Source organism: Blautia sp. MSK17_66 (genome assembly GCF_020538025.1).
In the GTDB taxonomy this organism is placed as follows: Bacteria; Bacillota; Clostridia; order Lachnospirales; family Lachnospiraceae; genus Blautia_A.
This window is the reverse complement of sequence record NZ_JAJBNQ010000017.1, coordinates 1-96,020: the sequence shown is the minus strand read 5'-3', so window position 1 is coordinate 96,020 and position 96,020 is coordinate 1. Positions and strand designations below refer to the sequence as shown.

85 protein-coding genes and 2 pseudogenes are annotated in these 96,020 nt (G+C 44.6%); 8 read left to right on the top strand and 79 right to left on the bottom strand.

The window, feature by feature from the left end; translation table 11 throughout:
- Nucleotides 1-599 precede the first annotated feature (599 nt).
- The 3 genes from LIR34_RS10590 to LIR34_RS10580 all read right to left on the bottom strand — a co-directional run bounded on the left by LIR34_RS10590 (nucleotide 600) and on the right by LIR34_RS10580 (nucleotide 4,577).
- Complete coding sequence (locus tag LIR34_RS10590; protein ID WP_334297012.1) at nucleotides 600-1,490, bottom strand: quinate/shikimate dehydrogenase; 891 nt, start codon at nucleotides 1,488-1,490, stop codon at nucleotides 600-602.
- Between the two features lie 40 nt (nucleotides 1,491-1,530).
- On the bottom strand, nucleotides 1,531-3,552 hold the full coding sequence (locus LIR34_RS10585) for an oxidoreductase (RefSeq protein WP_173902733.1): 2,022 nt from the start codon (nucleotides 3,550-3,552) through the stop codon (nucleotides 1,531-1,533).
- An 86-nt stretch (nucleotides 3,553-3,638) separates the two neighbouring features.
- On the bottom strand, nucleotides 3,639-4,577 hold the full coding sequence (locus tag LIR34_RS10580) for a LysR family transcriptional regulator (protein WP_161284920.1): 939 nt from the start codon (nucleotides 4,575-4,577) through the stop codon (nucleotides 3,639-3,641).
- A 306-nt stretch (nucleotides 4,578-4,883) separates the two neighbouring features.
- Here LIR34_RS10580 and LIR34_RS10575 point away from each other — a divergent pair, with 306 nt between their 5' ends.
- The 5 genes from LIR34_RS10575 to LIR34_RS10555 all read left to right on the top strand — a co-directional run bounded on the left by LIR34_RS10575 (nucleotide 4,884) and on the right by LIR34_RS10555 (nucleotide 10,034).
- On the top strand, nucleotides 4,884-6,098 hold the full coding sequence (locus LIR34_RS10575; RefSeq protein ID WP_161284912.1) for an MFS transporter: 1,215 nt from the start codon (nucleotides 4,884-4,886) through the stop codon (nucleotides 6,096-6,098).
- A gap of 51 nt (nucleotides 6,099-6,149) precedes the next feature.
- A complete protein-coding gene (gene aroD, locus LIR34_RS10570) occupies nucleotides 6,150-6,911 on the top strand; it encodes a type I 3-dehydroquinate dehydratase (protein ID WP_161284911.1) in 762 nt (253 codons plus the stop codon).
- 147 nt (nucleotides 6,912-7,058) lie between these two features.
- Nucleotides 7,059-7,685: a TRAP transporter small permease gene (locus LIR34_RS10565; RefSeq protein ID WP_161284910.1), complete on the top strand. Its 627-nt coding sequence runs from the start codon at nucleotides 7,059-7,061 to the stop codon at nucleotides 7,683-7,685.
- On the top strand, nucleotides 7,685-8,974 hold the full coding sequence (locus tag LIR34_RS10560) for a TRAP transporter large permease (protein WP_173902732.1): 1,290 nt from the start codon (nucleotides 7,685-7,687) through the stop codon (nucleotides 8,972-8,974). Before LIR34_RS10565 ends, LIR34_RS10560 begins: the two co-directional genes overlap by 1 nt.
- Before the next feature lie 10 nt (nucleotides 8,975-8,984).
- Complete coding sequence (locus LIR34_RS10555; protein WP_161284908.1) at nucleotides 8,985-10,034, top strand: TRAP transporter substrate-binding protein; 1,050 nt, start codon at nucleotides 8,985-8,987, stop codon at nucleotides 10,032-10,034.
- A gap of 97 nt (nucleotides 10,035-10,131) precedes the next feature.
- Here LIR34_RS10555 and LIR34_RS10550 read toward each other — a convergent pair whose 3' ends face one another.
- The 59 genes and pseudogenes from LIR34_RS10550 to LIR34_RS10260 form a co-directional block, all read right to left on the bottom strand.
- Nucleotides 10,132-11,196, bottom strand: a complete 1,065-nt coding sequence (locus LIR34_RS10550) for a substrate-binding domain-containing protein (protein WP_173902731.1) — start codon at nucleotides 11,194-11,196, stop codon at nucleotides 10,132-10,134.
- Entirely contained in the window at nucleotides 11,193-12,788 is a 1,596-nt protein-coding gene (locus LIR34_RS10545; protein ID WP_022215386.1) for a response regulator, read from the bottom strand. The genes LIR34_RS10550 and LIR34_RS10545 overlap by 4 nt, the downstream gene beginning before the upstream one ends.
- Before the next feature lie 28 nt (nucleotides 12,789-12,816).
- Nucleotides 12,817-14,316, bottom strand: a complete 1,500-nt coding sequence (locus LIR34_RS10540) for a sensor histidine kinase (RefSeq protein ID WP_173902730.1) — start codon at nucleotides 14,314-14,316, stop codon at nucleotides 12,817-12,819.
- Nucleotides 14,313-15,326: a substrate-binding domain-containing protein gene (locus LIR34_RS10535; RefSeq protein ID WP_161284906.1), complete on the bottom strand. Its 1,014-nt coding sequence runs from the start codon at nucleotides 15,324-15,326 to the stop codon at nucleotides 14,313-14,315. The genes LIR34_RS10540 and LIR34_RS10535 overlap by 4 nt, the downstream gene beginning before the upstream one ends.
- A gap of 113 nt (nucleotides 15,327-15,439) precedes the next feature.
- On the bottom strand, nucleotides 15,440-16,597 hold the full coding sequence (locus LIR34_RS10530) for an ABC transporter permease subunit (RefSeq protein WP_022215389.1): 1,158 nt from the start codon (nucleotides 16,595-16,597) through the stop codon (nucleotides 15,440-15,442).
- 43 nt (nucleotides 16,598-16,640) lie between these two features.
- The gene (locus tag LIR34_RS10525) at nucleotides 16,641-18,182 is read right to left on the bottom strand and encodes a sugar ABC transporter ATP-binding protein (RefSeq protein ID WP_161284905.1); all 1,542 of its coding nucleotides are present in this window, start codon (nucleotides 18,180-18,182) and stop codon (nucleotides 16,641-16,643) included.
- A gap of 232 nt (nucleotides 18,183-18,414) precedes the next feature.
- On the bottom strand, nucleotides 18,415-19,545 hold the full coding sequence (locus LIR34_RS10520; RefSeq protein WP_022215391.1) for a substrate-binding domain-containing protein: 1,131 nt from the start codon (nucleotides 19,543-19,545) through the stop codon (nucleotides 18,415-18,417).
- A gap of 229 nt (nucleotides 19,546-19,774) precedes the next feature.
- A complete protein-coding gene (locus tag LIR34_RS10515; RefSeq protein ID WP_161284904.1) occupies nucleotides 19,775-20,566 on the bottom strand; it encodes a shikimate kinase in 792 nt (263 codons plus the stop codon).
- A gap of 163 nt (nucleotides 20,567-20,729) precedes the next feature.
- Nucleotides 20,730-23,045: pseudogene (locus LIR34_RS17980) on the bottom strand (FtsX-like permease family protein).
- A gap of 14 nt (nucleotides 23,046-23,059) precedes the next feature.
- Complete coding sequence (locus LIR34_RS10505; protein ID WP_173902729.1) at nucleotides 23,060-23,758, bottom strand: ABC transporter ATP-binding protein; 699 nt, start codon at nucleotides 23,756-23,758, stop codon at nucleotides 23,060-23,062.
- Between the two features lie 218 nt (nucleotides 23,759-23,976).
- Nucleotides 23,977-24,606, bottom strand: a complete 630-nt coding sequence (locus tag LIR34_RS10500) for a hypothetical protein (protein ID WP_173902728.1) — start codon at nucleotides 24,604-24,606, stop codon at nucleotides 23,977-23,979.
- 59 nt (nucleotides 24,607-24,665) lie between these two features.
- Nucleotides 24,666-25,688 (bottom strand): LCP family protein, encoded by a 1,023-nt coding sequence (locus LIR34_RS10495; RefSeq protein ID WP_173902727.1) that lies wholly within the window; start codon nucleotides 25,686-25,688, stop codon nucleotides 24,666-24,668.
- Nucleotides 25,685-26,095, bottom strand: a complete 411-nt coding sequence (locus LIR34_RS10490) for a hypothetical protein (protein WP_173902726.1) — start codon at nucleotides 26,093-26,095, stop codon at nucleotides 25,685-25,687. Before LIR34_RS10490 ends, LIR34_RS10495 begins: the two co-directional genes overlap by 4 nt.
- Before the next feature lie 17 nt (nucleotides 26,096-26,112).
- Nucleotides 26,113-26,832, bottom strand: a complete 720-nt coding sequence (locus tag LIR34_RS10485; RefSeq protein WP_173902725.1) for a CpsD/CapB family tyrosine-protein kinase — start codon at nucleotides 26,830-26,832, stop codon at nucleotides 26,113-26,115.
- A 20-nt stretch (nucleotides 26,833-26,852) separates the two neighbouring features.
- A complete protein-coding gene (locus tag LIR34_RS10480) occupies nucleotides 26,853-27,617 on the bottom strand; it encodes a YveK family protein (protein WP_173902724.1) in 765 nt (254 codons plus the stop codon).
- A gap of 163 nt (nucleotides 27,618-27,780) precedes the next feature.
- The gene (locus LIR34_RS10475) at nucleotides 27,781-28,101 is read right to left on the bottom strand and encodes an AzlD domain-containing protein (RefSeq protein ID WP_173902723.1); all 321 of its coding nucleotides are present in this window, start codon (nucleotides 28,099-28,101) and stop codon (nucleotides 27,781-27,783) included.
- Nucleotides 28,102-28,105: 4 nt separating this feature from the next.
- Nucleotides 28,106-28,810: an AzlC family ABC transporter permease gene (locus LIR34_RS10470; protein ID WP_173902722.1), complete on the bottom strand. Its 705-nt coding sequence runs from the start codon at nucleotides 28,808-28,810 to the stop codon at nucleotides 28,106-28,108.
- An 8-nt stretch (nucleotides 28,811-28,818) separates the two neighbouring features.
- On the bottom strand, nucleotides 28,819-29,238 hold the full coding sequence (locus tag LIR34_RS10465) for an amino acid-binding protein (RefSeq protein ID WP_161284895.1): 420 nt from the start codon (nucleotides 29,236-29,238) through the stop codon (nucleotides 28,819-28,821).
- 135 nt (nucleotides 29,239-29,373) lie between these two features.
- Entirely contained in the window at nucleotides 29,374-31,749 is a 2,376-nt protein-coding gene (locus LIR34_RS10460) for a ribonucleoside triphosphate reductase (protein ID WP_173902721.1), read from the bottom strand.
- 170 nt (nucleotides 31,750-31,919) lie between these two features.
- A complete protein-coding gene (gene hflX / locus LIR34_RS10455; protein ID WP_173902720.1) occupies nucleotides 31,920-33,170 on the bottom strand; it encodes a GTPase HflX in 1,251 nt (416 codons plus the stop codon).
- 4 nt (nucleotides 33,171-33,174) lie between these two features.
- Complete coding sequence (locus tag LIR34_RS10450; RefSeq protein ID WP_173902719.1) at nucleotides 33,175-34,323, bottom strand: tetratricopeptide repeat protein; 1,149 nt, start codon at nucleotides 34,321-34,323, stop codon at nucleotides 33,175-33,177.
- Nucleotides 34,320-35,669, bottom strand: a complete 1,350-nt coding sequence (glmM, locus tag LIR34_RS10445; RefSeq protein WP_173902718.1) for a phosphoglucosamine mutase — start codon at nucleotides 35,667-35,669, stop codon at nucleotides 34,320-34,322. The genes LIR34_RS10450 and glmM overlap by 4 nt, the downstream gene beginning before the upstream one ends.
- A gap of 31 nt (nucleotides 35,670-35,700) precedes the next feature.
- Nucleotides 35,701-36,618 carry a nucleotidyltransferase family protein gene (locus LIR34_RS10440; RefSeq protein ID WP_161284891.1) on the bottom strand — a complete coding sequence of 306 codons (918 nt, stop codon included), beginning with the start codon at nucleotides 36,616-36,618 and terminating at the stop codon, nucleotides 35,701-35,703.
- 15 nt (nucleotides 36,619-36,633) lie between these two features.
- Entirely contained in the window at nucleotides 36,634-37,710 is a 1,077-nt protein-coding gene (gene prfA / locus LIR34_RS10435) for a peptide chain release factor 1 (RefSeq protein ID WP_161284890.1), read from the bottom strand.
- The gene (prmC, locus tag LIR34_RS10430) at nucleotides 37,703-38,596 is read right to left on the bottom strand and encodes a peptide chain release factor N(5)-glutamine methyltransferase (RefSeq protein ID WP_178636915.1); all 894 of its coding nucleotides are present in this window, start codon (nucleotides 38,594-38,596) and stop codon (nucleotides 37,703-37,705) included. Before prmC ends, prfA begins: the two co-directional genes overlap by 8 nt.
- 38 nt (nucleotides 38,597-38,634) lie before the next feature.
- Nucleotides 38,635-39,612 (bottom strand): DUF1385 domain-containing protein, encoded by a 978-nt coding sequence (locus tag LIR34_RS10425; protein ID WP_173902716.1) that lies wholly within the window; start codon nucleotides 39,610-39,612, stop codon nucleotides 38,635-38,637.
- Nucleotides 39,613-39,685: 73 nt separating this feature from the next.
- Entirely contained in the window at nucleotides 39,686-39,889 is a 204-nt protein-coding gene (rpmE, locus tag LIR34_RS10420) for a 50S ribosomal protein L31 (protein ID WP_022215410.1), read from the bottom strand.
- Between the two features lie 119 nt (nucleotides 39,890-40,008).
- Nucleotides 40,009-41,427, bottom strand: coding sequence for a transcription termination factor Rho (rho, locus tag LIR34_RS10415; protein ID WP_173902715.1), 1,419 nt, complete (start codon nucleotides 41,425-41,427; stop codon nucleotides 40,009-40,011).
- 44 nt (nucleotides 41,428-41,471) lie between these two features.
- On the bottom strand, nucleotides 41,472-41,972 hold the full coding sequence (locus LIR34_RS10410; protein ID WP_173902714.1) for a COG2426 family protein: 501 nt from the start codon (nucleotides 41,970-41,972) through the stop codon (nucleotides 41,472-41,474).
- A gap of 12 nt (nucleotides 41,973-41,984) precedes the next feature.
- Nucleotides 41,985-43,043 (bottom strand): histidinol-phosphate transaminase, encoded by a 1,059-nt coding sequence (gene hisC, locus LIR34_RS10405; protein ID WP_173902713.1) that lies wholly within the window; start codon nucleotides 43,041-43,043, stop codon nucleotides 41,985-41,987.
- 336 nt (nucleotides 43,044-43,379) lie between these two features.
- A complete protein-coding gene (locus tag LIR34_RS10400) occupies nucleotides 43,380-44,555 on the bottom strand; it encodes an NAD(P)-dependent malic enzyme (protein WP_173902712.1) in 1,176 nt (391 codons plus the stop codon).
- Between the two features lie 105 nt (nucleotides 44,556-44,660).
- Nucleotides 44,661-45,791 (bottom strand): Ldh family oxidoreductase, encoded by a 1,131-nt coding sequence (locus LIR34_RS10395; protein ID WP_173902711.1) that lies wholly within the window; start codon nucleotides 45,789-45,791, stop codon nucleotides 44,661-44,663.
- Between the two features lie 134 nt (nucleotides 45,792-45,925).
- The gene (locus LIR34_RS10390) at nucleotides 45,926-46,633 is read right to left on the bottom strand and encodes a FadR/GntR family transcriptional regulator (protein WP_161284882.1); all 708 of its coding nucleotides are present in this window, start codon (nucleotides 46,631-46,633) and stop codon (nucleotides 45,926-45,928) included.
- 233 nt (nucleotides 46,634-46,866) lie between these two features.
- Nucleotides 46,867-48,258, bottom strand: a complete 1,392-nt coding sequence (locus LIR34_RS10385) for an alanine/glycine:cation symporter family protein (RefSeq protein WP_173902710.1) — start codon at nucleotides 48,256-48,258, stop codon at nucleotides 46,867-46,869.
- Nucleotides 48,259-48,398: 140 nt separating this feature from the next.
- Entirely contained in the window at nucleotides 48,399-49,055 is a 657-nt protein-coding gene (locus LIR34_RS10380) for a ribonuclease H1 domain-containing protein (RefSeq protein ID WP_161284880.1), read from the bottom strand.
- 75 nt (nucleotides 49,056-49,130) lie between these two features.
- The gene (locus tag LIR34_RS10375; protein WP_022213698.1) at nucleotides 49,131-49,505 is read right to left on the bottom strand and encodes a RidA family protein; all 375 of its coding nucleotides are present in this window, start codon (nucleotides 49,503-49,505) and stop codon (nucleotides 49,131-49,133) included.
- 51 nt (nucleotides 49,506-49,556) lie between these two features.
- Nucleotides 49,557-50,777 carry a nitrogenase component 1 gene (locus LIR34_RS10370; RefSeq protein ID WP_173902709.1) on the bottom strand — a complete coding sequence of 407 codons (1,221 nt, stop codon included), beginning with the start codon at nucleotides 50,775-50,777 and terminating at the stop codon, nucleotides 49,557-49,559.
- Nucleotides 50,774-52,126 carry a nitrogenase component 1 gene (locus LIR34_RS10365; protein ID WP_173902708.1) on the bottom strand — a complete coding sequence of 451 codons (1,353 nt, stop codon included), beginning with the start codon at nucleotides 52,124-52,126 and terminating at the stop codon, nucleotides 50,774-50,776. Before LIR34_RS10365 ends, LIR34_RS10370 begins: the two co-directional genes overlap by 4 nt.
- A complete protein-coding gene (locus LIR34_RS10360) occupies nucleotides 52,120-52,887 on the bottom strand; it encodes a nitrogenase iron protein NifH (protein ID WP_173902707.1) in 768 nt (255 codons plus the stop codon). The genes LIR34_RS10365 and LIR34_RS10360 overlap by 7 nt, the downstream gene beginning before the upstream one ends.
- Entirely contained in the window at nucleotides 52,880-53,152 is a 273-nt protein-coding gene (locus LIR34_RS10355; protein WP_173902706.1) for a TM1266 family iron-only hydrogenase system putative regulator, read from the bottom strand. Before LIR34_RS10355 ends, LIR34_RS10360 begins: the two co-directional genes overlap by 8 nt.
- A 530-nt stretch (nucleotides 53,153-53,682) precedes the next feature.
- A complete protein-coding gene (gene hypE, locus LIR34_RS10350) occupies nucleotides 53,683-54,699 on the bottom strand; it encodes a hydrogenase expression/formation protein HypE (RefSeq protein ID WP_173902705.1) in 1,017 nt (338 codons plus the stop codon).
- A gap of 68 nt (nucleotides 54,700-54,767) precedes the next feature.
- On the bottom strand, nucleotides 54,768-55,820 hold the full coding sequence (hypD, locus tag LIR34_RS10345; RefSeq protein ID WP_173902704.1) for a hydrogenase formation protein HypD: 1,053 nt from the start codon (nucleotides 55,818-55,820) through the stop codon (nucleotides 54,768-54,770).
- Entirely contained in the window at nucleotides 55,820-56,029 is a 210-nt protein-coding gene (locus LIR34_RS10340; protein ID WP_161284873.1) for a HypC/HybG/HupF family hydrogenase formation chaperone, read from the bottom strand. The genes hypD and LIR34_RS10340 overlap by 1 nt, the downstream gene beginning before the upstream one ends.
- Before the next feature lie 90 nt (nucleotides 56,030-56,119).
- Nucleotides 56,120-58,507, bottom strand: a complete 2,388-nt coding sequence (gene hypF, locus LIR34_RS10335; RefSeq protein WP_173902703.1) for a carbamoyltransferase HypF — start codon at nucleotides 58,505-58,507, stop codon at nucleotides 56,120-56,122.
- A gap of 25 nt (nucleotides 58,508-58,532) precedes the next feature.
- Nucleotides 58,533-59,576 (bottom strand): nitrogenase component 1, encoded by a 1,044-nt coding sequence (locus LIR34_RS10330; RefSeq protein WP_173902702.1) that lies wholly within the window; start codon nucleotides 59,574-59,576, stop codon nucleotides 58,533-58,535.
- A gap of 347 nt (nucleotides 59,577-59,923) precedes the next feature.
- Complete coding sequence (locus LIR34_RS10325) at nucleotides 59,924-61,441, bottom strand: 4Fe-4S dicluster domain-containing protein (protein WP_173902735.1); 1,518 nt, start codon at nucleotides 61,439-61,441, stop codon at nucleotides 59,924-59,926.
- A gap of 232 nt (nucleotides 61,442-61,673) precedes the next feature.
- Nucleotides 61,674-62,957, bottom strand: coding sequence for a nitrogenase component 1 (locus LIR34_RS10320; RefSeq protein ID WP_173902701.1), 1,284 nt, complete (start codon nucleotides 62,955-62,957; stop codon nucleotides 61,674-61,676).
- Nucleotides 62,954-63,715, bottom strand: a complete 762-nt coding sequence (locus LIR34_RS10315; protein WP_173902700.1) for a nucleotide-binding protein — start codon at nucleotides 63,713-63,715, stop codon at nucleotides 62,954-62,956. The genes LIR34_RS10320 and LIR34_RS10315 overlap by 4 nt, the downstream gene beginning before the upstream one ends.
- Before the next feature lie 69 nt (nucleotides 63,716-63,784).
- Entirely contained in the window at nucleotides 63,785-65,344 is a 1,560-nt protein-coding gene (gene cls, locus LIR34_RS10310) for a cardiolipin synthase (protein ID WP_173902699.1), read from the bottom strand.
- Nucleotides 65,345-65,495: 151 nt separating this feature from the next.
- Nucleotides 65,496-65,897, bottom strand: coding sequence for an ATP synthase F1 subunit epsilon (gene atpC, locus LIR34_RS10305; RefSeq protein WP_173902698.1), 402 nt, complete (start codon nucleotides 65,895-65,897; stop codon nucleotides 65,496-65,498).
- Between the two features lie 12 nt (nucleotides 65,898-65,909).
- A complete protein-coding gene (atpD, locus tag LIR34_RS10300) occupies nucleotides 65,910-67,304 on the bottom strand; it encodes a F0F1 ATP synthase subunit beta (protein ID WP_161284866.1) in 1,395 nt (464 codons plus the stop codon).
- Between the two features lie 32 nt (nucleotides 67,305-67,336).
- Nucleotides 67,337-68,194, bottom strand: a complete 858-nt coding sequence (atpG, locus tag LIR34_RS10295) for an ATP synthase F1 subunit gamma (protein ID WP_173902697.1) — start codon at nucleotides 68,192-68,194, stop codon at nucleotides 67,337-67,339.
- 23 nt (nucleotides 68,195-68,217) lie between these two features.
- Nucleotides 68,218-69,747, bottom strand: coding sequence for a F0F1 ATP synthase subunit alpha (atpA, locus tag LIR34_RS10290; RefSeq protein ID WP_173902696.1), 1,530 nt, complete (start codon nucleotides 69,745-69,747; stop codon nucleotides 68,218-68,220).
- Between the two features lie 73 nt (nucleotides 69,748-69,820).
- Nucleotides 69,821-70,360 carry an ATP synthase F1 subunit delta gene (gene atpH, locus LIR34_RS10285; protein WP_161284863.1) on the bottom strand — a complete coding sequence of 180 codons (540 nt, stop codon included), beginning with the start codon at nucleotides 70,358-70,360 and terminating at the stop codon, nucleotides 69,821-69,823.
- The gene (gene atpF / locus LIR34_RS10280) at nucleotides 70,357-70,860 is read right to left on the bottom strand and encodes a F0F1 ATP synthase subunit B (protein ID WP_161284862.1); all 504 of its coding nucleotides are present in this window, start codon (nucleotides 70,858-70,860) and stop codon (nucleotides 70,357-70,359) included. The genes atpH and atpF overlap by 4 nt, the downstream gene beginning before the upstream one ends.
- A 100-nt stretch (nucleotides 70,861-70,960) precedes the next feature.
- Nucleotides 70,961-71,242, bottom strand: a complete 282-nt coding sequence (atpE, locus tag LIR34_RS10275; protein WP_161284917.1) for an ATP synthase F0 subunit C — start codon at nucleotides 71,240-71,242, stop codon at nucleotides 70,961-70,963.
- 88 nt (nucleotides 71,243-71,330) lie between these two features.
- Complete coding sequence (locus LIR34_RS10270; protein ID WP_173902695.1) at nucleotides 71,331-72,089, bottom strand: F0F1 ATP synthase subunit A; 759 nt, start codon at nucleotides 72,087-72,089, stop codon at nucleotides 71,331-71,333.
- Between the two features lie 39 nt (nucleotides 72,090-72,128).
- Nucleotides 72,129-72,548, bottom strand: coding sequence for a hypothetical protein (locus LIR34_RS10265; protein WP_173902694.1), 420 nt, complete (start codon nucleotides 72,546-72,548; stop codon nucleotides 72,129-72,131).
- Nucleotides 72,549-72,592: 44 nt separating this feature from the next.
- Nucleotides 72,593-72,856, bottom strand: coding sequence for an AtpZ/AtpI family protein (locus LIR34_RS10260; protein ID WP_173902693.1), 264 nt, complete (start codon nucleotides 72,854-72,856; stop codon nucleotides 72,593-72,595).
- A 391-nt stretch (nucleotides 72,857-73,247) separates the two neighbouring features.
- On the opposite strand from LIR34_RS10260, the gene LIR34_RS10255 reads away from it, so the two are divergent.
- The gene (locus LIR34_RS10255; RefSeq protein WP_173902692.1) at nucleotides 73,248-74,615 is read left to right on the top strand and encodes an MATE family efflux transporter; all 1,368 of its coding nucleotides are present in this window, start codon (nucleotides 73,248-73,250) and stop codon (nucleotides 74,613-74,615) included.
- Nucleotides 74,616-74,681: 66 nt separating this feature from the next.
- On the opposite strand, the gene LIR34_RS10250 is transcribed toward LIR34_RS10255, so the two are convergent.
- The 7 genes and pseudogenes from LIR34_RS10250 to LIR34_RS10220 all read right to left on the bottom strand — a co-directional run bounded on the left by LIR34_RS10250 (nucleotide 74,682) and on the right by LIR34_RS10220 (nucleotide 82,695).
- On the bottom strand, nucleotides 74,682-76,685 hold the full coding sequence (locus tag LIR34_RS10250) for a beta-galactosidase (protein ID WP_173902691.1): 2,004 nt from the start codon (nucleotides 76,683-76,685) through the stop codon (nucleotides 74,682-74,684).
- A 148-nt stretch (nucleotides 76,686-76,833) separates the two neighbouring features.
- Nucleotides 76,834-78,051 (bottom strand): AI-2E family transporter, encoded by a 1,218-nt coding sequence (locus LIR34_RS10245; protein ID WP_173902690.1) that lies wholly within the window; start codon nucleotides 78,049-78,051, stop codon nucleotides 76,834-76,836.
- Between the two features lie 73 nt (nucleotides 78,052-78,124).
- Entirely contained in the window at nucleotides 78,125-78,901 is a 777-nt protein-coding gene (locus tag LIR34_RS10240; RefSeq protein ID WP_161284856.1) for a sulfite exporter TauE/SafE family protein, read from the bottom strand.
- The gene (locus LIR34_RS10235) at nucleotides 78,898-79,335 is read right to left on the bottom strand and encodes a MarR family winged helix-turn-helix transcriptional regulator (RefSeq protein WP_173902689.1); all 438 of its coding nucleotides are present in this window, start codon (nucleotides 79,333-79,335) and stop codon (nucleotides 78,898-78,900) included. Before LIR34_RS10235 ends, LIR34_RS10240 begins: the two co-directional genes overlap by 4 nt.
- Before the next feature lie 168 nt (nucleotides 79,336-79,503).
- Nucleotides 79,504-79,890, bottom strand: a complete 387-nt coding sequence (locus LIR34_RS10230; protein ID WP_161284854.1) for a VOC family protein — start codon at nucleotides 79,888-79,890, stop codon at nucleotides 79,504-79,506.
- Nucleotides 79,891-80,007: 117 nt separating this feature from the next.
- Nucleotides 80,008-81,033, bottom strand: a pseudogene (locus tag LIR34_RS10225) (GntP family permease).
- Between the two features lie 45 nt (nucleotides 81,034-81,078).
- On the bottom strand, nucleotides 81,079-82,695 hold the full coding sequence (locus LIR34_RS10220; RefSeq protein WP_173902688.1) for a mannitol dehydrogenase family protein: 1,617 nt from the start codon (nucleotides 82,693-82,695) through the stop codon (nucleotides 81,079-81,081).
- A gap of 295 nt (nucleotides 82,696-82,990) precedes the next feature.
- Between LIR34_RS10220 and LIR34_RS10215 the strand changes: the two genes are divergently transcribed.
- On the top strand, nucleotides 82,991-84,124 hold the full coding sequence (locus LIR34_RS10215; protein WP_173902687.1) for an ROK family transcriptional regulator: 1,134 nt from the start codon (nucleotides 82,991-82,993) through the stop codon (nucleotides 84,122-84,124).
- 119 nt (nucleotides 84,125-84,243) lie between these two features.
- Here the strand turns inward: LIR34_RS10215 and LIR34_RS10210 are convergent, their stop codons facing one another.
- Genes LIR34_RS10210 through rsxC form a run of 3 tightly spaced genes read right to left on the bottom strand, consistent with a single transcriptional unit; the run spans nucleotide 84,244 to nucleotide 87,754 of the window.
- Nucleotides 84,244-85,122 (bottom strand): methylenetetrahydrofolate reductase, encoded by an 879-nt coding sequence (locus LIR34_RS10210; RefSeq protein WP_005428196.1) that lies wholly within the window; start codon nucleotides 85,120-85,122, stop codon nucleotides 84,244-84,246.
- 45 nt (nucleotides 85,123-85,167) lie between these two features.
- The gene (locus LIR34_RS10205; RefSeq protein ID WP_161284850.1) at nucleotides 85,168-85,788 is read right to left on the bottom strand and encodes a methylenetetrahydrofolate reductase C-terminal domain-containing protein; all 621 of its coding nucleotides are present in this window, start codon (nucleotides 85,786-85,788) and stop codon (nucleotides 85,168-85,170) included.
- A 1-nt stretch (nucleotide 85,789) separates the two neighbouring features.
- Nucleotides 85,790-87,754 carry an electron transport complex subunit RsxC gene (rsxC, locus tag LIR34_RS10200; protein ID WP_173902686.1) on the bottom strand — a complete coding sequence of 655 codons (1,965 nt, stop codon included), beginning with the start codon at nucleotides 87,752-87,754 and terminating at the stop codon, nucleotides 85,790-85,792.
- Between the two features lie 434 nt (nucleotides 87,755-88,188).
- On the opposite strand from rsxC, the gene LIR34_RS10195 reads away from it, so the two are divergent.
- A complete protein-coding gene (locus LIR34_RS10195) occupies nucleotides 88,189-88,767 on the top strand; it encodes a TetR/AcrR family transcriptional regulator (protein ID WP_173902685.1) in 579 nt (192 codons plus the stop codon).
- Nucleotides 88,768-88,828: 61 nt separating this feature from the next.
- Here LIR34_RS10195 and LIR34_RS10190 read toward each other — a convergent pair whose 3' ends face one another.
- From LIR34_RS10190 to LIR34_RS10160, 7 genes are all read right to left on the bottom strand, one after another.
- Entirely contained in the window at nucleotides 88,829-90,373 is a 1,545-nt protein-coding gene (locus tag LIR34_RS10190) for an AMP-binding protein (protein ID WP_173902684.1), read from the bottom strand.
- A 77-nt stretch (nucleotides 90,374-90,450) separates the two neighbouring features.
- On the bottom strand, nucleotides 90,451-90,681 hold the full coding sequence (locus tag LIR34_RS10185) for an acyl carrier protein (RefSeq protein WP_118254628.1): 231 nt from the start codon (nucleotides 90,679-90,681) through the stop codon (nucleotides 90,451-90,453).
- Between the two features lie 25 nt (nucleotides 90,682-90,706).
- Entirely contained in the window at nucleotides 90,707-92,095 is a 1,389-nt protein-coding gene (locus LIR34_RS10180; protein WP_173902683.1) for a condensation domain-containing protein, read from the bottom strand.
- A 240-nt stretch (nucleotides 92,096-92,335) separates the two neighbouring features.
- Nucleotides 92,336-93,307 (bottom strand): alpha/beta hydrolase, encoded by a 972-nt coding sequence (locus tag LIR34_RS10175; protein ID WP_243149069.1) that lies wholly within the window; start codon nucleotides 93,305-93,307, stop codon nucleotides 92,336-92,338.
- Between the two features lie 21 nt (nucleotides 93,308-93,328).
- A complete protein-coding gene (locus LIR34_RS10170; protein WP_173902682.1) occupies nucleotides 93,329-93,541 on the bottom strand; it encodes a hypothetical protein in 213 nt (70 codons plus the stop codon).
- Between the two features lie 171 nt (nucleotides 93,542-93,712).
- Entirely contained in the window at nucleotides 93,713-94,492 is a 780-nt protein-coding gene (locus LIR34_RS10165; RefSeq protein WP_161284845.1) for a hypothetical protein, read from the bottom strand.
- A 36-nt stretch (nucleotides 94,493-94,528) separates the two neighbouring features.
- Nucleotides 94,529-95,869, bottom strand: a complete 1,341-nt coding sequence (locus tag LIR34_RS10160; protein ID WP_244092303.1) for a DUF1254 domain-containing protein — start codon at nucleotides 95,867-95,869, stop codon at nucleotides 94,529-94,531.
- Nucleotides 95,870-96,020 lie beyond the last annotated feature (151 nt).

Sequence of the window (96,020 nt, the reverse complement as noted above, 5' to 3'; positions counted from 1 at the left end):
GTTTGGATGCTGCATAACACATATGCCCTATGATATTGGAATATTCCTGACTGATCTTTATGGATGTTTTATGTGACAGCAACATTTCCATTCTCCTTCTGATTGATAGTTTTTATTATGTTTATATCATAGCACAAAATGCTCTTGCTTTTCAACGCATATCTGACCTACTTTCTTTTGAAAACAAATACAAGAATCAGGAGATATAAGAAATCAATTTTTTGTTGTTATATTTTTTGTGCGGATACGCACAATCCTGCGCTTTCATCTCGGTAATTGAATTGCCGAGGATTCCCGCTTATTATCCTAAAAGAGCTGTTGAACCTCCAGCAGAAAGGAGGTGCGTTTCGTGGAAGAAATACTCGTCACATTTCTTGTCTCCGTGATAGCAAACGTAGTTAGCTACTACATATGCAAATGGCTGAGCGGCAGACGATAAACAGCAGCAGCCTAAATGAAACAGCTCACCATAACGAGCAAGAAAGCCCCCAGAGCTGCAACTCTGAGGGCTTTTGTTTTGCTTCATGGAATCTCGTCACATTCCTTAGCTGTTATTAGCATATGCTATTATCACAAAAAAGTCAACTCTAAATTTTCTATCAGATTCCAAGTTTTTCTTTCATGTAATCTACCGGAGTATCTTTTCCAGTGTAAAGTTTGATAGCGATCAGTGCCTGGAACAGCATCATGCTCATACCATTGTAAACTTTTTCACAGCCGGCTTCTTTTGCCTGTTTCATCATAACAGTTTCGCGTGGTGCATAAACAGTATCTGTTACGATCAGGTCTTTCTTGAAGTAGGATGGATCCGGAATGTTGGAAAGGTCTTCCAGCGGATGCATTCCCACACCTGTTGCATCACAAAAAATATCTGCTGCATGCATTTTTTCTTTGAGAAGTTCAAGATCTCCCAGATCATTCATGGTAGCCTTGCAGTTTGTATTTTTGTTGATCAGATCTACGATCTCTTCTCCACGGCTGTAGAATTTATCTTTAATGTTGAAAATTTCCATCTCGGCAATTCCATCAAGAGCTCCACGTACAGCGATTGCAGTTGCAGCTCCGCCGGTTCCGATCAGAACCATTTTCATTCCTTTAAAATCAATACCTTCTTCTGTAAGACCCTGCCAGTATCCCATACCGTCAGTATTGTAACCTTTGAGCTTACCGGTAACCTGTCCGTTTTCGTCACGCATATTTACAACTGTGTTGATAGCACCGCATAATTTGGCAGCTTCATCAACTTCGTCCAGATATTTGTGAACAACTGTTTTGTTCGGCATGGAGATGTTGGATCCAAGCATTTTGAGAGCACGAATACTCTGAACAGCATCTTTAAGAGAATCGTTATCTACTTCGAATGCAAGCTGGATAACATCGTCACCGTTTTTATCGTATGCAAGGTTATGAGTTGTCGGTGACTGTGTATGACGGATCGGGTAAGCCATTAATCCTACTAATTCTGTATGTCCTGTAATGTTCGGCATGATTTTTCCTCTTTTCTTAAATGAATTCTATTTACTTTGTCAGTTATTCAAGTGGTTCCAGGTGCAGAAAGCCCTGAGATTCCAGTACGTTCAGCACAGCACGGCCTTCCATGGTACCTTCCATGATACGGCGGGCACGCACAGAATCACCGATGGTGTATACATAAGTATCTGTATCCTTGAATGCCTCTTCGATCTGCGGAAGTACCGGGTTGTTGGAGCGCATTCCAAGACAGTTGAATCCGAAGTCGAATTCCAGATCCTTGATCTGTCCATCCGGAAGTTTTACTGTGAATGCGTTTTCCTTAACTTCCTGAAGTGCTGTATTCACATACTCTCTGACACCATATTTGTCGTGTGTCTCGCGCATGGAACATTTGGTGATCGGATCCGCAAGCATACCAATCTGCGGCAGCATATCTACGATCGTACACTCTGCTCCACGAGGTGCAAAATATTCGATCACGTCAAGTCCTACGGAGCCTCCGCCGACTACAACGACCTTCTTGCCCTGACAGGCTTCATCCGGATATTTTCCGGCATTCAGGTTATTGATCATATCAAAAATGGTAGCTACATTTCCGGCCTCAATATTTTCTTTAAGACCCTTGATCGGTGGAACAAGCGGCACAGAACCAGTTGCATTTACAACGATATCCGGTTTGAACTGCCTGATCTTTTCAACAGTTGCATCTGTGTTCAGGAAGATATAAAGATTCTTCAGTCTTGCAGCACGGGCTTCCAGATATTTCGGGAAGTCTTTCATTCTGGTCTTGCTCGGAAGATCTGAAATAAAGGTAGAAAGACCTCCAAGATGATCCTTTTTCTCCAGAACAAAAACATTACAGCCCACTTCTGCTGCTGTACATGCAGCTTCCATTCCTGCTGTACCACCACCAACAACGACAACATTACAGTTCTTGTTGACTTTGAGTGCTTTATAAATATCACCTTCCGGTACTGCCGGGTTTACAGTACAACGGATCGGACGGTTGACACCGATACGGTTTCCGGCACATCCGACGTTGCAGGAGATACATTTACGAAGGAAATCTTCCTCTCCGTTCTCAACCTTCTTAACCCAGTTCGGCTCTGCAATAAGGCCACGTCCCATTCCGACGATATCTACGTCACCACTCTCAAGTACTTTCTCTACTACCTTCGGGTCACGGTAGTTACCTGCATTAATAACCGGTTTTCCAAACTTGTCTTTCACAGCTCTTGACATATAGGATCTCCATCCATCCGGAAGGAAATTGGAGTCGATCTGATACTGAAGAGATGGGTTCAGTCCACAGGAAACATCATACATATCTACAAATTCATCGAGATATTCCAGATATTCCAGTGTGTCCTCCAGAGTGTTTCCACCTGGTACTCTCTCTTCTGCTGAGATACGAACGATAATCGGGAACCACGGTCCTACGTTCTTACGAACTTCTTCGAGTACCATACGTGGGAAACGAAGACGGTTTTCTACAGATCCTCCGAACTCGTCTGTTCTCTTATTATAGTAAGGGGAGATAAACTGACTCATCAGATAAGAATGTCCGCAGTGGATCTCGATCGCATCGAAACCAATCGCCTGGACACGCTTTGCAGCCTCTCCGTATTTCTTAACAGTTGTAAGGATTTCTTCCTTTGTCATCGGACGCGGAACTTCTCCGCCGACCTTTGTCGGAATGTTGGAAGAAGAAACAGTTTCCATTCCGGTTCTTGCAGAAGAAGCAGAAGCTCCGGCATGGTTGATCTGAATTGCTACAGTAGCGCCATTCTTATGAAGGTTCTCTACCAGCTGATAATAACGCGGCATAAAGCTGTCGTGATCGATGCGGATCTGGCTTGTACCGTTGGAACCTGCCGGATATTCAATGTTGGCATTCTCCAGAATGATAAGGCCTGTACCTCCCTTTGCACGAAGAGAGTAATAATTCATATGACGGTTACTCATCTCGCCGCTTGTCTCACCGTAGTTGGTTCCCATAGGAGTCATAGCAATACGGTTTTTGATTGTTGTTCTTTTAATTGTTATGGGTTCAAAAATCTTTGGGTATTCACTCTTCATGAAATAATCTCCTTATTCATTAACATCATATTCATAACACGAGTGGCCATCCTTTGTTTGTGACACCTTTATCATAACTCTTTGTATTAAAAATTAACAATATCTTTCAAATAAATTTTTGATACGTTTTCGGTATCATTTGCATTCTCTGCCTGCTGTTCTTTCATATATGTGATAAATCGTTCCACTGCCGGAAGACGGTATCGATCCTTCATCCAGAACATAAATACCTGACGGTAAATATCAAGTCCTGTTATCCTGTGTATCTTGATCCCCTCTGCACTCATAAGGATATCTGTCTGCGGCATCAGTGCGATACCGAAGTTTTCCCTTACCAGAGATACAATTGAATATTCATCCGGACATTCCACGATCGTATTTGGATTTACCTGATATTTCCTGTACAGATATTTCACATAGGTTCCCATCCAGGATGCCTGTTCATAACCGATCACAGGATAATGTCCCAGTTCTGCAAGCGGGATATCCTCCCTTCCGGAGATCGGATGTTCCTTTGGTGTTATGATTACCAGTTCCTGCGCACTGAGCGGAAAAAACTCCATGTCTTCCATCCTGAGATAGCCGCCGAAACCAACGTCCAGTTCACCTGTTCTGACCTTCTCTGCAATGGCCGGCGTGTGATTCTGCCAGAAATTAAAGACAACATTTTTGTTCTCTTTTTTATTCAGAAATTTACGGACGTTATGAGGAATATAATGCCCCGCAAGTGGAAAAATATAACCAATATCTATCTTGCCGCCATCAGAAGAAATTTCCTGCATCTTACCAACTGCCACATCGCAGTCCCCCGCGATCCGGTCTGCATGTTCCAGAAAAAGCTTGCCTGCCTTTGTAAGCGTTACTCCTCTGCCTTTTTTTTCAAACAGGGCAACCCCCAGTTCGCTTTCAAGAGACGCCATGGAGCGGCTCAGGGACGGCTGTGAAATATACAGTTCTTCCGCTGCCTGATGATAATTTTCCAGCCGTGCAACCTTCCTGAAATACAGAATCTGATTTAATGTCATGATTTCCTTCCTCTCTGCCAGATAGTTTTCTGCATCTTTATTATAAAGAAACATACTATTCCGGCTAACTTCACTTACATTATCTATGCGTTCATTAAATGTCCATAGTATACCACATTAATGCATTCAATGCATTGGTTTTTCGCTTTAAAAGCATTAGACTGTACGGATTGTACCTGTTAAAATACAGATAAATGTTATTTTTTTAACAGGCTTTTGATAAAAACCTGGCTTCAAAAAAGGCATTCATTGTTTGTGACAAAACAAAAAACAAAACACAAATATTTACAGGAAAAGGAGAGAACCATGAACAAAAAGTATCTGCCAAGTGCATTGATTCTGTACTTGAACTATTTTATCCACGGTGTTGGATGTTCTATCTTAGGACAGGCGGTTATTAAGGAAGCTCTGGCAACCGCATGGGGTGTGGAAGCCATGGCAATCACCGCAATCTCAGCAGCATTAGGTCTTGGACGACTGATCGCCCTTCCTTTTGCAGGACCTCTTTCAGACAAATTAGGACGCCGTATTTCCACAGCGATCGGAAGTGCTTCCTATGCAATCTATCTGATTGGTCTTGCCCTCGCATTTAACGCTGGAACAAACGGCGGCTACACCATTGCATATGTATGTGCTGTCATCGGCGGTATCGCAAACTCATTCCTCGACACTGGTATTTATCCGGCTGTTTCCGAGATCATCTACAAAGCTCCTGGCGTTGCCACAATGGGAATTAAATTCTTCATCGCAATCGCACAGATGCTTCTTCCATTTGTACTCGGTGCTTCTGTAGCTACAACTGCTGCCGGACTTACCTCCTACAACCGTTTATTCTACGGCTGCGGAATCATCTACCTTGTACTTTTTGTACTGGTATTCCTGTTCCCGCTTCCGGATGCTGACCAGAAAGCAGCCGGCAAGAAAGAAGGACTGATCGACAGTCTGAAACATACTCATTTCTCTTTTGAATCCGTCGCTATGATCCTGATCGGATTCACCTGCACAGGTACCTTCCAGTTATGGCTGAACTGTGCACAGAACTTTGCAAAAGAAAATGTAGGCTGGGCTGACCCGTCTATCATGCAGACCTACTACTCAGCAGGAACCCTGATTGCACTCGTTGTGACAGCACTGCTTACAAGAAAAATTAAAGATGTACGTTTCATCGTAGCTTATCCGGTTATCTGTCTTGCAACTCTGATCGTTGTACTTATGGGACAGAATCAGACCCTTATGATCGCAGGTGCCTTCATCATCGGATGGGCAGGTGCAGGTGGACTTCTGCAGATTGCTACCTCCGTATGCAATATGCTCTTCCCTAAGATCAAAGGAACTGTAACCGCACTCGTTATGATCGCATCTTCCCTTTGCAACTATACCATCCTGACAGCCGCATCCAAAATGCAGCCGGCTCAGGTTATGACTATGAACATCGTTCTTACAGCAATCGGCGTTGCACTCGGACTCTTTGTAAACATCCGTTACAAAAAAATGGTTGAACTTGCTGAAGCTGAGAATTAAAATGAGAACCAAAGGCGAAAAGTCCAAACATAAAACAGAAAGGATACCATCATGAATACAGTTAAAATCCGTGATATCGAAATCGGTGCAGGTTCACCGAAGATCATCGTTCCCATCGTTGGTGTTACAAAAACAGACATTATCGAAGAAGCCAAAACCTTTGATTCTATTCCTGTTGATGTTGTTGAATGGCGTGTAGACTGGTTTGAAGGTGTTTTTGATTTTGCACAGGTAGAAGATACTCTCAAAGATCTTCGTGCTGCTCTTGGCAATACTCCGATCCTTATGACATTCCGTACTTCCAAAGAAGGCGGTGAAAAAGCAATCGAGCCTGAAGCATACGCCGAACTTAACATCAAAGCAGCCCAGACCGGATATGTGGATATGATCGATGTAGAAATCTTCACAGGCGATGAGATTGTTAAGAAAATCATCGACGGTGCCCATGCCGCAGGAGTTAAGGTTGTTGCCTCCAACCATGACTTCTTCAAAACCCCTGCCAAAGCAGACATCATCTATCGTCTCCGCAAGATGCAGGATATGAATGCCGACATTCCAAAGATCGCAGTTATGCCTCAGAATAAGAAAGATGTCCTGACTCTTCTGGCCGCAACAGAAGAAATGACCACCAATTACGCTGACAGACCGATCATCACCATGTCCATGGCAGGCACTGGCGTTATCAGCCGTCTTTGCGGTGAAGTATTTGGCTCCTCCATGACTTTTGGTGCTGCAAAAAAAGCATCCGCACCGGGACAGATGGGAGTAAATGATCTGAATACAGTCCTCGGACTTCTTCACAACGCTATGTAATGACACCGCGGATTTATCCGCAGGTATCTTACTATCATACCTATATTTGCTTCTTGAACCCATCGGTATTTTTATTTAAAATAGAAATGCCGATGTTTTCATTTTACAGCAAATATCCATCAAATTTTTACTTAAGGGAGGTCATCCATGAGAAAAACACTTCACTGGCTGGACGAGAACCTCGAAGAATTTATCCTGGTCATCTTTCTGATCGCCATGACTCTGATCATGGGGATTCAGGTATTATGCAGATATGTTCTTGGAATGTCTCTGTCCTGGTCCGAGGAACTTACCAGATATCTGTTTATCTGGTGCGGCTTTTTGAGCGTCAGCTACTGCAGCAAGAAATGTCTTTCCATCAAAATCGAGCAGTTTGTTGCAATTTTTCCCCGCAGAGGTAAAGCACTCTTCAAGGTTGTAAACCACACCTTTGAGCTTATCTTCTTTATTTATATGATCCCGTTTGCCTGGTCCTATATGATGTCTTCTGTACACAGCGGACAGCTTTCTCCGGCATGCGGCATCCCTATGTACTACATCCAGGCAGCTCCATTTGTTTCTTTTATCCTGGTTGCTTTCCGCGTCCTGCAGCGCTGGACCATTGAATTCCGCGTGGCAAAAGGTGAAAATGTGTACGATCCGGCTCATCCGGAGCGGAATACACCGGAATCCTTTATCCAGGCAAATGCAGAAACTTCTGAGGGGCATGCTGTTGAAGCAGGTATTGACAACCGCATCAATACCATCAAACATTCAAATGAGGAGGAGCACTAATGCCAGTCGTTGTTTTATTTATCATCTTTATTCTGCTGCTGGTCATCGCTGTTCCGGTATCGATCACTCTCGGAATAACATCTGTTCTTCCATCTGTGTGTGATCCTTCCTTCACAGTAGGTGCCAAATATCTGATCCGTGCCATGTTCGGCGGTCTGGATTCCTTCCCGCTGCTCGCCGTTCCAATGTTCGTATTGTCCGGCATCATCATGGCAAAAGGTGGAATCTCCAAGAAATTATTCGATGTCTTCGCTTATTTTCTCGGTAAATTCACCGCTGGAATGCCATGCGCTGTTATCGTGACCTGCCTGTTCTACGGTGCGATCTCCGGATCTGCTCCTGCGACTGTTGCAGCCGTAGGAAGTATGACCATTCCGATCCTTAGTAATCTGGGATATGACCTGACGTTTTCCACTGCGATCGTAGCTGTTGCCGGAGGACTTGGCGTTATCATCCCTCCAAGTATTCCGTTCATCATGTACGGCATGGCGTCCGGAGCATCTGTCAGTGATCTGTTTCTGGCTGGGATCATTCCAGGACTTATGATCGGTATACTGCTTATGATCTACGCCATCTATCACTGCCGACGCTACGGTGAGGACAAGGCCAAGATCCACGCGGAGGTTCAGGAGCTTCACAATAAAGGACTTCTCAAAGTCCTCAGAGAAAGCTTTTTTGCTATTTTAAGTCCTGTCATCATCCTGGGCTGTATCTACAGTGGTGTTGCCTCTCCGACAGAGGCCGCTGTTATTTCTGTATTTTATGCGCTGATCATCAGCCTTTTTGTTTACAGGAGCATCCACATCCGTGATATCTGGGGGATTCTGGTGGAAGCCATCCGCACTTTCACACCAATCCTGTTCATTCTGGCTGCCTCCACTGCTTTTTCCAGAGTCCTGACTCTGATGCAGGTTCCACAGACAGTCAGTGAATTTATCCTGAACAACTTCCACAGTCCGGTTGCGATCCTGCTGATCATCAATCTGTTCCTTCTGATCGTCGGAATGGTTATGGACACCACCCCGGCAATCCTGATTCTGACACCGATCCTGCTTCCAATCGTTCAGGCAATCGGAATGGATCCAATCCAGTTCGGTGTGATCATGGTTGTAAACCTTGCTATTGGATTTGTTACTCCTCCTATCGGAGTCAATCTCTTTGTTGCAAGTTCACTGACCGATGTTCCAGTCATGGCTATCGCCAAAAAAGCCATGCCAATGATCATCTTTTTCCTGGCCGCACTTCTTCTGATCACCTTTATTCCGGCAATCTCTATTGGAATCTTATAGGAGGAAAGACATGAAAAATTTTACTACTTACCATACAAACAGAAAAAACCGTCGTATCCTCCGCATGATTCCCATGCTGGCTGCAGCCGGTCTTTTAAGTACCGCACTTACCGGCTGCGATTCTTCCAATGAGGAAGTCCAGCGTTACTCCTGGCCATTGGCAACCGCAAGCCCGGAAGATACCGTGACTCAGATATTTGCTGAGAAATTTGCAGAAGAGGTTTCCGACCTGAGCAATGGCAAAATGAAGATACAGGTTTATGCAAACTCTACCCTCGGCGGTGACCGCGATTTACTTGAAACCTGTGCTGACGGAGACATTCCTTTTGTTGTACAGAACACAGCTCCTCAGGTTTCCTTCATGAGCGACCTTGCTGTATTTGACCTTCCATGCGTATTTGATTCTCTCGATGACTGCCGCAAAAAAATCGATGATCCACAATTTAACAGCCTGATCAGTGACGTCTATACGGAAGGCGGTTATCATCTGCTCGGCATGGCTGACCAGGGCTTCCGTGTGATGAGTACAAACAAACCGGTCAACAGCCTTGCAGACTTTAAAGGCCAGAAGATCCGTACCATGGAAAACAGCTACCACCTTGCTTTCTGGAAAGCGCTTGGCGCAAACCCAACCCCGATGAGTTTCAGCGAAGTGTACATCGGCCTGCAGCAGCACACCATCGATGCACAGGAAAACCCATACGAGGTCATCGTTTCCAACAATCTCTATGAACAGCAGGATTATGTTGTAGAAACCAACCATCTTCCGCATCTGATCTCCCTGATCGTCAATGACGATTTCTTCAAGGATCTTCCGGAGGATGAACAGGAGATCATGACAGAGGCTGCCCAGCTTGCCACAGAATACGCAAGAGAACAGTCCGATGAACGAATTGCAGACAAAGTCGCCGTGATCGAGGACAGCGGAACACAGATCATCAAACTTTCTGATGAGACACGCAAAGAGATCCGCGAGGCTTCTCAGGGCGTTTACGATTCCATCAGGGAAAAGATCAATCCCGATATCTATAATTCCTATATGGAAGGGATCGAGCAGTAACTTTCTGCCGGTCATCTAAATCAAAGCATTCAAAAAGGAACCCCGCACAGCCTGTTCCAAAGCGCTGTACGAGGTTCCTTTTCTTATTACATCTCTTTTATTCTTTTACATTCAGATATACATCTTCTTTTGAATGGAATCCTCCATCCACGATGACTTCGTCCATGTTTTCTGCAGTCACTGCGATCGGTGTGATCTTGTAATATGGGATCTCGCCGGAACCGTCATCTGTGGTCTCTGTGGCCGGGATCTCACAGTCTTTTGAGGTAATGTCTGTACCGTTTCCGAGTGCCACTGCGAGGATCGCCGCTGTGCTTGCCTCCTGCTCGATCGGTTTGTAGACTGTCATGGTCTGTGTTCCCTCTACAATCCGCTGGCAGGCTGCCAGGTCTGCATCCTGCGCAACCAGTGCCACCTGTCCTGCGAGACGGTTTTCTGCCAGGACTTTGACTGCCTGGCTTGCCAGATCATCATTGCCGCACATCACGCCCACAATATCGTCTGTCACCTCAAGGCCTTTGTTTACATGCGTTGCTGCCATCTCAGCGAGCCAGTTATCACAGTATCCTGTATAGACGATCTTGAGTTTGCTTCCTTTCAGAGCCTTACGGAAACCAAGTTCTACCTCCTCTACATTTTTGTCCGTAGGAGAACCGTTGATCGCGAAGATATTTCCACCGTCCGGGCATGCCTCGACCAAAGCCTCTCCCATCAGGGTTCCTACCATCTCATTGTCGATCGTGATATAGAGGTCTGCATCCACATTTGCGATCATCCGGTCATAGCAGACTACTTTGATCCCCTTGTCCTTCGCTTCTTTTACCACATCATACAGAGCATCTCCGTCGATCGGGATGATCACGATCACGTCCATTTCCTTCTGGATAAAGTATTCGATCTGTGAGATCTGTTCATCCACATCACCGCCTGCCACCTGGACATTTACTTCTGCCCCAAGCCCCTGTGCCGTAGATACGAACATATCCCGGTCGCGAAGCCATCTCTCGATCACAAAGGAATCAAAACTGAGTCCGATCTGGAGTTTCTTTTCTTCTGTTGTTTCTTTTTGTGTTGTCTCAATTTTCTGTGTTCCGCATCCTGTCACGCAAAGAACAAACATCAGGGCAGTTATAAAAAGAACTATCCCTCTTTTCTTTTTCATTTTCCGTACCTCGTCTTGAATTCACTTGGAGTCATGTCTGTCTGCTTCTTAAAGATCCTGCTGAAATAGTTCGGGTCTGTATAGCCGCTCTTTACGCCGGCTTCTTTGACGCTGACTTCCGGCTGTTTCAGGAATTCTTTCGCTTTTTCTATTCGGATCCTGGTGAGATATTCAATGAAGTTCTCGCCCGTTTCCTCCTTGAAGATCTTGCTGAAATAATAAGGGCTGATATTTACCTGACCGGAAACTTCATCCAGTGAAATGTCCTTGCTGAAATTTTCCTGGATGTAGAGCATTGCCTTTTTGACAGCGGAATTCGACTGTTCCTCTTTCTGATCACGGATGGAACGACAGATGTTGACCATCTTATCCAGAAACCAGCTTCTGAGTTCTTCGTAACCGCTGCATGCCATCGCTACATCCAGATAATCCCGCCTGTAGCTGAATCCATAGTTGACAGCACCTGCCTCAAAAGCGATCTTTTCGCCCCAGATAATGTATTCCAGAACCTTCAGACGGATGTTGTTCATATCCTCCGCATAATGTTCCAGCATCCAGTCAAAGAACGTATTCAGCTCCTGTACACATTTCTTTTCGTCCCCATCACCAAGATAACGGAAGATCCGTTTCTCCATATCGACAGGAAACTCCTCATCATAAACACCGTTCTGCGAAAGGTCCTCGATATGGATCACTCTGCTCTTGCTTCCGTTCAGCGCGCGGAGTGCTTCACGGTAAGAGCGCTCCAATTCCCGCATAGGCCTGATCCTGCCAAGCCCGATACGAAATCTGGCATCGATCCTGTTTTCCAGCCTTGACACAAGATTTCTCGCCTGTTCCACGAGGTCGATCCTTTCTTCATATGGATTCTCAGGCAGGCTGCACGGCACAATCACCGGAATACGGTTTGACATCACCGATCCCACTGCACAGGAAAAAGAGGATTTCACCACATCCCTCAGCTCATCATAAAAACTCTGTGCTTTCACATTCATTCCAACAGGGCTTATCAGCCTACCATTTTCATACGACTGGCCAAACTGGATGACCATGACATAGCCCTGTTTTTCCTCGATATCCAGAAGCTGCCGGTAGTAGTCTGCTGTCTGTTCCTCCTGCTGGAACAAAAGGCTTCCTACAAAGCTGTTTTCCACAACAGGGATGACCGTTTCCAGTTTTTCCTGGATCTTCAACAGGTTGCTTCTCTGATTTCTCTTCTTATCCACCTTCTCGATGGCTTCTTCCACCGCGGAGATGATCTTTGCCTTGGAGATCGGCTTTGTCAGATAACGCTCCACGCCAAGATCGATCGCCTCTTTTGCATAATCAAACTTGTCATAAGCAGATACTACATAAAAAAGTGCTGTCGTATTGAATTTTCGTATTTCCCGCATTGCCTGGATCCCGTTGATTCCCGGCATATGAATGTCCATAAAGACAATGTCCGGATGAAAAGTTTCTGCTTTTTCTGTCACTGCTCTTCCTGTCTTGGCAGTTTCTGTGATACAGCTGTCCCCAAATGTACTGGATATCACACTTTTGAAAGCTTCCAGCATAATTCCCTCGTCATCTGCTACCAATATACGATACATTGTTTTGTTTCCCCTCCACTTTCTTATGCTACTCCAGTTCCTCTTTTTCCATCGGAATGACAATATGAACTTTCGTTCCGGTTCCAGGTCCATCACTCTCGATCGTCATAAGTCCTTCCTGTTTGTAATACAGCTTCAGTCTTTCTATGACATTATGTACCGCGATTCCTGTAGAACAGCGGTTTTCTTCATCCTGCACTGCTCTTCCTTCCATAACCTTCGCGATCATTTCTTCCGTCATTCCCGCACCATTGTCGCTGACCGTGATATCGATCATATCCTGGTTTCTGTGGATAGACATCACAATGCGTCCTGTCTCCATGCGGTCATGGATTCCATGCTGGACGGCATTTTCTACCAGCGGCTGAAGGATCATGCTTGGAATGCGGATGTTTTCGATGTCTTCATCTATTTCCCGGATATATACAATATCTCCGGCAAAGCGCACATTCAGGATGTAGATATAATTATCTACCGCCTCGATCTCCTCCCAGAGCATCGCATCTTCTTCCATCTTGCGCACATTATACCGGAAAAAATCCGCCATTTTTTCCAGAAATATACCTGTCTTGTCCGCATCTCCCATCATCGCAAGCTGTGCACCTGCATTCAGGGAATTGAACAGAAAATGCGGATTGATCTGCGCCTGAAGGAACTTCAGCTGTGCTTCCTTAAGGTGTGCCTCCATCATAAGCTCTCGTTCCTTCATCTGCGCCTGCCGCTCCATGCTTTCCTTGAGCTGGTCGATGTTCTCGCGGATGCTCTCCAGCATCTGGTTAAAACTTCTCGTCACGACTCCAACTTCATCATCCATAACAATAGGAAGCTGCGGAACATCGAGATTTCCTTTTGCAACCTCATGTGCCGTATTGGAAAGAGCGGTCAGCGGGCGAATCATATTCCGCACCAGAAGGACCGTCACTGCAAGCCCAACCACATAGACGACGATCAGTACGATCAGGCAGAGTCTGTACAGCACATTCATCGATGACAGTAATAACTGATAATTTGCTGAGTTTGTCTTAAAGCGCAAATTATTTAATTTGTATATGTAAGTGTTGATATATTCATAGAGCTGATTTTCTGTTTCGTAGGAAGTCTTGTATTTCTCTACATTTCTTCCTCGCTTCGCCTGAACTGTCTCATTTGTCTGATCCAGATAACTCTCGGACATCCTGCGGATGTTTTTTTCGAGCATCTTTACTTCGCTGTCCATGTTTTTGTCGTTGAGATCTTCGATCAGATTTTTGTAATTCTGGTCATAACGGTAATAGTTTTCCAGTGTCTCGGTACTTTTTGTATTCAGGTATTCATAGACTGTGTTCTCAACAAGTTCCAGTGCTTCCGAAAGCTCATTCACATCGACATTGCTGGAAAAGACCGCATCGATCCTGGTAACGGCATTCTGGATCTGACTGAAAATAAAGAAATTGATCCCGAGTGCAAAGACAAGCACCATGAGCATGACTCCGCTCAGTCTGGTCTGTATGGAATTATTTACGGAAGGGGTGTCCTTTTTTTCTGTCATTTTTCGCCCTCCGTTCTGTACTCATCGGTGTTATCCTTTGTGATCACATGCTGATTTACACTGTAATATCCGTTGCTGTGCCCAAGAGATAAATACTCTTCCAGTGCGTTGACACTGTATTTTCCTACTTCATCCATATCCATCGCGATCGTGGAGGACAGGATCCCCTTGTCGATCGCATTCAGAATCACATCGGAATAATAGTAACCGATCACCTTGACATTTCCAACCTGGTTATAATCGACCAGGGCCTGATATACGCATTCCGTCACGACTTCATCCATGCATACCAGGACATCCGGCAGACTTTCCTCATTTACAAACATATCCCGGACAAATTCTTCCGTGTCAAAATCTGCACTGCTATCCACACAGTACTCTGACAGATTGACAGACTGGTCTGTTTTTTTCCTGGATTCCAGTTCTTTTTTTACCTGGTAGTAAACGAGATTGGTCTCCTGTGTCTTGGAACTGGAAGTCGAAAGAAACAGGATCTGTGTAGTCCCTTTTTCATTCAGCATTCCTGCTATCTGGTCAGTATAAGCACTTCCCATCTCATAACTGTTCAGACCGACAAAGCTGATCCTGCGGCATGCAGAATCGTCTGTAAGGATCGTGACAACCGGGATTCCCTCGCGGGCAGCCTCTTCGATCAGTTTCTGCTCGGCCTTGCTTCCGTCTGCTTCAAGAATGATCCCGTCAACGTGAGATGCGATCCCGATCCGCAGACAGTCTTCCTGTGTGTAATTCTTCATCTGTTCCGGTGAAAGAAGTTCGACGTAGGCATCGGCTTCTTTGGCAGTTTCGCTGGCGCTTTGGTAGATGGACTGCCACATCAGGGTATCTTTGTCATTGGAGATCATCAGATAGTGCTTCTGATAACTCGCTGCATATTCTCCTTCGCCCAGATCCACCTTATCCATGGATTTCTGAAAGTAGACCCAGATCCCTGACAGAAAAAAGATGCATCCTGCCAGTATGCAAAAAACTGTCAGTGTAAATTTTTTCATAATTCATCATAATTCCTTTGTATTTTTTCATATTGTAACACAATTATGACAGCATTGCAAAAGGAGCCATTGCTTTTGCACAATGACTCCTCTTGTTAATCTGATCAGATCGATCAGCCGTTCTTTCTGTTGGATAATACATCAAATACAACTGCGATAAGAAGTACGGCACCTTTTACTACGTACTGCCAGGAATCACCGATACCCATGATGGACATACCCATGTTGATGACACCGAGGAGAAGAGCACCGATCACTACACCGCCTACAGTACCGCTGCCGCCGTATGCGGAAGCACCACCGATGAAACAGGAACCGATCGCATCCATCTCGAAGGATGTACCTGTACTACCGTTTACAGAACCTACACGTGCTGCACAAAGAAGACCTGCAAGACCTGCAAGAAGTCCCATGTTTGCATATGCGATGAAGTAAACTTTGTTTGTATCAATACCGGAAAGCTGTGTAGCTTTCTCGTTACCGCCGATTGCGTAGAAGTAACGTCCAAATGCTGTTCTGGATGTGATGAAGTTGTAGATCAGGCAGATTGCAACAACCCATACGAACATGATGGAGATACCTTTGTACTGGAACAGTTTGTAGCAGTACCAGAGGATAACTGCTGCGATGATGACTGCTTTGCTGTAATCAGAAAATGCTGTGTTCTGGCGATATCCTCTTTTTGCTTTGTTTGCTCTGGAACGAACTACGTTGAAGATCACATAAACTGCAACTACGATACCAACGATCAGTGCAGAATAGTTTGCTGTGTCGTCAAGTCCAGGAATATTGATGTAGGATGTAAATACATTCAGGAAACCTTTGTCCTGGATAGAAACAGTCTTGTTGTCCAGGATCAGACGTCCAAATCCACGGAAGATGAACATACCTGCAAGTGTTGTGATAAATGGAGGGATACGTTTGTAACCGATCCAGTAACCCTGCCATACACCTACCAGAAGACCTACAACGAGGCAGATGATAATGGTAAGATATGGGTTCATTCCTTTGTTACCGATCATGACGGCTGCAAGACCGCCGACCATACAGATAACAGCACCTACAGAAAGGTCGATGTTACCACCTGTCAGGATACATAACAACATACCACATGCAAGAACCAGAACGTAACCATTCTGAAGCATCAGGTTTGACATATTCTGTGCATACAGAAGTCTTCCATCTGTCAGGCCACAGAACAGGATAAATACAACTACCAGTGCAATGACCATTGTATATTTTCTTAAGAAATCTTTTACATTAAACTTCATTTTTTTACCCCTTTCCCGGTAGAATCGAATTCACGTTTCGACCTTATTTCTTATTCTGCTCCTGCATGATCGAAGCCATAATACGTTCCTGTGTTGCCTCTTCGGCACTGAGTTCGCCTGCCAGACGGCCCTCACTCATAACGTAGATACGGTCACACATACCAAGAAGCTCCGGCATTTCGGATGAGATCATGATAACTGATTTTCCATCTTCTACCATTTTGTTGATCAGGCAATAGATATCGTATTTTGCACCTACATCGATGCCTCGTGTCGGCTCATCCAGAATCAGGATATCCGGTTCTGTAAACATCCATTTGCCGAGAAGTGCTTTCTGCTGGTTACCACCGGAAAGGTTGCCGATCTTCTGCTCATTGGAAGGAGTCTTGGTTCCCATTTCCTTTGTCATCTCATCAGCCAGGTGCACTTCCAGATCTGTGTTGATCACGCCCTTTTCACAGACTTTGGAAAGTCGTGCAAGCGTTGTATTAAATCGAATAGATTCTCCGAGGATCACACCGTTTGTCTTACGGTCTTCTGTTACATAGGCAAGACCATGACGGATCGCATCACGCGGATTCTTGAGGTTTACTTTTTCTCCCTTGATATAGAGTTCACCACTGATGTTGCTTCCGTAGCTCTTTCCGAATACGGACATTGCAAACTCAGTACGTCCTGCACCCTGCAGTCCGGAGAAACCAATAACCTCGCCTTTATGTACTTTACAGGAAATATTGTCATCTACGACTTTTTCCGGATAAAGCGGATGATGTACGGTCCAGTTCTTTACTTCCAGCATGACATCTTTGCTGATGTTATGCTTTCTGGCCGGATAACGGTCATCCATGGAACGGCCAACCATACCTTTGATGATACGGTCTTCGCTTAAGTCATCTACGCCTTTTGTCAGTGTTTCGATCGTTGTACCATCTCGGATGATCGTACAGCGGTCTGCACAATAGATGATCTCATTCAGTTTATGTGTGATGATGATAGAGGTAAGACCGTTTTTCTTGAATTCCATCAGAAGATCCAGAAGCATCTTGGCATCTTCATCATTCAGAGAAGAGGTAGGCTCATCCAGGATCAGAAGTTTAACCTTCTTGGAAAATGCCTTGGCGATCTCTACCAGCTGCTGTTTACCTGTTCCGATATCTTTGATCAGTGTCTGTGCAGATTCATGGAGCCCAACCTGAGCCATGTGTTTTTCTGCTTCACTGTATGTTTTGTCCCAGTCAATGCTACCTCTTTTATTCTTAATCTCGTTTCCGAGAAACATATTCTCTCCGATAGAAAGCAACGGAATCAGTGCAAGTTCCTGATGAATAATGACGATACCTTTCGCTTCACTGTCGTTCAGGTTTTTAAACTTACATTCCTCGCCTTCATAGGTAACGGTACCTGTATAACTTCCATATGGATACTGACCACTTAATACGTTCATCAGTGTGGATTTTCCCGCACCGTTTTCACCGATCAGCGCGTGAATCTCTCCTCGCTGGACCTCAAGATTTACATTGTCCAGAGCTTTGACACCGGGGAACTCCTTCGTAATGTGATCCATTACTAAAATATTGTCTGCCAAAATGGCGCCCCCTTTCCAAAAAGCAGGCGGGGCATTCACCCCGCCCATTTAATTCAAGTTTATATATTTACTGGTTGCTCACTGCCTAAGCAGAACACCATTCGCAAAACCGCTGTTTCACAGCTCTCTTTTTGCTCATGTTGTTTGCTCGTCATATAGCTATACAAGAATCTGTTCATTCATGCAAGCATGATTCACATCTTCTTGATATCTATATGACTCTGCGGAAGTATCAGCCTGCTGGATGAAGGTATCCGTCATCGTCCTGTGTGTAGTATCCTGTGTCAACAAGTTCTTCTTTCATGTTGTCTTTGGTTACAACTGTAGGAACAAGCAGGAAGGATGGGCATTTGTTTCCATCAGACGTTTCATAGGATTCTGTATCATATGCACAATCGAAATCCCAGCCAGAGTTTGTGATCAGAGATTCATCAATTGTGTCACCTTTCAGCATTGCTTCTGCAAGGTCAAGTGTTACGACTGCTTCGTTTGCAACTGCTTTGTAAACGGTCATGGACTGTTTTCCGTCAACGATGTTTGCAAGGTTTGCTTCGTCACCGTCCTGTCCTGTGATCAGAACGTCATTTTTGCCTGCATAGTCAGACTCGATCGCCTGTGTAACACCAAGTGCTGTAGAGTCATTGGAGCAAAGAGCTACATCAAGCTGTGTTCCGTCTGCATAGTAGGAAGCGAGGATGTTCTGCATTCTTTCGAGAGCTGTCTGTGTATCCCACTGAGCTGTTGCAACAGAGTCGAAATCTGTCTGTCCGGAAACTACGTTTAATGTTCCTGCATCCAGATAAGGTTTCAGAGTATCGTAAGCACCGTTGAAGAAGTATCCAGCGTTGTTATCTGCCGGGTCACCTGCTGTGAACTCGATGTTGTAAGTTTTGTCACCTGCATTGTCAAGATCCAGAGTATCGATTACGTACTGTCCCTGAAGAGTACCTACTGTGTAGTTATCGAAGGAAATATAGTAGGAAACTGCATCGGATTTGATCAGACGGTCATAAGAAATAACCGGGATTCCAGCATCTTTAGCTTCATCCATAACTGTGTTAAGTGCTTCACCATCGATAGCTGCAACTACCAGAAGGTCAACTCCGTCGGAGATCAGGTTCTGGATATCATTTACCTGACGGTCTGTTTCGTTGTCGGAGTATGTCAACTCTACATCATAGCCAGCTGCTTTGAACTGTTCTTCCAGATAAGAACCATCTCTGTTCCAACGCTCCAGAGACTGTGTCGGCATGGAAATTCCGATCTTTCCGCCGCCTGCTGCATCATCAGAAGCAAATGCAGGAACTGCACAGGATGTGATTGCCATTGCTGCTGCCATCGCTAAAACTAATTTTTTCTTCATAAGAAACCTCCCATTTTTTATTCGTTCTTATTAGCTATTTCGTATAGCTTTTTGATGAGATTATAATACCATATGGATATATTAAACAAAATGGACTGTTTTTTGATGCATCTTTCAATTTTTGCGAAAAAAATATCCAGATGGGACTCATCTGGATATTTTAGTAAAATCTTTATAAATGATAGTAAAATTATGCTATTGACAGGGAGTTGTATGCTATTTTGCTGCCTTATTTACTCTCTGCATCCAGAGCTCGGAGGCTGTGTACCAGTTCCTCACAGATCTCCAGCTTGTCCTTGCCGTCTGTCTCGATAACAATATCAGAGGCAGCCTCATATTTCTCGCGTCTTTTCTCCATCAGCTCTGCGATAAAATCGACATTCTTATTGCCTTCCAGAAGCGGTCTGTCATGATTGTCCTTGACACGGTTCAGAATGGTCTCCGGTTTAGCGGTGAGAAGAACTACACGTCCGTTTTTCTTCATCTCGACAACATTGCGCTCTCTCATCGGAACACCGCCGCCGCAGGAAATAACCACGTTTTTCCTGGACTGCATCTCGATCAGCAGCTCTGTCTCCAGATTACGGAAGTACTCCTCTCCATAAGTCTCAAAGATATCAGAGATGGACATTCCCTCTCTCTCTGCAATGATCTGATCCATCTCTACCACGTCCATGGCAAAAACAGTCTTCAGAAAATCAGAGATTGTGGATTTGCCCGCTCCCATAAATCCGATCAGTACGATATTATAATCAAACAGCTTGCGTGCCTGAATCTTCTTACTGTTTCTGGTGATTTCCTCAAAAACAGCATCTACTTCGTTTCTGTGGCGCTTTCCTTCCATTCTTCTGGCAAGCCATTCCTTCTGCTTTGCCTCCTGCTCTGGCTGAAGAATCGGAATATCATTGGCCTCTTTGTATACCATGATATCCTCTACAATTCTGTTACGCATAAGCAGTGCATCCAGAAGGATCTCATCGCACTGTCCCAGACTCTCTCTCAGTATATCCAGCTGACTCATATCGTTTCCTCTTTTCCGTTCACCTCTGTTATATTTATATCTGTAACTGTTCAGTACCCTCACAGTTACTTATATCTCATATTGATAGAATTCTTTACTGTGAACAATTTCGTGTTCTTATTATAACAGCTATTTAACGCTTTAACAATATAAAGTGTGGATTTTATTCTACATTTTTGAGAGCTTCCCCCATAGGTACCCTGCAGATTTTCCTGTATTCCAGCAATGCAATCACTGCATAGGTCAGAATTCCCGCACCAAACATCTCTGCATAAATCTTCGGATCTATCCAGAGTGTGATCCAGCCCGAAATACTCGCGAGCATCATTTCCCGGAAAAGAACTTCCATGATCGCAGTTTCTATCGGAAGACTCAACAGCAGCCAGAGAATGACCACCAGAGAAGTCGACAGGATATACAGTCTGCTGATCTCTCCATTTGTATAACCGAGAATCTTGGTCATGGAAATAGACTGGGCGTTTTTTTCTATGATGATCTTGGACAGCAGATAAATGAGGATCATATAGATCACAACTGCAAAAACATTGATCATTCCCATCATGCTTCCCATAGAAACATCCAGCTGACGGCTGATCTTTGTCAGCGCGTCCAGATCGATGACAGAGCCGATATACCCTGTGTCAATATCTGTGATCTCGGTATTGCTGAAATATCCGCTGAAATAATCATCCCCCAGATCAAACATACGGTTTAATTTCTCCTGCTCCATAAAGATGCATAGCGAACCTGTATAATCATAAATTCCTGAAACCAAGAAGGAATACTCATCATCCTCGTATTTTTCTTTCAAGGTAATGGTATCTCCCGGATCTATCCTGAATTTCTCCGCATAAGCTTCTGAAATATAAACACCCTCCGAAAAATCTGCCTGGATATATCTGCTGTTCTCTTTCACTCCATAGAGAACTATTTCTTCACTTTTATATTTCCCCGGAAGTGTGTTCAGTGAATAGGCACTGAATTCTTCCGCATCCTCATTATCCGTCTGTGTGTCGTGCGAAAAAAGCAGCATATCCACCAGACTGTCCAGTTTATTTCCGCCTCCGAGGATACTCACCGGCATTGACAGCATATACTGATATTTTGCCAGCATATTATTCTGGATCTCCAGCTGATAATGATCCAGAGCCGACGGAAGCAACAATCCGAACATTAACAACAGGTTTGCAAAAAGAATCCCTACAAACAGGACAAGATAATTACTGATATTCTGAAAGATCACACGAAATCTGAATCTGGTAAAAATCTTCATCCTCGGACTTAAAGAAACTGCACGCTTCTGTTTTTTTCCGGAAAGATCTCTTCTCAGAAATTTCAGTGGGGAAAGCCGCATTTTGTGATGAAGGATTCCATAATTCACCAGTACCATGATTACGATCGGTACCACTGTCGTCATAAGAAAGGCTTCCGCATTCCATACCGTCACATAGGTCGGAAGGCTGTAGCTTCCATAGTACATTCCCGCACATACGTCTTTGAACACAGTATATCCAAGCACATTTCCAGCCAGTGCACCCGCCAGCGTGACCAGCACCGGAAGGGTCATATAGTGTCAGATCAGCTCGTTTCCTGTATAACCGGAAGCTCTGAGAGTACCGATCACCCCCGCTTCCTTTGTAATCGTATTGCCAGTCGTAATACCAAAGACAAATGCCATGATCGCAATAACAATATAAAGAAGCATGACCATCATCGCCTTGTCTCCGCCCATGTCATCCCCGGTAAAAATAATCGCCTGGTTCTGGTACCTCGGGACAAAATTTTCCAGAGTGACAACCTTCCCCATCTCTTTCATAAGATCCTCTGATACTTCTTTTTCTTCTTTCTCGTCTTTCGGCTTCTTATCATAGATCCAGGAATAGTTATACTGCAGTTTTTCCTGATCCAGAGAATCAAATTCCTCCGGCGTGACAACAGAAACTCCAAATTTAACTGCGTCAAACATCGAATCATTATTATTCTGAAAGAGGGCACTGTAGTCTGACAGTGCTATCAGTCCTGCAATTTTCCAGGTTTTATCGCCACTGCTCAGGGTGTCTCCGATTTTGAGGCTGTTATTGTCGGCATACATACGATCAATCGCAATTTCTCCAGTTGTTTTCGGTAATCTTCCTTCCATGATGCATACTTTGTCGACTTCATCTCTGTTCTTGAAAAACCGCATCGTACTTCCGTTTGTCAAAGCTTCTTCTATATAATAATTCTCATAGATTTTGATGCCCTGCTCTTCCATTGCTTCTCTCTGCCCACGGTATACCTTTTCTCCCGTGCGGAAGTTTCCATCTTCAATATTGTATTTTTCAAAGCTTTCATTATATGCCTTGATCATACTTCCATCCGCCACCAGAAAACCGGATACCATACCGATGGTTCCGAGCATGAGCAGAAAAATCACCAGGTATTTTCCAATCTCGCTTTTGAGTTCTCTCGGAATACGCTTTCTTAATGGATTTTTCATCATCCGCACCTCCCTTACCAGTCCAGATCTACCGCCGGGATCTTGTGCTCGTTCAGATAGTTTTTGCGGATCATTCCGTCACGGAGTTTTACGACACGGTCTGCCATATCCTTGATCGCATCATTGTGTGTAACCATGACAACTGTATTTCCGTATTTCTGGTTAACCGTCTCGATCAGCTTCAGTATTTCCTTGGAGGTATTGTAGTCAAGGGCTCCCGTAGGTTCATCACAGAGAAGAATATCCGGATTCTTGACGATTGCACGGCCAATTGCAGTCCTCTGCTGCTGACCACCCGATAACTGGTTCGGTAGCTTTTTCTGATGATCTGTAAGTCCCAGGATCTGCAGAAGCTCATCCACATCCAGCGCATGGTCACTTAAATATGCCCCGACCTCTATATTTTCGCGTACTGTCAGGTTCGGGATCAGATTGTACATCTGAAAAATATATCCCAGATGCTTCCGCCTGTACTGTGATAATTTCTTTTCCGTCATATCAGCCAGATATTCACCCTCTATGGAAATGCTCCCTTCATCTGCACTCTCGATGCCGCCGATAATATTCAGAAATGTGGATTTGCCGGAGCCTGATGGTCCCAGCAATACGCAGAATTCCCCCTTCCCGATTTCCATATCCAGGCCTTTCAGTACCTCTATCCGACTTTCTCCCGTTCCGAAGGACTTATGGATATCTTTTATTTCCAAAAACATAATAGTCTCCTTTTCATATCCTGTTAGTTCAGTGTAACCTTATGACTATTATGTTAGTTTAAACTATCTTTATTGTCAATGCCGCAGTTTCTTACTTGAAAAACTTTATCAACAAATTCTTATTACACAGTATAAAGAGAAAACCCCTCCGACAATCTTTTGTTGATCATCAGAGGGGTTTGATTTGTTTGATTATTTAATCTTAGATTCTGAAGCGATTATTTCGCTGCTGCCGGGTCATCAGCAATAATGGAGAACAGTGAAATATCTTCCAGTGCAAATGTAACTGTGTGATTCTCTACGTCGATAGCATCTGCCGGGATCTCAACGATCTCCCATTCACCTTTTACTGCATTGTAAGCAAGAACTTTAAGACCTGTTAAATCTTTTGTGAGGTTCTCAACAGTAAGAGGTACTTTATATTTGCCATCTTCTGTTTTCTTGATCTCTACGCCTAAGTTCTCTTCTTTTTTCAGAGAATAGAAAACAGTAACGAATTCTGTTCCTTCCAGTTTCTCAGCAATCTGTGTCAGATTTTCTTTGGCAGCTTCAGTAAGGTCTGTATTCTGGGCAGCTTCCTTGTTCATGTCAGCAATGAAATCTTTCATTTTGTATTCGCCCTTGTTTACAGAAGCAATTGCCTGCGGAAGAATTTTATATATTTTCTGAATTTCCGGGTAAACAGGTGTGTCTTCTTTTGTAACTTCAAGCTTGTAGCCATTTGGTATCTGATTGCCATTTACTTTGCCATTCTTATCAATACTTCCTGCTGCCATTGCAGTCACTGCTGAAGTAACTACTACTGCTGCTGCAACAACACATGCCATGATACATTTTCTGAGCTTCATCTTACATCTCTCCTTTTAGATTTTATTTAGATAATAGTACTTACGTGCTAACTATCTTCTCATATTTTATGATAAAACATAGAAAGAATCAATCTATATAGTTCATCCTCATTCACATGATACTCATCATAGTACTTCCCTTCTACGCCCTCACCGGGAACTGTCTGCGTTTCCAACGTGCTGTTTCCCGCTACATTCAGAAGCTTTACAAAGACATCATTTCCCATATTTGTTACTGTGTATGGCTGAATGTCGTCCAGCAGCCTTCCCACAAACGAGGAATCCGTCTGCATTTTCTCCTGAAGCTTCGGTATCAGTGCTTTCAGATAAGTTTTCTGACGTTCTTGGCGCACCAGTGCACTCTGTGACTTTCCTGTATCTCGATAACGCAGAAATTCTTCTGCATTGTCACCGTTGATAATGACCGTCGCCCCTTCTTTAAAATAAGGGTCATGTTCCTCCAGACTGTCATCTGGTACAACAATCTCCACATCTCCCACCAGCTTTCCAACTTCTGAGATACCGCTGATGTTCATAGAATAGTATCCCTGGATCGGCAGTCCGTGAAGGAGGTTCGAAACCGCTGTCTTCATCAGTTCACAGCTTTCTTCCTTACCATCACCGTAGGCATACTGAAGGTTGATATGGTTATCTGTCATTCCAAGACTAGTGCCTGACGGGTTAAAAACCTCGATTTCTGTAATCGTATCTCTCGGAATAGAAAGCACCTGAATCGTCTCCTCTGCACGATCCAGCGAAACGATAAAGATGGAATCTGCCTGACCTGCATCCATCTGACTCTCCATATTGTTGACTTCTTCCGATGAATCGATCCCCATAAACAGATAATTGCTCAGATGATCATTGTATGTGTATGTACTTCCCTCATACTCCACCGTATTCTGATCCGATGATGAAACCATTTCATTCTCTCCGCCTACTGTACCCGTCTTTACAACTCCCTGTGTCTGTTTCCACAGGAAATATCCGACTGTCAGTGCCGCTGCCAGAACGATCACAGCAACTATGAAAATCACCAGTGTCTTACTTCGTCTGTGCGGCTGCCTTCCTGTAGTTCTCATTTCTTATCACTGTCCCCGGCCTTTGTATCACTCTTGTCAGTACTCTGTGCCTTATCGGCATCTGAAGATTTATCTGTCCCTAAAGGCTTGGCATCCTCTGCAGTTTCATCGGCATCTGAAGATGTCCTGTCGGCTTCTGCCTTCTCTTCCTTTCCGGAAGCGTCTGCTGCATCCTCGTCTTCCTCATCAGCCTCTTCTTTCAGTTCAGATGCATGCTCCTTCACAGCTTCATAATCCTCAATCCCTGTCTCCTGTTTCTGAGAGAGGTTCTCCAGACGTTCTGATTCCTGTTTTACTTCTTTGCGATTTGTCAGCAGTAAGCTTCCCAGGATCACAGCCAGCACAATACAGATGATCACCAGAATAATATTCGTAAACTTGTTATTTTTTCTACTGTTCCAGCTCACGTTCAACCTGCTTTCTTTTATTTTTTGTTCTCAGTCTGTTCTGCCGTTGCCAGTTTCTGATAGTAACCGCCATAGTGTTTATAGTAAGAAGAATAATATTTATCCCTCTTGGTATCCACCTTGTTCATTACTGCACCAATAACGCGGCATCCACTCTTCTCTATCTGACGGATACATTTCTGTGCAAGCTTATAACTTACGACTCCCGGTTCGATAACAAAGATTCCTCCGTCACAGTATCTTGCGATCACTGCTGCATCAATGACACTTCCAACCGGAGGAGTATCTACCACAATATAATCATAGTAATTTCTAATCTCCTTCATGAAAGTTCGGAACAGATCTTCACTGAGAAGACCCGATGGATTCGGTGCAACCGGACCACCGAATATGATATGAAGATTCGGATAATTGGTAGAACAGATCAGATCCTTGATTTCTGCCTGTCCACTGAGGAACTGAGAAAGACCAATTACTTCCTGCTCTATGCCAAGTCGAATCACAAAATCTGATTTACGGATATCACCATCGATAAGAAGAACTTTCTTACCGATACTGCTCAATTCCTGTACCAGGCTGAGTGCAACATCACTCTTTCCCTCATTGGTAAAACAGCTTGTCACCAGAATTGTCTTAATGCTTTTACCGGAAAGCTGAATGTTTGTACGGAGCGTCTTAATAGCTTCACTGTAGAAATAATCCTGCTTTCTGATATCTTTTATCGCAACTTTCCTCATTTAAGGTTCCTCCATCTGAATCAATGTCTCTTTTTCTTACGCTTCTTTCCTTTATAGTTAACATAATCTTTTCTGTCCGGAACTACCGCAAGAACAGAAACCCCGAGATATTTCGCGATATCGTCTTCTGATTTCAGAGTGTCATCCATGATCGTAACTACGACTATGATTGCTGCTGCTGCAACGATACCAAGAATAAATCCCATCATTACATTCTTCTTCATGCTTGGTGAAGACTGAACTGTCGGAATCTTGCCTATCTCAATAATCTTAGGTGGAATAACCTCCATCTTGTCTCCGATATAAGAAGATGCCACATTGGCAATCTCATCTACAATCTTCTTAGCCATTTCCGGATCTGTATTCTGCACGGAAATTTCCAGAATACGGCTGTCTGACGGATTCACTATAGAGATACTGCTTCTCAGAACATCTGAGTTCATATCCAGCTTCAGATTCTTGATCACCTGCTCAAGAACAGGAGTGCACTTAATCAATACGGTGTAATCACTTGTCAGACTGGTTCCCAGCTGAATATCCGCCAGAGAAGTGAGTGTCGTTTCTTTTGACAGAACCAGTATGCTTGATGTAGAGGTGTATACCGGAGTCATTGCAAACTTCGTAAAGACTCCGCAGAGACATCCCACAAGCAGTCCCACTGTCAGAAGAATCAAAAATTTAGATTTCAGTACATAAAAAATCTCAAGCAGATCAATCTCTACCTCATCATCCTGTCTGTTTCCGTCTACCGGATCATCAAGATATGAATTCAAATTCTCTAACATCGTATAATTCCCTTCCTCTGTTTATTAGGCATATTTCCAGATGCCTAGGCACAATACCCTATATATGCAACTAACATAGTAACATACACACATTGAGAGTGTCAATCAACAAAACTTCCACATATTATGCAGAATGTGTCTTTTTTGCTGTACATTTCTTCTTTTACATCATAAATCCCATGATCCGCTCTGTCACAAACACTGCCGCACAGGCAAACAGTGCTACTGTGAGAAGACTTTTCTCTTTGTATGCCGCGATCAAGGCTACAATAAGTCCTGCCAGCCCGGACAGGATGCCTCCTGCTGTTGCTGTAAGGATAGCCGGAAAGGTCATCGCTGCCAGACAGGCATATGGCACATAATATAGAAATGATTTCACAAACGGACTTGTGATCTCTTTCTTAAAAAGTGCCAGGGGAAGCATACGGATCAGATATGTGACGCCTGCCATAACCAGAATATAGATATATATGTTTGGCTTCATCTCTCTACGCCTCCTCTTCCAAGACCGGGCAGAAATATGCTGCCACTCCTGCTGTCAGTACCGTTGTAATGATGATCACAAAGCCAGCCGATACATTTCTTAATACCGGTACAACCGCAAAAACTGTACTGACTGTCATTGCTCCGATCACGACTCCAAGGACTGCCCTGTTTTTCTTTGCCGGCGGTATGATCACAGCAAGAAACATGCCGTAGATTGCCACGCTTAAAGCACTGACCAGAAAGTCCGGCAGAAGGTTCCCGGATACTGCCCCGACCAGAGTTCCCAGCGTCCATCCCGGAATTGCCACTGCCATGACACCATAATTATACCAGGGACTGACACGTCCATCCTGACTTGCACTAACACCAAAAATTTCATCCGTAACTCCAAAAGCAACCAGAAGCCTGTGCCCCGTGGAAGTACCCCGTTCCAGCTTCTGGGAAAGTGAAAAAGACATCAGACAATATCTCAGATTGATCACAAGCTGTGTCAGTGCCATCTCCCACAATGAACCGGACGCAAAAATAATCTCGATTCCTGCAAACTGACCTGCGGAGGTAAGGTTTGTGAGTGAGATCAGTACGGCAGCTCCCGCGGAAATCCCACCCGCCGCTGCCATCATGCCAAAAGTAAAGGATACTGCAAAATATCCAAGTCCAATAGGAACACCGTCATGCAGTCCCCGCTTAAATGCTGCACTGTTCATGATATTTCTCAGCCCTCCAGACTATTCAGCACATGGAAGCCATTGTTATGCAGCACACTCTCTGTAACAAAGACATCATCTGTCTGAAGGATCATGATTGGAAGGCTGTTTCCTCTGTGGTAGGAAGTATAGATGTAATCAAGATTTACGTTACACTCTCCCAGTACCTTAAGTACTGTATTCAGACCTCCAACCTCATCTTTGATGTCAACTGCGATCACCTCTGTCACACGATTCATATAGCCATTTTCTGTGAGGACTCTTTCTGCTTCCTCTGCTTTATCTGTTACCATACGGAACAATGCAAACTCCGGTGCGTCAAAGCATGCAAACCCATAGATATCAATTCCTGCTTCTTTAAGAAGTTCTGTTACTTTCTGGAGACTTCCTGCCTTGTTTTCGATAAATACGATATTCTGTCTGATCATTTGTTCTCTCTCCTCATCCTGTATATATATCTTTCAGCTTTTACCATTATACTCCCTTTCTGACAAAAGTAAACCGCCAGAAACATTTAATGTTCCTGACGGTTTGTATTATTATTTACTCCATTTACAGTAATCCTATGAATCCAGTTCTTCATCTACATATCTCTGGATATTGGATGCATTCACATATTTCTTAAGATGCTCTCCATCTGTAATGACCAGCGTTGGAGCCTGCATGATTCCAAACTGACGTGCCATATCCGGATTCTTCTCTGCATCAATGATCTCCAGGTCTTCACCCTCCAGCATCTTCTTTGCCATACGGCAGTTCGGGCAGGTGCTGGTTGTAAAAAGATATTTATGTGTTTCCACCGGTTCTACTCTGACATCATCCCCTGTCATTGTAACCATACTGGTGTGGACTTTCTTGAAAGTGGAATGTGTCACATCATACAACGTACGATTCTTATATTCCTGAGCCTTGCCGTCATTCCAGTTCTGTACCGGGCGATAGTATCCTGTGATACGGCTGTAAACTTCAGCCTTCTTGCCACACTTCGGACAGGTGAAATGTTCGCCGCTTAAGTAACCATGCTCCTTGCATACAGAATAGGTTGGTGAGATCGTATAATACGGCAGTCTGTAATTCTCTGCAATCTTGCGGACCAGGGATGCCGCTGCCTTCCAGTCCGGAAGCTTCTCTCCGAGGAAACCATGAAATACAGTTCCTGAAGTATACAGTGTCTGAAGCTCATCCTGGATATCCAGTGCATCAAAAATATCTGAACTGAATTCAACCGGAAGATGAGAACTATTGGTGTAATACGGTGTATCTCCCTTACTTCCTGCTGTACGGATATCCGGCCAGCGTTTGCGGTCATGCTTTGCCAGACGATACGAGGTTGACTCTGCCGGAGTTGCCTCCAAATTAAAGAGTTCTCCCGGATATTCCTCCTGATAGTCAGACAGACGATTCCTCATATGCGTCAGAACTTCTTTTGTGAATTTCTGGGTACGTACATCAGTCATATCACAGCCAAGCCATCTGGCGTTTAATCCTGCCTCGTTCATTCCTATCAGGCCGATCGTTGAAAAATGATTGTCAAAGCTTCCAAGATATCTCTTTGTATATGGATACAGTCCTTCATTCAGAAGCTTCGTGATCACCTCCCTCTTAATATGAAGTGACCTTGCAGAAATATCCATCAGCCGATCTAGCCTGCGGTAAAATTCCTCCGGTGTGGAAGACTGATATGCGATCCTTGGCATATTGATCGTTACAACGCCCACAGAACCTGTACTCTCCCCTGAGCCAAAGAATCCACCGCTCTTCTTGCGAAGTTCCCGCAGATCCAGACGGAGTCTGCAGCACATGCTGCGGATATCGCTCGGTTTCATATCGCTGTTGATGTAGTTGGAAAAATACGGAGTACCGTATTTTGCTGTCATTTCAAATAAAAGACGGTTGTTTTCTGTATCGGACCAGTCAAACTCTCTCGTGATAGAATAGGTCGGAATCGGATACTGGAATCCTCTTCCATTGGCATCACCTTCAATCATCGTCTCGATAAATGCCTTATTCACCATGTCCATTTCTTTCTTGCAGTCCTTGTACTTGAAGTCCATTTCCTTACCGCCTACGATGGCAGGAAGCTCTGCCAGATCATCCGGAACTGTCCAGTCCAGTGTGATATTCGAAAACGGAGCCTGTGTTCCCCAGCGGCTTGGGGTATTCACACCATAAATGAAGGATTCAATACATTTCTTGACCTCCGGATAAGTAAGTCCGTCTGCCTTGACAAATGGAGCAAGATAAGTATCAAAGGAAGAAAACGCCTGTGCTCCCGCCCATTCATTCTGCATGATCCCGAGGAAATTGACCATCTGATTACAGAGTACGCTCAAATGCTTCGCAGGAGCAGAAGTGATCTTGCCTTCAATTCCGCCAAGTCCCTCCTGGATCAGCTGCTTCAGTGACCATCCTGCACAGTATCCTGTCAGCATTGACAGGTCGTGAATATGAATATCTGCATTTCTGTGTGCCTCTGCGATTTCATTATCATATATCTCAGAAAGCCAGTAATTGGCTGTCACTGCGCCGGAGTTGCTTAAGATCAGCCCTCCCACAGAATAAGTTACTGTTGAATTTTCTTTTACTCGCCAGTCCTCGACTTTTACGTAGCTGTCTACAATTTCTTTGTAATCGAGGATCGTGGATTTCATATTACGGATCTTTTCTCTCTGTTTACGATAGAGGATATATGCCTTCGCTACATCACTGTAACCGGCCTGGATCAGCACATCCTCTACGCTATCCTGAATATCCTCAACGGTTACTTTATTATCCTGGATCTTATTCTGGAAATCTGCAGTAACCCGAAGTCCCAGAAGATCGATTATATCCTTACTGTAAATTTTTTCTTTTGCGTCAAATGCTTTGTCAATGGCTGAAGTGATCTTGGACATCTGAAAGTCAGCGATCTCTCCGTCACGTTTAACTACCTGAAACATGCTGCACCATACCTCCCTGTCTTGCACTGTAGACCTATTGTATCAGACTATATCCTTTGCGTCAATACGCAAAAACACTATATATTGTGTCGTCTTTCACACTTCACAACTATATAGTGTTTGTTTTTAACATATATAAAAAGCCCTTTTTCCTTGTTTTTCGTACCTTTTCAGGCTTTTGGCATCACGGAAACAAAGAGTTCTGCTGGCACACGGGCCTTCACAAAAATTCCATCCTCACGATATTCTTCTGAGAGAAGACTTCCGAATTCACGGATTTTCTGAATCTTGCCGGCTTCGCTGTAAGGATATAATTCCTCCAGATAGATCTGCTCTTCCGCCAGAAGCTTCGCCAGAACTTCTTTGAACTCATCCAGACCTTCGCCTGTACGCGCAGAGCATTTTACCGTATAGTCCGCTTTAAGGTCACGGATTTCGGTTTCCGGTGCCTTGTCCTGCTTATTCAGAAGTGTAATGATTTTTTTGCCTGTTGCCCCCAGTTCCCTCAATGTTTCATAGACTGTAAACATCTGAAGCTCCGCCTGAGGATTAGAAGCATCCACTACATGTATGATATAATCTGCATACTTTGCCTCCTCCAGCGTACTCTTGAAGGCCTCTACCAGATGATGCGGCAGCTTACGTATAAATCCTACTGTATCCGTGAGAAGGATCTGCTGTCCGTCCTTTAATTCCAGTACTCTCGTGGTTGGATCCAGTGTAGCAAAAAGCTTGTCCTCCGCCAGTATTCCGGCACCTGTGAGCGTATTCAGAAGCGTTGACTTCCCTGCATTGGTGTATCCGACGATCGCGGCAGTCTTAAGGCTGCCCCTGGAACGTTTTCCTCTGATCAGTTCTCTGTGTCTCTCCACCTGAGAAAGCTCTGCCTTAAGTGCAGAGATCCTCGTACGGATCAGTCGTCTGTCTGTCTCCAGCTTCTTTTCACCCGGTCCTCTTGTACCGATTCCACCGCCCAGACGGGAAAGAGATTCCCGAAGACCGACAAGTCTTGCTGCCCGATAGCGGAGCTGAGCCAGTTCCACCTGAATCTTACCTTCACTGGATACTGCTCTTCCCGCAAAAATATCAAGGATCAGAAGTGTTCTGTCCATAACCTTGCAATCCAGCTCCCGTTCCAGATTATTCAGCTGAGACGGAGAAAGCTCATCATCACAGATCACTCCATTCGCATCCAGTGCACGCAGAAGGGATGCCACTTCTTCAATCTTGCCCTTACCGATATAAGTACCGGGATGAACCGCCTCTCTGTTCTGGATTACTTTTGCAACCGTTTCTGCCCCGGCTGTCTGTGCAAGTTCATCCAGTTCATCCAGAGAAGCTTCAACATCATCTCCCACGCCTGTCTGTACTCCAATGAGTATCACTCGCTCCTGCGTTTCTTTAAATTCATAAAGCTGCATATTCTCAGTTCTCCTCGGAAGATTCATCTGTAGTAGTATCTGCTGTATTATCCTGTGCTGTACTTTCCGCGGACGTATCTGCTGCTGTTTCAGTTGACTGATTTCCAACCCTTGACTGCAGGAAGATCAATTCCTTCGCTGCTGCCTGGTCATCCTTAAACATATTTACATATTCCTGTGTCTTGGAAAGCGCTGTTGCAAAGTCCATCTTTCTCTCATAAGCTACGATTTCATTAAAGAGAAGATCCTGCATCTCATCTGATTCCGCATCTCCCAGTCCCTTACTGATATTCTCAAGTGCACTGTCATAAGATCCGTCTGCAATATCACAGAGTGCCAGCCCGTTATAGCCCTTTGCCGGATCTTCACCGTCTGCCTCAATATACTGCTGGAAAAAGCTGCGTGCACCGGCAGTGTCTCCCTGTGCCATATATACCATGCCAAGAAGCAGCACAGCTTCTGTACTGTTTTTGTCAGCAGCCGCATTCAGTTCTGTTCTGGCATTATCATAGTCTTCCATATAATAATAGACTTTACCTCGCTCACAGTAATCCTCTGCTGTCTTTGCCTCGGTTTTGAGTGAAGCTTCCAGATATTTCGTTCCGTCAGCCTCCATATCATGTCCCAGATATGCCTCATAAATCTGAATCGCCATCTCATAGGTTGCTTCATCACCATAAGCCTTCGAAAAATTAGAAGAAGCTTCGTCATAGGAATCCATCGCAAGGGCTACACAGCCTGTAAGATAATAATCGTTTGCAGTCAGAGAATAATCCTCTGCCAGGGTCTGGCAGTCAGCCATTGCCTGATCATAGAGTTCTGCCTTCAGTTCTGCCGTAGCACGATATTCCAGAATATCTTTCCTGTCAGATTTCCCTGTTTCTTCATCATTCAATGCGCTGGTAAGATCATCGATTGCTCCCTGATAATCCCCTGTGCGCAGTTTCACGATTCCAGAACCTCTGTAGGAATCTGACAGTTTATATCCGGCCGAAATACAGCTCTGGTATTCATTCAGCGCATAGTCATAGTTGCCCTGCTCCAGATCTGTATTTGCCTGCTCATATGTTTTTTTCTGTTCTCCGCCGCAGCCGGTCAGCAAAAATGCTCCAAGACCGGCTGTCAGTAGCCATATGATTCTTTGATTTCTCATTCTTTCACAATTAATCCTTCTGATTCCATTGCCTGAACCACGTGATTCACATGCTGTGCACAGATGTCTTCTGTACCGGCCTCTACCATTACACGAATCAGCGGCTCTGTACCACTTTCTCTTACAAGAATACGTCCGTCAGTTCCAAGCGCTCTTGCTGCTTCCTCTACCGCCTTCATAACTGCCGGATTTTCTCTTGCTGTTTTTTTGTCTGCCACGCGGACATTTCTGAGTATCTGCGGATATACCTTCATTTCTTTTGCCAGATCACAAAGAGTTGCTTTCTGTTCGATGCAGGCTTCCATGATCATAAGAGAAGTCAGGATTCCGTCTCCCGTTGCAGCATGACGGCTGAAAATAATGTGTCCGGACTGTTCGCCTCCAAGACTGTAATTATTTTCCATCATGTTTTCTGCCACATACTTATCGCCAACCGCAGTCTGCTCATAGTTAATGCCATCTCTTTCAAAGGCTTTGTACAGTCCCATATTAGACATGACTGTAGTGACAACCGTATTTCCCTTGAGCTTGCCCTGGGATTTAAGGAATTTACCACACACATACAGGATCTTGTCCCCGTCAATGATATTTCCCTTATGATCTACTGCGATACAGCGGTCTGCATCTCCATCATAAGCAAATCCGATATCCAGTCCATTGTCTACAACATATTTCTGCAATACCTCAATATGTGTGGAACCACAGTTTCTGTTAATGTTTGTTCCATCAGGTTCATTATTGATCACATAGGTCTTTGCTCTTAATGCATCAAAGACACTCTTCGCAATCGCAGAAGAACTTCCGTTGGAGCAGTCCAGACCAACCTTGACATTCTTGAAATCACAGCTCGGAACTGAGATCAGGTAACCAATATAACGGTTACGTCCGGAAGCAAAATCAACGGTACGTCCGATATCTTCTCTGGTCGCATATGGAAGCTTTTCAAGTCTTCCATCCAGATATGCTTCAATCCGGGCTTCTACCTCTGCCTCAATTTTCTGTCCGTTTCCGTTCAACAGCTTGATTCCATTATCATAAAACGGATTATGACTTGCAGAAATCATGATTCCACAGTCAAAATCCTCTGTACGGACAACATAAGAAACACTTGGAGTTGTCGTCACATGAAGAAGATATGCATCCGCACCGGAGGCTGTCAGACCCGCAACCAGCGCATATTCAAACATATAACTGCTTCTTCTTGTATCTTTACCGATCACGATCTTGGCCTTATGGTCTCGTCCATAATACCATCCCACGTAACGTCCTACCTGAAATGCGTGATCTACTGTCAGCTGCAAATTAGCTTCCCCACGAAAGCCATCTGTTCCAAAATATTTACCCATGTTCTGTCGCTCTCCTTAGATACAGATTCTATTATTTATAAAGCTGCGCCGGATATACTCCGTCCTCTGCGAGTTTCTTGAATGCTGCTGTCACAGAAGCTTTGTCCTCCTGATAGGTCACACCAAACCATGTGTCCTTTGTCTCAAGTACATCTACTTTTGCTTTGCCTTCTTTGATCAGACGATCGATCATTTCTGGAAGGAGATATTCTTTCTTGATGTCACCTTCTTCTACATTCTCAAGGAACTCAACAAATCCCTTTTCCAGAGTCTCCATAAATACCGGTGTCAGTCCCCACATATTCATGGAAACAAGACTCTTCACATCAAGTTTCTCTGCATTTCCGTTGTCATCTCTTGTCTCAGCACCATCTGCTGTCTTAAAGATATTATGTGTTTCTGTAACACCGACCAGTGCGCCATCTTCAATATGGCATACACCTCTTGTCACACTTCCATTGTCACTTAAGGTGTTTCCAAGGCGGAAACCTGCCATGCAAATATGAAGGATTCCATCTTCCGGCTGCTCCTGAACCAGATAATCATGAACCTTGACATAAGCCTCTTTGCCATAGTAGTCATCTGCATTGATTACCATAAACGGCTCATCAAGAACGGCTTTGGCGGCGAGTACAGCCTGACCGGTTCCCCACGGTTTTGTACGGTCTGCCGGTTTTTCAAATCCTTCCGGAAGGTCATCCAGAGACTGGAATGCATAGGCAACTTCTGTAATTTTCTCAATTCTCTCTCCGATCACACGGCGGAATTCTTCCTCCAGATCCTTGCGGATAATAAATACAACCTTGTTAAATCCAGCCTCCAGTGCATCATGGATAGAATAATCCATAATGATCTCTCCATTCGGTCCTACTGGTGCAAGCTGTTTGATTCCTTTTCCAAAACGGCTGCCAATTCCGGCTGCCATGATTACAAGTGCGGTTTTTTTCATTTGAGGTTCCTCCCTTTATTCTTCTTCATTTAATGAGCTTAATTTAGCTGCCTGATCTGCTGCAATAAGGCTGTCAATGATCTCATCCAGATCACCGCCCAGAATACTCTCAAGACGATGCAGGGTGAGTTTGATCCTGTGATCTGTGACACGTCCCTGCGGGAAGTTATAGGTACGGATCTTTTCGGAACGGTCACCTGTTCCGATCTGACTTCTTCTTGCCTCTGCCTCAGCGTCATGCTGTTTTGCCAGTTCCATCTCATACAGACGGGAACGAAGTACCTTAAGTGCCTTGTCCTTATTCTTAAGCTGTGACTTCTCATCCTGACAGGAGATGACGATTCCTGTCGGAATATGGGTCAGACGTACAGCAGAGTCTGTGGTATTGACACACTGTCCACCATTACCAGATGCACGGAATACATCAAATTTACAGTCATTCATATCAAGATGGAAATCAATCTCCTCTGCCTCCGGCATAATTGCCACAGTGCAGGTTGAAGTATGGATACGTCCGCCGGATTCTGTTTCCGGTACACGCTGTACACGGTGTACACCACTTTCGTATTTAAGTCTGGAATAGGCTCCCTGACCCTGGATCATAAATGTAACTTCCTTAAATCCACCGATACCATTCTCATTGAGACTCATCATCTCTGTCTTCCATCTTCTGGATTCCGCATACTTCACATACATACGGTAGATTTCAGCAGCAAAAAGTGCCGCCTCATCACCGCCTGCACCTGCACGGATCTCCACGATAACATTCTTACTGTCATTCGGATCCTTCGGCAGAAGCAGGATCTTGAGTTCCTGTTCCAGTTCTTCCACACGCTTCTTTGCATCGGAAAGCTCTTCCTTGAGCATTTCACGCATATCTTCATCCTTCTCCTCCTCCAGAAGAGAAAGACTGTCCTGGATAGTCTCTTTGTTTTTCTTATATTCTGTATAAGTGTCCACGATAGGCTGCAGATCACTCTGCTCCTTCATCAGCTTCTGAAAACGCTCCTGGTTGTCTGTCACGCCCGGTTCACCCAGCTCGTTCAGTACTTCCTCGAAACGAATCAGCAAGTCGTCCAATTTATCAAACATGCTGTTCCTCCTGCATTTGTTTCTTTCCAATTACAACTCTGTCCAGTCCGGCCAGATCTTTCTTCACGGTCACCTCAGTAAATCCTTCTCCCTGCATGATCGCAGATACGTCTGTTCCCTGCTCACAGCCAATCTCATACATGAGCCAGCCGCCGGGTTTCAGGTATTTACCTGCCTGCTCCGTGATCCTACGATAAAAATACAGTCCGTCCTCCCGTCCGTCCAGTGCCAGTACTGGGTCATGAAAACGTACTTCCTCCATCAGTTTCCCAATGTCCTCTGTCGGTATATAAGGCGGATTTGAAATAAGCATATCATATTCCAGGGATATATTTCCACTGTTTTTCTGAAAATAATCTCCTGAAAATGTATCACTTTGTACCAAAACTGCCCTCTTTTCCAGTTCCAGATTCTTTCGATTCCTCTCTGCCACTGCAAGTGCAGCCTCTGAAATATCCACACCTGTCCCGATCGCATCCGGAAGTTCCATGAGAAGGCTCAAAAGCAAGCAGCCGGATCCCGTGCACATATCCAGGATTCTCGGATTCCTTATATTCCTTAACTGATGCAGTGCCTCCTCAGCCAGAACCTCTGTATCCTGTCTTGGCACAAGAACTCTCTCATCTACATAAAAATCATATCCCATAAAACAGGCCTGATGAGTCAGGTGCTGCAGTGGAATATGCTCTGCTCTTTTCTGACATAAACTAAGATATTCCGACACGATCTCTTCATTCACTTCTGACTCAGGATGAGCATAATACCAGGCACGGCTGATATCTGCTGTATATTCCAGAAGGAGCCAGGCATCCAACCTGGCTTCTTCAATTCCTGCATTCATCAGAAGCTGTATCCCTTGTGTCAGCAATTCATGAAATGTCTGCATGGTTTTCCTCATTCTCGTTACTGTCCGCTCGTGAACAGTTACTCCTTTTCTTCGTCCGGCTCCCAGCCGAATTCATCTTTCAGATATTGTTTCCAGTCAAAAACAGCCTCTACTGCCTTTATCGCCACCTCAACCATATCAGGTGTAGGTTCTTTGGTTGTAAGCTTCTGCATTGCCAGACCTGGTTTGCTGAAAAAATCTGCCAGCTTACTGTCCGTTCTTCCTGCCCACTGGATCATCTCAAAGGAAATCCCGGCAACGACCGGCACCATCAGAAGTCTGCCGAAAAGCCGCACCCAGTAGACCGGCACCAGAACAAAAACAAAATGCAGACAGATACTCACCAGCATGACAAGAAACAGAAAGCTGGTCCCACATCGTCTGTGCTGTCTGGAACTTGCCATTACATTCTCTACTGTCAGCGGCATTCCATGTTCCACACAGTTAATACATTTATGCTCTGCCCCATGATACATAAACGTCCTCTGAATGTCCTTCATCCTGGAAATCAGAAGCATATATCCAAGAAACAGGATAAGCTTTACAAAGGCTTCTGCCACAGTAACTCCAAACTCAGAAGCTCCTACTTTACGAAGAAGACTTGCCAGTGCATACGGCAGCAGCATAAATGCTGCAACAGATATCACGATGGAAAAGGCAACGGTTATGTACAGAAGCCACTGGAACTGCTTTGCTTCTTTCTGTTTCTTGGCAGAAAGTTCTTCCTCAGTAAGCTTCGCATTCTTTGCTACTTCTTCCTCGTCCTCCTCATCTCCGGCTATCTCAGCCGAATACATAAGACATTTGGTTCCGACTACAAGACCGTCCACAAAGCTGACTACTCCTCGGATAATCGGCTTTTTCCAGAATGCCGCCTTCCCGAAGGTACACTTGTAATCCTCAACCTTCAGTTCTATTTCCTTATCCGGACGGCGTACCGCAACTGCATATTTGTCCTTATGACGCATCATAATGCCTTCCATTACCGCCTGTCCGCCAATATTCGATGGTTTCATATGTCACTCCATTTGTCCCAAGAAGCAAAGAAAGGTTGAGATTTCCCAACCTCAACCTGTTCTCTCGTTATAATTATTTGTTTAAGCCGTATTTTCTGTTGAACTTATCAATACGTCCGCGAGCCTGAGCCGCTTTCTGCTGTCCTGTGTAGAATGGATGGCATTTGGAACAGATTTCTACGTGGATATCTTTCTTTGTAGATCCTGTTACGAATGTGTTTCCACAGTTGCAAGTTACAGTTGCCTGATAGTAGTTCGGATGGATTCCTTCACGCATGATTTTCACCTCTCTATGTTTGTTCTATTTTCTATTCGTATTAATTTACTGAATAATTACGAATTTACTATTTCACAGCTTTCTGATTATAACACAGTGAATATAGAATTGCAAGCTATTTATAAAAATTTCTGTTTTTTGGCCATCTGAACAAATTCTTCATTTGTCTTTGTCTTTGAGAACATGTTCAGAATCTGTTCTACCGCATCCTCCGCCTTAAGACTGTTCAAGGCTCTGCGCATATTGTAGACCGTTTCCTGTTCTTCTTTTGTAAGAAGAAGATCCTCTCGTCTGGTACCAGATTTCTGAATATCAATTGCAGGGAATACACGTTTCTCCTGAAGCTTACGGTCCAGGACAAGTTCCATATTACCCGTTCCCTTGAACTCCTCATAAATCACATCATCCATCTTACTTCCGGTATCCACAAGAGCTGTGGCAAGGATCGTGAGGCTTCCGCCCTCTCTCATATTACGCGCCGCACCAAAAAACCGCTTTGGCATATGAAGTGCCGCCGGATCCAGACCACCGGAAAGAGTCCTTCCGCTCGGAGTTACGCAGAGATTATAAGCCCTTGCAAGCCTTGTGATAGAATCAAGAAGTATCGTAACATCCTGCTTGTGCTCTACAAGACGGCGTGCGCGCTCCACAACCATCTCTGAAACACGCTTATGGTGCTCCGGAAGTTCGTCAAACGTAGAATAAATAACTTCTACATTATCACCCTGAATCTCTTCTTTAATGTCCGTTACTTCCTCCGGGCGTTCATCAATCAGAAGAATAAGGAGATGCATGGATGGGCTGTTCTGCAGGATAGATTTTGCCACATCCTTGAGAAGCGTGGTCTTACCTGCTTTCGGCGGAGATACGATCATACCTCTCTGCCCTTTTCCAATTGGACTCAAAAGATCCATGATACGCATTGCAACCGTTCCCCCCGGTCGCTCCATTCGAAGTTTTTCGTTCGGAAAGATCGGTGTCATATCTTCGAAATTATATCGCTTCGGTCCCTCACTTGGATGAAATCCATTGATGGAATCTACATAGAGAAGTGCACTGAATTTCTCGCCCTGCGTCTTGATTCGGATATTTCCTTTCAGAATATCACCCGTCTTCAGATTAAATCGACGGATCTGAGACGGTGAAACATAGATATCATTTTCGCCCGGCAGATAATTCTCACAGCGGATAAAACCATATCCATCCGGAAGTACTTCCAGAATACCGTTTGCCTTCTCTCCACTGTCAAGCTGTGCCGTCTCTCTGTTTTCACGTGCCCGAAATTCCTGACGTACCGGTCTTTCACCTGGAATGTCAAAATTTCTTTGCTCTCTCACCGGTTCCTCAGCCTTTTCTGTCTGCACGCTTTCCTGTGTCTTAGGGGATGTTTCTTTTTGAACCGCTGCTTCTCTTTCATCTTCCTGCAGCATACGGTCGATCAGTTCCGGCTTTCTCAGAGTGGAAATCCCCTTTAAACCTCTTGCCTTTGCTAAATCTTTTAATGTCGCCAATGACAATGATTCATATTTTTCTCTCATAAAAAACCTCTGTTTCTCAATTTCAAAAATCGTAACTGTTCCGTTTAATGTACCAAATTTCCAACAACACCATAAGAGACAACACACATAATAACAGTCGCCATGATAAGACCGCAGAAAATTGCGATTGAAGACTTTTTGATATCAACTTCCAGAAGAGATGCGATCAGAGACCCTGTCCATGCACCTGTTCCGGGAAGGGGTACCCCTACAAACAACAAAAGTCCCAGAAATTCATATCTCTTGATCTGATCACTCTTGCCCATTGCACGATTTTCCAGCTTTATGATAAAGCTACGGAAGAGCTTTGTTTTTTTGAGCCATTTAAAAATCTGTTTGATAAACAGAAGGATAAACGGGATCGGAATAATATTTCCTATGATACAGATAGGAATTGCCTTCATCATAGAGACATTAAGAAGTGATGCCGCAAGAAGTCCTCCCCTTAATTCCAGGATCGGGATCATGGAAATGATAAAAATCACCACTTCTCTTGATACATGCTGTCCGAGAGTGTCTGTAAACCAGTTTACTAAAACTTCCAATATAAATTCTCCTTATTTATTTAAATATTCTCCGAGAAAATCCAGGAAGGTTTCCATCTCTTCTCTCGTTCCTACAGTGATGCGAAGATGATTTCCAGTCCGGCCGCCCGGGAAATATCTTACATAGATATGACGCTCACGCAACGCCTTAAAGAGTTCCTCTGCCGGACAGCTCTCATGCGTTGCAAAAATAAAGTTTGCTCTGGAATCCTCGAAAGAAAATCCCAGTTTCACCAGTTCCTTCTTTGTCCATTCTCTTGTCTCTATAATTTTATGACAGGTTTCACAAAAATACTCCTGATCTTTCACCGCTGCCACACCTGCTGCCAGAGCAGTTCTGTCCATTGTATAAGAATTAAATGAATATTTTACATCATTCAGATATTTGATCAGTTTCGGTGAGCCCATAGCAAATCCGATTCTCATACCTGCCATAGATCTTGACTTGGAAAAGGTCTGAACGATCAGAAGGTTCTCATATTTCTCGATTAACGGAAGTGCTGACTGTGTGCCAAAGTCCACATAGGCTTCATCCACGATCATGATCACATCCTGATTGTGTGCCACGATATCTTCAATCTCAGAAAGCGGCATTACAACACCGGTAGGTGCATTTGGATTCGGGAATATGATTCCCCCGTTTTCTCTGAAATAGTCTTCTTTTCGAATGTGAAAATGCTCATCCAGTGCAGGTCTCTCATATGGAATTCTGAAAAGGTCTGCCCACACATCATAAAAAGAATATGTAATGTCCGGAAACAGAATCGGTTTCTCACTGTTAAAGAACGTAAGAAAACTCATTGCAAGTACATCATCAGATCCTACCCCTACAAATACCTGATCATCCTGAAGCCCGTAATTATCAGCAATTGCATGTACAAGATCTAATGCAGCCGGGTCCGGGTAAAGTCGTAAGGTGTCTGTATCCATGCCACGAAGCACTTCTCTTACTCCCGGTGCCGGTGGATATGGATTTTCATTTGTGTTCAGTTTGATCATATCCGGCTGGTCAGGTTGTTCTCCCGGAGTATACGGAACAACTCTGCGGATATTATTTTCCCAGTTTACCATGTCATAGTCCCCTTTCACATATTTGCTATTGTACATATTCTTCCTATGTTTGTCAAAGATTTCTTTGCGCCCTGATTATGTTATTATACCCGGAATGAACAGTTTTCCATAGAAGCGACCTTTTTTGCACATAAAATAAGACACTCCCCGGCATACTGCGGACGTTTCCTTGAAGTAATATCTGTTGCTGTCACACGTCCTTGCTGTCCCTATTATAAGTTATGCCGGGGAGAATTGTCTATCTTGATTATTAAATTGTATGTCTCGGGATTTTGGCAAACAACATGCCAAAACGCCTCGCGGGATACTACCTTCTGAATAGTTACTGTATATCTTTTAAATACGGGCTACGCCGGTTCTCTTTGCTGCCTCGGCAACCGCTTTGGCTACCGCCGGTCCCACTCTCTTATCGAACGCCTTCGGAATGATATATTCCGGAGAAAGTTCCTCATCTGTAATCAGATTTGCAAGCGCTTCAGACGCTGCAATCTTCATTTCATCATTGATATCACTTGCTCTTACATCAAAAGCACCTCTGAATACGCCAGGGAATGCAAGCACATTGTTGATCTGGTTCGGGAAGTCACTTCTTCCTGTTGAGATAACTTTGGCTCCGCCTGCTTTGGCATCATCCGGGAAGATTTCCGGAGTCGGGTTTGCACATGCAAAGATGATCGCATCTTTGTTCATGGTCTTAACCATCTCTGTTGTAACTGCTCCCGGTGCGGATACACCGATAAATACATCTGCACCAACCAGCATATCTGCCAGAGAACCTGCTTTCTTATCCAGATTGGTCACTTTGCTCATTTCATCTTTGACTGGGTTCATTCCTTCCGGACGTCCCTCATAGATCGCACCCTTTCTATCACAGAGTGTGATGTTCTTAAATCCGGCTGTAAGAAGCAGACGTGCGATAGAGATTGCTGCTGCTCCGGCTCCATTCATTACAACACGGACATCCTCTTTCTTCTTGCCGACAACTTTAAGTGCATTGGTAAGACCTGCCAGTGTGATGATCGCAGTACCATGCTGGTCATCATGGAAGATCGGAATATCACATTTTTCTTTCAGTTTCTTCTCGATTTCGAAACATCTCGGTGCGGAAATATCTTCCAGGTTTACTCCACCGAAAGAACCGGAGATCATGTAGATTGTATTTACGATCTCATCCACGTCGTTGCTTTTAATGCAGAGCGGGAATGCATCTACATCACCAAATGCCTTGAAAAGGACACATTTACCTTCCATAACCGGCATTCCGGCTTCCGGTCCGATGTTTCCAAGTCCAAGAACAGCAGAACCGTCTGTAACTACCAGACACATGTTCCATCTTCTTGTGAGTTCGTAGGATTTGTTTACATCCTTCTGGATTTCCAGACAAGGCTGTGCAACTCCAGGTGTATAAGCAAGTGACAGATCATCCTTATTTTCTACAGGTACTCTTGTTACAACTTCAATCTTACCTTTCCATTCTCCATGCAGTCTTAAAGATTCTTTTGCATAATCCATTTCTGTTGTCCTCCCTGGTATCTTAAATTTTGTGAAGCCGTATGATTCCGGCCGCCTTCTGTTGTTACTGTTCCTCCGTTCACAGCAACCATCTATTCTAATCTATTAATAATTTCCTGTAAAGAATTTACTGTCTTTTGGAAGCTCATATCCTTCAAAATATTTACCAAAGTCAAGTTTGAGATATCCACACAGATTTGCAAGTTCGACCATCGTATTGTCGTTTACCGGAATTCCATGCTCTCTTCTTTCTTTTTCTGCAAAGACTTCTTTTTCACCATGTGTATAAATACGGTCTTTGCCTTCTGCCTTCGGGCTTTCTCTCAAAGCTTCCAGATATTCTGAAAAATGTCTGCGGATTGCCTGAGGATTACCAAATGCAGCCGGATCGATCGCCATAAATCCATGACAGATTCCTGTTTTATCCGGGAATGTACAGCAGTGATCTGAAGTAACACCCATGGAAAGAATGGAACTGAACAGTTCACACAGCATACCATATCCATATCCCTTGTGGCTTCCTGTAACTTCTTCATTTCCACCAAGGGGCATGATTCCGCCGCCCTTCTTTGCGACAATATTGGCAAGGACATCCGGTGCGTCTGTACTTGCATGACCATCCTTGTCCAGTGCCCATCCATCAGGAAGCGGTTTCTCCATCTTGTTGTACATCTCGAGTTTTCCTCTCGTAACTACTGTGGTAGAGCAGTCAAAGAAGAACGGATACGGGTCTGCCGGCATAGCTACTGCGATCGGATTTGATCCAAGCATGGCTTTTTTGCCAAACGTAGGAACCATAATAGCCTCTGAATTGGTGCAGGCCATTCCCAGAAGTCCCTCATCGCACGCCATCTTTGCATAATATCCGGCGATACCGAAATGATTTGACTCACGGACAGTTACAATTCCAACTCCGGTTTTTTTGGCTTTTTCGATGGCTTTCTTCATTGCATAAACAGAAATAAGCTGTCCCATTCCATTATGGCCGTCAATCACTGCAGATATCGGTGTTTCAAATACAACTTCAGGCTTTGCCTGCGGATGAATCGTTCCCTTTTCGATTCCCTTATGATAACGCACCATTCTCTGCATACCATGACTTTCTATCCCATAAAGGTCAGCAGTAAGAAGCACATCCTTGATCTGATTGCTTTCTTCCTCTGTAAAACCAAACGCCTTGAATACGTCTCCGCAAAAATGATTCAGTGTCTCATATGACCATTTCACATATCCCATTGTTTCGTCCCTCTTTCCGGTAGTGCCGATTTTATTTATTGGCATTACCAATTTGTATTTTAATTATACCACCGGTATTACCAAAATACAATAGAGGTCATATCAATTTATTCTGTAAAAATGCCCAAAATTTCTCAGGATTTTTTTTGCATTTCTTCCATATAACGTTCAATCGTATCCATATGTTCGGACATACATCGTTCCGCCTGTTCTACATCTCCGTTGATGATCGCCTCAACAAGCCGATGATGCTGGTCATCAACCTCTCTGGCAGAATTATTCTTCTTCATAATGTAGTCTCTCGTCCCGGAAACAATATTCTCAGTAAGCTGATCCGCTGCCGCAAGGACACTGTAGACCATCGGGTTATCTGCGATCTTTGCAATCTTCTGGTGAAGTTCGCGATCCAGCTCACCCCGTATCTTTTCATCTTCTGCCGCATCCAGACGCGCAAGAATCATCCATAATTCAGCTGCATCCAGCGGTGTGCACTTTCTTGCTGCAAGAATTGCCGCTTCTCTTTCCAGCGCCGCACGGAACTGCTGATTCTGACGCAGATATCCATTATTTAATTTAAAAAGTATTGATAATGGTCCGATCAGCCAGGTATCCAGATCCTCCGTAATATAATTCCCGCCTCCCGGTACCGACTTAACTATTCCCAGCAGTTCCAGTGCTCTCAGAACTTCTCTGACTGCCGGTCTGGACACTCCCATGGTCTCCGCCATCGTCCGCTCAGCCGGAAGGGCAGCTCCCGCCTTGAGATTGCCATTCTGAATGTTCTCTATGATCTGATTTAAAATTCCGTTAAAAGCCCGTTCATCCCCAATTTCTTTAAACATACTCTCTATGCCTCCGCATTCCATTTCCGCCTGTATATTTCTTACAGACGGTATCATTTTTTCACTGTCTGTCGCATGCAGTTCATTTTTGGTACAACTGCACAGTATGACAGTTATTTCTTATTATAATATAGCATTTCTGACAGTTTACAGCAAGTATCCTCTGATAGTTTAACTGCATTCTTTTATGTACAAAAAAGGATGCAGTCAGAGACCGCACCCTTTTGATATGTTTATTTTGATTTTTTGGCTTTTTCATATTCCTTCAGTTCCCTCAGTGCCTTCTCGCCCTGCGGATACAATATAATAATATTGAATATCGTCATCAGTCCGATTCCCACATCCCCGAGGTCCCATACGAAGGTATAAGCCGCAAGACCGCCGATAAACAGCATGACCAGTGCAAGTACTTTATAAACAGTCTGCCATGCCCAGCTGTCTCCGAAAAGATATGCCACGTTACTTCTTGCATAAAACAGAATTCCAAGGAAGGTTGAAAAGCTGAACAAAAACAGCGTCACTGCAATAAAAATGACACCAAATTTTCCCAGATGATGCTCCATCGCAGTCTGCAGAAGATCCATTCCGGAAAGTCCTGCGACCTTTTCTTCAGGAGCCAGAAGCATGATCATTGCTGTACAGCTGCAGATCACGATCGTATCTACAAAAACTCCAAGCGCCTGAACCAGCCCTGCCTTGACCGGCTGATCACATTCCGCTGCTGCTGCCGCACAGGGTGCAGATCCAGAGCCTGCTTCATTAGAAAAAAGTCCTCTCTTGACTCCATTCATCAGCACTGCACCAAAACCTCCTGCTGCCGCCTGGCGAAATCCAAAGGCCTCCTGAAAAATTCTTCCGAAAACTCCCGGCAGTCTTCCGATATTCAGTACAATGATCAGGATCGTGATTGCAAAATAGCACACCGCCATCACCGGCACGATCATATCCAGAACCTTCACCGTTGCATTCTTTCTAAGTACGATCACCGCCGCAACCACAACAAGTATAACGGTTGTCCAGATTGGCGGGATTGAGAATGCATTTTTAAAAGAAGAAACAACCGAATTGCTGATCACCTGACTGATACCGCACCAGCAGATCAGACCTGAAATTGCAAACAACACGGAAACAGCAACCTTTTTTCTTTTTTTCTTCTGTTTTTCCTCCACATAGGCGTGGATATAATATGCCGGCCCGCCTCTGTAGCCTCCGTATAAAGGATCCTTTTCTTTGTATATCTGTGCCAGTGTTGCCTCTATAAAAGCAGTGGACGAACCGATCAGTGCAGTCACCCACATCCAGAAAACTGCACCTGCACCTCCTGCTGAAATTGCAGCAACTACCCCGACCAGATTTCCCATCCCAACTCTTGTCGCAGTTGATACGATCAGCGTCTGGAAGGATGAGAGACTGTTTTTTTCCTTTTTCTTCTCAACCAGTGCACCTACCATATCCGGAAACAGGCGGATCGGAAGAAATCGCGTCCGAATCGTAAAGTAAATTCCTGTCGGAATCAGCAAAATGATCAGAAGCGAGATGCCGAGTGAGCTTCCTCCCGGAAGCGGAATCTGTACCAGGTCTCCCCACAGGAAACTGTAAATTTTTTCAATCAATGTAACTATCATAACTTTAAATCCTCTCCACTTTCACACGCCCAGGAGAATATTTTCTCTCGGACAGATACTATTTCAGTATAGCTCAGATCGACCTGTAAATACAAGCACTTTTGGGATTTAAAGTCAAAAAATCTTCCGGACAGATTTTGTTAACAGATTCCAAGGGCTTCTTTCGCAAGTTTATCCACCATATCATTGTATTTATCATTGGAGTGGCCTTTAACCTTACGAAATTCAATATTTACCTTCTGTTTTGCCTTCCGGTAGAAATCACGATAGGCGATCGTTCCGGCTTTATTTGCCTTCCAGTCACCGTTACACCAGCTCGCGATTCCCTGATAATCATGGTATATGATAATAGAAGGAATCTTATGATCCAGTGCATACTGCATGGCAGCTTCGCTTCCTTTGATCTCTCCGGCTACGTTCCGCATCTGTGCCAGTTCCGGGTCGGACATTTTCTGTGAAAACTTCTCTTCACGGCCATCGATCAGAACAACCATCCCATAGGAAAACTCTTTCGTTGCCGCATGGTAGCTTCCGTCCACGTAGATTTCCACTGCACCGGATGCCGGGGTTCCTGTCTGTATCCTGCCTGCCACCGCACACTCTGTGCCGGATATTCCGGAATCCAAACCAGCCACTGCACTACCAATTCCCAGATATTCTTTCGCCTCTGCTTCCGTTCCAAAGCTCTTATATATTGCTCCCGGATATCCCATTACCTGCTTCTTGCAATCATCCCAAGTGAGGAACATTCCTGTTTTTCTTCCCTGTTTTACTGCATAAAATTTCTTCTTTGCCATCCTGCCTCCTGACTTGTTTCGTATAAAAAGGAGCCATCCTATAATGAGGACAGCTCCAAAACGGATTTTTCTAACTTATTCAGCAACTGCAATTGCTTCTACTTCGCACAGAACGTTCTTTGGAAGCTGTTTTACAGCGACACAGGAACGAGCCGGTTTGCTGGTAAAGTATTTCTCATAAACTGCATTGAATGCAGCGAAATCTGCCATATCAGCAAGGAAACAGGTTGTCTTTACAACGTTGTCAAATGTAAGGCCAGCCTCCTCAAGGATTGCTCCTACGTTCTTGCAGGACTGCTCTGCCTGAGTTTCGATCTTATCTCCTGCAACTTCGCCTGTTGCCGGGTCTACCGGGATCTGTCCGGATGCGAATACAAAGTTTCCTACCATTTTGGCCTGTGAGTATGGTCCGATTGCTGCTGGTGCATTCTTGGTTTCAAGTGTTTTCATGATAAATTCCTCCGTTCTATATTTTCTTCATCATACCACCAAAAATTTTGTTTAGCAATATATTTTTTTGTATTTCTCGATGTCCTTCAGAAAGATCCTGCCGGAAAAGGCAATATGAGGAAGCTCATAAAACCTGGCGTTCTTAGGGCAAATCGGCCGATACAGTGGATCTGCCAGGATGATTCCGGCATCCTTCAGGAGTTCTTCCATTTCTTCTTCCCCTCTGGCTGTACAGTCGTTTTCGCCAAGAAGTCCCTCCTGTGTTTCCAGCGGGCAGATCACGCGAACTGCTCTGTGATATTTTTTTTCGATCGAGGCCGCCAGGGATCCCATTGTCACAGCTTCACCGATGATCGTAATCTCCGGCAGTGACTGCAGGCGTTTTTGCAGATACGGAGCCTTTTGTTTTGTATCTGTCTGTTTTTCCGGCAGTTGTCTGTTTTTGTACTGTATTTTTTCGTTTAATGCCTGTATAAGTTCTTCTGTGAATCCGCCGATTGGTGTTCCTATTACATAGGAGGTGCCGATTTTTTCTTCAAGAACTCTTGCTGTCGGGAGTCCTACAGAGGAAACAACCAGATTCACTTCTGCATCCCCCGCATGAGATAAATTCTCCAGAGAATCTCCCATGGCCCAGGTAGACAGAACCTCCCAGCCATATTCTTTGAGCCTCTGTTTCATTGCATCTACATTTTGCTGTGGTCCGAAATCCAGAGGAGTTGCCCCAAGGATATTAAGTGTATGAAAATGTATCCGTTCTGTCTCAGCAGATGAAGGACTTCCATCTCTGAAAAAGGATTTTTCTTCCGTGACCACAATTTCCGTCTTTCTGACAAAGCGTGCTGCAATTTCCGCCAATGCAAGTCCTGCCCCGTAGGTGTAATCATGCATTCCATTGGTCGGGATTGCAAAGGACTGGATTCCGGTTTCTGTCTGGATCACCTGTGCAATCGCAGGAAAATCGGTTCCGTTCATAAACGGAATCGGAGAACCTGCAAGTGCAATAAACTCAGGTTTCAGTTCTCTTGCTGCTTCTTCAATATCTTTGATAAATTTTGCATCGTTTCCCATGACTGCATCTATCTCACTTAGGCCGGAGATATAGATCAGGCTGTCCTTGTCATACCAGCGGATCTCATCATGGGTATTGTATGTGGAATTGCATCCGGACGGATCGTGCATGACTACCATGCCGCCAAGCTCGTACAAAGCAGAGCATACACCGGAAACATCGGCTGTATAGACTGGTATGATTTTATATGACTGTCTCATATGCAGCTTTTGCACCCCCATCCTTTACGAACGATCAGATCCCTGGGATCTTTTTCTTTAAGAAAAGCTTCCGTCATCAGCTCCAAGGTTCTGCGGATTCCGTCAAAGCCCCAAAGTCCGCCGCCCTGTACCATATTGACGAAGTTTCGGCTTCCGGAAAACCAGGCTGCTTTCTGCCCGATGGCCAGTGTTCTGGTCTCTGAGTTTCGCGGAAGGACACGCATTTTGGCCTGGATCGTGGCACGTAATTCGAGGTCGGGATGATATGTTTTAAGCCAGTCAAAAGTAGATTTTTCTTCCGGGCTTATGCTGTCGAGATAGACGGCTGTCACCTGAAATTCATGCTCCAGGAGGATTTTTGCAAGGCCAAGTGGTCTTGGATGAAATAAATAATCCAGAACAATCGGTGTATCTCCTATAACAGTTTTTGTATGTCTGAAGGTATCTTCGCAGAGAGTAATTTCGCGTTCAAAAAATGCTTCGAGGTCGTCGGATAAGACGTTTTTTTCGATTCTAAGTGCATGGACCAGGCTTTGAATCTCTTCTTTGATTTCTCCATAATCGAAGCTTCCCGGAAGATACAGGTGTTGTCTTTTGAGGCGTTCTGCCAGTATATCTGCACCGTATTTTGCCGGTGGATAGCAGGAAATCAGGAGTTCTCCTGTTCCAAGCTGCTGGTATTCTTCCCATGTCCTGCATCCCGGCAGCTCTTTTAATGTGTATCCTGTGGTTCGCAGAATCCGTCTGATATCGCTGCTTTCATCAAGTGTAAAGTCGCTTCCGATAAGGCTTACTGTTCCGGAGACAGCCTTCTGTTCTGTGATAGGATCATACATTGCCTTTCGTAGTTTCTGATCTGGTGTAACCCCATGTTTCTGCATGATAGGATCCATAAAGCAGCGTACAAAAACAATCTGTGGAAAGCGTGCTTCCAGTTCTTCATATACCCTGTCCAGATCACATCCCAGGAAATGATGCAGACAGACTGTAAAAAGAAGTACTGCTTTTGGTTTCTGTTCCAGTTTATTCAGTACATCGGTCACGCCCTCTATCGTTACATCTTCCAGGTTTCCATTCAAAAGATTTTCTTCTTCTATGATCACGAAGGAAAATCGTTCTGCCGCATTCATCTCAGCTGCTGTCAGAACCACTCCACGCATGCAGTTATCTGCACAGACATAAATCTGGATTGCCTCGGGCATCAGCATTCCGGTGTGTACAATGTTCCAGTTTCCATGTGCGGGTGAATTGAATTCCAGTCCGGCCGGAAAGGGCACGGGAAAGGATGCTTTGCTGATGGTTGTGACTGCGCCTTCCGGATTTATTTCACCGCCAACTCGTTTTAACATAAGACATCCTTTCTGCAGAGGGTCAGGATCTGCTCTGCCAGTGTACGATATTCTTCTGCCATCTCACTTTCCGGATAGCATTCCATCAGGGTTTTTCCCTGTTCTTCTGCATCTGTGACCAGATTGCTGTGGGTGAGTTTTCCGATTATGGTGGTCTGGAAGTCTTCTGCAAGTTCCTGGACTTTTTCTTCTTCTCGTTTTACATTACGGCGGTTCAGGATGATTCCTCCGAGGGAGGCATAGCCACGGTTTTTGAAGTTCTGTACTGCCATTGCGATGTTGGCTCCGGCGTGGATCGCCATGTTTTCACCGGAAGTGATGATGAATACTTTGTCTGCATAGCCTTTTCGCATTGGCATGGAAAATCCGCCGCAGACAACATCTCCCAGGACATCGTAGAGGACAATGTCAGGCTTATAGATATCATAAGCTCCTGTTTCTTTGAGTTTTTCGAGGGCTGTGATAATGCCTCTGCCGGCACAGCCGAGTCCTGGTGTCGGTCCGCCTGCTTCAACGCAGATCACACCCTGATAACCGACTGTGGTCATGTCTTCCAGGCGGAGGTTTTGTTTTTTGTCATTGTATAAGTCCAGTACAGTCCGCATTGTTTTTCCGTGGCGGAGCTGGATGGTGGAGTCTGCTTTTGGGTCGCAGCCAATCTGCATAACGGTCAGGCCTTTTTCTGCGAGGGCTGCTGCTATGTTGGAAACGGTGGTGGATTTACCGATGCCGCCTTTGCCGTATACTGCAATTTTAATCATATTTAGCCTCCGTGTGTGTGATGACATTGGAATAGGCGGTTTTGGTTGATATGCCTTTGAGGCGGCCAATCTTGCCGGATAGTGCACTGATGATGTCCTGGGGTGCGTCTATGGCTATGCTGATGATGCTGATTTTTTTTTCGCGATAGGGGATCCCCATTCGGCCGATGATGTGGTCGCGGGCATCGTAGAGGAGCTGGTTGAGGCTTTCAATTGACTCGCTGTCTTCTACGATGATGGAGATTACTGCTACTCTTGTATCCATAGCTGATCCTCCTTGTATTGGTTTGGGATGATGAGTTTCTTCTAATCTGAGATAGAATTCGACTCCTGCCCGGGATGGAATTTGGCTTCTGTCCGAGATAGAATTCGACTCCTGCCCGGGATGGAATTTGGCTTCTGTCTGGGATGGAATTCGCCCCCTGCCCGGGATGGAATTTGGCTTCTGTCTGAGATAGAATTCGACTCCTGCTTGGGATGGAATTTGGCTTCTGTCCGAGATAGAATTCGACTCCTGCCCGAGTAGAAAACTGGATTGAACTGACGGTAAACGGAGATTTCGTCGAGAGTTACGTGCTAGCTGCTGCCACCGAGCGCACTGTCTGAGGCGAAGCCGAGTTTGCGCGAATGGCAGCAAACAAGCGCACGTAACGAACAGAAATCGCAGTGTGTCAGAAAACCAGTTTTCTATCCCGGGCAGGTTGATTCAAGTTTCTACTCAACAGGTTAATTCGATTTTCTGCTCAGACAAGAATGTCCTCTGTAATCTGCTATATATCTGTATGATGCTTTGTATTAGCAGATACGTGGCAGTAGTTCTCCTCCTGGCTGTGGAAGAAGTGCCTGTGTTCCAATCTCGGTAGTCATGACTACCTTACCTGGCTGATCGGCGGTGACTTCTCCGATAATGGCTGCATCTTTGGAGTAAGGGCACTGGCGAAGGGTCTCGACAATTTTTTCTGCCTCGGATTTTGGTGCCATGATCACCATTCGTCCCTCGCATGCCAGATAAAGGGGTTCGAGTCCGAGCATTCCACAGACGCCCTTAACTTCCGGTGCGACCGGAACAGCGGCTGCATCAAGACGGATTCCTACATTACTCTGTCCGGCAATTTCATAAAGGACAGTTCCCACACCGCCGCGGGTAGCATCACGGATCACATGGAGATTATGGGTAGTATTCATCACTGCCTCTACCGTATTCCAAAGTGGTGCGCAGTCGCTTGTGACATCAGCTTCGATGCCAAAATCTTCTCTTGCAAGAAGAATAGTGCATCCATGTCTTCCCACATCGCCGGTCACAATGATTGCATCTCCAGGCTGTGCCAGTGTTCCGCCAACCCTGACTCCTTCTTCGATCTGTCCCATTCCTGTAGTAGTAATAAAGACACCATCTACCTGACCTTTTCCGGCTACTTTGGTATCTCCGGACACGATATGTACGCCGGCCTCCGATGCGGTTTTTTCCATAGTTGCTGCGATTTCTTCCAGTTTTTCCATTGGAAATCCTTCTTCAATGACAAACGCGCAGGTCAGGTACAGAGGTTTTGCCCCCATGCATGCAAGATCATTGACTGTGCCGCAGATAGAAAGTTTTCCGATATTTCCTCCCGGGAAGAATGCCGGTGAGACGATAAATCCATCCGTAGAAACTGCCATTTTTCCTGCTGGTGGAGTCAATACTGCTGCATCGTCTGCAGTCAGATCCGGATTGGCAAAGTGTGCCGCAAAGATCCGGTCGATCAGTTCAGAGGTCTGACGACCTCCTGCTCCATGTGCCATTGTTACTGTTTTATCTTTTAAAGTGCTCATAAGATTATCCTCTTTTCTATCATATCTTTCAACATAGTTATGCCCTGTTTTACTGATTGACCCGACAATTATTTACAATCTCCATACGCATAATAAGCGGAACAGGCACCTTCGTTAGAAACCATGCAGGCTCCTATTGGATGCTGCGGGGTGCATCCCTTTCCGAACACTTTACAGTCGGATGGCTTACATTTTCCTTGTAGGACATCGCCACATCTGCATGCCGGATTGGCTTTTCCCTGAATCGGTGGAATGGCGTATTTCTTTCGTGCATCAAACGTGCTCCACGCTTCTTTAAGCTGAACGCCTGACTTTGGAATCACCCCAAGACCTCGCCACTCGCTGTCGCAGGCTTCTGTCATTTCATCTGTGAGCTGCTGTGCTTCTCTGCTTCCTTCTGGCTTTACCACCCTCGGATAACAGTTTACAAAGAATGGTTTTCCTTCCTGAAATTTCGCCAGTGAAACAGCCAGGGCCGTCAGGAGTTCTTTCGCTGTAAAACCGGCAACTACTCCACTTACTCCCTCATTTACCAGATCTTCACAGAGTTCTGTCCCTGTAATGGCATTGACATGTCCCGGATATAGAAAGACATCCGCACTTCCTTTCAGTGCTTCATAAGCCTGGGGCATCGTCTTGTTTGCCATCAGAAGTGAATAATTAGAAAGTCCATCTTTCTTTGCCTGTTTCACAGAAAGACACTCTGCCGGAGTCGTAGTCTCAAACCCGACAGAGAGGAAAACAACCTGTTCTTCCGGATGTTCCAGGGCATATTTTTCAGCATCTGCCGGAGAATAGACAATGCGGATTTTGGCTCCTTTTTCTCTTGCTCCTGCAAGGCTCAGCTTTGTTCCCGGCACACGTACCAAATCGCCAAATGTGCAGATTGTCACGCCTTTTTCCAGTGCAAGCCACACTGCCTCATCGATAAAACTAACCGGTGTCACACAGACCGGACATCCCGGTCCTGAAATCAGTTCCACCTGCGGCGGCAGAAGCTTACGGATTCCCAGGCGAAAAATCTCATGTGTATGTGTTCCGCAGACTTCCATGATACGAACTGCCGGTCCGTCGTAATTCTCTATGATCTCTCTCGCTGTTCTTTTTTTCTCTTCTCCCATTACAGCAGTTCCTCCATCAGATGATCGGTTTCATCCTCATCTTCGTCTGTGATCTTTGCGATTGCCACACCTGCATGAACCATCACATAATCACCCGGTTCTAGATCCTCAAGAAGCTGGGCAGAAACCTCTCTTTTGGCTCCGCCGGCATCCACAACTGCTGTTCCTTCACTGATTTTTACTACCTTTGCTGATAATCCTACACACATGTAAATACCTCCCTGATTCTGTATGCAAACAAGTCCCTCTCTCTGCCTTTCGCAGTTGAAGCAGAGAACTTACCTGCTTTGGTTAACTGGTCATTTGTTCCGTGATTTTCCTTCAAGATATGTCATCGCATACACGGCCTGTCCAAGTGCGATTCCGCCGTCATTTGGCGGAATAAGCTGGTGTTTCAGAACCTCAAATCCCCTGTCTCTCAGCATATGATCCGTAAGTTCCAGAAGCAGTCGGTTCTGGAAAACACCGCCGCTCAAGGCAGCCTTATTGCAGTCTCTCTTCTCCCTGATCCGCACACAGATTTCTGTAATCTGACGGGCAAGTTCTTCATGAAAAAAGTATGCCAGCCTTCCCACTTCTTCTCCGTTTAGTCTTTGATCCAGGATAGTTCTGATCAGTCCCTCTGTGTTGAGAAGCATCCTGCCCTCTGTATCTGTTACTCTGTCGTCTTTCCTCTTCTGATATTGCCTTTCCTGCATACCAGATCGCATAGCATCCAACAAAAACTTCTTATTTTTCTGTATTTCAGACATTTTTTTTGCTCTGTATTCTTCCGCTGCAAATTCCAGTGCCATAGAAGCCTCCCCTTCAAAGGTAGATTTTCTGCAGATTCCAAGTATCGCACTCACTCCGTCAAAAAGTCTTCCTGCACTGGTGGATATCACTGTATTGATCCTGCGGTCTGCCATGGTAAACTGTACGTTCGCTTCCTGCTTCGTACAAAGTTCCAGCTTTTCTATGATCTCAGCCGCTTTTTCTCTGTCACCCATCAGGCCATAGATCAGCGATACCGCAATCCTCCAGCCTTCTTTGGAGGAAGTATCTCCGCCAGGCTGAAGAAATGGCATCACGCTTCCCAGTCGCTCAAATCCATTTCTGTCTGACAGAAGGATTTCTCCTCCCCAGATTGTTCCGTCGGTTCCATATCCGGTGCCGTCAAACGATATTCCAATCACCTGATCTGCACAGTCATTCTCTGCCATACAGGACAGAATGTGTGCATAGTGATGCTGCACTTTGAGCACCGGAAGTCCCAGTTCTTCTGCGACCATCACTGAATTATACCGCGGGTGCATGTCGCAGCAGACAATCTCCGGCTCCACCTCCAGAAGAGTTTCCAGCCGTCCGATGGTTTCTCTGAGTGCTTTGACTGTACGCAGATCTTCCAGATCTCCCACATAAGGTGATGGATAAAAGCGGTTATCCACCCCAATACAGAAAGAGTTTTTGAGTTCTCCACCGATAGCCAGCACCTGCCCCTGATATGGTGTGGAAACCATAAACGGAAGCGGTGCATACCCTCTGGAACGGCGGATCATATATGGTTTCTTTTCATAAAAATCCATCACGGAATCATCTGCCCGGATACGGATCTTACGGTCATGAGACAGCATACAGTCACAAAAACCCCAAAGTTCCGTTTCTGCCTCCTGGTCATCACGGCAGATTGGTGCACCTGAGGTATTTCCACTGGTCATCACCAGAAATTCCGGCATTTCGATTCCATCATCGTACTGAAAAAGCAGAAGCTGTACCGGTGCATACGGCAGCATCACGCCAACCTTTGGGTTCCCCGGTGCCACAGAGGGACAGAGGATTTCTGCGTCTTTTCTTTTGTTCAGAAGCAGGATTGGTTTCTGATGACCATCCAGGATTTTCTCCTGTTCTTCTGTCATTTCGCATGCTTTTGTGACTGCTTTCAGATCCTTTGCCATCACCGCAAATGGCTTCATTGGCCTTCGTTTCAGCTGGCGAAGCCGACTGACTGCTGCTTCATTGGAAGCATCACAGCAGAGATGAAAACCTCCGATTCCCTTGATTGCAGCAATGCCACCCTCAGAAATCGTGTTTCTGACACAGGTAATTGCCTCTCTGCCACGCTCATCCCTGCCGATCAGATAAACTTCCGGTCCACATTCATTGCAGCATACCGGCTGTGCATCGTATCTTCTGGTCTTCGGATCGTGGTATTCTTCTGCACAGTCCGGACACATTGGGAACTCTTTCATGCTGGTCCGTTCACGGTCATACGGAAGCGAATCCAGGATTGTAAGTCTCGGTCCGCAGCAGGTACAGTTAATAAAAGGATGCAGATATCTCCGGTTCTTCGGATCAAACATCTCTTCCTTACATTCCTCGCAGATTGCAATATCCGGTGAGACAAAGATCTCTCCCTTTGTCTTTTCACTTTCGATAATGTCAAACTGTGCATAACTCTCCGGATTTTTTACGTTTTCCACATTTATCTTCAGGATTGCCGCCCTTTTTGGTGGACGATTCCGGATATCTGAGAGAAAACCCTCCACCGCTTCCTTTGGTCCCTGTGCATAGATTTCTACATAAGGGCCTTTGTTGCAGACATTTCCGCGAACCTTCCTCTCTGCTGCATGGCGGCTGACTGTAGGCCGGAATCCTACCCCCTGCACAATCCCGTAAACACGGATCCGTCTGGTGATCTCACTTATCATATGCTCACTCCCACCTGATATATTTTTACCTTCCGATCAGTTTTCCGGAAACTGCAAAATGTCTCATATTCACAAACATTCCAGTAAAATCCGCTGTCATCTGCTTCATACATTCATCTGCAAAAATAATATCAAAATCTCCATTTCGCACCAGTTCTATATAGTCCTCCTCATCTCGAAGTGCTGTATCTTTCTCCTTTTGAAGTTCCTTTTTCATCATGAACCAGCCTGCCGTCTGAACACTTCCTGCCCCTCTGTTCTGCAGTTCCCTGCGGACAGAATCTGCGATCACCTGCTGATGTACAACCAGAATTTTCTTATTCGTATAATCAATCTCCGGAAGCAGTTCCTCCACCAGAGGATAATCGATCTCATACGGAGTTCCGAAGGTTTTTTCCAGATATTGTGCCGTCGCGATCGCGGCCGGAGAGACAACGATATTTTTACTCACTGAGGAGGCTTTTTTTACTTCTTCAAGACCGTCCCCCATACAATAACAGACTGCCTGCATATCCTGTTTCTGACGGAACAGGTCACGTATTTTATCTGCTGCCGCAAGATCACTTACATCCTGCGGTGTCATTCCGAGAATCCCAACCCTCTTCTCATCCACGGGATATTTTTGTACCGCAAAGGTCTTAAAAAGCTCCAGAAAAGCCTTCTCCTCACCTTTGTCATAAAGCTCCATTCCATCTGTATCTACAGTAAGAACCGGAATGTTTATCTTCCTTTCTGTCATGCGTTTAAGTGCAAGATAATCGGTTGCGATCACTGCCGGAACCGGTGTCCCGATCACTGCTGCAAACGTCGCATCTACTTTCTGCGCGGCATCTGCAAGCTTGGCAACCAGTCGGTCATCTCTGCCCAGAATGGCATCCATATCCCGAAGTCCTGCACTGAAAATAGCACTTTTCTGTTCAAACCACCGCGGCTCATCAAAGCCGCAGACATTACCGGTGCATCCTCCGGCATCACAGATCACCACAATGCCTCCCAATTCAAAAAGCACTGATACTGCACCTGACTGATCCGGTGCAAACGGTGTCAGATATTTACGAAGTCCTCTCATTGTATTTCCCCCAATTTAAATCATTTCGAACAAGTCCCCGCAGAACAATCTTTACTCTTCCCGGAAGTTTATAATACGCTATAAATCAAAAAGACTCCTCCACCGTCAGGGTAGAGAAGTCCTCTAATAATCATGATAACAACTATTCCTGCTTGGAGCTGCAATGACCTGTCCGGTCCTGTACATTTATCTTTCCTCGCCATCAGAGTCTGTTCTTTAGTATTTATAAAATTTGAACGTATCTGTGAATTCGCATTCAGGTAGAAAAATTCATCCTGTCTGCTGATACGTCTATTTTACTCCACAATGAAGCAGTCAGTCAACGCTAACAGCCATAAAAAACACCCCTACTCCAGATTCAGTTTCTCCAGACTTTCCAGTCGGGACTGATATTTTGAATCGGATGCTTCCTCAAATGCCGCTTCTTTTTTCATCTTATCCAGAGCTGCAGAAGCTTTTTTGATGGTCTGAATCGTACCGGCTCCGGCTACACAGCCGCCCGGGCAGGCCATTCCTTCCAGAAGATAGCCATTGTACTTGCCAAGCTTGGCCATCTGGAGCATTTTTTTGCAGTTCTGAAGTCCCTCTGCATTCACAACCTTCACTTCACGGTCAGGATCAATTCTCTTTACAGCATGAACAACTGCCTGTGCCACACCACCGCTTACTGCAAATCCACGACCATCCGCACTTGCACGGAAAAGCGGTTCTCCTTCTGGAATGTCCTTCCAGTCTACGCCTTTCGCATCAAACATTCCCGCAACCTCCTCAAAGGTCAGCACAAAATCCACATAACTGCGGATTGTCTTTCGGCTTGCCTCCAGCTTCTTGGCAGCACACGGTCCCACAAAAACAATCTTGCAGTCAGGCTCTTTCTGCTTGATCAGTCTCGCAGTCAGAACCATCGGAGTCAGTGCCATGGAGATGCATTTCGCCTGCTCCGGAAAAAGCTTCTTCGCCATCATAGACCAGGAAGGACAGCAGGATGTTGCCATAAACGGGAGCTCCTCCGGAACCTCTTTCAGGAAATCCTTGGCCTCCTCGATCGTACAGAGATCCGCTCCGATCGCTACTTCTCTGACATCTGTAAATCCAAGTGCCTGAAAAGCACCACGGATCTTTGTGTTTTCCAGACCCTCAAACTGACCTGCGATTGCCGGTGCAAGGATTGCATAAACCGGAGACTCACTCTTGAGTGCCATGATCGTCTGGAATATCTGTCCCTTATCAACGATCGCACTGAATGGACAGCTTACGAGACACTGTCCGCAGGATACACATTTGTCCTGGTCGATCTCAGCTCTTCCATACTCATCAGAACCGATGGCATTCATTCCACAGGCTTTTGTACATGGACGTTCCTGCTTGATGATCGCATTATATGGACAGGCTTCTACACATTTCCCACACTTGATGCACAGGGACTCATCAATATGAGAATGTCCATTTTCCATGTGCACGGCTTTCTTCGGACAGACCTCAACACATGGATGTTCCAGACAGCCTTGGCATCCTTCTGTGACCATTACCTTCTTTTCCGCACAGGCATTACATGCAAATTTGATCACATTGATAAGCGGCGGCTCATAATATTTCTCTTCGATCACACTCGCCTCTACGCCTTTGGAAAGTGGCGCATGCTCTGTGACTGGTCTTAATGACATTCCCATTGCCACGCGAAGTCTCTCGCCTACTACTGCTCTTTCCAGAAAAATACTGTCACGGTAAGAAGCTACCTCTCCCGGAATGATCTTATATGGAAGTTCCTCGATCATCTTCGGATCGTCGCCCTCATATGCCATTCTGGCAATCTCTGTAAAAATTTTGTGTCTGATTTCTGTTTTGGATGAATACAGTCCTCTCATCATTACCTCCTGATTTTTTATGACATAACTATTTACCGCGATCATAGCTATAGTGTTTTGCATTATTGTTCCCTCTTGAAAAGATAATATCATTAAGTAAATCGAAACTCAACAAAGTATCTCAAAAGAAACAATTTTAAAACTTCCAACTGGAGAAATGGAACAGATTCTGATAAAATAATCATATCAAGGAGATTAGGGAGGCTATGAGTAGCAAGAATACAACACACGGTTATTTAACACACCCCTTAAGTGCCTCAAACAGCCGTCTCACTCCCGCAAATCCATAAGGCTGTTCATCCTGATTCCACATCAGCCCCGGACAGTCCTGATGATAATAAAGGGCATCCTTTCCTATTGTGATATTCACTCCACTCTGTGCCGGATCGTAGTAGATCATCGTCGGTTCCATATTGGAAAATACTCTCGTATCAGGACTCAAAAGTGCCAGCTGTTTCATATATACGAAGTTTTCCACCGTGATCGTTCCATAGATCTCCGGAACCTTAAATCCATACTTCAGAAGTGCCAGCGCCAGTTCAAACGGATCTCCGTTCATACATTCTCCGACGGCAAAGGATGCATCCGGACATACTTTACGGAAATCTTCTACCGCCTGCTCGGCTGTCCTTCGATATTCCTCTGTATCAAACTTCACTCCAAGTACTGACGCCAGTACCTGATACTGATTCTGTATCTTGTCTGTCTGATACAGCCGCCGAAGTTCAATGAACGGAATGTTTAATCTGTCATTAAAATCCTCTGCTGCGAAGCGTGATTCCTGGTGAAGAACCAGGTTAAAATTCGCCTCCGACATCGTCTTGTATTCTTCAAAATCTCTGCATCTGGATATCTCATGGATCGTCTTGATTCCCGCACCATGAAGTAGTTCATACAGTTCACAGTCGTCCACAATCGGTGAAAAAAATCCCAGGAGATTGACCACATTTCCTTTCTTTTTTGCCGGTTCAAGAAGGGAATATAAGGACTGTCTTACATGTACCATCGGCGGTTTTCTTCCCTCTCTGGTTAGTGCATACATATAACACGGACGCACCGGAAGTCCTGCTTTTTCCTCAGCCTTACGGCAGACACGCTCCATATCCGTACCGAGAAGTGCATCCACACAGGTGATACAGATCATCACAACGGAGGGCTTCTTATCAAGGCCTTCACAGATTTCTGCTACTGCTTTGGGGATCTTTTTGAGATGACGTCCTGTCACAATATCTGTCTCATCCATCATCAGATAAAAGAAACGGTTGTCATATTCACGCATGGAACTGATCAGTGATGTATTTCGCCCGCAGCAGCCCGGTGCCACGATCAGCATGATCGAATCTGGAACAGCAAGTCCGGCTCTCTTCACACCGAATCCTTCTGCTCCCGGAGAGTTGAAGGCAAGAGTTGCCGGAGAGCTGTAGATCAGGTGCATATTGGATTTAAACTGATCCGGGATATTATCTTTTCCACGCTCATTCAGTTCTTTTACGGTACAATAATAGGCTCTGCTCATTCTTCTTCCTCAGCTTTCAAAAGCATTTCTGCCAGGTCAAAAAATCTCCTGCTGATCTCGGACTCTGAATCTCCCTCGATCACTGTTTTGCCCTGGTCTTCCCAGCGGATGATCTCGTCGCTTCTCGGTATCTCCCCTACGATCGGGATTCCGGCCTTCTCAGCAAATGCCTGTACTTTTTCTGTTTCATTTTCTACATTTCGATGATTCAGTACGATACCGAAAATCCTTGCATAGCTTCTGTCTTCAAAGTTCCGCACCGCGCTGGAAATGTTGTTTGCCGCATACAGGGCCATCTTTTCTCCTGAGGTCACGATGAGGACTTTTTCCGCATACCCCTCACGGATCGGGGCTGCAAATCCACCGCAGACCACATCCCCCAGCACGTCGTAGAGTACGACATCCGGCTTATATGTTTCAAATAACCGCAAGTCTTCAAGCAGCTGAAAAGTTGCTATGATGCCTCGTCCGGCACAGCCAAGTCCGGGTGTGGGACCTCCGGTTTCAATACAGAGAACACCGCCGAATCCCTCTCTGGAAATGTCCTCCAGTGTCTCCGGTTCCTCATCTTCTTCCCGCATATAATTCATTACCGGGCGAAGCGGTTCTCCGCCAAGCAGGTTGATCGTGGAATCTGCCTTCGGGTCACAGCCGATCTGGATAACCTTCTTGCCCATGGACGCAAAAGCCGCTGCCAGGTTGGAAGTCACCGTTGATTTTCCGATACCGCCCTTTCCATAGATTGCTACTTTCAGCATTTGTAAACTCCTCCCCATATGTCAAAACAGCCTCTGAATATTGGCCGCTCGAATTGTGTGTATTATCTTTTATAACAATCCCGCAAACAACCGCATGAACAGCTGTCCCAGGCGCAGATATGCACTGCGTCCCACGCGGTATTTCTCAGTGACCTCACGACACTCTTTCATCGTCGCCTCCAGGTCATTCCGGATATCCAGAACCGCATCACAGTCTGTCATAAAGCATCCGTTTTCAAAGTGGTGATACAGGCTTCGATAATCCAGATTGATGGTTCCGCAGGTCGCCATACAGTCATCTGCAACGCTCATCTTGGCGTGACAGAATCCCGGTGTCCATTCATAAACACGGACTCCGTCCTTGACCAGTCCGTGATAGAAGGATCGTGTTATATTGTAGATCTGTTTTTTGTCCGGAATACCCGGAGTAATGATCCTGACATCTACGCCACGCTTGGCTGCAAGTGTCAGCGCATGTGTCATTTCATCCGTAATGATCAGGTACGGTGTCATGAACCAGCAGTATTTTTCCGCCTTATTCACCATGCTGATATAAACTTCCTCTCCCACCTGTTCGTTGTCCAGAGGACTGTCGGCATATGGCTGTATAAATCCAGTCTGCTGTGCTTCATATGGATATTTCGGGAGAAATTGTTCAAAATCCGTATCATTTTCATCTTTGTCACTGACTGCATTCCACATCTCAAGAAAGATCACTGTCAGGGAACGTACCGCATCACCCTCCAGACGGATACCCGTATCCTTCCACTGTCCGTAAGGGTGTGTCAGATTGAAATACTCATTTGCAAGGTTATATCCGCCTGTAAATCCAACTTTGCCGTCGATCACGGTGATCTTTCGGTGGTCACGGTTGTTCAGAAACAGATTCAGACCTGGCATAAACGGGTTAAACACACGACAGCGGATTCCGACTGCTTCCATCTTTTTTGTAAAGTCTGTATTGATAAAGCCAATCGAGCCCATATCGTCATAGAATACCCTTACCTCCACGCCGGCCTTTACCCGGTCTTCCAGCACCTGCTGGATCCGGTGCCAGGCCTCGGCATCCTCAATTGCATGGTATTCCATAAAGATAAACTGCTCTGCTTTTGCCAGATCCTGAAGCTGCGCTTCCAGTCCCTTTGCCGCCTCATCAAAATAGGTCACATCTGTATTCTGATACACCGGATACGCAGCATTTCTGTGGATATAGGAAGAAATATTTCCGGCTTTTGGAATTTTCTGCTGAAGTTTTTCCTGAATCTTTCTGTTCTCCGGGAGCAGCGGCAAAAGCTGTTCGTCGATTTTCTGATAACGTCTCCTCATCTTTTCGGTACCACCGTTCAGACCGACCAGAAGATACAGGCCAAGTCCCATGATCGGGAACATGAGGATCAGAAGGATCCAGGGAACTTTGATCGTCGAGGTAACCGGTGATGCATACATATTCAAAATAACGATCACGCCCACAACTCTCGTGAGAAGATTGACTGCCTCTGCATATCTGTTGAGTTTTGTAAACATTAAAATAATAAATATTACTTCCAGCAGGATACATATCACCGAAAAAACAAGCCTGGTGACTCCATTCTTCGTCTTTGCCCTGCCTTCTACCGTAGTAGATTTCATAAAATCCCACTCCTTCTTTCCTGCGGCCAGATTGAACCTGCAGTATGATAGTGAAACACATCATAGCACTTTATGTCGAATCCGTAAATACATCTTTTGCACTGTAGATTTAAAAAAGGAGCGATGCTCCTATCAACATCGCTCCCTGTAATTACTCTTTTACACTCAGACGCACCAGTGCTCTCTGAAGCTTGGCAGATGCCATCTTGTATTCCTGGTCGGTGAGACCGCCCTTGGCGATCATCTCCTCGGCCCGTTTTCTGGCTGCCTGTGCACGTTCCTCATTGATATCTTCTTTCCACTCCCAGGTGGTTGCAAGAAGACGACAGGTTCCATTCATCACAGAAAGCATCCCACCGATGCAGGCTGCAGTCCGTCTGGTCCCGTCCTCCATAACTACACTGGCTTCACCCATGCCAAGAGCGGTACAGAAGTTGCAGTGTCTTGCAAGAATGGCGATATCTCCGCCGATGCTTCTGCAGATCACCCGCTCCACATTGCCTTCAAAAAGCAGTCCGTCCGGTGTTCCGATCCGTAAAGGGAAGGTACTCATAAGCCACCTCCTTTACTGTTTCTTGGCTTTTTCAAATACTTCATCGATGGTTCCTGCAAACAGGAAGTAGCTCTCCGGGATGTCATCGCATTCGCCGTCAAGGATCATCCTGAAGCCTCTTAAGGTTTCCTTCAGAGGAACATATTTACCAGGCATACCTGTGAACTGCTCTGCTACAGAAAAGCTCTGTGACAGATATCTCTGAACTTTACGTGCACGGTTTACCGTACGTTTATCTTCCTCAGAAAGCTCATCCATACCCATGATGGCAATGATATCCTGAAGTTCTTTGTAACGCTGAAGCACACGCTGTACAGATCTCGCGATCTCATAATGCTCTTTTCCGACGATCTCAGGCGAAAGGATACGGCTTGTGGAATCCAGCGGATCTACTGCCGGGTAGATACCCTGACTGGAGATCTCACGGGAAAGTACCGTCGTAGCATCCAGATGTGAGAATGTCGTTGCCGGAGCCGGGTCCGTAAGGTCATCGGCAGGCACATAAACAGCCTGTACGGATGTGATGGAACCCTTTCTTGTGGATGTGATACGCTCCTGTAAATTACCCATTTCTGTTGCCAGTGTCGGCTGATATCCTACAGCTGACGGCATACGTCCGAGAAGTGCGGATACCTCAGAACCGGCCTGTGTGAAACGGAAAATATTGTCAATGAAAAGAAGCACATCCTGGTTCTTCTCATCACGGAAATATTCCGCCATGGTAAGACCGGAAAGACCGACTCTCATACGTGCTCCAGGCGGCTCATTCATCTGACCGTAAACCAGAGCAGTTTTGTCGATAACTCCACTTTCTTTCATTTCATTATAAAGGTCATTTCCCTCACGGGTACGCTCTCCAACACCTGTAAATACAGACAGACCACCGTGAGCAGTAGCTACATTGTGGATCAGCTCCATGATAAGAACTGTTTTTCCTACACCTGCACCACCGAACAGACCGATCTTACCACCCTTTGCATATGGGCAGATCAGGTCAACGACCTTGATACCTGTCTCCAGGATCTCTGTTGCCGGCATCTGTTCTTCATAGGAAGGAGCCGGACGATGGATGGACCAGCGTTCCTTCGCCTCCGGAGCCGGCTGGTTATCTACCGGGTCTCCAAGAAGATTGAATACTCGTCCCAGGCAGGCATCTCCTACCGGAACTGTGATCGGGCCGCCGGTATCTACCGCCTTCGTGCCCCGGACAAGACCATCGGTAGAGTTCATGGCAATACATCTTACGACATCATCACCAATCTGCTGTGCTACCTCGGCTGTCAGCTTTGCGCCGTCTGATTCTATTTCTATGGCATTGAGAAGAGCCGGAAGTTCATCGTGCGCAAAGCGGATATCCAGAACCGGACCGATGACCTGTACTACTTCGCCAATGTGTTTTTCACTCATGTTTTAAGTCTCCTATGCTAAATTAAGCCCCTTTAAAGCCCTTCCGCACCTGCAACAATCTCCGTGATCTCCTGCGTGATGCTGGCCTGTCGTGCTCTGTTGTAATACAGATTCAATTTATCGATCATCTCTTCTGCATTACTTGTCGCAGCATCCATAGCCATACGTCTGGCTGCAAGTTCACTTGCTGTACTCTCACATACACCACCGTAAACAAGTCCCGCCAGATATTCCGGAACAATAGCGTCAAACACAACCTCTGCATTCGGCTCATAGAGGATCAGATTTTTCGTATCTACTCTGCCGCCGCTTTCTTCTCTGATATCTGTCATCGGAAGTATGGAAAATACATCCGGCTGCTGAGAAAGCATCGATGCAAAAACGGTATAACATAATTCGACATGCCCAAATGTTCCCTTGCGGAATTCTTCACAAAGCAGATTCGCTATTTCAAAACAGTCCGCCACCGAAATACCTGCGATCTCCGCAAAACGGTCTGTCAGGCATTCCACACCTCTCTGTCTGAAATATTCTACTGTCTTCTTTCCAATCGGCAGAACCACATAGTCCTTACCTTCGGCTGCCGCCTCCAGACATTTAAAAAGATTGGCATTGTATCCTCCCGCCAGACCTCTGTCACCGGCGATCACCACATAACAGCAACGGGGATTCGATGACTCTCTGGCATATACGGAGGAAAAATCCGTGTTTTCTCTTGCAATGTCCTTCAGTGTATCATGCAGTTCTGTAAAGTACGGACGACAGGTTTCTGCACGTTCCTTTGCCTTACGCAGTTTGGAGGATGCAACAAGCTCCATGGCCTTGGTAATCTGCATCGTACTTTGTACGCTTTTGATACGCAGCTTTACCGCTTTCATATTTCCAGCCATATGATTATACCCTCCTAATCACATTATTTGTCAGGTCTTGTATTCAGGAAATTCTCTGTATACGCTTCCAGTACATGACGCAGTTTTTCTTCTGTTTCCGGCTCCATTTTGCCTGTAGAGCTGATAAGCTGCATCACTTCCAGACCAGCTGCATCTGCATCAAGATAGGTGTACAGTCCTGATTCATATTCACTTACGTCTTCAACGTTGACTTTTTCGAGGATGCCCTTGGTTACCGCATAAAGGATCGCTACCTGCTTCTCTACCGGAACCGGTGCATTCTGGCTCTGTTTCAGAACTTCTACGATACGTGCACCCTGTTCCAGACGAGCCTTGGTATCCGCATCCAGATCGGAACCGAACTGGGCAAAGCTCTGCAGTTCACGATACTGAGAATAGATCAGCTTCAGAGTTCCGGCAACCTTCTTCATAGCCTTGATCTGCGCATCTCCACCAACTCGTGATACAGAAATACCAGGGTTTACCGCCGGCATGATACCGGAGTGGAAAAGCTCTGTTTCCAGGAAGATCTGTCCATCTGTAATAGAAATTACGTTTGTCGGAATATAGGCAGATACATCACCTGCCTGTGTTTCGATGATCGGCAGCGCTGTCAAAGAACCGCCGCCATGCTCGTCGTCAAGCTTCGCTGCGCGCTCAAGCAGTCTGGAATGCAGATAAAAAACATCTCCAGGATATGCCTCACGTCCAGGCGGACGACGGATCAGAAGAGAAAGTGCACGGTACGCAACCGCATGCTTACTCAGATCATCATAAATGATCAATACATCTTTTCCCTGGTTCATAAAGTATTCACCCATTGCACAGCCTGAATACGGTGCAATGTACTGCAGCGGGCTGGACTCAGAAGCTGTCGCAGCCACTACGATCGTATAGTCCATAGCACCGTTTCTGGTAAGATTCTCTACCAGAGATGCTACTGTAGATCTTTTCTGTCCGATTGCAACATATATACAGATTACATCCTTACCCTTCTGGTTGATGATCGTATCTGTTGCAATGGTTGTCTTTCCTGTCTGACGGTCACCGATGATCAGCTCACGCTGGCCGCGTCCGATCGGGATCATAGAGTCGATCGCCTTGATACCTGTCTGAAGAGGCTGATATACAGATCGTCTCTCACAGATTCCAGGGGCTTTGCTCTCTACCGGTCGAAATTCTTTTGTATCGATTGGGCCTGCACCATCAATAGGCTGACCAAGTGCATTCACTACTCGTCCGATCATGGCCTCGCCGACCGGCACAGACACAACCTTGCCTGTACGCTTTACGGTCTGGCCTTCACCGATATTCTCATCGGAGCCAAATATTACAATAGAAACACTGTTTTCTTCCAGGTTCTGTGCCATACCGAAATTTCCATCCTCAAATTCCAGCAGCTCACCTGCCATACAGTTTACGAGTCCGCTGGCACGTGCGATTCCGTCGCCAACCATAAGGATCGTACCTGTTTCATTCTGCTGTATCGCATTCTCATAATATTTTATCTGGCTTCGGATGACTTTGGATATTTCTTCAGGTTTTAATTGCATGCGTCCATTCCATCCTTTAACATTTTATATGTTACTGTTTCTTTCGCACACAGTAACGTTTGTTTTTGTAATACTACAACTGTGTAGTTTCCAGTCGTTTTGAGATATCCGAAATACGTCCCTGTACCGTTCCGTCAAGCTGTACGCCTTCCATCTCCACGCGGAGTCCTGCGAGTACGGTCGGGTCTGTCTTCTGTACCAGATGGATTTTTTTGCCGTTAAGCTTCTCAAGTTTTGCCCTGAGCGCCTCCATCTGCTCTTCCTTAAGTCTGATGGCACTTGTCACTACCGCTTCTACAATACCGTGATCAGCATTGTATCTTCTGGTGAATTCCTCGCAGCAGCCTGCAAACTCACGTAAAAGCTTTTTCTCGCATAAAAGCTTGAGAAAATTGAGAAGATACGGCTCTGCCTGTCCGCCAAAGGCTTCATCGAGAAGTTTCATCCTCTCGTCCTGCGGAATAGCCGGCTCTCCCAGTAATTTCAGATATCCTGGATTCTCCCGGAAAATCTGCCTGATTTCATTCATCTGCTCCATGATCTGTCCATCGAGCTTTTCTTCGGCAGCAAGATCATACAAGCTGCCCCCATAGACTCTGGCAGCCTGTGTCATGATGCCTCACCTACATTCTCAATAAAATCATTAATCAGTTTTGTGTGATCCTCTTCATTAAGTTCGCGCTCGATTACCTTACCGGCGATCTCGACAGCCATGCCGCCAATCTCTCCTTTGATCTCATTGACAGCCTTGCGTCTCTCCTGTGCGATGTCCTTCTCTGCCTTTTCCTTCATGGCAGTTACCTGGCTGGAAGCTTCCCTGATCATTTCCTCACTCTGGACAGCAGCTGTTTTCTGCGCTGTCTTAACGATCTCATTTGCCTTATCTCTGGCTTCCTGCATATTTTTCTCGTACTCGGATTTCATTGCCTGTGCTTCTTCCTTCGCCTTCACTGCATCCTGGATCTCCGCATCGGCTTTGGCCCTGCGCTTCTCCAGCATTTCATTGACCGGCTTAAAAAGAAATCGTTTGATGAGATACACCTGAATAAAAAGGTTGCAAATCGTCGCTATAAAATTCCACGGCACAATTCCTACTAATTCCTGTACCTGCATGTTTGTAACCTCCTGTTGTCACTGCCCGCTTATGCTGGCAGTTATCTCCTGTCCTGCTGTGATGCGTTCTTATCTGACACATCCGTTACTGTTTTCCTGATCAGCCCAGGAAGTTCATAAACATACCAGGTGCTACGAAGATAAGGAGCAGACCGGTTACGAAACCATAAATACCGGTTGTCTCTGCGATAGCACAACCAAGAAGCATGGTAGATGTAACATCACCCTTGCATTCTGGCTGACGTCCGATTGCTTCCAATGCACTTGCAACTGCATTACCTTCACCGATACCAGGGCCAATACCTGCGATCAGCGCACATCCTGCTCCAATTGCACAACCTGCTAATGCGATACCTTTTGCTAATAACTGAAAATCCATAATAAAAACCTCCTGTAATAAAATTGTCTCCGGATATTCCCATATACCCGGGATCCCTTATCTGCTGCTGTTCATCTCCTAACAACAGTTTTTATTCCTCTGCTGCATTTGCGATATACATAACCGTCAGCATACAGAAAATAAATGCCTGCATAATTCCTGAGAACCAGTCGAAATATACAGATAAAATAGCCGGTACACCTACATCAAGAATAGGTATCTGTGACAACACATCGCCCACAAGTCCCGGGATCAGTCCCAGGAGTGCGGAACTTGCCACTGCCAGCGCCCCATAAATCAGACCATTGATAACGACACCTGATAAAATGTTTCCGAAATGACGGCATGCCATACTTACCGGTGTTGCCAGTTCAGAAAGAACATTAAATGGTGTCATAACCGGAATCGGCTGTGTAAATCCCTTTAAGTAGCCGCCGAATCCACTGGTCCTGATCTTCTGCGCGGTGATCATGATAAATACCACAACCGCCCACGCTGCCTCTGTAGACAGATCCGATGTCGGACTTCGAAGTCCCACAAGGCTAATCAGGTTCGATACCACACTTGTCGCAAAAAGTGCCGCGACAAACGGAATCATGTACCTGAACTTCTCACCCATGTTTCCGACAACAAATTTATTCGCCGTCTCCACCAGAAGTTCTGCTACAGCCTGCCGTTTGGAAATATTTTCCTCCTTAAGATCATGCGTCAGCCAGATACACACTCCTGTGATCAGCAGCATAACGATCCAGCTTACTACCATGGTCTCACTGATTCTTAAAGTTCCCAGAACCGGCAGGTCAATGGGTAAAGTAAAAAGTATCTTCGCCCCATTAATATCCAGTTCCATACATTCACTCACCTCCTGTCTTGTTCAGATTTTCCCCTCCTAGTTTTTGTTATGAAATATCCCCACGATCTTGATTCCCGTTCCCGGAAATAAGAGTGGAGCAATTCCCGCTACAAAATGGAAGCACGGTGCAACGATCGCTGCGATCACCCACAGCATCATCATCAGAAAACGCTGTGAATAACTTGCTTTGAGTTTCATTCTCGCAGTTCCCTCATCTGTCGCTGAAGCTGCCTTCTGAACAGCCAGTCCCATCAGAAAGAAATTCAGGACTGCGATCAGTCCTCCTCCGATGCCTCCCAGAAATACGGTATAATCCAACGGCACTTTGTCCGGCATTGCAAAGTGAAATCCTGCAAAAAGGATCCACATCAGAACCAGACCGACTGCCGTGATCATGGCTACTCTCCTTGTTTCTTTTTTTACTGCCGGCTGCACCTTATCGAATATACTGCTCATAATTTCTTTATTCCTTTCATTTATTCTGTCCGTCATATCGCTGTTTATGAATGTCTGTTGAAATATATTTTATTTTTTTTGTGCTTTTTCTTCTCCTGTTTGTTTACAGAAAGATAAAACTTATATGCCACAGTCGCCGATCCGCCCATCCCAAAGAAAAATCCCGGAATATAGACCCAGCCTCCGACACCGGTCCTGGAAGTAATAAACCAGCAGAGTGCCAGGCACAGCAGAAGCGGTGTGATAAATGACAGTCCCAGCTGGGACAGCATTGTGACATTACGCAGGATTTCTGACCACCGTTTCAATAGTATTCTCCTTTTTTACTAATTTTTTGTCAGTTTTTCTTTTACACATAGTCAAATTTTACCACATTAATGTAAAAATCTCAATCCATTTGTACAAATTATTCAAATAATTTTGTTATCCTAACAAAGTTTTTGTTAGCATTATATCATTCTCGTCTTTTTGCTGTCATGTAACAAAAAAGAGGTTCTGTCCCAAAATGAGACAAAACCTCCTCGGTGTAATACAGGGTTGTTAATGCTCTTCAACTTTGGCACCGATGGAAGATGCCAAAATTGAAATTGTCTTTCCAACTTTTGTTTTTTGTGCTATGCTACTTGATACGACAATATTGAATTCTGGAATACATCTGATATATACTATCCAACTACAAAACTCACGGAGATAACCATCATGAAAACACAAACCAACACACCCAATATGGAGACGGGAAGTATTCCCAGACTCCTTGCGCAGCTGGCGATTCCGGCAGTTGTCGCACAGATCATCAACCTGCTTTATAACATCGTAGACCGTATCTACATCGGTCACATTCCGGGGATCGGAGCTGCCGCACTGACCGGCGTTGGACTTTTTGCCCCGATTCTGATGCTGCTGAATGCATTTGCCATGCTCGTCGGTTCCGGCGGTGCCCCGCGTGCAGCCATTGCAATGGGAAAGAAGGATAACGATCTGGCAGAGAAAATCCTCGGAAACTGTTTTACTTTGTTAGTCGGTCTGGCAGTTGTCCTGACTGTCGTGTTTTATGTAAGTGCACCGACGCTGCTCAGACTCTTCGGTGCCAGCGATGTCACCTTAACCTACGCATCTGACTATGCCAGAATCTATATTCTGGGAAGCTTTTTTGTCCTGATCGTACTGGGCATGAATACCTTCATTACCACCCAGGGCTTCGCCAGAATCAGTATGATGACTACGGTCATCGGTGCTGTTATCAATATCATCCTGGATCCGATTTTTATTTTTGTTCTTGGTATGGGCGTAAAGGGTGCAGCACTTGCCACTGTTCTCAGCCAGTCCGTAGGAGCTGTGTGGATCCTCCGCTTTCTGACCGGAAAGAAAACAATCCTTCGACTGAAACGAAGCAATATGCATCTGGAACTCAAGGTTTTTGGTCCCTGCCTTGCTCTTGGTATTTCTACCTTTGTCATGCTGTCAACAGAAAGTCTTCTGTCGATCAGCTTTACCAGCAGTCTTTCCAGATTCGGCGGTGATGTGGCTGTCGGGGCAATGACGATCATTACCAGTATCAGTCAGCTTGTCTCTCTTCCGCTTCAGGGAATCTGCCAGGGCGGACAGCCGATCATCAGCTACAACTTTGGTGCCAATAAGCCAGACCGTGTAAAGAAAGCATTTTTCACACAGTTCTGTACCTGCATCATCTATACATCTGCCTTCTGTCTTGTTGTGATGATTTTTCCAAAGGCATTTGCAGCAATCTTTACTTCAGATAAGGAACTTGTAACATATGCTTCCTGGGCACTACGCATCTACATGGCCGGAATCTTCTCTATTGGCTTCCAGGTAAGCTGCCAGCAGAGCTTTATGGCTCTCGGCCAGGCGAAAGTCAGTCTGCTTCTTGCCTGCCTGCGTAAGATCATCCTGCTGATACCTCTGATTTTCATACTGCCGAATTTCTTCGACAATAAAGTTTTTGCTGTATTTCTTGCAGAACCGGTAAGCGATATTATAGCTGCTACTGTGACAACGATCACCTTCTTTACACTGTTTAATTCCATTCTTAAGAAAGATAAAAGATAACTATTCACAGTAATGATAAAAGAAACCCGGGGCCTGCCGCCTCGGGTTTTGCTTACTGCACACTTTTTATTTATCAAATTTTATGATACATACATCCCATGCTGACAGGTGAATTTCACGCTTAGTACTATCAGCACTTCCAAGTATCACTTCAAAATCATCCGCTGCTTCAACTCTTTGCTCTTCCCAGGAATAATTCAGATAGAAACGAATCTTTTCGCCCTTTGCATTGATTCCCTCACGCACGATCACCGGGAATTTCTCCGGAGCTGCTGCATTTATACCAGACTGAGCCAGAATCTTTATCAACATCTGCTGCAGGTAATGTTCTTCAAACATACATCCGATATACCAGGCATTTCCTCTTTCATATGTATGATGTGTAACTGCGGCATACTTTTTCCAGTTCGGATGCTGATATGCAGAAATGATTTCTGCACCATCAGGAATCAGGAGTTCCATGAAGGTCTCTGCCTCTGGTTCACTGCCCTCAAACCCTGTCAGAGTGACATTCTCCGGGAACGTAAACTGCTGATAATACATACCAAAGACTTCACTTAAGATATGTGGCTGTCTGTCAGGATACACTTTTACATTTTCGTTGGCAAAAGCGGTCTTGAACGTCGCAATCAATGTACCGCCCTGAGCAGTATACTCTTTCAGACGTGTGAGGATTTTTTCATCTGCGGTGTACATGGCCGGAAGGATGATTGCCTGGTATTTCTCAATGTTTTCGCTCTCTTCCCATATAATGTCACACTCGATATTTACTTTGTAAAGTGCATCGTAGATCCAGCGGACAACATCATTATAACCAATTCCATTATCTCCTGCTGCACTGGCTTCGATTCCAAACCATTTAAGTGCAGTCAGAGCCTCATTGTTCACCATGATCGCAACTTTGTTATCTTTCTTAAAGCCTGATAAGACAGGTGAAAGTTTCTTAAACTCGCTGCCTATGATACACGTCTCTCGGTATACGGCATTTTCTTCCATATCATGGCTCAGAAGACCTTTCCAATAAGTCTCAAAAGAGTTATGGATTGAATGCCAGTGCCAGTACATCACACCAAGAGCACCGGAGGCCAGATGGCTGTATGCCTGCAGGCGAAGCTGTCCATCATATGGTGTCCATCCCGGATAGCCCTGTGCTTCGGTTTCCAGAACCAGGTAGTTGTCATTTTTGAGACAGCGGATCAGATCACCACCAAATGCGATTTCTGCACCACTCAGGTGATCCTGGGTTGGATGATAAATATCCGTTCCTGCTATAGTCAGATGTTTTGCACATTTAAAATGGTTTACATCCGGCTGCACGCCGTAGGAATATCCTCTCCACTCAAAATCCAGATTGTGAGTGATAAACTGGTCTTCTCTCTTATATTCTGAAACAATCTCTGCCTGCCAGCCAAGGAATTCTTCCACCAGACTTCTCTGGTATTTTGCAAACTCTGCCCCCAGACTTCCATTGATCGTACCGCGCACATCCGGAAAATCTTCCCAGGCATTGATGCGATTGCTCCAGTAATCCAGACCGAATTCATGATTCATGGCATCCAAATCATTATGAAATTTCTCCCGGAGATATTTCACAAAACTGAGCTGCACATTCTTGCCTGCAGTTCCATAATATTTCGTTTCATTATCAAGCTGGAATCCGATCACACATTTGCGGTGTGCTGAAACTTCCATCAATTTACGGATGACTCTTTCCGCATAATAACGATAGACCGGATGAGTGATGTCCATGATCTGTCTCGCACCATAGATTCCTCTGCCTTTGACCGTCTCCGCCAGCACACCCGGATATGCCTTCACCATCCAGGTCGGTACTGCATAAGTCGGAGTCCCTATGATTACGTTAATTTCCGCCTCTTCCATCGCATCCATTACACGGATCACATGTGAAAAGTCAAAAACTCCTTCCTGCGGTTCGCAGGTGCTCCATGTGGATTCTGCGATCCGAACCGTATTGATCCCGGCTTTTTTCATCATGGCAACATCTTTTGCCAGCCGTTCATACGGCATATACTCATCGTAATACGCTGCCCCATAGAGTAATTCCCTCATACACAATACCCCTCTCATTCGATTTTTCACATATATATATATTTCACATCTTTCTACATCAATAATAAACTGTTTTATCCCTCCTATGCAACTCTTTTATTGTTACTGTTCAAAAATATGTTAATGTTCACTCCAACGGCCCTGGCAATCAGTCCTCTCTCTGATTATCTGCTTGGATTGGATGATCCTCTTCCGTATATTTCTCTATTTCTGTCGTTGTTACCCGTTTGATATGTTGTTTTTTCAGGTGCAGATATACGCATTCCCGAAAAATAGTATAAAATACCGACAGCAGTGGGATGAAAACAAGCATGCCTACAATCCCCATAAGATTTCCACCGATTGTAACTGCTGCCAGCACCCAGATTGATGGAAGCCCTACAGATTCACCAACAACATGCGGATAGATCAGATTTCCTTCAATCTGCTGCAGCACCAGAAATACTATTATAAATAAAATTGCCTGCTTCGGGCTTACCATAAAGATCAAAAAGCCTCCTACTGCACATCCAATGAAAGCCCCGAAAATAGGAATCAATGCTGTAAATGCAATTAACACTCCAATCAAAAGTGCATATGGCATCCTCAAAATACTCAGTGTGATAACAAACATACATCCGAGAATCACAGCTTCCAGGCACTGACCTGTAAGAAAGTTTGCAAATGTCCGATATGTCAGAGAACAGACTTTAAGAAAAGCATCTGCTTTTTGTTGTGGAAGAAATGCGAAAAATACTTTTCTGATCTGTAAGTGCAGCTTTTCTTTCTGAAAAAGGACATAACAGGCAAAAGAAAAGGCAATAAAAAAAGTCGCTAATCCACTGACTATGGAACCCACAGCTGACATCGTCGTATTCATCATATTTCCGGCACCGTTGCCAAGAAGACTTATTCCCCACCTGATTGCCTGATCCGGATCAAACTGTATCTGATCTACCAGTTTCATAATTTCCTGGTTATTATGGAAAAATTCTCGAATCCAGCTTTGCATCTGCGGAATAAAGTCAGAAATGCTCATCATCAAAGTTCCCATTGTTCGCGTAAGCTGCGGAATCACTCCGAACATCACCAATGCGATCACACCAACTATTAATACAATAGTAAGAAGCAGACTTGTTGGTCTTGCCAGTTTTCCTGCTATCTTATTTTCCTTTTTTACATTTTTAAAAATTGTCTTTTCCAAAAAGCTCATTGGCACATTCGTCAGAAATGCGATTGCTCCACCAAGTATAAACGGAAATATAATCCCCCATATTGCTTTCAACACACCGAGCACCACATCAAACTTCCACAGGGCAACCACAAGAAATGCCGTAAACACAATCAGCTCCCTGATTTTTTTTATAGATATTTTGCTTAAATCCACTATTTTCTCCTTTTTTAATCTTTATCTGTTACTCAAAGCTTATTGACTGCTATGTAAAGTCACGACTGTTATTCTATCCTATCATTGAAAATGCCATAACCACAACTCCCAATATCACCAGAATTACTCCCGTCGCACGGTTCAATGTCTTTGGAGTTGCTTTGTTGGCAAATACCGCTGCGATTCTGGCCCAAAGAAATGTAAAGATTACACACAAAATCCATACCGACCAGTCTGGTGTGCCGCCGATGGCGAAATGAGAGACTGCTCCGGTAAAAGCCGTGAAGGTCATAATAAATACGCTTGTTCCCACAGCTGTCTTCAATTCGTAACCAAGAACCGATGTCAGGATCAGAAGCATCATCATACCACCGCCGGCACCGATAAAACCACAGATAAAGCCTATCAAAATACCACAGATGACAGACTGCATGGCACGTTTTTTTGCAGATATCTGTGTCATGGCTTCCTTCGTAGTCATGACCGGACGAACGATAAATTTAATACCAAGAAGGAAGGTCATAAAAACAGAGAAGTTTCCCATTGTTGTGGATGGTACCAGGCTTGATACATAGCTTCCAAATATCGTAAACAACAGCACGGTAACCATCATGATCAGACCATTTTTCACATCCAGATTCTTATTTTTTCCATAGGTATACGCAGACACGGCACTCGCCAGTACATCCGAAGACAGGGCGATTCCCACTGCCATGTATGGATCCATTCCCAAAAAGGTAATCAGCATAGGACTGATAACCGCTGCCGCACTCATACCGGCGAATCCGGTACCAAGACCAGCACCCATACCGGCAAAAAATGTAACAATAACTGTTAATAAAATACTCATTTCTTTTTATTCTCCCTTTGATACATATTCAGATTTTTCTCTGTCTGTTCCATCACCCGTTCGAAGATTTTTCGTGACTCCTCAGGCACCCCGGAAAATAACATTTCGAAAAATACCCTCTGTATTTCACATCCCTGCTTCCATACGTGTGCTGCTTTCTCTGTACAGATCAGTTCTGTCTTTCTCCGGTCTCCCGGCACCTCCCGGCGTTCGAGATATCCTTCCTGCACCAGTCGTTCCACATGGACAGATACCAGATTTGCCTTGATTCCACGAAACTTTACAATATCTGCAGCATTTTTGTACTGTGGATTATTTTTCAGAAACATCAGTATATCCATCGAAGTCTGCGGGATGCCAGTCTGCTGACACAGCGGACTGCACAGCTGGTTATAGAATTCCAGCAATTTGTGTACATATTCTATACTTACCATTTTGTCTTTTTCCTTTCTTATGTTTTTGAATTATTCATTTTTAGAATGTTCATTTTTGAAGTATTTTAGCACAAAGTTTTTCCCCATACAAGCTTATATGTTCACTGGATTAAAAAAGCACATCTATGCCCTCAACAGGTATAAATGTGCTTTTCTTATGCATATCTCTTACAGATACTGGCTGAATTCTACTTTTTCTTTATTTGGTCCTTCGATTGTAAAGAATTTCACTCCATTTTCCCAAAATGGCAGGAAATGGATCGTATCCTTTGTAGTGTTTAACCCTTCCTGGTTGATAAGTTCATAAGTCTTCTCGATATCTTTCACATCAAGTGCAATGTGATCGACTGCCCCTGATTTCATGGCTGCGTCCTTGCTCTCATACGTCTCGATCACAAGAGAAGCAAATTTTAAAAAGACCACTCTGTCACCATCGTTTACAGTCTCAAATGCAGTTTCAAATCCAAGTTTCTCGTAAAATGCGATTGTTTCTTCCATGTTTTTGGTAGGCACTCCAATGTGCTGGAGTCCGTTTATCTGCTCTTTTAAACTCATATAGCTGTACCATCCTTTCTATTTCTCATACTCTCTGTTTCTGGGATAATTCGCCCAATTCAGATGTTTTACTACTATTTATTTTAATACAGTTTTTCCAGATTCACAATTATTATTTTATGCAAACAAACTTAGTACGATCGCACAGATCAGTCCTGTAAATCCGATGATCGATTCCATCATAGTCCATGATTTCAGCGTTGTTTTTTCATCTATCTCAAGCAATGAACCTACCAGCCAGAATCCAGAATCATTCACATGGCTGAATGCGGTTGCACCACCATTGATCGCACACACCATTGCTGCCAGATATACAGGAGATAATTCAGCCACTCCCGGCATAGCTGCCATGATTCCTGCTGCCATTGTCATCGCAACTACTGCAGCTCCGACCGATGCACGAATCAGTGCCGCAATCAGAAAAGCTACAATCACCAGCGGCAGTCCACTTTTCATTAGCTTCATCTGCCTCTCTGACTTCCGAAACGTTGACAGGAAGTCCTACATTGATTTTACTGCCAATAAATTTTGACCACAGAATTCCGGCAAAAAGCAGCGATAAGATACCTACCGGGACACCAACTGCAATCATGATTCCAAGATCCACATTCAGCATATTTGCCACCAGTACTGATCCTGCTGATGGCGGGATAAATGCAAATCCTGTAGCCAGACCTGCCAGCAATGGGATCACATAATACAACGTGGATTTCTTTGTTTTCTTTGCAAGTCCAAATGCAAGCGGAATCAGGATCACAACACCCGCTTCAAAGAATACAGTTGTTCCAACTACCAGTCCTGTAATTCCAAGAGCTATCCCCGCTTTTTTCTCTCCAAATTTATTTACAAGGGTCTGTGCAACGCACTGTGCACCTCCAGATACTTCCAGAATTCCTCCAAACAAAGATCCAAGACCGATCAGCAGCACGATTCCCTGCAAGGTCTCTCCTGCTCCTTTTTCTACCGTACTTACCAGAGTCGGAACCGGCATTCCGGCTCCAAGTCCGATAACCAGTGCAGAAATCAGCAGTGATAATACAGGATGGATCTTAATTTTAATGATCAGCAGCAATAACAGGATAATTCCACTGCCGCTGCGATCAACAGCCTTGTAGGCTCTGCCGCAAATACCGCTTCTGTCATTTTCCTTTTCCTCCATATCTGTCCAAGATTATATTCTTTTTAATATCAGTGTACATATTTGTGAATTGTTGCTTTTACAGCTCCCGGTCCTGCGATCATCTCGCGGAACATATCTTCAATCTTTTCTCCGACACCATCTTTGTAAAGATCTGTAAAGAATAAACGTTCATTCGAAAGGATTGGTTTCAGCTGATCCTTAAATGTTTCCGGCTGTCCCACAACGATATCCTTAAACTGTTCCTGAAGTTCTTCGTTCATCGGATCCGGTGCAAGTTCAAATCTATTCCCCTCATCATCGACACCAAGCATATATCTGAGCCATCCTGCGATTCCCAGCGGAATTGCTGTCAGTCTGGAAGCATCGCCGTACTTCTTAACGTATGCTTTTACAGTTTCGCCAAAACGAATACCAACCATCTGTGATACATCAACTGCCAGACGAAGATTGGTATCTCCCAGATATTCATTTGGGAAACGATCATTAAACAGTTCATCTACAAATGCCTGTGGGGAAAGGATTCCAGGATCTGCTACAACCGGAAGACCTTCATCATAAGCCACCATACGTGCCATCTTCATCATATCTTCATTGGTATTCAACATATGTGCAAACAGATCATAACCAAGTACAACCCCAAGCGGACCAGTAGCAGAATGTACCGGGTTCAGACAAACAGTAACTTTCATTCGTTCAGACAGATTTACGGTATTTCTGTCAGCCATGTATACACCGAATCCTTTTTCCAGAGCCGGACGTCCATTTGGAAAACTGTCTTCAATTACAAGATACTGTGGTTTCTCTGCATTTACAAATGGTGCGATATATGTTTTTTTACTTGTGATGACCGGCTGCATATCTTCCACACCCAGTTTTTCCAGATCTGCTGCAATTTGCTCACTCGGGCGAGGTGTGATCTTGTCGATCATAGTCCATGGAAAAGCAACTACTTTTTCATCGCTTATATAGTTTACAAATCCATCATCTACAAAGCCTGCCTTCTTCCATTCTTCTGTCATCTTCAGTACGGATTCCCGAAGTCTGGCTCCATTCTGTGAACAGTTGTCCATGGAAACCAGGGCAATGGGAAATCTGCCTGCCTTGTATCTCTCAAACAGCATAGCTACCAGAACCGCCATGGCTCCTGTTGCTTTGTCCGGACCATTCTGAATATCAGCCTGTACAAACGGGAAATATGTGCCGTCAGCTTTCTGGAGTGCGTAGCCTTTCTCGGTGATTGTAAAGGACACCATCTGCAGAGAACTGCTTTTAAAAATTTCTTTGAGGCGGTCCCACTGCTCAGCATCAGAAGCCTGCGCTTTAACAGCTTCTGCAAGTGATCCGAGTACTTTATAATCTCGTCTTCCATCACCGTGAAGAATAACACTCAGACCAAGATTATCATATGGTTTGTATATTTTATCAACAACATCATAATCGAAAGTTTCCACACAGGTAAGTCCTCGATCAAGCACGCCTTCCTCAAGAAGTCCATCCGCAATACCACCAATAAACACCCGGAAAATATTTCCGATTCCAAAATGTACCCATACCGGTGCTTCTTTTGCTTTTGCACTCACACCTTCCACATCATAACCCGGAAGCATGATTCCTGCTTTTTCCCATACTTCGTGATTTTTAATTCCATTAACTGATAATTTCATGTTACATCCTCCTTGTTTTCCTCTTATATCTTGAGTTAATCTTTATGCTCTTGACTTGTGCCTTTAACTTACGTTTATATCTTACGCGTAAGTTTAGTATATATCTTCATATTTCAAAAATCTATTGACAATAATTATAATATTTAAATGTATTTTTTATGCACTTTTACTATATTCTATTATTTATTGCTTTTTCTTCTGTGTTATACTACAATAAATGTTGAACTTATTTATAACTGTCAGGGTACTGAACAGTTACCTTCATTTTATCTTGCAATACTATCAGGAGAATCTTATGAGCGAAAAAGGATTAACAACTATCAGTCTGAAAAAAATCAATAAATCGAAAGTTTATCAATACATCTACAAGAGTAAGGTAACCTCCAAGCTGCAGATTGTTTCGGATCTTCAGATGGGCTTATCCACGGTCAGTCAGAATCTGAATCTGCTGGAGCAGGAGGGATTGATTGAAAGAAACGGATATTTTGATTCAACAGGAGGAAGAAAAGCCCAGGCGATTCAGATCGTGCCTGATTTTAAAATCTCCATTGGCATCGGCATCTTAAAAAACATGTTTCATCTTACTGCGGTAGATCTTTACGGAAATGCTATTTTTACAGATACGTTTTCTGTTCCATATTCTAATACACCCGCTTACTATGAGCAGATTGCCGGAACTGTCCGGGAATTCATATCGTCAAACCAGTATGAAGATGAGAAAATACTTGGAATTTCAATTGCCACACAGGGGGTCACTTCTCCGGATCATACTACTGTAACCTATGGAACTATTATGAATAATACCGGAATGAAGCTGGAAGAATTTTCGCACCGTCTTCCTTATCCTTGCTACCTGGAACATGATTCAAAATCAGCCGCTTTCCTGGAATTGTGGAAGCATCCGGAGCTTGACAGTGCCGTTGTTTTTCTGCTGAACAGAAATCTTGGCGGTGCGATCATAACAAATCATCAGATTCATCAGGGAAATTCCATGCACAGCGGAACCCTCGAGCATATGTGCATTAATCCGGACGGTCCCCTCTGTTATTGTGGAAACCGCGGCTGTCTGGAAACCTACTGTTCCGTGGATTCTCTGGAGCAGGCTGCCGGTATGACGATCAAAGAATTTTTCCCTCTTTTACGCGAAAAAAAATCCTCCCAGCTTGTACAAGTCTGGAAAGATTATCTCAATCATCTGGCTTTTGCTATGAAAAATTTAAATTTAATTATTGATACCCCGGTCATTATCAGCGGCTATCTGGCACCTTATTTTACTGATGAGGATCTCTCGTATCTGACAGAGCATATCAATTTGTCTGCACCTTTTAAACTCGGTAAAGATCAGATTCTTGTTGGTACAAACGGTCAGTACACTCCGGCTATCGGAGCTGCCCTGCACTATGTAGATCAATTTATCCATACTGTATAGACAGCTGCAGAGAGTGTTTTTCGGTTCAAATGCTGATATACAGACATAAAACAGGTGCCTGCCTTTGGTTCTTCTCCAAAGACAGACACCTGTTATTTTTATTTCAAATCTTACATATTCTAGATCTCAGCCAGTTTCAGCAGATCCGGGATCTTGGATTCCCAGCCAAGTGCCATGATATGAACACCCTGACAGTATGGTTTGCACTCTTTGATGATACGTGCAGCGATCTCAACACCCGTGATACCTGCTTTTGTCTTTTCTTTATCGGCTTTCAGTTCCTCGATCATTTCATCCGGAACATGGATGCCGGCAACGTTGTTGTTCATGAATCTTACCATTCCAACAGACTTCGGAATGATGATACCAACCTGTACCGGTTTGCCGAACTGTTTTGCTTTTTCCATGAATTTGATGAATTTCTCCGGCTCAAATACAGCCTGGGTCTGGAAGTAATCTGCACCTGCTGCAACTTTTCTTTCCATCTTTGCAAGCTGTGCGTCAACGGAATCGCTGCACGGAGATACAACAGCACCCTTGGAGAATTTCGGCGGCTCACCAACGAGCTCATTGCCGCCAAGATCCACACCAGACTCCAGAAGCTTCACTGTGTGAAGAAGGGATACGGAATCAAGGTCGAATACCGGTTTTGCCTGCGGATGATCTCCCATCTTTGTGTGGTCACCTGTCAGGCAGAGGATGTTCTCAATACCAAACATTGCAGCACTTAAGAGGTCAGACTCCAGTGCGATACGGTTTCTGTCACGGCATGCAAGCTGGAAGATCGGATCCATACCTGCATCCTTGAGAACCTTACACATAGCAAGAGAACCAAGACGCATAACAGAAGACTGGTTATCAGTTACGTTCACTGCATGAACATCCTTAAGATATGTTTTGGCTTCTTCTACAAGCTCATCTACATGGATTCCCTTCGGCGGTCCTACTTCAGCAGAAACTACGAATTCACCACGGTCGAATAATTCTTTCATTTTCATTGTACATTGCTCCAATCATTATAATATTATAATTTATCAGGCTTCTTATTTCACTTCATCGTCTGTTGCAAAGTTGTGAACCTGTGTCGGACATTTCAGCAGATCCAGACGTCCGATCTCTTCAAGGCGTCTGTAGATACGCTCCCATCCACACTCCATCTCACTGTCAACTTCGCATTTACCGTTCTTGGAACCACCGCACTGACCATTTACAAGACTCTTGGAACATGCTGTGATCGGACAGATTCCACCTGTCAGGTTCAGATAACACTCACCGCACTGGTCACATTTGTACTCTAACGGTGTTACACCCTGGAAACCAGGTACCGGGTATGTATCACAGGCTGCACAGACCATCTTGTCATCCAGATACTCCGCAACGGTCTGTACTCCGACACCGCAGGAGAATACCAGAACCAGATCTGCTTCCTGGATCTTGCTCATATGTTTCTTAAGACGTAATTCCATATTTTCCGGATTACAGATATAATCAGTGGTCATAATTCCTGTTACTTTTCCTTCAGCAGAAAGTTCCTTCTGAAGTTCAACAGCCTCTTTTTCCGGAAAACGAACTTCTTTACATCCATGACAGTTAATAATGAAAACTTTCTTTCCGGCTGTCAGTGATGCGATCGTTTCTTTTGCTTTTAACTGGGTAATCAACATATCACTTCATCCCCCTTATTGCATTTTTTCCGGCTTTGATACTGTTAATGATCGGAATCTTTGAAGAACAGATATACTGACAGCATCTGCACTCAACACAATCCATAACGTTCATGTCTTTCATTCCCTGCCAGTTCTCTTCCTTCGCATATTTTACAAAATACAGAGGAGAAAGTTCCATCGGACATACATCCACACAGCGTCCGCACTTGATACATGGCTGCTCTTTGGTCTCATCTGTATCAATGGCAATAATACCATTGGATCCCTTCATCATAGGTACATCCAGTGTGTTCAGAGGGAATCCCATCATTGGACCGCCCATCTTGACCAGAACATCCTCGTCTGTGAATCCGCCACAATAATCGATCAGTTCTCTTACACTTGTACCAATCTTGATGATAAAGTTGCCAGGATTCTTGATCTTTTCGCCTGTAACGGTTGCAACACGCTCGATCAAAGGCATACCTGTCTGGATCGCATCAGCAATTGCTTTTACTGTACTGATATTATCTACAATAACACCAACATCTGCCGGAAGTCCGCCGCTTGGAACGATTCTTCCCAGAACACGCTTGATGAGAGTTTTCTCAGCGCCCTGCGGGTATTTGGTTCTTGCAACAAACACTTCCATATTTCCGATATCGGCAACTTTTTCCTTCATTAATTCAATAGCATCCGGCTTGTTATCCTCGATAACAATAATACCTTTCTCGGCACCTGTTGTCTTGAGGATTGCTTTCAGACCAAAGATAATCTCATCTGCATATGCAAGAAGAACCTTGTGGTCTGCTGTCAGATACGGCTCACATTCGCATCCATTGAGAAGAATCGTATCAACCGGTTTCGCTGGTTTCAGTTTAACACAGGTCGGGAAACCTGCACCACCCATACCAACAATTCCTGCTTCTTTTACGATTTCGATGATCTCATCCGCGGTAAGATCATCTAATGGTTTATGAGGCTGTACGGATTCGTGCAGAGTATTTTTTCCGTCTGATTCGATGACAACTGCCATCACTTCACCGCCTCTTGTTCCATGCATGCGAGGTTCAACAGCAACTACTGTTCCGCTTACACTGGAATGTACCGGTGCGCTGATAAATCCGGCAGCTTCGCCGATCTTCTGTCCGACCTTTACGGTATCTCCTACCTGAACGATCGGATTAGCCGGAGCGCCCAGATGCTGTGACATAGAGATCACAACTGTCTTAGGATCCGGGAATTTCTTCAGATCGATATGCTCGCTGAATTCCTTATGTTCTGACGGATGAACACCGCCATAATATCCATTCAGTCTGTCTTCCCTTATTGCTTTAACGTAGTCGTTGATTACTTTGAAATTCACCTTTGAGAAGTCACGGACCTGTACAGGCTGATTGAGGAATTCCTCAAGTCGTCCCTGTTTTGCAAGTCTCTGATAAATCTTCTCCCATGCACAGTCTTTATTCGGATCTACTTCGCACTTACCGTTCTTGGCACCTCCACACTGCCCATTTACAAGGCTCTTGGAGCAATCAACGATCGGACAGACACCACCGGTTATGTTCAGATAACACTGAGCACAGGCATCACAGCTCTTCTTGGTAAGAGCCATGCCATGATGGCCTCTGTAGTTAAGAGAATTACTTGCTGCATAAACTGGTTTTCCTGCCAGTTCTGCAACTGTCTGAATACCAAGGCCGCAGGAAATTACGATAACATTCTCTGTTCCTTCCGGAAACAGATCCTGTAATTTTCTTTCTGTGTGCATCTTGTTACACAAAAAGTCTACCTTTGTACTGCCAGTGACTGTCTTGCCCTGTTCTGCGGCAAATTTCAGAAATTCATCGCAGTCCGGCTCGTCAATGGTGTCAAATTCCTTGAAGCACTTGTTACAGGCAATGACATACAGGTTGTCTTTGCCCTCAAGCAATGATGCAAGTTCTTCATTGCTTTTCAGCTGATACTTAGTATAGTTCTCCAATTGCTCACCTTCCTTATGAAATATTTGAACTTATATGCTTATCAGCTTCTATCCTTCCTTCCCCTCTGCACTGTTAAGAAAAAAACAATAAAAATCCGATAAACTGGTTCTATAATTACTATCCTATATAAATGTAGCACAAATCGTTTATTTTATCCAGTTCTTATTGTATGTTTTCATCAAAAATAAGCTCTTTTTTTATAAAAAAGCGGTTCTGCACGCTGAAAAAATCTGTTATTTTTTTATCATTATTGTTATTTTTTTATCATAATGGTGAGATGGATTTTTTTTGCCTCAAACTTTAATACCAGACATCCTGACATACCATTTTTTTGTTCTTATACTGTCGGATTTGTGTTATACTGTAACTATTCAGTACCCTCACAGTTACGCTATGCTTTACTATATTTATGAAATATGGGAGGGAATCAACTATGCAAAATCCAGTTTCTGACGAAAGATATTCTGTGGCAGACGAAGCCATTCTGGGTGCTTTTTTTAAACTCATAAAGCAAAAAGCTCCTGACCGGATCACCGTATCCGATATCACCAAAACAGCTGGTATCGCTAGAAGTACTTTTTATAATCATTATCAGGATATCCCCTCTCTTGTATCTGCTGTTGAGGAAAAGACGATCCATGATGTTTTTTCTATAATGGAAAAATTTCATCCGGAAAATGACCGCGATATCTGTCAGTCCTATTTTCTGACGATCTGTCGCTATACAATGGAAAATCCCTTCCTTGCCGGTCTTCTGAGCACCCCTCACGGGAATGATCTGTTTGAAAAAATGCTGACCATGCTTCATCACTATGTCACCGCTACCACCTCTAGTGCCAGACCCGACAGACACACAAAAGAAGAAATATCTTACGTGATCACCTGCGCGATCGGCAGCACCATCGGTGTGCTTCACAAATGGACCCGGGATAATTTTGATCTTGCACCAGAAGTCATTGCAGAAATTCTGACTCAGATTTTCCTGGCAGGCATGCTGCCTCTTTTGTCCTGACTGCCCCGCATACAGGCATAATAAAAACCCGTCTGAGCGAAAGTACTCAGACGGGTTTTTATTATGCCTGCGGCTCGTCGATCAGGACATCCTGTCTCCTGATCTTCTTTGTCGTATTGCGGATAAATGGATTTTTCCGGATCACCAGACCTGTAATGCGACGGTAAGTCGGCTGATTTTTGTTGTATTCATCCAAAAATGCCTGAAGCTGTGACCGGATCATCTCAGCATCCAGTTCCTTCGCCTCCACAACTGCCTGTTCCGGATAAATACGGGCTGTAAGACCGTTGCCTTCGCCTGTTACAATGACTTCGCCCACCAGCGGATTCAATGCAAGCTTGTTCTCGATTTCCTCCGGGGATACATTTTCGCCATTGGAAAGAATGATCAGATTTTTCACACGGCCATTAATGAAAAGATAACCATCTTCATCCATATATCCCTTATCTCCGGTATGCAACCAGCCATCTTTCAGCGTTTCCTCTGTCTCATGAGGCATCTGATAATATCCCTTCATGACGCTTGTACCTTTTACCAGAATCTCTCCATCCTCAAATCTGATTTCCACATTCTCAAGTGGTCTTCCGATGGAACCCGGCTTATTGTTTTCCTGTGTATTATTGCTGATGACCGGAGAGCATTCCGACATACCGTAGCCTTCCAGTATCTGTATACCGTACTCTGCAAAACAGTCAATATAGTAAGGATCCAGATGTGCCCCACCAGTAAAAATCGTGTGCAGTTTTCCGCCAAATACTTTTTCTGCAAGAACTGCCTTCGGAATTGCCGGATCAGCGGCTGCCAGTCTCTTATAAATCGTCTCAATCATCATTGGAACCATGAGCATGATATCCGGTTTAAAGATACTCATATTTCTGATCATATGAAGCAGGGAGTCATTGATACAGAGGGTTGCCCCCTGAGAAAAGCCCTTCATCCAGTCCATGACAAGACAGAATGCATGATGGATCGGAAGTACACTGAGCATGGCTGTTCCGGGTTCTGCCGTGATTTTGACTGCCTCAACATTGGAAGCCAGATTATTCTGTGTCAGCATAACTCCTTTGCTCTTTCCTGTCGTTCCGGAAGTAAAGATAATAGTCGCAATATCTTCTGCATCCGGGCAGGAAGCATCTCCTTTTGCATTCTTTCCTGAATTTCTGAGTTCGCTGATACTATATGTATCCGCCGGTACATCCTCCACCTCTTCCTGGAGCATCCATACTTTCTGAAGTTTCGGACAGTTTGCAAGAAATGCTTCCAGATACGGTCTGTGTTTCGGACTTAAGAAGAGTGCTTCGGAATCGGACCGGTTTATCAGATCGATCAGTTCTTCACAAGGGAGTGCTGCATCCAGCGGCACCGCTGTAGTACATCCTGTAATAATTCCCAGATAGCTTTCGATCCATTCTATAGAGCTGGTTCCGATCAATGCAATATGCTTTCCCTCAAAACCTTCTGCAAGAAGTCCTTTTCTGGTGGAAATCACATTTTTCATCATTTCACTGTAACTTCTCTCCAGAACCTCTTTTCGGTTAAGCCATTTTACTGCCTTGACTTCGCCAAATTTCTGTACACTTTCTTCTAATATATCCCTGATCAGCATATCTTTCTCCTCCCTCTCTGTTCTGTGGACTGATATTCTGTTAATTCTGTTCGCTCCGTTCACACACAACTTAGTTCTTACTGAAGCTCCTCAAGAAGCTTAAGTGCCTCCTCAAGAGTTGTAATTTTTGTCACTTCGGTTTCCTCAAGTTCAATGTCAAAGGTATCCTCAAGCTCACCCAGAAAAGACATGAAATCCAGAGAAGTAAATCCCAGATCCTCACGGAATCTCATCTCACCTGTCATCTCTTCCGGCTTCACTTTGCTGTACTGTGCTACAATATTTTTAAATTCCATTTCCTGATTCATTCCATTTCCTCCTGATTTTTGATTTTTATACCTGTTCCATAATCTCGCCGATGCTCATATCCGGCTCTGCAATTCCCTTAAACAGAATACGCATCATATAATAATAAAGCAGTTCCATGTCATGTTCCTCAAGATGAGCAGTCTGATAATGATATGAGAAGTTCATGCCGCCATCCTCAGTGTGAGATACGGTCAGATACATTTTTTTGGTTGCGGCACCATTTGCAAACCATTTGGCATGCTGGCGAACGGTTCCAAGCATTTCATTCTCCACCTTCACCGGCATTGGCTGATAGGTAAGATAGCAGCTTTCATAGCTGGTATGCTCCGGTGTATGATATCTCTTTCTCATCTCATCCACGATAAGTGCCGGATCGTAATTGCTGTGCATATAAATTCGATTCTGCATATTCTGGATTTCATAAGCTGCCGAGAGAAAATCTGTCTCCGGTGAGATCACTGTTCTGCACGGAAACATAATAGTTCTGCTTCCCCCGGAAGTCCATTCATCATGGGTAGAACGTCTGGATATAAAATTCTGAATCGTAATATCTTCTTGTCCGTTATTTACTTTTGACAGATAAGTACGGATACCAAGCAGAAGCAGATTCGTCATGGAAAGCTGATGATTCATACAGAAATCCATCAGGTTCTGTGTCGCATACGGTTCCAGATGATAATCCTTTACTGCGACAAACAGCTCGTTCATCTCAATATCAGAAGCACGAAGCTTCGGATCCCCATGACGCTTTCTTGCTTCCTCCAGTACGGACGGTCCCTGAATATCAGAATATAACGGCTCGCCCAGTTCATCCAGCTGGTCATCCCAGAATTTTTTATCTTTTGCAAAACGCTTTTCATTGCCCGCTTTTGCAAGATCTTTTTTCAGAACCGTCTCAAAATCAACCAGTTCCTGTGGGCAGGCCGTTCCATATTTATAATGCGTATATAACTGGAACAGATCTCCGATCATAACTACAAGCCCACAGGAATCGATCAGTCTGTGATCCATATGTAAAAAGAAACCATTGTATCCTTCCGGAAGCTTCAGCATGGTAAATTCGCACATCGGGATATTATCTCCGTCAAATGTTTCATATGCCCACTGCTGCATCAGCTCATCTGCCTTTGCCAGACTTTCCATTCCAGACAGATCCTTCAGTTCGATATCACGCGGATCCTGTTTTTCTATATATTGTTTTACATTTCCATCTTTATCCGGCTTCGTAAAACGGACTCTGGTACAGTCTGAACGCTCCATTTCCATCTGAATACATTTTTTTAATAATCCAAAATCCAGTTCTGCCTGTACAGAAGCCACAACACTGACGCCAGATACCTGCTGTGTACCATAATCCACGATCCAGTTGTGATGCATTTTCTGAGCTGCCGTCAAAGGATAATAATTTCTCATATAATAGATAACCTCCATTGTCCCGTTTTTCTTCTTTATCCGAGACAGAAAACATTGTATATATGCTTCAGGTGAAAAAATATCATACCTTCTCAGGAAATACCAGTACCCCCAGAACTTAATGAACACTTTACAAAAAATTGACCGGGACTTATCATGCATTTAACATAACAGTTCCAAGGTGTATTCCCTGTTATGTACCATGTCTGATAAATCCCGGTCAGGATTCTTTATGTCCGTTTAATCGTATTTCTCAAAAAATTCCATCATCTTGTGCTGATACAGTTCCGGATCTGCATAGGCACTGCACAGATGCCGTGCTCCCGGTATGATGACCAGTTCCTTCTCTGCCCTGCAGAGCATATAATTCTGAAAAGAGTTAGTCGGATACACATAGGTGTCCTTCTCTCCATGGAAAAAGAGAACCGGTCTTGTATTTTTTTTCATGGCTTCGGTAGTGTCTGCATCTTTCATATGAAATCCTGCCAGAAGAGAACAGAACCAGTCCAGTTCCATCAGAAGCAGTGGAATATGATGCAGGTGGAACCAGTTAGCTGCCATATCACGCATCTGCCCTTCCATAGACTGAAAACCACAGTCCGCGATCAGGCCTTTTACCTCCGCTGGGAGGATATGTCCTGATGCCATCAGTACAGCAGCCGCACCCATGGACTGTCCGTACAGATAAATCGGAAGCTTCTCTTTGTTTCGTTCAGATACATACACTGCCCATTGCTGCACATCCCATTGTTCCTTTGCTCCAAAGGTAATATATTTTCCCTCGCTGTCACCGCAGCAGCGATGTTCTATAAACAGAACATCACACTGATGCTCATGCAGATATTTCGCCATAAACGACAGGGTGCCAAACCGGCTGCCACGATATCCATGGCTTAATATAACGATCCGTTTTGCATCTTCTGCCGGCAGATATAATGCATGCAGCTTTAGTCCATCGATACTTTTGATATAACAGTCCTGCATCTTCTGCTCAAAGCACCATGCCTTACTCTCATTGTATTCCCTGGCATAACCGTTCTGGGGATGATTCTCCCTGATATGAGACAGCTCAAACCATTTCTTTCTTTCCTTTTTGTACTCTCCTCTTTTACAGCAGACCACCATGTTAAAAAAGCGCCATCCCATCTCCAGCACTCCCAAAAAGACAAACGACAATATTGCAAACAGCTTAATAAATTTTTTCTTCATCATGATTTCCCCACAGTTCATATTTTAGAATAAGAATCTTGCCCAGCCACATTGTATATCCATCTTCCAGTGCCTGTCTGCCGCATCAAGAAGTGCTCCCATGATCAGTTTTCCGCTTTCATCGCATTCTGTATCAGTCGGATTCTCTGCAAAAGGGCATCCGTATAGTATTATACTCTCCAGAGCCAGCATATACAATCCAATTTCTTCTGTGTGTCTGCAGGATTTTAAATGCACCTACTGCATCTGCGTTAAATCTTACCCCGCCAGTTATATACATGCCTCTTTCTTTTCGGTTTGATGATTCTGCATATATTTTGGGCGACAAAAAACAGCCTGTATTTCTACAGGCTGTTCTTTGTCTATCTCACACTGTTTCCGTACTTTTCCTCAGCATGGACATTTTATTTACTGTCCGTCAGGATTCCAGGAATCATTGTCCAGTTTATTCAGCATCTCCTTCAGATCAACAGTATATGCCACCTTTACATCGCTGTCTTTTTTGACGATAAATTCAGAGAGTCCATATTCTGAGCCGTTGTCTGCCCAGTCATATGTATATCCCAGTCTCGTCCATGGATATTTCCCGTCAAAATAACTGGAGATAATATTTGAATCAAACCATTCTTTATAGTCCTCATCGACTTCATCCGAAAATGCATCTGTCATTTCTGTTGTTCCGATATCTGAAACATACGCCGGGCGGAAAACGTCTTCCGGTTTTACCCACATAGCCGTAAAATACTCCGATTCGTTATCCGGACGCAGACCGATGAGTTCTTTTATTCTTGCCTGCCAGTCTGTCACACCCTCTTTATTCTTCTGATACCATTCTTCCAGTTCTCCACCTGTAAATGTCCATACATTTCCCCATTCCAGTTTTACATCTGCACCATCTGGATAACTGTCCGGATATTTATGGAAGGTATAAAGAAGGATCCTGCCCTCTTGATCGTAAACAGCATATGGCTGTCCCTCCTCCAGACTTACTACGGGAAGGATTTCATCCTTGTCAATGATCATTGCATCTTCAACCGCATCGTCAAAGAGGGTCTGCTGATCCGTTTCACTTTCTGCTGAAATATCTGTTTCTTCTGCCTGAACGCTTACCGTTGTTGTACCTGACAATGTAATTGCAGAAATCAGGATACTGTTCACGATCATTATTTTCCATAATTTATTTTTCATATATTATCTTTCCTTTCTGTATAAATGTGGAAATATTTAGTTCACGTTTGATGGATCAATCTCTGTAATGGTCGGTGCCGTCCACGTATCCAGGGCATCCATATCAGGCGTATAGATACGCATATACAGATGGAAGCCGCCATCACCTACAGGAAGCCAGTTTGCGGTGTCCTTTGGGGCATCTTCAGACAGAATAATATCAACCGAACCATCATCATTCGCTCTCAGACCGGAACGGTCATTTATGCAGTAACGATCAATAGGATTATCAATCAGGAAATCATCGTCTCCATATGCAGTCACAGACCAGAATCCCCCTTCAAGAACCTGCGGATAGCTTTCGAAATGGAGCAGATATGATTTTTCTCCTGTGAGAGGATTTCCATCCGCATCCTGCTCTATCTTTGGATACAGTGCAACTTCAACTGTATTGGCGCCAAGCCCTGCAAGTGCTACCAGTGCACGATAAGCATATGCTGTATTGAAATCTCCGATCGGTTCACCAAAATAGTCCCACTGACCAAGCTTTTTTGAGAATTTCTGGCCCTCTTTGATGATCTTTATCCGAATTTCTGTCAGCATTGTCTTCCAGTTTTCTGTAACATCACCGGTAAGAACAGAAGTGTCAAATTCCATACCAGGACCTACATTTGCAGCTGCTATTTTTTCAAGCATTTCCTTATCTGCAGCTGCCGGAGAATTCTTTACCATCAACTCATTGGCCTTATTAAAAAATGTGACTGGATCCATGGAAAGGACCTTATCAACAGGAACATAATCATTCTCTTCGCTGTAGCTTCCCTTAGGAGGTTCATAAGTGTCTCTGGATATATAATCGGAAAGCGGCATAAGTTTCATTTTTTCCTGAATGGCATGCACATTTGGAAGATCCTCTTCTCCTGATAAAATGATTCTGGTGATAGACCATGCCATGGATGTAGGAACATCGATACGGGTAACTCCCTCAGGCAGTTCCCCTTCCCACGTAGAAAGAGTAATTGCATATGCACCAGCCTTATCAAGAACCGCGGCAGTATTTGTCCATCCATCCAGTACCTGAACCTTACAAAAACGATCTGTTTCTGGAAGTTCATAGACCATCGGCTCCTCACTCAGATCATACCAGACTTGTGAATAGATCGTATCCACATTAGGAGTCACCACAGTCCTGAATTGTGCATCTGCCAGTGCAACACTGTGTATAAACTGATTTACAGGTGCTTTTTCGGTAACAGCTTCCTCTGTGTTCGTTGCCGAAATCTTAGTCGCATCCATAATCACCAGCGGAAAGGCATAAACATAGGCATCTTCCACTGTCTTCCATATATTTTCATCTGTCTCACTGTCAACAGATGCTGCAAATCTTTTCATATTCATATCCATATCCTCCTGTAACTAGTTAGCAACCACCAGTTCAACTGGTGGTTTATCCTTGGCCCTCCAAAGGGCCATTATTACTGCTCGCCCCAAAGGGCGGTATCGCAAGCACTTTTACTGGCCCGCTATAAAGCGGTACTACTGGAATCTT

Coding starts and splice junctions, on each gene's coding strand:
- LIR34_RS10270 (WP_173902695.1), bottom strand. CDS start 72,089: ATGGAACTGGATATTAATGGGGCGAAGATACTTTTTACTTTACCCATT.
- LIR34_RS10325 (WP_173902735.1), bottom strand. CDS start 61,441: ATGAGAGGACTGTATTCATCCAAAACAGAAATCAGACACAAAATTTTT.
- glmM (WP_173902718.1), bottom strand. CDS start 35,669: ATGGGTAAATATTTTGGAACAGATGGCTTTCGTGGGGAAGCTAATTTG.
- LIR34_RS10365 (WP_173902708.1), bottom strand. CDS start 52,126: ATGTTAAAACGAGTTGGCGGTGAAATAAATCCGGAAGGCGCAGTCACA.
- prmC (WP_178636915.1), bottom strand. CDS start 38,596: ATGCAGACATTTCATGAATTGCTGACACAAGGGATACAGCTTCTGATG.
- LIR34_RS10205 (WP_161284850.1), bottom strand. CDS start 85,788: ATGTTGATTACCCAGTTAAAAGCAAAAGAAACGATCGCATCACTGACA.
- LIR34_RS10495 (WP_173902727.1), bottom strand. CDS start 25,688: ATGAGAACTACAGGAAGGCAGCCGCACAGACGAAGTAAGACACTGGTG.
- prfA (WP_161284890.1), bottom strand. CDS start 37,710: ATGTTTGATAAATTGGACGACTTGCTGATTCGTTTCGAGGAAGTACTG.
- rpmE (WP_022215410.1), bottom strand. CDS start 39,889: ATGCGTGAAGGAATCCATCCGAACTACTATCAGGCAACTGTAACTTGC.
- atpH (WP_161284863.1), bottom strand. CDS start 70,360: ATGACACAGGCTGCCAGAGTCTATGGGGGCAGCTTGTATGATCTTGCT.
- LIR34_RS10220 (WP_173902688.1), bottom strand. CDS start 82,695: ATGAAATTATCAGTTAATGGAATTAAAAATCACGAAGTATGGGAAAAA.
- LIR34_RS10450 (WP_173902719.1), bottom strand. CDS start 34,323: ATGAGAAATCAAAGAATCATATGGCTACTGACAGCCGGTCTTGGAGCA.
- LIR34_RS10160 (WP_244092303.1), bottom strand. CDS start 95,869: ATGAATATGAAAAGATTTGCAGCATCTGTTGACAGTGAGACAGATGAA.
- LIR34_RS10340 (WP_161284873.1), bottom strand. CDS start 56,029: ATGTGTGTAGGATTATCAGCAAAGGTAGTAAAAATCAGTGAAGGAACA.
- LIR34_RS10240 (WP_161284856.1), bottom strand. CDS start 78,901: ATGAGTATTTTATTAACAGTTATTGTTACATTTTTTGCCGGTATGGGT.
- atpA (WP_173902696.1), bottom strand. CDS start 69,747: ATGCAATTAAAACCTGAAGAAATATCCAAAGTCATCCGAAGCCAGATA.
- LIR34_RS10320 (WP_173902701.1), bottom strand. CDS start 62,957: ATGAGCAGAGCCTATTATTGTACCGTAAAAGAACTGAATGAGCGTGGA.
- LIR34_RS10210 (WP_005428196.1), bottom strand. CDS start 85,122: ATGAAAATGAAAGAATTATTCGACCGTGGTGAATTCGTAGTTTCTGCT.
- LIR34_RS10565 (WP_161284910.1), top strand. CDS start 7,059: ATGAGAAAAACACTTCACTGGCTGGACGAGAACCTCGAAGAATTTATC.
- LIR34_RS10380 (WP_161284880.1), bottom strand. CDS start 49,055: ATGGCAAAGAAGAAATTTTATGCAGTAAAACAGGGAAGAAAAACAGGA.
- LIR34_RS10215 (WP_173902687.1), top strand. CDS start 82,991: ATGAGCGAAAAAGGATTAACAACTATCAGTCTGAAAAAAATCAATAAA.
- LIR34_RS10385 (WP_173902710.1), bottom strand. CDS start 48,258: ATGATAGTTACATTGATTGAAAAAATTTACAGTTTCCTGTGGGGAGAC.
- LIR34_RS10460 (WP_173902721.1), bottom strand. CDS start 31,749: ATGTTTCAGGTAGTTAAACGTGACGGAGAGATCGCTGACTTTCAGATG.
- LIR34_RS10375 (WP_022213698.1), bottom strand. CDS start 49,505: ATGAAAACACTTGAAACCAAGAATGCACCAGCAGCAATCGGACCATAC.
- LIR34_RS10370 (WP_173902709.1), bottom strand. CDS start 50,777: ATGAGACAGTCATATAAAATCATACCAGTCTATACAGCCGATGTTTCC.
- LIR34_RS10185 (WP_118254628.1), bottom strand. CDS start 90,681: ATGAATCAGGAAATGGAATTTAAAAATATTGTAGCACAGTACAGCAAA.
- LIR34_RS10390 (WP_161284882.1), bottom strand. CDS start 46,633: ATGTTTAAAGAAATTGGGGATGAACGGGCTTTTAACGGAATTTTAAAT.
- aroD (WP_161284911.1), top strand. CDS start 6,150: ATGAATACAGTTAAAATCCGTGATATCGAAATCGGTGCAGGTTCACCG.
- LIR34_RS10580 (WP_161284920.1), bottom strand. CDS start 4,577: ATGACATTAAATCAGATTCTGTATTTCAGGAAGGTTGCACGGCTGGAA.
- hflX (WP_173902720.1), bottom strand. CDS start 33,170: ATGCAGCTTTATGAATTTAAAGAAACGCAGGAGCGAGTGATACTCATT.
- LIR34_RS10505 (WP_173902729.1), bottom strand. CDS start 23,758: ATGTTTTTGGAAATAAAAGATATCCATAAGTCCTTCGGAACGGGAGAA.
- LIR34_RS10550 (WP_173902731.1), bottom strand. CDS start 11,196: ATGAAAAAGAAAAGAGGGATAGTTCTTTTTATAACTGCCCTGATGTTT.
- LIR34_RS10265 (WP_173902694.1), bottom strand. CDS start 72,548: ATGAGCAGTATATTCGATAAGGTGCAGCCGGCAGTAAAAAAAGAAACA.
- LIR34_RS10440 (WP_161284891.1), bottom strand. CDS start 36,618: ATGAAAAAAACCGCACTTGTAATCATGGCAGCCGGAATTGGCAGCCGT.
- LIR34_RS10395 (WP_173902711.1), bottom strand. CDS start 45,791: ATGGGATATGTGAAATGGTCATATGAGACACTGAATCATTTTTGCGGA.
- LIR34_RS10465 (WP_161284895.1), bottom strand. CDS start 29,238: ATGATCAGACAGAATATCGTATTTATCGAAAACAAGGCAGGAAGTCTC.
- LIR34_RS10195 (WP_173902685.1), top strand. CDS start 88,189: ATGCAAAATCCAGTTTCTGACGAAAGATATTCTGTGGCAGACGAAGCC.
- LIR34_RS10475 (WP_173902723.1), bottom strand. CDS start 28,101: ATGAAGCCAAACATATATATCTATATTCTGGTTATGGCAGGCGTCACA.
- atpD (WP_161284866.1), bottom strand. CDS start 67,304: ATGAGTGAAAAACACATTGGCGAAGTAGTACAGGTCATCGGTCCGGTT.
- LIR34_RS10545 (WP_022215386.1), bottom strand. CDS start 12,788: ATGTATCGTATATTGGTAGCAGATGACGAGGGAATTATGCTGGAAGCT.
- LIR34_RS10585 (WP_173902733.1), bottom strand. CDS start 3,552: ATGAAGAGTGAATACCCAAAGATTTTTGAACCCATAACAATTAAAAGA.
- LIR34_RS10530 (WP_022215389.1), bottom strand. CDS start 16,597: ATGAAGTTTAATGTAAAAGATTTCTTAAGAAAATATACAATGGTCATT.
- LIR34_RS10540 (WP_173902730.1), bottom strand. CDS start 14,316: ATGACAGAAAAAAAGGACACCCCTTCCGTAAATAATTCCATACAGACC.
- atpF (WP_161284862.1), bottom strand. CDS start 70,860: ATGCAGGTACAGGAATTAGTAGGAATTGTGCCGTGGAATTTTATAGCG.
- LIR34_RS10180 (WP_173902683.1), bottom strand. CDS start 92,095: ATGAGAAATTATTATCCTTTGACGGCAGCTCAGAAAATGCATCACAAC.
- hypE (WP_173902705.1), bottom strand. CDS start 54,699: ATGAGCACTTTAAAAGATAAAACAGTAACAATGGCACATGGAGCAGGA.
- LIR34_RS10330 (WP_173902702.1), bottom strand. CDS start 59,576: ATGAGAGGACTTCGTAAATATCTGACACCGTTTGCACCGGATCAGTCA.
- LIR34_RS10190 (WP_173902684.1), bottom strand. CDS start 90,373: ATGCTGATCAGGGATATATTAGAAGAAAGTGTACAGAAATTTGGCGAA.
- LIR34_RS10425 (WP_173902716.1), bottom strand. CDS start 39,612: ATGAAACCATCGAATATTGGCGGACAGGCGGTAATGGAAGGCATTATG.
- rho (WP_173902715.1), bottom strand. CDS start 41,427: ATGAGAGAAAAATATGAATCATTGTCATTGGCGACATTAAAAGATTTA.
- LIR34_RS10520 (WP_022215391.1), bottom strand. CDS start 19,545: ATGAAGAAAAAATTAGTTTTAGCGATGGCAGCAGCAATGGCAATCACA.
- LIR34_RS10515 (WP_161284904.1), bottom strand. CDS start 20,566: ATGAGTCAGCTGGATATACTGAGAGAGAGTCTGGGACAGTGCGATGAG.
- LIR34_RS10315 (WP_173902700.1), bottom strand. CDS start 63,715: ATGCTGAAAGTAGCAATCTATGGAAAGGGCGGTATCGGAAAATCAACG.
- hypD (WP_173902704.1), bottom strand. CDS start 55,820: ATGGGAGAAGAGAAAAAAAGAACAGCGAGAGAGATCATAGAGAATTAC.
- hypF (WP_173902703.1), bottom strand. CDS start 58,507: ATGATAAGTGAGATCACCAGACGGATCCGTGTTTACGGGATTGTGCAG.
- hisC (WP_173902713.1), bottom strand. CDS start 43,043: ATGGTAAACTGGGAAAATAATATCCGCAGAGTTGTTCCGTATACTCCG.
- LIR34_RS10230 (WP_161284854.1), bottom strand. CDS start 79,890: ATGAGTTTAAAAGAGCAGATAAACGGACTCCAGCACATTGGAGTGCCT.
- LIR34_RS10485 (WP_173902725.1), bottom strand. CDS start 26,832: ATGAGGAAAGTTGCGATAAAAGATATCAGAAAGCAGGATTATTTCTAC.
- LIR34_RS10575 (WP_161284912.1), top strand. CDS start 4,884: ATGAACAAAAAGTATCTGCCAAGTGCATTGATTCTGTACTTGAACTAT.
- LIR34_RS10175 (WP_243149069.1), bottom strand. CDS start 93,307: ATGATGAAGAAAAAATTTATTAAGCTGTTTGCAATATTGTCGTTTGTC.
- LIR34_RS10480 (WP_173902724.1), bottom strand. CDS start 27,617: ATGTTAGAGAATTTGAATTCATATCTTGATGATCCGGTAGACGGAAAC.
- LIR34_RS10500 (WP_173902728.1), bottom strand. CDS start 24,606: ATGAAGCTCAGAAAATGTATCATGGCATGTGTTGTTGCAGCAGCAGTA.
- LIR34_RS10400 (WP_173902712.1), bottom strand. CDS start 44,555: ATGGATTATGCAAAAGAATCTTTAAGACTGCATGGAGAATGGAAAGGT.
- atpG (WP_173902697.1), bottom strand. CDS start 68,194: ATGGCTGGAAATATGAAAGCGGTAAAGCTGCGTATCAAAAGCGTACAA.
- LIR34_RS10555 (WP_161284908.1), top strand. CDS start 8,985: ATGAAAAATTTTACTACTTACCATACAAACAGAAAAAACCGTCGTATC.
- LIR34_RS10535 (WP_161284906.1), bottom strand. CDS start 15,326: ATGAAAAAATTTACACTGACAGTTTTTTGCATACTGGCAGGATGCATC.
- LIR34_RS10560 (WP_173902732.1), top strand. CDS start 7,685: ATGCCAGTCGTTGTTTTATTTATCATCTTTATTCTGCTGCTGGTCATC.
- LIR34_RS10360 (WP_173902707.1), bottom strand. CDS start 52,887: ATGATTAAAATTGCAGTATACGGCAAAGGCGGCATCGGTAAATCCACC.
- LIR34_RS10165 (WP_161284845.1), bottom strand. CDS start 94,492: ATGAAAAATAAATTATGGAAAATAATGATCGTGAACAGTATCCTGATT.
- cls (WP_173902699.1), bottom strand. CDS start 65,344: ATGAAATCTACTACGGTAGAAGGCAGGGCAAAGACGAAGAATGGAGTC.
- LIR34_RS10470 (WP_173902722.1), bottom strand. CDS start 28,810: ATGAACAGTGCAGCATTTAAGCGGGGACTGCATGACGGTGTTCCTATT.
- LIR34_RS10355 (WP_173902706.1), bottom strand. CDS start 53,152: ATGGATACAAGAGTAGCAGTAATCTCCATCATCGTAGAAGACAGCGAG.
- LIR34_RS10235 (WP_173902689.1), bottom strand. CDS start 79,335: ATGGTAAGTATAGAATATGTACACAAATTGCTGGAATTCTATAACCAG.
- LIR34_RS10250 (WP_173902691.1), bottom strand. CDS start 76,685: ATGAGGGAATTACTCTATGGGGCAGCGTATTACGATGAGTATATGCCG.
- LIR34_RS10255 (WP_173902692.1), top strand. CDS start 73,248: ATGAAAACACAAACCAACACACCCAATATGGAGACGGGAAGTATTCCC.
- atpC (WP_173902698.1), bottom strand. CDS start 65,897: ATGAGTACCTTCCCTTTACGGATCGGAACACCGGACGGACTGCTTTTT.